108 protein-coding genes, 4 tRNA genes, 2 pseudogenes and 1 riboswitch (2 of these 115 cut by a window edge) are annotated in these 111,198 nt (G+C 61.6%); of the genes and pseudogenes, 66 read left to right on the plus strand and 48 right to left on the minus strand.

The window, feature by feature from the left end; genetic code table 11:
• From J2X43_RS23705 to J2X43_RS23715, 3 genes are all read left to right on the plus strand, one after another.
• On the plus strand, window positions 1-2,090 hold the 3' portion of the coding sequence (locus J2X43_RS23705) for a molybdopterin oxidoreductase family protein (protein WP_310298197.1). 34 nt of this gene lie to the left of the window's left edge; only the last 2,090 of its 2,124 coding nucleotides appear in the window; the start codon falls outside the window, past its left edge; the stop codon is at window positions 2,088-2,090.
• Window positions 2,087-2,680, plus strand: coding sequence for an NUDIX domain-containing protein (locus J2X43_RS23710; RefSeq protein ID WP_310298200.1), 594 nt, complete (start codon window positions 2,087-2,089; stop codon window positions 2,678-2,680). The genes J2X43_RS23705 and J2X43_RS23710 overlap by 4 nt, the downstream gene beginning before the upstream one ends.
• 98 nt (window positions 2,681-2,778) lie before the next feature.
• Entirely contained in the window at window positions 2,779-3,948 is a 1,170-nt protein-coding gene (locus J2X43_RS23715; RefSeq protein ID WP_310298203.1) for an alpha-D-ribose 1-methylphosphonate 5-triphosphate diphosphatase, read from the plus strand.
• Between the two features lie 262 nt (window positions 3,949-4,210).
• On the opposite strand, the gene purN is transcribed toward J2X43_RS23715, so the two are convergent.
• Window positions 4,211-4,870, minus strand: coding sequence for a phosphoribosylglycinamide formyltransferase (gene purN / locus J2X43_RS23720; protein ID WP_310298206.1), 660 nt, complete (start codon window positions 4,868-4,870; stop codon window positions 4,211-4,213).
• Window positions 4,867-5,940 (minus strand): phosphoribosylformylglycinamidine cyclo-ligase, encoded by a 1,074-nt coding sequence (gene purM, locus J2X43_RS23725; protein WP_310298209.1) that lies wholly within the window; start codon window positions 5,938-5,940, stop codon window positions 4,867-4,869. The genes purN and purM overlap by 4 nt, the downstream gene beginning before the upstream one ends.
• A gap of 242 nt (window positions 5,941-6,182) precedes the next feature.
• Between purM and J2X43_RS23730 the strand changes: the two genes are divergently transcribed.
• From J2X43_RS23730 to ppx, 4 genes are all read left to right on the plus strand, one after another.
• Complete coding sequence (locus J2X43_RS23730; protein ID WP_112517043.1) at window positions 6,183-7,304, plus strand: AI-2E family transporter; 1,122 nt, start codon at window positions 6,183-6,185, stop codon at window positions 7,302-7,304.
• Window positions 7,301-7,999, plus strand: coding sequence for a DnaA regulatory inactivator HdaA (hdaA, locus tag J2X43_RS23735; protein WP_310298212.1), 699 nt, complete (start codon window positions 7,301-7,303; stop codon window positions 7,997-7,999). Before J2X43_RS23730 ends, hdaA begins: the two co-directional genes overlap by 4 nt.
• Before the next feature lie 65 nt (window positions 8,000-8,064).
• Complete coding sequence (locus tag J2X43_RS23740) at window positions 8,065-10,269, plus strand: RNA degradosome polyphosphate kinase (protein WP_112517041.1); 2,205 nt, start codon at window positions 8,065-8,067, stop codon at window positions 10,267-10,269.
• A 10-nt stretch (window positions 10,270-10,279) separates the two neighbouring features.
• Complete coding sequence (gene ppx, locus J2X43_RS23745; protein ID WP_112517040.1) at window positions 10,280-11,803, plus strand: exopolyphosphatase; 1,524 nt, start codon at window positions 10,280-10,282, stop codon at window positions 11,801-11,803.
• Between the two features lie 12 nt (window positions 11,804-11,815).
• Here ppx and J2X43_RS23750 read toward each other — a convergent pair whose 3' ends face one another.
• From J2X43_RS23750 to J2X43_RS23760, 3 genes are all read right to left on the minus strand, one after another.
• Window positions 11,816-12,490: a glutathione S-transferase N-terminal domain-containing protein gene (locus J2X43_RS23750; protein WP_310298216.1), complete on the minus strand. Its 675-nt coding sequence runs from the start codon at window positions 12,488-12,490 to the stop codon at window positions 11,816-11,818.
• Window positions 12,491-12,623: 133 nt separating this feature from the next.
• Window positions 12,624-13,550, minus strand: a complete 927-nt coding sequence (locus J2X43_RS23755) for a LysR family transcriptional regulator (protein ID WP_310298219.1) — start codon at window positions 13,548-13,550, stop codon at window positions 12,624-12,626.
• Window positions 13,551-13,685: 135 nt separating this feature from the next.
• Window positions 13,686-14,249, minus strand: coding sequence for a DUF308 domain-containing protein (locus tag J2X43_RS23760; protein ID WP_310298222.1), 564 nt, complete (start codon window positions 14,247-14,249; stop codon window positions 13,686-13,688).
• A gap of 123 nt (window positions 14,250-14,372) precedes the next feature.
• Here J2X43_RS23760 and J2X43_RS23765 point away from each other — a divergent pair, with 123 nt between their 5' ends.
• Window positions 14,373-14,951 (plus strand): TetR/AcrR family transcriptional regulator, encoded by a 579-nt coding sequence (locus J2X43_RS23765; RefSeq protein ID WP_112389573.1) that lies wholly within the window; start codon window positions 14,373-14,375, stop codon window positions 14,949-14,951.
• Between the two features lie 99 nt (window positions 14,952-15,050).
• The gene (locus J2X43_RS23770) at window positions 15,051-15,929 is read left to right on the plus strand and encodes an aldo/keto reductase family oxidoreductase (RefSeq protein WP_310298227.1); all 879 of its coding nucleotides are present in this window, start codon (window positions 15,051-15,053) and stop codon (window positions 15,927-15,929) included.
• A gap of 60 nt (window positions 15,930-15,989) precedes the next feature.
• Here the strand turns inward: J2X43_RS23770 and J2X43_RS23775 are convergent, their stop codons facing one another.
• From J2X43_RS23775 to J2X43_RS23795, 5 genes are all read right to left on the minus strand, one after another.
• Window positions 15,990-17,348 (minus strand): esterase-like activity of phytase family protein, encoded by a 1,359-nt coding sequence (locus J2X43_RS23775; RefSeq protein ID WP_310298229.1) that lies wholly within the window; start codon window positions 17,346-17,348, stop codon window positions 15,990-15,992.
• A gap of 45 nt (window positions 17,349-17,393) precedes the next feature.
• Window positions 17,394-18,467, minus strand: coding sequence for an adenylate/guanylate cyclase domain-containing protein (locus tag J2X43_RS23780; protein ID WP_310298232.1), 1,074 nt, complete (start codon window positions 18,465-18,467; stop codon window positions 17,394-17,396).
• A 78-nt stretch (window positions 18,468-18,545) separates the two neighbouring features.
• The gene (rnd, locus tag J2X43_RS23785) at window positions 18,546-19,691 is read right to left on the minus strand and encodes a ribonuclease D (protein ID WP_310298235.1); all 1,146 of its coding nucleotides are present in this window, start codon (window positions 19,689-19,691) and stop codon (window positions 18,546-18,548) included.
• Between the two features lie 99 nt (window positions 19,692-19,790).
• Window positions 19,791-19,916, minus strand: coding sequence for a hypothetical protein (locus tag J2X43_RS23790; RefSeq protein WP_310298238.1), 126 nt, complete (start codon window positions 19,914-19,916; stop codon window positions 19,791-19,793).
• Window positions 19,917-20,203: 287 nt separating this feature from the next.
• Window positions 20,204-21,595, minus strand: coding sequence for a multicopper oxidase family protein (locus J2X43_RS23795; RefSeq protein WP_310298240.1), 1,392 nt, complete (start codon window positions 21,593-21,595; stop codon window positions 20,204-20,206).
• Between the two features lie 242 nt (window positions 21,596-21,837).
• On the opposite strand from J2X43_RS23795, the gene aspS reads away from it, so the two are divergent.
• Window positions 21,838-23,628 carry an aspartate--tRNA ligase gene (gene aspS, locus J2X43_RS23800; RefSeq protein ID WP_310298243.1) on the plus strand — a complete coding sequence of 597 codons (1,791 nt, stop codon included), beginning with the start codon at window positions 21,838-21,840 and terminating at the stop codon, window positions 23,626-23,628.
• 138 nt (window positions 23,629-23,766) lie between these two features.
• Here the strand turns inward: aspS and J2X43_RS23805 are convergent, their stop codons facing one another.
• Window positions 23,767-24,954 carry a hypothetical protein gene (locus J2X43_RS23805; protein ID WP_310298246.1) on the minus strand — a complete coding sequence of 396 codons (1,188 nt, stop codon included), beginning with the start codon at window positions 24,952-24,954 and terminating at the stop codon, window positions 23,767-23,769.
• Between the two features lie 217 nt (window positions 24,955-25,171).
• Here J2X43_RS23805 and parC point away from each other — a divergent pair, with 217 nt between their 5' ends.
• Both parC and J2X43_RS23815 read left to right on the plus strand, forming a co-directional pair.
• Window positions 25,172-27,430, plus strand: a complete 2,259-nt coding sequence (gene parC, locus J2X43_RS23810; protein WP_310298249.1) for a DNA topoisomerase IV subunit A — start codon at window positions 25,172-25,174, stop codon at window positions 27,428-27,430.
• A 162-nt stretch (window positions 27,431-27,592) separates the two neighbouring features.
• Window positions 27,593-28,048 carry an SRPBCC domain-containing protein gene (locus J2X43_RS23815; RefSeq protein WP_310298252.1) on the plus strand — a complete coding sequence of 152 codons (456 nt, stop codon included), beginning with the start codon at window positions 27,593-27,595 and terminating at the stop codon, window positions 28,046-28,048.
• 121 nt (window positions 28,049-28,169) lie between these two features.
• Here the strand turns inward: J2X43_RS23815 and J2X43_RS23820 are convergent, their stop codons facing one another.
• From J2X43_RS23820 to hemB, 3 genes are all read right to left on the minus strand, one after another.
• Complete coding sequence (locus J2X43_RS23820) at window positions 28,170-28,946, minus strand: arginyltransferase (protein WP_310298257.1); 777 nt, start codon at window positions 28,944-28,946, stop codon at window positions 28,170-28,172.
• 167 nt (window positions 28,947-29,113) lie between these two features.
• Window positions 29,114-29,572 (minus strand): RDD family protein, encoded by a 459-nt coding sequence (locus tag J2X43_RS23825; protein ID WP_112389585.1) that lies wholly within the window; start codon window positions 29,570-29,572, stop codon window positions 29,114-29,116.
• A 70-nt stretch (window positions 29,573-29,642) separates the two neighbouring features.
• Window positions 29,643-30,656, minus strand: a complete 1,014-nt coding sequence (gene hemB / locus J2X43_RS23830) for a porphobilinogen synthase (RefSeq protein WP_310298263.1) — start codon at window positions 30,654-30,656, stop codon at window positions 29,643-29,645.
• 132 nt (window positions 30,657-30,788) lie between these two features.
• On the opposite strand from hemB, the gene J2X43_RS23835 reads away from it, so the two are divergent.
• The 7 genes from J2X43_RS23835 to J2X43_RS23865 all read left to right on the plus strand — a co-directional run bounded on the left by J2X43_RS23835 (window position 30,789) and on the right by J2X43_RS23865 (window position 37,678).
• Window positions 30,789-31,226, plus strand: a complete 438-nt coding sequence (locus J2X43_RS23835) for a DUF6163 family protein (RefSeq protein ID WP_112389586.1) — start codon at window positions 30,789-30,791, stop codon at window positions 31,224-31,226.
• A gap of 130 nt (window positions 31,227-31,356) precedes the next feature.
• On the plus strand, window positions 31,357-31,872 hold the full coding sequence (gene ldtR / locus J2X43_RS23840) for a transcriptional regulator LdtR (RefSeq protein WP_112389587.1): 516 nt from the start codon (window positions 31,357-31,359) through the stop codon (window positions 31,870-31,872).
• A 457-nt stretch (window positions 31,873-32,329) separates the two neighbouring features.
• The gene (locus J2X43_RS23845; RefSeq protein ID WP_112389589.1) at window positions 32,330-33,637 is read left to right on the plus strand and encodes a murein L,D-transpeptidase; all 1,308 of its coding nucleotides are present in this window, start codon (window positions 32,330-32,332) and stop codon (window positions 33,635-33,637) included.
• Between the two features lie 349 nt (window positions 33,638-33,986).
• Window positions 33,987-35,285 carry a serine hydroxymethyltransferase gene (gene glyA, locus J2X43_RS23850; protein WP_112389590.1) on the plus strand — a complete coding sequence of 433 codons (1,299 nt, stop codon included), beginning with the start codon at window positions 33,987-33,989 and terminating at the stop codon, window positions 35,283-35,285.
• A 9-nt stretch (window positions 35,286-35,294) separates the two neighbouring features.
• A complete protein-coding gene (gene nrdR, locus J2X43_RS23855) occupies window positions 35,295-35,771 on the plus strand; it encodes a transcriptional regulator NrdR (RefSeq protein ID WP_112389591.1) in 477 nt (158 codons plus the stop codon).
• A gap of 3 nt (window positions 35,772-35,774) precedes the next feature.
• Window positions 35,775-37,058, plus strand: coding sequence for a bifunctional diaminohydroxyphosphoribosylaminopyrimidine deaminase/5-amino-6-(5-phosphoribosylamino)uracil reductase RibD (gene ribD, locus J2X43_RS23860; RefSeq protein WP_310298272.1), 1,284 nt, complete (start codon window positions 35,775-35,777; stop codon window positions 37,056-37,058).
• Window positions 37,058-37,678: a riboflavin synthase gene (locus J2X43_RS23865; RefSeq protein WP_112517018.1), complete on the plus strand. Its 621-nt coding sequence runs from the start codon at window positions 37,058-37,060 to the stop codon at window positions 37,676-37,678. The genes ribD and J2X43_RS23865 overlap by 1 nt, the downstream gene beginning before the upstream one ends.
• On the opposite strand, the gene J2X43_RS23870 is transcribed toward J2X43_RS23865, so the two are convergent.
• The 3 genes from J2X43_RS23870 to J2X43_RS23880 form a co-directional block, all read right to left on the minus strand.
• Window positions 37,641-38,174, minus strand: a complete 534-nt coding sequence (locus J2X43_RS23870) for a GNAT family N-acetyltransferase (protein ID WP_112389594.1) — start codon at window positions 38,172-38,174, stop codon at window positions 37,641-37,643. The genes J2X43_RS23865 and J2X43_RS23870 overlap by 38 nt on opposite strands.
• Before the next feature lie 19 nt (window positions 38,175-38,193).
• Window positions 38,194-38,697 carry a cupin domain-containing protein gene (locus J2X43_RS23875; RefSeq protein WP_310298276.1) on the minus strand — a complete coding sequence of 168 codons (504 nt, stop codon included), beginning with the start codon at window positions 38,695-38,697 and terminating at the stop codon, window positions 38,194-38,196.
• Between the two features lie 118 nt (window positions 38,698-38,815).
• Window positions 38,816-39,175, minus strand: a complete 360-nt coding sequence (locus J2X43_RS23880) for a hypothetical protein (RefSeq protein ID WP_112389596.1) — start codon at window positions 39,173-39,175, stop codon at window positions 38,816-38,818.
• 334 nt (window positions 39,176-39,509) lie between these two features.
• Between J2X43_RS23880 and ribH the strand changes: the two genes are divergently transcribed.
• The 3 genes from ribH to J2X43_RS23895 all read left to right on the plus strand — a co-directional run bounded on the left by ribH (window position 39,510) and on the right by J2X43_RS23895 (window position 42,793).
• A complete protein-coding gene (gene ribH / locus J2X43_RS23885; RefSeq protein ID WP_310298280.1) occupies window positions 39,510-39,971 on the plus strand; it encodes a 6,7-dimethyl-8-ribityllumazine synthase in 462 nt (153 codons plus the stop codon).
• Window positions 39,968-40,450 (plus strand): transcription antitermination factor NusB, encoded by a 483-nt coding sequence (nusB, locus tag J2X43_RS23890; RefSeq protein ID WP_112517016.1) that lies wholly within the window; start codon window positions 39,968-39,970, stop codon window positions 40,448-40,450. Before ribH ends, nusB begins: the two co-directional genes overlap by 4 nt.
• Window positions 40,451-40,651: 201 nt before the next feature.
• A complete protein-coding gene (locus J2X43_RS23895; RefSeq protein WP_310298284.1) occupies window positions 40,652-42,793 on the plus strand; it encodes a sodium-translocating pyrophosphatase in 2,142 nt (713 codons plus the stop codon).
• A gap of 78 nt (window positions 42,794-42,871) precedes the next feature.
• Here J2X43_RS23895 and J2X43_RS23900 read toward each other — a convergent pair whose 3' ends face one another.
• Complete coding sequence (locus J2X43_RS23900; protein ID WP_112389600.1) at window positions 42,872-43,396, minus strand: outer membrane protein assembly factor BamE; 525 nt, start codon at window positions 43,394-43,396, stop codon at window positions 42,872-42,874.
• Between the two features lie 191 nt (window positions 43,397-43,587).
• Here J2X43_RS23900 and J2X43_RS23905 point away from each other — a divergent pair.
• From J2X43_RS23905 to J2X43_RS23930, 6 genes and pseudogenes are all read left to right on the plus strand, one after another.
• A pseudogene (locus tag J2X43_RS23905) lies at window positions 43,588-44,177 on the plus strand (ubiquinol-cytochrome C chaperone family protein).
• A 10-nt stretch (window positions 44,178-44,187) separates the two neighbouring features.
• Window positions 44,188-44,742 carry a DUF177 domain-containing protein gene (locus J2X43_RS23910; protein ID WP_112517013.1) on the plus strand — a complete coding sequence of 185 codons (555 nt, stop codon included), beginning with the start codon at window positions 44,188-44,190 and terminating at the stop codon, window positions 44,740-44,742.
• 101 nt (window positions 44,743-44,843) lie between these two features.
• The gene (gene plsX / locus J2X43_RS23915) at window positions 44,844-45,890 is read left to right on the plus strand and encodes a phosphate acyltransferase PlsX (RefSeq protein ID WP_310298290.1); all 1,047 of its coding nucleotides are present in this window, start codon (window positions 44,844-44,846) and stop codon (window positions 45,888-45,890) included.
• Window positions 45,891-45,909: 19 nt separating this feature from the next.
• Entirely contained in the window at window positions 45,910-46,881 is a 972-nt protein-coding gene (locus tag J2X43_RS23920; RefSeq protein ID WP_112517011.1) for a beta-ketoacyl-ACP synthase III, read from the plus strand.
• Window positions 46,882-46,991: 110 nt separating this feature from the next.
• On the plus strand, window positions 46,992-47,330 hold the full coding sequence (locus J2X43_RS23925; protein WP_112389605.1) for an integration host factor subunit alpha: 339 nt from the start codon (window positions 46,992-46,994) through the stop codon (window positions 47,328-47,330).
• 110 nt (window positions 47,331-47,440) lie between these two features.
• Window positions 47,441-48,031 carry a MerR family transcriptional regulator gene (locus J2X43_RS23930; protein ID WP_310298295.1) on the plus strand — a complete coding sequence of 197 codons (591 nt, stop codon included), beginning with the start codon at window positions 47,441-47,443 and terminating at the stop codon, window positions 48,029-48,031.
• A gap of 62 nt (window positions 48,032-48,093) precedes the next feature.
• On the opposite strand, the gene J2X43_RS23935 is transcribed toward J2X43_RS23930, so the two are convergent.
• Window positions 48,094-48,411: a DUF1236 domain-containing protein gene (locus tag J2X43_RS23935; protein WP_112389607.1), complete on the minus strand. Its 318-nt coding sequence runs from the start codon at window positions 48,409-48,411 to the stop codon at window positions 48,094-48,096.
• 143 nt (window positions 48,412-48,554) lie between these two features.
• Window positions 48,555-48,689 carry a hypothetical protein gene (locus J2X43_RS23940; protein ID WP_310298298.1) on the minus strand — a complete coding sequence of 45 codons (135 nt, stop codon included), beginning with the start codon at window positions 48,687-48,689 and terminating at the stop codon, window positions 48,555-48,557.
• Between the two features lie 306 nt (window positions 48,690-48,995).
• Here J2X43_RS23940 and bcsN point away from each other — a divergent pair, with 306 nt between their 5' ends.
• From bcsN to J2X43_RS23985, 9 genes are all read left to right on the plus strand, one after another.
• A complete protein-coding gene (gene bcsN / locus J2X43_RS23945) occupies window positions 48,996-49,997 on the plus strand; it encodes a cellulose biosynthesis protein BcsN (RefSeq protein ID WP_310298301.1) in 1,002 nt (333 codons plus the stop codon).
• 52 nt (window positions 49,998-50,049) lie between these two features.
• Entirely contained in the window at window positions 50,050-52,248 is a 2,199-nt protein-coding gene (gene bcsA, locus J2X43_RS23950) for a UDP-forming cellulose synthase catalytic subunit (RefSeq protein ID WP_112537473.1), read from the plus strand.
• Window positions 52,248-54,815, plus strand: coding sequence for a cellulose biosynthesis cyclic di-GMP-binding regulatory protein BcsB (locus tag J2X43_RS23955; protein WP_310298303.1), 2,568 nt, complete (start codon window positions 52,248-52,250; stop codon window positions 54,813-54,815). The genes bcsA and J2X43_RS23955 overlap by 1 nt, the downstream gene beginning before the upstream one ends.
• Window positions 54,812-55,858, plus strand: a complete 1,047-nt coding sequence (locus J2X43_RS23960; protein ID WP_310298307.1) for a glycosyl hydrolase family 8 — start codon at window positions 54,812-54,814, stop codon at window positions 55,856-55,858. The genes J2X43_RS23955 and J2X43_RS23960 overlap by 4 nt, the downstream gene beginning before the upstream one ends.
• Window positions 55,855-58,299: a cellulose synthase gene (locus tag J2X43_RS23965; RefSeq protein WP_310298312.1), complete on the plus strand. Its 2,445-nt coding sequence runs from the start codon at window positions 55,855-55,857 to the stop codon at window positions 58,297-58,299. The genes J2X43_RS23960 and J2X43_RS23965 overlap by 4 nt, the downstream gene beginning before the upstream one ends.
• Window positions 58,300-58,354: 55 nt before the next feature.
• Window positions 58,355-59,395 (plus strand): trans-3-hydroxy-L-proline dehydratase, encoded by a 1,041-nt coding sequence (locus J2X43_RS23970; RefSeq protein WP_310298315.1) that lies wholly within the window; start codon window positions 58,355-58,357, stop codon window positions 59,393-59,395.
• A 97-nt stretch (window positions 59,396-59,492) separates the two neighbouring features.
• Window positions 59,493-60,107, plus strand: a complete 615-nt coding sequence (locus J2X43_RS23975; protein WP_405049642.1) for an HAD family hydrolase — start codon at window positions 59,493-59,495, stop codon at window positions 60,105-60,107.
• 87 nt (window positions 60,108-60,194) lie between these two features.
• Window positions 60,195-60,271, plus strand: a tRNA-Pro gene (locus tag J2X43_RS23980).
• Between the two features lie 250 nt (window positions 60,272-60,521).
• A complete protein-coding gene (locus J2X43_RS23985) occupies window positions 60,522-60,743 on the plus strand; it encodes a hypothetical protein (protein ID WP_112537460.1) in 222 nt (73 codons plus the stop codon).
• Window positions 60,744-60,756: 13 nt separating this feature from the next.
• Here J2X43_RS23985 and J2X43_RS23990 read toward each other — a convergent pair whose 3' ends face one another.
• Window positions 60,757-60,990 (minus strand): DUF982 domain-containing protein, encoded by a 234-nt coding sequence (locus J2X43_RS23990; RefSeq protein WP_310298322.1) that lies wholly within the window; start codon window positions 60,988-60,990, stop codon window positions 60,757-60,759.
• A 176-nt stretch (window positions 60,991-61,166) separates the two neighbouring features.
• On the opposite strand from J2X43_RS23990, the gene J2X43_RS23995 reads away from it, so the two are divergent.
• A complete protein-coding gene (locus tag J2X43_RS23995) occupies window positions 61,167-61,379 on the plus strand; it encodes a hypothetical protein (RefSeq protein ID WP_310298325.1) in 213 nt (70 codons plus the stop codon).
• A 3-nt stretch (window positions 61,380-61,382) separates the two neighbouring features.
• Here the strand turns inward: J2X43_RS23995 and J2X43_RS24000 are convergent, their stop codons facing one another.
• The 6 genes from J2X43_RS24000 to J2X43_RS24025 form a co-directional block, all read right to left on the minus strand.
• Complete coding sequence (locus J2X43_RS24000; protein ID WP_310298328.1) at window positions 61,383-61,532, minus strand: hypothetical protein; 150 nt, start codon at window positions 61,530-61,532, stop codon at window positions 61,383-61,385.
• Between the two features lie 64 nt (window positions 61,533-61,596).
• Entirely contained in the window at window positions 61,597-61,890 is a 294-nt protein-coding gene (locus J2X43_RS24005; RefSeq protein ID WP_310298331.1) for a helix-turn-helix transcriptional regulator, read from the minus strand.
• A gap of 31 nt (window positions 61,891-61,921) precedes the next feature.
• A complete protein-coding gene (locus J2X43_RS24010; protein ID WP_112516998.1) occupies window positions 61,922-63,175 on the minus strand; it encodes an O-antigen ligase in 1,254 nt (417 codons plus the stop codon).
• On the minus strand, window positions 63,172-64,731 hold the full coding sequence (locus J2X43_RS24015; RefSeq protein WP_112389628.1) for an undecaprenyl-phosphate glucose phosphotransferase: 1,560 nt from the start codon (window positions 64,729-64,731) through the stop codon (window positions 63,172-63,174). The genes J2X43_RS24010 and J2X43_RS24015 overlap by 4 nt, the downstream gene beginning before the upstream one ends.
• A gap of 66 nt (window positions 64,732-64,797) precedes the next feature.
• A complete protein-coding gene (locus tag J2X43_RS24020; protein WP_310298336.1) occupies window positions 64,798-65,961 on the minus strand; it encodes a glycosyltransferase family 4 protein in 1,164 nt (387 codons plus the stop codon).
• A gap of 6 nt (window positions 65,962-65,967) precedes the next feature.
• On the minus strand, window positions 65,968-66,543 hold the full coding sequence (locus tag J2X43_RS24025; RefSeq protein WP_112389630.1) for a polysaccharide biosynthesis/export family protein: 576 nt from the start codon (window positions 66,541-66,543) through the stop codon (window positions 65,968-65,970).
• Window positions 66,544-66,734: 191 nt separating this feature from the next.
• Between J2X43_RS24025 and J2X43_RS24030 the strand changes: the two genes are divergently transcribed.
• On the plus strand, window positions 66,735-68,879 hold the full coding sequence (locus tag J2X43_RS24030) for a Wzz/FepE/Etk N-terminal domain-containing protein (RefSeq protein ID WP_310298340.1): 2,145 nt from the start codon (window positions 66,735-66,737) through the stop codon (window positions 68,877-68,879).
• A 3-nt stretch (window positions 68,880-68,882) separates the two neighbouring features.
• Here the strand turns inward: J2X43_RS24030 and J2X43_RS24035 are convergent, their stop codons facing one another.
• Both J2X43_RS24035 and J2X43_RS24040 read right to left on the minus strand, forming a co-directional pair.
• Window positions 68,883-70,121 carry a GNAT family N-acetyltransferase gene (locus tag J2X43_RS24035; RefSeq protein WP_310298344.1) on the minus strand — a complete coding sequence of 413 codons (1,239 nt, stop codon included), beginning with the start codon at window positions 70,119-70,121 and terminating at the stop codon, window positions 68,883-68,885.
• 121 nt (window positions 70,122-70,242) lie between these two features.
• The gene (locus J2X43_RS24040; protein ID WP_112516994.1) at window positions 70,243-70,452 is read right to left on the minus strand and encodes a DUF2842 domain-containing protein; all 210 of its coding nucleotides are present in this window, start codon (window positions 70,450-70,452) and stop codon (window positions 70,243-70,245) included.
• 113 nt (window positions 70,453-70,565) lie between these two features.
• Here J2X43_RS24040 and J2X43_RS24045 point away from each other — a divergent pair, with 113 nt between their 5' ends.
• The gene (locus J2X43_RS24045) at window positions 70,566-71,669 is read left to right on the plus strand and encodes a COX15/CtaA family protein (RefSeq protein WP_310298348.1); all 1,104 of its coding nucleotides are present in this window, start codon (window positions 70,566-70,568) and stop codon (window positions 71,667-71,669) included.
• A gap of 159 nt (window positions 71,670-71,828) precedes the next feature.
• Window positions 71,829-72,236: a DoxX family protein gene (locus J2X43_RS24050; protein WP_310298351.1), complete on the plus strand. Its 408-nt coding sequence runs from the start codon at window positions 71,829-71,831 to the stop codon at window positions 72,234-72,236.
• A gap of 2 nt (window positions 72,237-72,238) precedes the next feature.
• Here J2X43_RS24050 and J2X43_RS24055 read toward each other — a convergent pair whose 3' ends face one another.
• The 5 genes from J2X43_RS24055 to cml all read right to left on the minus strand — a co-directional run bounded on the left by J2X43_RS24055 (window position 72,239) and on the right by cml (window position 76,668).
• Window positions 72,239-73,024, minus strand: a complete 786-nt coding sequence (locus J2X43_RS24055; protein ID WP_310298354.1) for a sulfite exporter TauE/SafE family protein — start codon at window positions 73,022-73,024, stop codon at window positions 72,239-72,241.
• A gap of 57 nt (window positions 73,025-73,081) precedes the next feature.
• The gene (argC, locus tag J2X43_RS24060) at window positions 73,082-74,005 is read right to left on the minus strand and encodes an N-acetyl-gamma-glutamyl-phosphate reductase (RefSeq protein WP_310298359.1); all 924 of its coding nucleotides are present in this window, start codon (window positions 74,003-74,005) and stop codon (window positions 73,082-73,084) included.
• Window positions 74,006-74,085: 80 nt separating this feature from the next.
• Window positions 74,086-75,039, minus strand: a complete 954-nt coding sequence (speB, locus tag J2X43_RS24065; RefSeq protein ID WP_310298362.1) for an agmatinase — start codon at window positions 75,037-75,039, stop codon at window positions 74,086-74,088.
• A complete protein-coding gene (locus J2X43_RS24070; protein ID WP_112537446.1) occupies window positions 75,029-75,397 on the minus strand; it encodes an antibiotic biosynthesis monooxygenase in 369 nt (122 codons plus the stop codon). The genes speB and J2X43_RS24070 overlap by 11 nt, the downstream gene beginning before the upstream one ends.
• Window positions 75,398-75,489: 92 nt before the next feature.
• Window positions 75,490-76,668 (minus strand): CmlA/FloR family chloramphenicol efflux MFS transporter, encoded by a 1,179-nt coding sequence (gene cml, locus J2X43_RS24075; protein WP_310298366.1) that lies wholly within the window; start codon window positions 76,666-76,668, stop codon window positions 75,490-75,492.
• A 289-nt stretch (window positions 76,669-76,957) separates the two neighbouring features.
• On the opposite strand from cml, the gene J2X43_RS24080 reads away from it, so the two are divergent.
• On the plus strand, window positions 76,958-77,335 hold the full coding sequence (locus tag J2X43_RS24080; RefSeq protein WP_112389747.1) for a VOC family protein: 378 nt from the start codon (window positions 76,958-76,960) through the stop codon (window positions 77,333-77,335).
• A 54-nt stretch (window positions 77,336-77,389) separates the two neighbouring features.
• On the opposite strand, the gene rpsI is transcribed toward J2X43_RS24080, so the two are convergent.
• Window positions 77,390-77,857 carry a 30S ribosomal protein S9 gene (rpsI, locus tag J2X43_RS24085; protein WP_112389640.1) on the minus strand — a complete coding sequence of 156 codons (468 nt, stop codon included), beginning with the start codon at window positions 77,855-77,857 and terminating at the stop codon, window positions 77,390-77,392.
• A gap of 2 nt (window positions 77,858-77,859) precedes the next feature.
• Window positions 77,860-78,324 (minus strand): 50S ribosomal protein L13, encoded by a 465-nt coding sequence (gene rplM / locus J2X43_RS24090; RefSeq protein ID WP_112389641.1) that lies wholly within the window; start codon window positions 78,322-78,324, stop codon window positions 77,860-77,862.
• A 26-nt stretch (window positions 78,325-78,350) separates the two neighbouring features.
• On the opposite strand from rplM, the gene J2X43_RS24095 reads away from it, so the two are divergent.
• On the plus strand, window positions 78,351-78,503 hold the full coding sequence (locus J2X43_RS24095) for a hypothetical protein (RefSeq protein ID WP_310298371.1): 153 nt from the start codon (window positions 78,351-78,353) through the stop codon (window positions 78,501-78,503).
• A gap of 42 nt (window positions 78,504-78,545) precedes the next feature.
• Here J2X43_RS24095 and J2X43_RS24100 read toward each other — a convergent pair whose 3' ends face one another.
• The gene (locus tag J2X43_RS24100; protein WP_310298374.1) at window positions 78,546-78,977 is read right to left on the minus strand and encodes a PaaI family thioesterase; all 432 of its coding nucleotides are present in this window, start codon (window positions 78,975-78,977) and stop codon (window positions 78,546-78,548) included.
• A 74-nt stretch (window positions 78,978-79,051) separates the two neighbouring features.
• On the opposite strand from J2X43_RS24100, the gene J2X43_RS24105 reads away from it, so the two are divergent.
• Complete coding sequence (locus J2X43_RS24105) at window positions 79,052-79,885, plus strand: enoyl-CoA hydratase (RefSeq protein ID WP_310298377.1); 834 nt, start codon at window positions 79,052-79,054, stop codon at window positions 79,883-79,885.
• Here J2X43_RS24105 and J2X43_RS24110 read toward each other — a convergent pair whose 3' ends face one another.
• Complete coding sequence (locus J2X43_RS24110) at window positions 79,886-80,722, minus strand: EamA family transporter (protein ID WP_112389644.1); 837 nt, start codon at window positions 80,720-80,722, stop codon at window positions 79,886-79,888.
• A gap of 446 nt (window positions 80,723-81,168) precedes the next feature.
• A complete protein-coding gene (locus J2X43_RS24115; protein ID WP_112389645.1) occupies window positions 81,169-81,492 on the minus strand; it encodes a hypothetical protein in 324 nt (107 codons plus the stop codon).
• Between the two features lie 95 nt (window positions 81,493-81,587).
• On the opposite strand from J2X43_RS24115, the gene J2X43_RS24120 reads away from it, so the two are divergent.
• Entirely contained in the window at window positions 81,588-82,016 is a 429-nt protein-coding gene (locus tag J2X43_RS24120) for a CoA-binding protein (RefSeq protein WP_112537441.1), read from the plus strand.
• A 103-nt stretch (window positions 82,017-82,119) separates the two neighbouring features.
• On the plus strand, window positions 82,120-83,403 hold the full coding sequence (locus J2X43_RS24125; protein WP_310298382.1) for an O-acetylhomoserine aminocarboxypropyltransferase: 1,284 nt from the start codon (window positions 82,120-82,122) through the stop codon (window positions 83,401-83,403).
• 18 nt (window positions 83,404-83,421) lie between these two features.
• On the opposite strand, the gene J2X43_RS24130 is transcribed toward J2X43_RS24125, so the two are convergent.
• Window positions 83,422-83,742, minus strand: coding sequence for a hypothetical protein (locus J2X43_RS24130; protein WP_310298385.1), 321 nt, complete (start codon window positions 83,740-83,742; stop codon window positions 83,422-83,424).
• Window positions 83,743-83,926: 184 nt separating this feature from the next.
• A complete protein-coding gene (locus J2X43_RS24135) occupies window positions 83,927-84,772 on the minus strand; it encodes a methyltransferase domain-containing protein (RefSeq protein WP_310298388.1) in 846 nt (281 codons plus the stop codon).
• A gap of 122 nt (window positions 84,773-84,894) precedes the next feature.
• Here J2X43_RS24135 and J2X43_RS24140 point away from each other — a divergent pair, with 122 nt between their 5' ends.
• The 3 genes from J2X43_RS24140 (at window position 84,895) to J2X43_RS24150 (ending at window position 87,922) form a co-directional block, all read left to right on the plus strand.
• Window positions 84,895-86,874 (plus strand): tetratricopeptide repeat protein, encoded by a 1,980-nt coding sequence (locus J2X43_RS24140; protein ID WP_310298391.1) that lies wholly within the window; start codon window positions 84,895-84,897, stop codon window positions 86,872-86,874.
• 77 nt (window positions 86,875-86,951) lie between these two features.
• Window positions 86,952-87,569 (plus strand): LysE family transporter, encoded by a 618-nt coding sequence (locus tag J2X43_RS24145; RefSeq protein WP_310298394.1) that lies wholly within the window; start codon window positions 86,952-86,954, stop codon window positions 87,567-87,569.
• Between the two features lie 8 nt (window positions 87,570-87,577).
• On the plus strand, window positions 87,578-87,922 hold the full coding sequence (locus J2X43_RS24150; RefSeq protein ID WP_310298397.1) for a cupin domain-containing protein: 345 nt from the start codon (window positions 87,578-87,580) through the stop codon (window positions 87,920-87,922).
• Here J2X43_RS24150 and J2X43_RS24155 read toward each other — a convergent pair.
• Window positions 87,904-88,395, minus strand: coding sequence for a MarR family winged helix-turn-helix transcriptional regulator (locus J2X43_RS24155; RefSeq protein WP_310298400.1), 492 nt, complete (start codon window positions 88,393-88,395; stop codon window positions 87,904-87,906). The genes J2X43_RS24150 and J2X43_RS24155 overlap by 19 nt on opposite strands.
• A 149-nt stretch (window positions 88,396-88,544) precedes the next feature.
• Here J2X43_RS24155 and J2X43_RS24160 point away from each other — a divergent pair, with 149 nt between their 5' ends.
• The 6 genes and pseudogenes from J2X43_RS24160 to J2X43_RS24185 all read left to right on the plus strand — a co-directional run bounded on the left by J2X43_RS24160 (window position 88,545) and on the right by J2X43_RS24185 (window position 94,249).
• Window positions 88,545-89,342 carry an SDR family oxidoreductase gene (locus J2X43_RS24160; protein WP_310298402.1) on the plus strand — a complete coding sequence of 266 codons (798 nt, stop codon included), beginning with the start codon at window positions 88,545-88,547 and terminating at the stop codon, window positions 89,340-89,342.
• A gap of 288 nt (window positions 89,343-89,630) precedes the next feature.
• Window positions 89,631-90,654: pseudogene (gene pstS, locus J2X43_RS24165) on the plus strand (phosphate ABC transporter substrate-binding protein PstS).
• Between the two features lie 83 nt (window positions 90,655-90,737).
• Window positions 90,738-91,715, plus strand: a complete 978-nt coding sequence (gene pstC, locus J2X43_RS24170) for a phosphate ABC transporter permease subunit PstC (protein ID WP_112537433.1) — start codon at window positions 90,738-90,740, stop codon at window positions 91,713-91,715.
• Between the two features lies 1 nt (window position 91,716).
• A complete protein-coding gene (gene pstA, locus J2X43_RS24175) occupies window positions 91,717-92,568 on the plus strand; it encodes a phosphate ABC transporter permease PstA (protein WP_112537432.1) in 852 nt (283 codons plus the stop codon).
• Window positions 92,568-93,374, plus strand: coding sequence for a phosphate ABC transporter ATP-binding protein PstB (gene pstB / locus J2X43_RS24180; RefSeq protein ID WP_310298407.1), 807 nt, complete (start codon window positions 92,568-92,570; stop codon window positions 93,372-93,374). Before pstA ends, pstB begins: the two co-directional genes overlap by 1 nt.
• A 119-nt stretch (window positions 93,375-93,493) precedes the next feature.
• On the plus strand, window positions 93,494-94,249 hold the full coding sequence (locus J2X43_RS24185; protein WP_310298410.1) for a DUF1194 domain-containing protein: 756 nt from the start codon (window positions 93,494-93,496) through the stop codon (window positions 94,247-94,249).
• A 2-nt stretch (window positions 94,250-94,251) separates the two neighbouring features.
• Here J2X43_RS24185 and J2X43_RS24190 read toward each other — a convergent pair whose 3' ends face one another.
• Together J2X43_RS24190 and J2X43_RS24195 are read right to left on the minus strand one after the other, a co-directional pair.
• Window positions 94,252-95,496: a cytochrome P450 gene (locus J2X43_RS24190; RefSeq protein ID WP_310298413.1), complete on the minus strand. Its 1,245-nt coding sequence runs from the start codon at window positions 95,494-95,496 to the stop codon at window positions 94,252-94,254.
• 57 nt (window positions 95,497-95,553) lie between these two features.
• Complete coding sequence (locus J2X43_RS24195) at window positions 95,554-96,807, minus strand: GGDEF domain-containing protein (protein WP_112389748.1); 1,254 nt, start codon at window positions 96,805-96,807, stop codon at window positions 95,554-95,556.
• A gap of 377 nt (window positions 96,808-97,184) precedes the next feature.
• Here J2X43_RS24195 and clpP point away from each other — a divergent pair, with 377 nt between their 5' ends.
• The 6 genes from clpP (at window position 97,185) to J2X43_RS24225 (ending at window position 106,252) form a co-directional block, all read left to right on the plus strand.
• A complete protein-coding gene (clpP, locus tag J2X43_RS24200; RefSeq protein ID WP_112389661.1) occupies window positions 97,185-97,817 on the plus strand; it encodes an ATP-dependent Clp endopeptidase proteolytic subunit ClpP in 633 nt (210 codons plus the stop codon).
• Window positions 97,818-98,120: 303 nt separating this feature from the next.
• Window positions 98,121-99,398 (plus strand): ATP-dependent Clp protease ATP-binding subunit ClpX, encoded by a 1,278-nt coding sequence (gene clpX / locus J2X43_RS24205; RefSeq protein ID WP_112389662.1) that lies wholly within the window; start codon window positions 98,121-98,123, stop codon window positions 99,396-99,398.
• Window positions 99,399-99,802: 404 nt separating this feature from the next.
• Window positions 99,803-102,220, plus strand: coding sequence for an endopeptidase La (lon, locus tag J2X43_RS24210; RefSeq protein ID WP_112389663.1), 2,418 nt, complete (start codon window positions 99,803-99,805; stop codon window positions 102,218-102,220).
• A gap of 204 nt (window positions 102,221-102,424) precedes the next feature.
• Complete coding sequence (gene hupB / locus J2X43_RS24215) at window positions 102,425-102,700, plus strand: DNA-binding protein HupB (RefSeq protein WP_112389664.1); 276 nt, start codon at window positions 102,425-102,427, stop codon at window positions 102,698-102,700.
• A gap of 123 nt (window positions 102,701-102,823) precedes the next feature.
• Window positions 102,824-102,970: riboswitch (FMN riboswitch) on the plus strand.
• Between the two features lie 79 nt (window positions 102,971-103,049).
• Complete coding sequence (locus J2X43_RS24220) at window positions 103,050-103,958, plus strand: DMT family transporter (protein WP_310298424.1); 909 nt, start codon at window positions 103,050-103,052, stop codon at window positions 103,956-103,958.
• An 83-nt stretch (window positions 103,959-104,041) separates the two neighbouring features.
• A complete protein-coding gene (locus J2X43_RS24225) occupies window positions 104,042-106,252 on the plus strand; it encodes an esterase-like activity of phytase family protein (RefSeq protein ID WP_310298427.1) in 2,211 nt (736 codons plus the stop codon).
• A gap of 298 nt (window positions 106,253-106,550) precedes the next feature.
• Here the strand turns inward: J2X43_RS24225 and J2X43_RS24230 are convergent, their stop codons facing one another.
• Entirely contained in the window at window positions 106,551-107,537 is a 987-nt protein-coding gene (locus tag J2X43_RS24230; protein WP_310298429.1) for an aldo/keto reductase, read from the minus strand.
• A 91-nt stretch (window positions 107,538-107,628) separates the two neighbouring features.
• Complete coding sequence (locus J2X43_RS24235) at window positions 107,629-108,135, minus strand: DUF3833 family protein (RefSeq protein WP_310298432.1); 507 nt, start codon at window positions 108,133-108,135, stop codon at window positions 107,629-107,631.
• 79 nt (window positions 108,136-108,214) lie between these two features.
• On the opposite strand from J2X43_RS24235, the gene J2X43_RS24240 reads away from it, so the two are divergent.
• Window positions 108,215-108,637, plus strand: a complete 423-nt coding sequence (locus J2X43_RS24240; RefSeq protein ID WP_310298435.1) for a cupin domain-containing protein — start codon at window positions 108,215-108,217, stop codon at window positions 108,635-108,637.
• A gap of 41 nt (window positions 108,638-108,678) precedes the next feature.
• Here J2X43_RS24240 and J2X43_RS24245 read toward each other — a convergent pair whose 3' ends face one another.
• Together J2X43_RS24245 and J2X43_RS24250 are read right to left on the minus strand one after the other, a co-directional pair.
• Entirely contained in the window at window positions 108,679-109,284 is a 606-nt protein-coding gene (locus tag J2X43_RS24245) for a class I SAM-dependent methyltransferase (RefSeq protein WP_310298438.1), read from the minus strand.
• Between the two features lie 123 nt (window positions 109,285-109,407).
• Window positions 109,408-109,483, minus strand: a tRNA-Val gene (locus J2X43_RS24250).
• Window positions 109,484-109,882: 399 nt separating this feature from the next.
• Here J2X43_RS24250 and J2X43_RS24255 point away from each other — a divergent pair.
• The 4 genes from J2X43_RS24255 to J2X43_RS24270 form a co-directional block, all read left to right on the plus strand.
• Window positions 109,883-109,959 (plus strand) — tRNA-Asp (locus J2X43_RS24255).
• A gap of 50 nt (window positions 109,960-110,009) precedes the next feature.
• A tRNA-Asp gene (locus tag J2X43_RS24260) sits at window positions 110,010-110,086 on the plus strand.
• Window positions 110,087-110,332: 246 nt separating this feature from the next.
• Entirely contained in the window at window positions 110,333-110,698 is a 366-nt protein-coding gene (locus J2X43_RS24265; protein WP_112389750.1) for an NADH-quinone oxidoreductase subunit A, read from the plus strand.
• Window positions 110,689-111,198 carry the 5' portion of an NADH-quinone oxidoreductase subunit B family protein gene (locus tag J2X43_RS24270; protein ID WP_112389670.1) on the plus strand. 75 nt of this gene lie beyond the right edge of the window, so only the first 510 of its 585 coding nucleotides appear in the window; the start codon lies at window positions 110,689-110,691; the stop codon falls past the right edge of the window. The genes J2X43_RS24265 and J2X43_RS24270 overlap by 10 nt, the downstream gene beginning before the upstream one ends.

Here is a 111,198-nt window from a genome sequence, read left to right on the forward strand (position 1 = left end):
GGGTCGGGCACACCGCCTGTCCCCATGACTGTCCCTCCACCTGCGCGCTGGAGGTTGATATCACGGACGACGGCCGGATCGGGCGCGTGCGCGGCGCGGGCGATCACAGCTACACCTCTGGCGTCATCTGCGCCAAGGTGGCGCGCTATGCCGAGCGGCTCTATCATCCCGACAGACTGATGCACCCGCAGCGCCGCAAGGGCGCCAAGGGGGCGGGGAGCTGGCAGCAGATTTCCTGGGACGACGCGCTGGATGAAATCGCCAATGCCTTCGTCAAGGCTGAAGCCAGGCACGGCAGCGAAGCGGTCTGGCCCTATTTCTATGCCGGGACCATGGGCTGGGTGCAGCGCGATTCGATCGAGCGCCTGCGCCACGCCAAGCGCTATTCCGGCTTCTTCTCGTCGATCTGCACCAATCCCGCCTGGACCGGCTTTACCATGGCAACCGGCACGCTGCGCGGCCCGGATCCCCGCGAGATGGCCCGCACCGATTGCGTCGTCATCTGGGGCACGAATGCGGTTGCGACGCAGGTCAACGTCATGACCCACGCCATCAAGTCGCGCAAGGAGCGTGGCGCCAAGATCGTCGTCGTCGATATCTACGACAACCCGACGATGAAGCAGGCCGATATGGCGCTGATCGTCAGGCCCGGCACCGATGCCGCACTGGCCTGCGCCGTCATGCATGTCGCCTTCCGCGACGGCTATGCCGACCGTGCCTATATGGCGAAATTCGCCGACGATCCCGCCGGTCTCGAAGCGCATCTGAAGACCAAGACGCCGGAATGGGCGGCTGCGATCACCGGTCTGTCCGTCGAGGAAATCGAGGCATTCGCTGCCCTCGTCGGCCAGACCAGGAAGACCTTCTTCCGCCTCGGCTACGGCTTTACCCGCCAGCGCAACGGCGCGGTCGCCATGCATGCGGCTGCCTCGATCGCCACCGTGCTCGGCTCTTGGCAATACGAGGGCGGCGGCGCCTTCCATTCGAACAGCGACATCTTCCGCATGAACAACGCGGAACTGACCGGAAAGTCGATGAAGGACGCGGATATCCGCATGATCGACCAGTCGCAGATCGGCCGGGCGCTGACCGGCGATGCCGTGGCGCTCCGCCATCGTGGCCCGGTGACCGCGATGCTGATCCAGAACACCAATCCCGTGAATATCGCCCCCGAACAGCGCCTCGTGAAGCAGGGCTTTGCCCGCGACGATCTCTTTGTCGCCGTCCACGAGCAGTTCATGACCGATACCGCCGAGATGGCCGATATCGTCATCCCCGCCACGATGTTCGTCGAACACGACGACATCTACCGCGCCGGCGGCCAGAACCACATCCTGCTCGGCCCCAAGCTCGTCGAGCCGCCGGAAACCGTGCGCAGCAACCTCTTCGTCATCGAGGAGCTGGCAAAGCGCCTCGGCGTCTCCGATCGCCCGGGCTTCGGCTTCACGGCGCGTGAAATGGTCGATCGCGTCCTGAAGGACAGCAATCTTCCCGATTACGACTATTTCCTCGAACACAAGTGGTTCGACCGCCAGCCGGATTTCGACGACGCGCATTTCCTCAACGGCTTCGCCCATGCTGACGGCAAGTTCCATTTCCGCCCGGACTGGGTGAACGGCGCCGCACCGAACAAGCCGCCGGCAGCCGTCGGCGCCCTTGGCCCGCACGAAGAGCTGCCGCAATTTCCGGATCAGGTCGATGTCATCGAACTGGCCGACGCCGAGCATCCGTTCCGGCTGGCCACCTCTCCGGCCCGCAATTTCCTGAATTCGAGCTTCGCCGAGACCAAGACCTCGCGGCAGAAGGAGGGACGCCCGGAACTGATGGTCAATCCTGAGGATGCGCTGGCACATGGCTTGGAAGCCGGTGATCTCGTCCGTATTGGCAACACCAGAGGCGACCTGCGTATCCACGTGAAGGTCACCGAGGAAGTGCATGCCGGCGTTCTGATCGCCGAGGGACTGTGGCCGAACAAGGCACATGTCGATGGCGAGGGCATCAACGTCCTGACCGGCGCCGATCCTGTTGCGCCCTATGGCGGTGCTGCCGTCCACGACAACAAGGTCTGGCTACGCAAGGACGCCGCATGACGAAATTCGAGAAGGCTGGCGCGAAAATCGTCAGCGAGACCGTGCTCTCGCGGGGCTGGACCAAGCTCAGCGCGTACAAGATCGACTACACCGACTCAGAGGGCGTCACCCACCGCCTCGACCGCGAGGTCTATAACCGCACGCCCGCCGCAACGATCCTGCTCCATGATTCCAGACGCGGCACCATTGTGCTCGTGCGCCAATACCGCCTGCCGCCGGATCTCCACGGCGAGGCGCCCTTCCTGTTCGAAACTCCGGCCGGTCTGCTGGATGGCGACGAACCGGAAGCGGCGATCCGCCGCGAAGCGATGGAAGAAACCGGCTTTCAGGTCCGCGACGTCCGGTTCCTGTTCAAGGCCTATAGCTCTCCCGGTTCCAACAGCGAAGTGGTGCACTTCTTCGCCGCCGAAATCGACACGTCGGACCGCGTTTCCGATGGCGGCGGACTGGCGGAGGAGCATGAGGATATCGAAGTGCTGGAAGTCCCGCTCGATGATGCGCTGGCGATGATCGGAAGTGGCGAAATTCTGGACATGAAGACGATCATCCTGCTGCAGTGGGCGGCGATGAACAGAGAGACGTGGCGTTAGCCGGAAAATAATGGCGCGCTCGGCGTTTCATCCGCCTGTCACGAATCCGGCCTATGCGCTGCGGTTTGTCCCCGCCTTGCCCCAATCAGGAGAAAACCATGTGGCTCAGTAATTTCACGCTCGTCCTTCCCGGTGAAATCGTCAGCCACGGCTCGGTGCGGGTCGAGGATGGCGTCATCGCCGAAATTCGTGATGACAAGGTCGCCGGTGCTGCCATCGATGGCGGCGGGCGCTTTCTCATGCCGGGTTTCGTCGATCTGCATGGTGACATGATCGAGCGCGAGATCGCGCCGCGTCCGAATGCGATGATGCCGATCGATTTCGGTATTCATGAGCTCGACAAGAAGCTCGCAGCCGCCGGCGTCACCACGGCCTATGCGGCGATCTCCTTTGCCACCGAAAGCGTCTACGGCCATGTCCGCTCGTTGGAAACGACCTCAGCCGTCATCGAAGGCATCAACCGGCTGCGCCATTCGCTGCTGATCGACCACAAGGTTCACGCCCGCTACGAGATCACCAATGTCGGCGCCGCTCCGGCGCTGGAAAAACTGCTCGCGGCCGATCAGGTCGACATGGTGTCGCTGACCGACCACACGCCGGGGCAGGGGCAATACAACAATATCGAAGCCTACGTCACCAGCATGTCGGAGCGCCGCGCCATCACCAGGGAAATGGCGCTCGAAGTCGTCCAGAAGCGCATCGCCATGCGCGAGGATTCGGCCATCGACGTCAAGCTGCGCGAGATCGTCGCGTTGTCGCTGCGCCACAAGCTGTCGCTTGCCTCGCACGATGACGACAGCGCCGCCAAGGTGGCCGAAATGCATGACCTCGGCGTGACGATCAGCGAATTCCCGGTGACGCTCGATGCCGCCGAGGAAGCCCGCCGCCGCGGCCTCTGGACGCTGATGGGCGCGCCGAATGCGCTGCGCGGCCAGTCGATGTCCGGCAATCTGAGCGCGCTTGACGCCGCAAGCGCCGGCCTCTTGTCCGTTATCGCTGCCGATTACCACCCGGCCGCATTCGTCCCTGGCATCTTCAAGATCGCCGACGCGATGGAGGGCAATCTGCCGGCAGCGGTTGCCATGGCAACGTCGAACGCGGCGCGTTCTGCGGGCCTTCTGGATCGCGGCGAGATCGCCATCGGCCAGCGCGCCGATCTGGTCGCGGTGGAAAAGGGCGATGTTCACCGCATTCGCGCCACCTTCCGGGCCGGACAGTTCGTCTATAGCGACGGGACGCTGCATCCGCTTCAGGCGATCGCGGCGTGAATGCTGCCCGTAGGAGCTGCCATAAGGCGAGGCTGACTGGTCTCGCTGAACACGCCCCACGCGCTCCCTCATTCCTGTGCTTGTCACAGGAATCCAGTGCGCCCCAGTCCTGGGGCGCAGGAGACTATTTGAAGGGTAGTGAGTCATTCACCGCGCGGACGCGCGGTGGCTAGATTCCTGTGACAAGCACAGGAATGAGGGAAGGGGCGGGAGCGTTGGCGCAAAAGTAGCTGCCGTGTGAGACTAAGCCTCCGCCAATCCATCAAATCAGCGAGATAACCCGATCCGTCCCTGCCGAAGCCGTACTACCGCTCCCGACAGCCTTGCCGCCTTCCATCCGCACCTTGCCCTCTGCAAACAGGCGGAGCGCCTGCGGATAGAGCTGGTGTTCTACGGTCAGCACGCGGCCTGCCAGGGCATCCGCGGTATCGCCGGACAGAACCGGCACAGCTGCCTGGCCGATCACCGGGCCTTCGTCCATGCCTTCGGTGACGAAATGCACGGTGCAGCCGGCAATCCGCATGCCGGCGTCGATGGCGCGCTGGTGGGTGTGGAGACCGGGGAAGAGCGGCAGCAGGGAAGGGTGGATGTTGATCATCCTGCCCTCGTAACGCTGGATGAAGGTGGCGCTCAGAAGGCGCATGTAGCCGGCGAGGCAGAGGATATCGGGCGACAGCGTATCGAGGGCTTCGAAGATCGCCGCCTCGTGGGCTTCCTTGCTGGCATAGTCCTTGCGCACGAAAGCGAAGGTCGGGATGCCCTCGGCGGCCGCCTTGGCGAGGCCGCCCGCATCCGCCTTGTCCGAGACAACGCCGACGATCTCGGCTGGAAAGTCCGCAGCCTTGGCGGCCGCGACCAGCGCCATCATGTTGGAGCCGCTGCCGGAAATGAAGACGACGGCGCGTTTGCGCGGTGTGCTCATAGGCCGAGCGTACCCTGATACTGCGTGCCCTGGGCACCTTCGGCGCGGGCAATCATCCGGCCGAGAACGACGATCTTTTCGCCTTCGGCTTCGAGGGCCTTGGTGACGGCTTCGACGTTTTCAGGCGAGACAACGGCGATCATGCCGATGCCGCAGTTGAAGGTGCGCAGCATTTCCTTGGCTTCGACGCCGCCGGTCTTGGCGAGCCACGAGAAAACGGCCGGAACCTTCACAGCAGACAGGTCGATCTCGGCGGCCATATGCTTCGGCAGGACGCGTGGAATGTTTTCCGGGAAGCCGCCGCCGGTGATGTGCGCGAGCGCCTTGATCGCCTTGGTCTCGCGGATCGCCTTCAGGAGCGGCTTCACATAGATGCGGGTCGGTGTCAGCAGCGCTTCGCCGAGCTTCTTGCCATCGGCAAAGGGTGCCGGTGCATCCCAGGCGAGGCCGGAAAGTTCGACGATCTTGCGCACCAGCGAGAAGCCGTTGGAATGGACGCCCGAGGAGGCGAGACCGAGAATGACGTCGCCTTCGGCAATGTCGCCAGCCGGAAGAAGTTCGCCGCGCTCGGCAGCGCCGACGGCGAAGCCTGCGAGGTCATAGTCGCCGGAGGAATACATGCCCGGCATTTCGGCGGTTTCGCCGCCGATCAGCGCACAGCCTGCGTCACGGCAGCCGGCGGCAATACCTTCGACGATCGCCGCACCCTGGTTCGGGTCGAGCTTGCCGGTGGCGAAATAGTCGAGGAAGAACAGCGGCTCGGCGCCCTGGACGACGAGGTCGTTGACGCACATGGCGACGAGGTCGATGCCGACGGTGTCGTGATAGTCGGCGTCGATGGCGATCTTCAGCTTGGTGCCGACGCCGTCATTGGCGGCGACGAGAACCGGATCCTTGAAGCCCGCGGCCTTGAGATCGAAGAGGCCGCCGAAGCCGCCGATCTCGCCGTCGGCGCCCGGGCGGCGCGTCGAGCGCACGGCGGGCTTGATCTTCTCCACCATCAGGTTGCCGGCATCGATATCGACGCCCGCATCGCTATAGGTCAGGCCGTTTTTTCCAGACTGGCTCATGCTGATCTCCGATGGCTGGTTCAGGCGGGATTTAACCCTGTGTCACATGCGGGTCGCAATTGCATGAGAGTGCGCTTTATGCAAGGCGGTGCATGGAGAAAAGCCCCAATTTCCCGCTCTTTTCATAGGCGCGGCGCGGTTTTTCGGCAGCAGGGTTGACCATCTTCCGGGCCGCATCCTATGTGCTTCAAAGGTGGTCGCGGCCAGGATCGCGCCGCGATGCGGGATGAACGGGGTAATCGATGCCAAATCAGGTCAGCGGTACGAGTCTGAAGCGCCAGGTCTTCTTCTGGCTCGGCGTGCTCGTTTTCTTCATCCTCTTCCTGCTGGTTTTCAGCTCTATCCTGCTGCCGTTCCTGGCGGGCATGGCGATCGCCTATTTCCTGGATCCGGTCGCCGACAGGCTGCAGAAGATCGGCCTCAGCCGCATGATGGCGACGGTCGTCATTCTCGTGTCCTTCGTTCTGGTCATCGTCGTGGCGCTGATGACGCTGATCCCGATCCTGGCCAGCCAGTTCACCGACTTCGCCGGCAAATTCCCAGGCTATATCGATCAGCTGCAGCAGTTCATCACCAATTCGCAGAACTCCCTGCTGCCGGATTGGATCAAGAGCCAGCTCGGCACCATCAAGAACAATTTCTCCGAAATCCTGTCGCAGGGCGTCGGCTTCATGACCGGCCTTTTCGCGCAGATCTGGAGCTCCGGCCTCGCGGTCGTCAACTTGATCTCGCTGCTGATCGTCACCCCCGTCGTCGCCTTCTACATGCTGCTCGACTGGGACCGCATGGTGGCGCAGATCGATCGCTATATCCCGCGCGATTACGTCGCCAACGTCCACCAGATCGCCCGCGAGATCGATCAGGCGATTGCCGGTTTCATCCGCGGGCAGGGCTCGCTCTGCCTGATCCTCGGTATCTATTACGCCGTTGGTCTGTCGCTGGTCGGCCTCAATTTCGGCCTGCTGATCGGCCTCTTCGCCGGGATGATCAGCTTCATCCCCTACGTCGGCTCGATGCTCGGCCTGCTGATTGCCGTCGGCGTCGCCATCGTGCAATTCTGGCCGGACTATATCTGGGTCGGCGCCGTGCTCGCGGTCTTCTTCAGCGGCCAGTTCCTGGAGGGCAACATCCTGCAGCCGAAGCTCGTCGGCCATAGTGTGGGCCTGCATCCGGTCTGGCTGATGTTCGCGCTTTTTGCCTTCGGCGCGCTGTTCGGCTTCGTCGGCCTGCTGATTGCCGTACCGGCCGCTGCTGCCGTCGGCGTTCTTGTCCGCTTCGCGCTGTCGCGCTACCTTGAGAGTGATCTTTACGCGGGCCAGTCGAAGCCATCTGTTATCCGCAAGTCCAAAGCCGACACGAAATGAACGACGTAAAGCGCAGGGCGGGAGAGCAGCTTCCGCTGGTCTTTTCTCATGATACCGCAAGCGGGCGCGACGATCTCCTGATCTCCGACCGGCTGAGTGCCGCCGTCACCATCGTCGATGCCTGGCCGCAATGGCCGTCGCCGGTTGTCATTCTCGCCGGTCCGGTCGGCTCCGGGAAATCGCATCTGGCGAGCATCTGGAAAGAGCATAGCAACGCCACCAGCATTCATCCGAAGACCGGGGCGCAGGCGGCGATCGCGGCTGCCAATGGCCCGGTGCTGTTCGAGGATGTCGATCGCGAAGGCTTCGACGATACCGAGCTCTTCCATGTCATCAACAGCGTGCGCGAAAACGGCCACAGCCTGATGATGACCAGCCGCCTCTGGCCGATGTCCTGGCCGGTGGAGCTTGCCGATCTGCGCTCGCGGCTGAAGGCGGCCACCGTCGTCGAGATCGGCGAGCCCGATGAAGAGCTGCTGTCGCAGGTCATCGTCAAGCTGTTTGCCGACCGCCAGCTTAATATAGATGACAAACTCGTGCTCTATATCGTCAACAGGATGGAACGCTCGCTGAATGCCGCCCAGACGATCGTCGAGAGGCTCGACCGGCTTGCCTGGTCGCGGGGGACCAAGATCACCCGGGCGATGGCGGCTGAAGTATTGAATGAATTGGGAAATTCAGGCCCGCTCGATTGACTGTCACAGTTCCGTCGTGAAACTGATATAATTCGCAGGGACGAATAAACGGGACGGACCGACATATGGACAGTGCAGTTGCCGAGCATCAGGAACCGAAGCCGGAAGCGCCGTCCGCCGTCCCCCCGCTGGAAGAGTTGCTCTCAAGCCCGGAGCGCTTCATCAACCGCGAATTCTCCTGGCTGCAGTTCAATCGCCGCGTCCTCGAGGAAACGCTGAATACCGAGCATCCGCTGCTCGAGCGCGTCCGCTTCCTGTCGATCTCGGCCGCCAACCTCGACGAATTTTTCATGGTCCGGGTTGCAGGCCTGGAGGCGCAGGTCCGCCAGAATATCGCGGTCCGTACGCCGGACGGCAAGACGCCGGCCGAGCAGCTGGACGCCATCCTGCAGGAAATCGACAATCTGCAGATGGAGCAGCAGGCCTCGCTTGCGGTGCTTCAGCAATATCTGGCCCGCGAAGACATCCTGATTGTCCGCCCGGGCGCGCTGAGCGACATTGATCGTCAGTGGCTGGCGACCGAATTCGAACAGGCGATCTTCCCGGTGCTGACGCCGCTGTCGATCGATCCGGCGCATCCGTTTCCGTTCATTCCGAACCTCGGCTTTTCGATCGGCCTGCAGCTGACCAGCAAGCATGGCCGCGAGCCGATGACGGCGCTGCTGCGCCTGCCGCCCGCACTCGACCGCTTCGTCCGCCTGCCCGATGATGGCAACACCATCCGCTACATCACGCTTGAAGACGTCGCCAATATCTTCATCCACCGGCTCTATCCAGGCTACGAGGTACAGGGTTCGGGAACGTTCCGCATCATCCGCGACAGCGATATTGAAGTCGAGGAAGAAGCCGAAGACCTCGTGCGCTTCTTCGAGACGGCGCTGAAGCGCCGCCGCCGCGGCAAGGCGATCCGGATCGAGACCGATTCAGAAATGCCGCCGTCGCTCCGCCAATTCGTCGTCCAGGCGATGGCCGTTCCCGACAATCGCGTCGCCGTTCTTCCCGGTCTCCTGGCGCTCAACACGCTGTCTGAGATCACCAAGGCGCCGCGCGACGATCTCCGGTTTCAGCCCTACAACGCCCGATTTCCCGAGCGTGTCCGCGAGCATGCCGGTGACTGCTTCGCCGCCATCCGCGAAAAGGACATGGTGGTCCACCATCCCTACGAGTCTTTCGACGTGGTGGTCCAGTTCCTGCTCCAGGCTGCGCGCGATCCTGATGTCCTGGCGATAAAGCAGACGCTTTACCGCACTTCGAACGACAGCCCGATCGTGCGCGCGCTGATCGATGCTGCCGAATCCGGAAAGTCGGTGACGGCGCTGGTCGAGCTCAAGGCGCGTTTCGACGAGGAAGCCAACATCCGCTGGGCCCGCGACCTCGAACGCGCCGGCGTGCAGGTCGTCTTCGGCTTCATCGAACTGAAGACCCATTCGAAGATGTCGCTGGTCGTACGCCGCGAGGAGGGCAAGCTGCGCAGCTACTGCCATCTCGGCACCGGCAACTATCACCCGATCACGGCGAAGATCTACACCGACCTGTCCTTCTTCACCTGCAATCCCGTCATCGCCCATGACATGGCGAACATCTTCAATTTCATCACCGGTTATGGTGAGCCGGAAGAGAGCATGAAGCTCGCGGTCTCGCCCTATACGCTGCGCTCGCGGATCCTTCGCCATATCGACGAAGAGATCATGCACGCCAAGAACGGCGCGCCGGCGGCAATCTGGATGAAGATGAATGCGCTTGTCGACCCTGAAATCATCGACGCGCTCTATACGGCAAGCCATGCCGGCGTCGAGATCGATCTGGTGGTGCGCGGCATCTGCTGCCTGCGTCCGCAGGTGCCGGGTCTGTCGGAAAATATCCGTGTCAAATCGATCGTCGGACGCTTCCTGGAGCACAGCCGCATCTTCTGCTTCGGCAATGGTTATGGCCTGCCGTCGGACAAGGCGCTGGTCTATATCGGCTCGGCCGACATGATGCCGCGCAATCTCGACCGACGCGTCGAAACGCTGGTGCCACTCACCAATCCGACTGTGCATGAACAGGTTCTGTCCCAGATCATGCTGGGCAATATCATTGACAATCAGCAAAGCTACGAGATATTGCCCGACGGAACGTCCAGGCGCATGGAGGTGCGCAAGGGCGAGGAGCCGTTCAACGCGCAGCAGTATTTCATGACAAACCCCAGCCTTTCCGGCCGCGGTGAAGCGTTGAAATCCAGTGCGCCCAAGCTGATCGCCGGTCTGCTTTCCGGCCGGACCAAGAGATAACTGGACCTGCATGGTTGAATCAGAAGCCCAGGGGCGCCTGCCAGGCATAGCCCCGGTCTCCGTCGTCGATATCGGATCGAACTCGATCCGCGTGGTGATCTACGAAGGCATGTCCCGCTCGCCGGCGATCCTTTTCAATGAAAAGGTGCTGTGCGGCCTCGGCAAAGGCATCGCGCTGACCGGCAAGATGGATGAGCAGAGCGTCGAACGGGCGCTGGCCGCCCTTCATCGCTTCAAGGCTCTTTCCGATCAGGCGCGTGCGGCGACGATGTACGTGCTGGCGACGGCTGCGGCCCGCGAGGCGTCCAACGGTCCCGATTTCATCCACAAGGCCGAAACCATTCTGAAGCGCAAGGTGCGCGTTCTCTCCGGCGAGGAAGAGGCCCGCTTCTCCGCGCTCGGCATCATCAGCGGCTTCTTTCATCCCGATGGTATCGCCGGCGATCTCGGCGGCGGCTCGCTCGAGCTCATCGATATCAAGGAGCGCGAGATCGGCAAGGGTATCACCCTCCCGCTCGGTGGCCTTCGTCTGTCGGAATATGCGGGAGGCTCGCTCGACAAGGCGCGCGCCTTCGCGCGCAAGCACGTCCGCAGCGCCGGAAAGATCCTCGAAAAGGGGGCAGGCCGGACCTTTTATGCCGTCGGCGGCACATGGCGAAACATCGCCAAGCTGCATATGGAGCTCAGCCAATATCCGCTGCATATGATGCAGGGATACGAGGTGACACTCGAAGGCATGATGCAGTTTCTCGATCAGGTTGAAGTGGCAAGGGACAGCAAGGATCCGGCCTTCCAGGCAGTGTCCAAGCACCGTCGCGCACTGCTTCCCTTCGGCGCCGTCGCCATGAAGGAAGTTTTGAGCGCCATGAAGCCCTCGATCATTTCCTTCTCGGCGCAGGGCGTGCGCGAAGGCTATCTCTATTCGCTGCTGTCCGAAGGCGAACGCCGTGCCGATCCGCTGCTGGCTGCTGCCGGCGAACTTGCGATCCTGCGCGCCCGCTCGCCGGAACATGCCCGCGAGCTTGCCGAATGGACCGGCCGGATGATCCCGTCCTTCGGGATTTCGGAGACCGAGGAAGAGGGGCGCTACCGCCAGGCCGCCTGTCTGCTCGCCGATATCAGCTGGCGCGCCCATCCCGATTACCGCGGCCTTCAGGCGCTGAACCTGATCGCCCATTCCTCCTTTGTCGGTATCAGCCATCCGGGCCGAGCCTTCATCGCGCTCACCAACTACTACCGCTTCGAAGGCTTGCATGACGATGGCTCGACCGCGCCGCTGGCAAAGATCGCCGGTCCGCAATTCGTCGAGCGTGCCAAGCTGCTCGGCGGCCTGCTCAGGGTCGTCTATCTGTTCTCGGCATCGATGCCCGGCGTCGTGAAGAACCTGCATTTCCGTAAGTCTTCACAGCCGGATGTCGATATCGAGCTGGTCGTCCCGCACGATTATCACGACTTCACCGGCGAACGCCTCGAAGGCCGCCTGCAGCAGCTGTCGAAGCTGACCAACAAGCGGCTGGCTTTCGTTTTCGAGTAGGCGCCCGGACGGTTACGCCGCGTTCTGCGGGAAGAGGGCGCGACGCGTTTCCTCATCCAGCGTATGCTTGAAACTATGGTCCTCTTTTATCGCAAGCGCCCGCTGCACGGCGGGCCGCTCCGACATGCGCTGCATGAACCGCGCGACGTGCGGATAGTCTTCAAGCCCTCTCTCGCCGAACACGTAACCGGCCGAAGCCGCCCAGCCCCACAGAGCCATGTCGGCGATCGTGTATTCGTCGCCAGCGAGCCAAGGTGATTGCGAAAGTCTGGCATCGAAGACGCGGTAGTGCCGCTCCAGTTCCTTGACGTAGCGGTTCTTCGCATAGGGCAGATCTTCCGGCGCGTAGTGCAGGAAGTGGACCGCCTGTCCCGAGAAGGGAGAGAGGCCGGTCGCCACCAGCTGCAGCCATGAAAGCATCGCTGCCTTGCCGCCGATCCCGGCCGGAATGAAGCGGCCATGCTTTTCCGCGAGATGCAGCAGGATGGCATGCGAATCGAAGACCGTGACCCCGTCGTCGACGAGAGCGGGAACTTTGGCATTGGGATTGATCTTCAGAAATGCCGGCGCGTGCTGCTCGCCCTTGAAGATATCGACCGGGCGGACGGTGAAGGCAAGGTTCAGTTCTTGCAGCAGAACCGCGACCTTCATCGAGTTCGGTGTCGCATGGAAATAGAAATCAAGCATCGGAAATCCTCATAAGCGCTGATCGCAACCTTCGACGATGGAAGGTTCAGGCTGAAGATGCCGATGCCCGGGACGTCTTACCAATCGATCCGGTGGATCGCACCTAGCGCCGGGATCGATGCCTTCCGGATAGTCACGTGCCGCCTTTTCGCGAGCCGCTCATCACCATCTTGCGCAGCCACATATGGGCGGGGTCGGTGCGCATCTTCGGGTGCCAGAAAACATTCATGCTGAAAGGGGACAGCGCGACCGGCGGCTCGAACAGGTCGAGCGATTGCGTGAAGCGCTGGAGGAACCGCAGCGGCAATGTGCAGATGCAATCGGTGCTGGCGAGCACGAGAGGCGCCATTGCGTAACTCTGAACCGATACCGAAACCTGGCGCTCCCGGCCGATTTCCGCCAGCGCGTTATCGATCATTCCGGTAAAATGGCCGCCGGTCGTCGAGATCAGCAGGTGATCGAGGCGGCAGAACTCGTCGAGACCAAGCTCTCCCGTGCCGCGCGGATGACCGCGCCGCTGGGCGGTCATGAACTTCTCTTCGAACAATGTGCTTGATATCAGCTCGTTGGAACCATCCTCTGCGGCCCCGACGAACAGGTCGATCTCGCCCTGTTCCAGCAGCCGGGCAATCCTCGACTTGTCGGGCAGGGTGAAGGCGATCTTCACTTCGGGCGCGTGCGCTTTGATCAGCGGAATGAGGTCGGGCGCCAGGATTGCCGCCGGATTGTCGGTTGCGGCGATCCGGAAGACGCGCTTGCTCGTCAGGGGATCGAAGAGGTGGGCGGTGTTGACGAAGTCCTCGAAGCGCTCCAGCAGCCGCGTCAGCTCCGGCTGAAGGGCGATCGCGTGCGGCGTCGGGGTCATGCCGCGGCCGGAAATAGACGGAATGAACAGCGGATCGTTCAGCAGGTGCCGCAAGCGGGTCAATCGTGCCGAGAGCGCCGATTGGCTGATATTCAGCCGGACCGCCGCATGGGTGACGTTCGGCTCCTTGAGAAGCGCATCGAGCGTCATCAGCAGTCCGGAATCGAAATCGGAAATTCGCTGGCTCAATCGCATGCTCCCTGATCACGGTCATTGCCGTTCAATATAGGAGCGAAACACGTTGTCATAGGTGGATTGCCGTCCGCGTCGCGGGCGAGCCTTCGGCCGGTATCAGGAGACCGGCCGAGACTGTTGTTTCCGGCGAGGATTTCAGGCCTTCACGCTAGAAGTGCGATAGGCCGCAATGGTCAGCCAGATCGCTGACACGAGGAAGTAGAATGCGCCGAAACTTGCATAAGGCGCGATGTCCAGGATGCCAGGCATCTGAGTGCCGAGGGACTGGCTGATCATGAAGCCGCCGGCCAGCGTCGATTGCGCACCACTCAGCACCATCGCCCATTGCGCGCCGTACGAGCGCCAGCGGCGTACGCCGGTATAGAGCTGCAGCAGCCCCGACAGGATCGCCCAGATGCCGAAGGCTGCGAGAACTGCGTGATTGTCCTTCATCACCGCGAGAATGACCACGATTGTCATGATGGTGCTGGCAACGACGTTGAGGTTTTGGGACGGGTTTACCTTGAGGCCGCCATTGGTTCTGGCATCGACTAGATTGGCGACGGCATCCCAGGCCGGGTAGATGACGAGCAGGATAGCCGCGATGGCAGGATGCGCACCAAGGGCAACGGCTGCGGCCACCCAGGCGATCGAGAAGATCGCGCGGGCGAAATAGTAAGACCGCAGCCAGGTGGTCTGCGATGAGGATTGAACTTGCATGTCAGGCTCCTTATTTTTAAGTCTACCAACTAGTAGGTAGTTAAATTTAGAGAGTCAATGCTTTTGATGTTTTTCTCGCAAAGGGCAGGCGGCTTGACATTTTTGTCTACCAAAAGGTAGGTGATGCTCATGGAGCAATCGACCTCAGAAAAAATCCTCGATATCGCGCAATCCCGCATTATCGCCGGCGGCTATAATGGCTTCAGCTATGCGGATATTTCGGATGCGATCGGTATTCGTAAGGCGAGCATCCATCACCACTTCCCGACAAAGGCCGAACTCGTTTCCGCCCTTGTCGGCCGCTATACGGGTCAGGTGAAGTCCGGCCTCGGAGGAGTGCTCGAGCAGATACCGCAGCCTGCGGCACAGTTGGATGCCTATGTCGGCCATTGGCAGAAATGCATCGCTGATGCCTCGCTGCCATTCTGCATGTGCGCCATGCTGGCAAGCGAGATCCAGATGCTGCCTCCTGATGTCGCATCGCTGGTTCGCGGCCATTTCGAGTATCTCGCCAGATGGCTGGAGACGGTTTTCGACGCCGGGGCCAGGCACAATGTCTTTCGCCTCAACGCTTCGCCGGAAGCCCATGCACAGATATTCATGGCTTCGGTTCATGGGGCCATGCTCTCCGCCCGTGCCCTGGACAAGCCTGAACTCTTTGCCGCGGTTATCGGCCCGCAGGTCGCCGCACTGAAAGCATAATTCATTGTCCGGAAATCCGGACAGCCCGTTCGGATTGTCTGCGGTTATCGCTTCGGCCCGCTTGCCCTATCTCTCGTGTTATTCAAACGGAGATAGACCATGTCCAATCTTGAAAAGTCCGGCACATACGCTCTCGGCCACCGCAAGGTGAAGCGGCTCGGCTACGGCGCCATGCAGCTCGCAGGCAAGGGCGTTTTCGGCCCGCCGAAGGATCGCGCCGAGGCGGTTGCCGTGTTGCGCGAGGCAATCGAAAGCGGCGTCGATCACATCGATACCAGCGATTTCTATGGCCCCCACGTCACCAACCAGATCATCAAGGAAGCCCTGCATCCATATCGGGACGATCTCGTCATCGTCACCAAGATCGGCGCAACGCGTGGCGCCGATGCCTCTTGGAACCCGGCCTTCTCGAAAGAAGCGCTGACGCAGGCGATCCATGACAACCTGAAGAACCTTGGTTGCGATGTCATCGAAGTGGTCAACCTTCGTGCGATGTTCGACGTTCACGGTCCGGCGGAAGGCTCGCTGGAGGAACCGCTGACGGTACTGGCCGATCTACAGCGCCAAGGCCTCGTCAAGCATGTCGGGCTTTCCAACGTGACCGCCAGGCAGATTGCCGACGGCCGGAAGATCACCGAGATCGTCTGCGTTCAGAACCAGTATAATCTCGCCCATCGTGAAGACGATGCACTGATCGCGCAGCTGGCCGCGGAGGGCACAGCCTATGTGCCGTTCTTCCCGCTCGGCGGCTTCTCGCCGCTGCAGTCTTCGACGCTTTCGGAGGTCGCCGGTGAACTCGGCGCAACGCCATTGCAGGTGGCGCTCGCGTGGCTGCTACAGCGATCGCCGAACATCCTGCTGATCCCCGGCACATCGTCGCGCGGCCATCTCCGCGAAAACCTAGCGGTCGCCGATATCGTTCTGCCTGCCGAGGCTGTGAAGAAGCTCGACGGCATCGGAGCCGCCAAGGGCGCATAAATCATAAAATAAGGGCGCCCGGCTTTCACCGGGCGCCCTCATCGTATCTCGGGACCCGAATTACTTCGCGTTCAGGAACTCGCCCACTTCGAGCAGGCTGAATTCGTTGTTGTCAGCCTTGTCGACGGCGCGGCCGGCCGAGAAGGGCAGGTTGTTGTCGTTGCCGATGATGATGTGGGTGGCATCGACGCGATCGACGTTTTCGATCGTCACGAACGGCATGTCGTAGACACCGTCCTTGCTGCCAGCCTTCTTCTTGTTGCCGGGGTCCTTGATGTTGAGCAGATCGATATAGCCGATCTTGCGGACCGCCTTGCCAACATTGGCATCGTTGAACTCGATTTTGTAGACGCGCTTCAGCTCAGCCGGGGCCTCGAAGCAATCCGGCTTCGGCTGCTTCGGATCGGCGCAAGCCTTGTCCTTGGTGCCGGCGCCATTGTCGCGCTCGATGACCAGAGCGGTCGTTTCGTCCAGCATGTTGAAGTCGCCGATCGAAGCGCCCTTGTCTTCGAACGGATAGAACCAGCTGCGGCCGGTCCACTTCTTCGAGGCAACGTCGAATTCGATGACGCGGATCGCGGTGTGACCGTCGACCGTCTCCATCTTGCCGTCGTCCTGGAAGAGCGCGCCTTCGAGCAGGCCGTAGAGCTTGCTGCCGTCCTTCGACATCGCAAGTCCCTCGAAGCCGCCGGAGCGCTTCAGGTTGAAGACCGGGTTCTTGCCGACGGGCGTGCCCGGCAGCTGGATCAGCGCGTTGTCAGGCGAGATCACTGGCTTGCCATCGACAACAGTCGGGATGACCTCCGTCAGTGCGCCCTTGGCATCGAACTTCAGCAGATAGGGACCGAACTCGTCGCCGACCCAGAAACCGTCGGCAACCGGCTGCACGGATTCGATGTCGAAGTCGGCGCCGGTCAGATAACGGGTGTCCGAGCCTTCCATGACGATCGGGAAGGGGGCGATCTTGTTCGGGTCGGAGAGGAAGAGATTCTTGACGACCTCAGCCTTGTTCGTAGCCCAGTCGAACTTCATCTGATGCAGGAAGAGCATCGAGTCGGACGAGGTGAACTTGGAGCCGAAGCCATTGTCGGACAGCGTCCAGAAGGTGCCGTCGGCCATCGTCTTGATACCGGAGAAGCCCTGGATCGGCTGGCCGTCGAACGGCAGCTTGAGGTCGGTGACGCGGGCGCCATCTTTGCCCGGAACGGTGCCGAGCGCTTCGGTGCGCTTGCGGTCAACAGTCGTGAACTTGCCGGAATGCTTCAGGAATTCAGGTGCATCGGCAGGAGCGGGTGTCATCGTGTTGGCAGGCAGGATCGCCTGGCCTGCGAGCGTGGCGGTAAATTCCTGCTGGTCGGCCGAAGCGGATGTGGCAATCAGAAGCAGTAGGGAAACGGAAGCGAAAAGAGCTTTTTTCATGGAGACCCCCAAAAAATGAAGTGGCGGTCCCGATTAGCAGCCGATCTATGTCGCCGAGTTGACTGTTGAGTGAAGCTTTGGTGACTGAGCCGAAAGCGGGATGGCTTGCGCCAGTGCCATGACGCCGAGCCCTTGGCCGCGGCCCTTGAGCGCATGCACGCCGAGATCCTCGGCATTGACGAAATCCGGCAGCGTCATCCGGCCGGCAAGTTCGCTGGAGATGAGGATCGGCCGGTTCAGCGCCTTGCAGAGCGACTCCAGCCGCGACGTGGTGTTCACCGTGTCGCCGAAATAGGTGATCTTGTGATGATCGACGCCGATCTCGGCCGTGATGACGAAACCGCCATGCAGGGCGGCGCGCAGCCGCGGAACCTGCCCGTAGCGCTTCAGCCAGCCCTCCGCTTCGTCTTCGATGGCGTTCAGGATATCGAAGACGCAACGCACGCAGCGGCCGTTCTTCATGCCACGCGCAAGCGGCCAGGTGATGATCGCTGCATCGCCGACATAATCATCGATCGTGCCCCGGTTGCGCCGAACGGGCTCTGCAAAGGCGGCAAACAGCGAGTTCAGCATCTGCTGGGCGCGCAGGTCGCCGTGCTTCTCGGCAAAGGGCGTCGAATCCACCAGGTCGATGAACAGGAAGATGCGCTCTTCGCTGACCGGGTTGCGGTAGCGGCCGGTCAGCATCGCAAGGAAGACGTCGCGGCCGAGCAGTTCGCGGACGCGTACGACGAAGATGACCGCGGCACAGACGACGAGCGCATACATGAAGACGTTGAACGGCAGAACGATCGCCTCGACCCAGGATGTCGACGGGATGGCGCCGATGCCGCGCAGGAAGAGACCGGCAACGGCAAAGCCGACGCTCATCAGGATTTCATAGATGAACAGCTGCGCCAGAAAATAGGTCAGCGTCGGCAGCCGCTGGATTCGGCGTGAGAGGCCACGCAGGATCGCCTTGCGCTCGAAGGCCAGGATCGGCATGCCGATGAACAGCGCGAAGGTTGCCCCGATGAACGGCCTGCTGTCGCCATAGAACAGCACGTCGTAGAGAACGCCGCTGCCGGCCATGACAATCGAAAGCAGGAGCCAGTTCTGTACCGGTGATATTTCTCGCATCAGCGCTATCGCCTTGATTTGCCGTATAGTGTCCGGCCATGTAGGCGGCCGGTCAAGGCATTTCAAAGGCAAGAACCCTCAGAGAGCGACGGTATCCACCTTCCGGCCGGCAAAACGCAGCGCGATCTCGCCCTTGATCAGCTGCAGCGCAGGCTCGCCGAACAGCTCCCGGCGCCAGCCATGCAGAGCAGAGACCTCAGCCTTCTCGCCTTCGGCAGCTATCTTGTCGAGATCTTCGCTATTGGCGATGACCTTCGGCGCGACGCCATGCTTTTCGGAGATCAGCTTCAAGAGGACCTTGAGCAGCTCGACGGCAGCCGCAGCGCCTTCCGGCGCCTGGGTGTGGCGCGGCACATGCGGCATGTCGGCCTTCGGCAGCGCCAGCGCCTCGTTGACGGCTTCAAGCACAGCGGCGCCGGACGAGGAGCGCTCCCAGCCCTTCGGGATGGTCCGTAGGCGTCCGAGCGCTTCGGTGTCCTTGGGCTGCTGCTGGGCGATTTCGTAAATGGCATCGTCCTTCAATACGCGCGAGCGCGGCACATTGCGGGCGCGGGCCTCGCGCTCGCGCCAGGCGGCGACATATTTCAGGATCGCCAGTTCCTGCGGCTTGCGCAGGCGCATCTTCAGGCGCTGCCAGGCGTCGTCAGGATGCATGTCGTAGGTTTCGCGTGCCTCGAGCACATCCATTTCTTCCGAAAGCCAGGAGGAGCGGCCTTCGCGCTCCAGTTCGTCCTTCAGATAGAGATAGGCGTCGCGCAGATGCGTAACGTCGGCCAGCGCATAATCCAGCTGCTTTTCGGAGAGCGGGCGGCGGCTCCAGTCGGTGAAGCGCGACGACTTGTCGATCTGCACGCCCTTGGTGCGGCTGACGAGCTGGTCGTAGGAAACGCTGTCGCCGAAGCCGCAGACCATGGCGGCAACCTGCGTGTCGAAGATCGGATGCGGGATCAGCCCGCCGCGATTGAAGATGATTTCGATGTCCTGCCGCGCGGCGTGAAACACCTTCAAAACCTTGGTGTCCGCCATCAGCTCGAAGAACGGCGTCAGATCGATGCCTTTGGCCAAGGGATCGACGATGACCTCGGTCGTCGGGCTCGCCATCTGGATCAGGCAGAGCTCCGGCCAGAAGGTCGTTTCACGCAGAAACTCGGTGTCGATCGTGATGAAGTCGGACTTGGCCAGCTCTTTGCAGGCGGCCGCCAATTCGGCGGTTGTTTCGATCATATCAATTCATTCACAAGGAAAAAGGACGTTTAACCTTCCTTCTCCTTTCGAAGTGATATGTCAATACGTTGAAGGCGCTGCTCGCCATACGGATGTGGGCTATTCGCCGGGATGAGGCTTCTCGTTGTGCTTGCGATCGCCTCTGGTCGCGAGGAACACGGTCAAGCCGAGCACAAGGCCACCTACCGGCACGATCAACATATTCAGAAATTGATCAATGGTCATGGCGAAAGGCCTTTCAGAGTTCTCCGTGCAAGGAAATGTAGTGCGCCGGAAGCTCCCAAGCAAATCACGACTACGAGGTTGCCTACGGATAGCAAACTGCTGGTGTTATTCAGATTAGCGATTGCGGGTGCAAAAGAGCCAACGGCGAAAACCGCGATCGCAACGCCATTAATGTAAGTAGCGGTCAGTTTGGTCCGCTCATTGTGGACAAGGCTCATGGTGCAGACTGTTCCAATATGGATTGTCACGCACATTTATACAATCTAAGCGTTCATTGCGCAATCACCTCAAACGACCCTGACGTAGCTCGTCATGCCCGTCTTCTGATGCTCGATGATATGGCAGTGGAGCAGCCAGTCGCCCGGATTGTCGGCGACGAAGGCGAGCTGCACCTTCTCGTCGGGCTGGATCAGATAGGTGTCGGAGACGACGGGCATCACCTCCCGCGTCGAAGACGAAATCACCTTGAAGCTCATGCCGTGCAGATGGATCGGGTGCAGGTGAGGGGTGACGTTCTCGAGCTGGAAAATGTAGCTCTTGCCCAGCTTGAGCTCAGCCAGCGGCGCCGTCGGATCCGGCGTGTCGCCGGGCCACGGAACCTTGTTGATCGCCCAAAAACTGTAGCCGAGCGTTCCGCAGATACTGTCGACAGGCGCATTTTCTGCCGTGGCGCTAAGCAGCAGCGGGATCTTCTCGGCGGACGAGAGATCGGCATTAGGCACGGGATTGGCAGCAAGCGCCCCAAGATCGCCGGCATTCCGCTTCAGCGATTGCCCCGTGGCGCGCAGGCTCGCAAGCGTCTTCGGGTTCGTGCCGCGAATATCCTCGAGCGTCGCGATCCCGCCTTCGCTATCGGGCATGCGAACCGCGAGATCCAGACGCTGGCCGGGGCCGATCTGCAGCAGTTCGAGCGGAAAGCGCTTCGGCACCGGGTTGCCGTCGATGGCGATGACGGTCGCCTCGGCGCCCTCCATCTTCAGCGAATAGATGCGGGTGACGTCGGTTACGGCGATGCGCAGGCGCACGAGACCGCCTGAGGGCGCATCATATTGCGGCTCCTGGTGCCAGTTGGCGGTGCGGACCGTGCCGTAGGTGCCGGTCTTCGCCGCATCGCGCGGCCGGAACGGCGCAATGAACTGCCCGTCGCCGCCGAGCCGCCAGTCGCGCAGATTGAGCACCACTTCGGCGTCGAAGACCGGATCGGCCGGATCCTCGACGACGATGACGCCGGTCATGCCGTGGCCCATCTGGGTCAGCGTGTTGCAATGCGGGTGATACCAGAAGGTCCCGGCATCCGGCGGTGTGAAGTTATAGTCGAAGCTGTCGTTCGTATAGACATAGGGCTGCGTCATGAACGGCACGCCGTCCATCCGGTTGTCGATCCGCAGACCGTGCCAGTGGATCGTCGTCGGCTCGTCGAGCGTGTTCGTCAGCTTCGCCGCATAGGGTTTGCCGCGTGCCATGCGCAGCACCGGCGGCATGCCCTGGTCGCCCCAGGTCATGATGTCCTTTGTCGGCCCGAACTCCGTCAGCGCCGCCTGCGTCTTCACTGCCTTCAGCACCTGCGGCTCGGGCGCTGCCTCGGCAAAACCGAATTTGCCGGCGACCCCGATCCCGACGCCATAGGCGCCTACGACTGCGGAAGCTTTCAGAAGGTTACGGCGGGTGAGGAGAGGCATGGAACGCTCCGGCGGCAGGGATGCGCCATCTTTAAAGTTGACTGGTGGTTTCATCAATAAGCAAGTGCCAGCCAAACTGCCGCAGCCGCCGCCGCAATAAACCGGCATCTAACCGGCGCGAATGTCCGCCAAGCCTTGACAAATCAGACCGTCCATGCGCTTTTCCGCCCGATTTTCTTGTCGGCGCTTGAGGGTGGAATTTGCCCTTGCAGCCGTCTCAGCAGATACCGGGAATAGAGATTATGCATCGCTACCGCAGCCACACCTGTGCCGCCCTCCGCAAGTCGGACGTCGGCTCGACCGTCCGGATTTCCGGCTGGGTTCACCGCGTTCGTGACCATGGCGGCGTACTCTTCATCGACCTTCGCGACCATTACGGCATCACCCAGGTCGTCGCCGATCCGGATAGCCCGGCCTTCAAGACCGCCGAAGTCGTGCGTGGCGAGTGGGTCATCCGCATCGATGGTCTCGTGAAGGCCCGTACGCAAGACACCGTCAACAAGACCATGGCAACTGGCGAGATCGAACTCTACGCCCAGGAGATCGAAGTCCTGGCGGTTGCCAAGGAATTGCCGCTCCCGGTGTTCGGCGAGCCCGACTATCCCGAAGACGTTCGCCTCAAGTACCGCTTCCTCGACCTGCGCCGCGACACGCTGCACAAGAACATCGTCAAGCGCACGCAGATCATCTCGGATATCCGCAACCGCATGGCATCGGCCGGCTTCGGCGAATACACGACGCCGATCCTGACGGCATCCTCGCCGGAAGGCGCGCGCGACTTCCTCGTTCCGAGCCGTATCCATCCCGGCCAGTTCTTCGCCCTGCCGCAGGCGCCGCAGCAGTACAAGCAGCTCTTGATGGTTGCCGGTTTCGACCGCTACTTCCAGATCGCGCCGTGCTTCCGCGATGAAGATCCGCGTGCCGACCGTCTGCCGGGCGAATTCTACCAGCTCGACGTCGAAATGAGCTTCGTCACCCAGGAAGACGTCTGGGATACGATGGCTCCGATCGTCACCAACGTGTTCGAGCAGTTCGCAGAAGGCAAGCCGGTCACCAAGGAATGGCCGCGTATCCCCTACGACGTCGCGATCCGCAAATACGGCTCCGACAAGCCGGACCTGCGCAACCCGATCGAGATGCAGGCGGTCACCGAACATTTCGACGGCTCCGGCTTCAAGGTTTTCGCCGGCATGATCGCCGCAAACCCGAAGGTCGAAGTCTGGGCAATTCCGGCCAAGACCGGTGGCTCGCGCGCATTCTGCGACCGCATGAATGCCTGGGCGCAGTCGTTGGGACAGCCGGGCCTCGGCTACATCTTCTGGAAGGAAGAGGACGGCAAGGTCGGCGGCTCCGGCCCGCTCGCCAAGAACATCGGGGAAGAGCGCACCGAGGCGCTCCGCGTTCAGCTCGGTCTTGAAGCAGGCGACGCCGCCTTCTTCGTCGCCGGCGAACCATCCAAGTTCTACAAATTCGCAGGCGAAGCCCGCACCAAGGCCGGCGAAGACCTGAACCTCGTCGATCGCGACCGCTTCGAGCTGTGCTGGATCATCGACTTCCCGTTCTACGAGTGGAGCGAGGAAGACAAGAAGGTTGACTTCGCACACAACCCCTTCTCGATGCCGCAGGGCGGTCTCGAGGCGCTGCAGACCAAGGAGCCGCTGTCGCTCAAGGCCTACCAGTATGACGCCGTCTGCAACGGCTTCGAAATCGCTTCGGGCTCAATCCGTAACCAGTCGCCGGAGGCCATGGTCAAGGCCTTCGAACTGGTCGGCCTCAGCCAGACGGATGTCGAAGAACGCTTCGGCGGCATGTACCGCGCCTTCCAGTACGGCGCGCCTCCGCATGGCGGCTGCGCATTCGGCATCGACCGTATCGTCATGCTGCTGCTCGGCGCCAAGAACCTGCGCGAAATCACGCTGTTCCCGATGAACCAGCAGGCCCAGGATCTGCTGATGAACGCGCCGTCGCCGGCAACGCCGAAGCAGCTGATGGAGCTGTCACTGCGTGTCATGCCGCAGCCGAAGAAGGACTGAGCCTAGCTCCTTCACTCATTTCAAAGAGCCGCCTTCGTCACGCGAAGGCGGCTCTTTCTTTTGGGGGTTGCGGCGGCAAAGAAAAACCCGGCCGCTGAACGGCCGGGTCATGAGAATGCAGGTCGGATATGCCTGATCTTACTGGTTCGCGTTGATCTTCACACCGAGAACGTTCGGCAGCGTGTTCGGAGCGCCCATAGCAGCACCCATGATCGTCGGGAACGGCACGGCCTGGGCCGGTGCTGCGCTGACGACGAAGCTTTTCGGGTCGTCGAGATAGGTGTTCACGGCAGCCGAGATGGCGTTCTGCAGTTCGGGAACGTTGAGCTGCGCAACGGCGAGCGGTGCCATGGCCTTCAGCGCGTCGCCCATCTGCTTGCCGGTCATGTTCTGCTTGGAACCGGCATAGTCGAGCGCACGCTTGGTGATCGAGGCGTCGTCGAAGCGGATTTCGGCGCTGTTGAAGGACAGCTGCTGCAGCAGGCCAAGCATGGCAAGGCCGAGAGCCTGCTGGGCTTCTTCCTTGTTCGGGTTGGCTTCGGAGGCCTTGGCGGCTTCCTGCAGCGACTTCATGAAGGCGGGCGTGTAGCCTGAAATCTTGAAGGCGAGGTTCAGGCGGCCGACATTGGTGACGTCGAAGGCGAATTCGGAAATGTCGATCGTGCCGGGAGCCAGATCCCAGGCGCCCTTCATGGTGATGTCGCCATTGACATGCTCGAGCGCGAGCTTCTCGATCGCTTCCTTCGACTGCGGGTCCGGAGCGTTGCTGAGATCGGCCTTCATGCTCTTGAAGGCGCCGTCGAAGTCGAAGCCGGAATCGTCTTCGCGAACCGTCAGGTTCATGTCGGTCTCGGCCAGCGAGAACACGTCCTTGCCGTCCTTGGTGACCTTGAACGGGCCGGTATGCGCCGTTTCATAGAGCAGCATGGAATCGATGCCGTCGCCCGTCGCATCGGCTGGGATCGAAATGCCGCCGAGCTTCATATCGCTGGCGCTGACCGTCGCGCCGTCTTCGGTGACGTTGATGTCGGGGAAGGTGGCTTCCTCGATATAGTAGCCGCCATCCTCGTCTTCTTCGACGCCCGTCAGCGTGATGTCGCCGATCTTCAGGGCTTCGCCGGCGGCAGGCTTGAAGCCGGCATTCTTCAGCGTCACCGTCGTGTCGTTGACATCGACGCCATCGGCAACGATCGTGCCGCCCTGCGCGATATAGGCAGCGTTCAGCTTTTTCAGCAGATCCTGCCCGTCGAGCGCGAACGCGTTTGAGGTGAGCGACAGGAGTGCCGCGCCGGAAAGCATAAGCCGGGTGGTCCGGTAAAATGTCATGACGAAATCCTCTGGTGGCGGTTGGGGCTAGTCTATTGCGGGGTCGAGGCGCGTTATATTTGTGCGAACTCTAAATTTTAGTTGATACGCAAAGCAAACGAAGTCCAAATGACGTGGCGATGCTTGATGGCCACATGATGTCATTCTGGCACGTCATCCACAGGCGCAAGCCCCCCGATTCCTTGCCGTGGAGAGCCTTCTAGGCTAGGCAAGGCCTATGGGACAAGAGATTTTGCCGCCTTCCGGCGGGGACGACGACAGCATTCTTCCGGTTGACCTCAAGGCCGCGCTCGAAGAGCGTTACTTGGCCTATGCGCTGTCGACCATCATGCACCGTGCTCTTCCTGATGTGCGCGACGGCCTGAAGCCGGTGCACCGGCGCATCATCCACGCGATGAGCGAGATGGGCATCCGCCCCAACGCCGCCTTCAAGAAATGCGCCCGTATCGTTGGTGACGTCATCGGTAAGTTTCACCCGCATGGCGACCAGTCGGTCTACGACGCGCTAGTGCGCCTGGCGCAGGACTTCTCGCAGCGCTATCCGCTGGTGGACGGGCAGGGGAACTTCGGCAATATCGACGGCGACAATGCGGCTGCTTATCGTTACACCGAAGCCCGCATGACCGAGGTCACCGCGCTGCTGCTCGACGGTATCGAGCAGGACGCCGTTGACTTTCGCCTCACCTATAACGAGGAAGACGAGGAGCCGACGGTTTTGCCGGGTTCCTTCCCGAACCTGCTCGCCAACGGCTCTTCCGGTATCGCCGTCGGCATGGCGACGTCCATTCCCTCGCACAACGCCCATGAGCTCTGCGACGCAGCACTACATCTGATCAAGCATCCGGATGCCACGGTCGAGACGCTCGTCGAATCCTTCATTCCCGGCCCCGATTTCCCGACCGGCGGCATCATCATCGATAGCCGCGCCAGCATCATCGAGGCCTACAAGACCGGCCGCGGTGGCTTCCGCACCCGCGCCAAGTGGGAGACCGAGGATCTCGGCCGCGGCGGTTATCAGATCGTCGTCACCGAAATCCCGTTCCAGGTGCAGAAATCGCGCCTGATCGAGAAGATCGCCGAGCTCTTGATCGCCCGCAAGCTGCCGCTTCTCGAAGATATCCGCGATGAGTCCGCCGAAGACGTGCGCGTCGTCCTGGTGCCGAAGAACCGCACGGTCGATCCGACGATCCTGATGGAATCGATGTTCAAGCTGACGGAGCTCGAAAGCCGCTTCCCGCTGAACATGAACGTTCTGTCGATGGGCCGCGTTCCGCGCGTCATGGCGCTGAACGAAGTGCTCAAGGAGTGGCTCGATCACCGCCGCGACGTGCTGCAGCGGCGCTCGCGCTTCCGCCTTGCCGCCATCGAACGGCGTATCGAAATCCTCGGCGGTCTGTTGATCGCCTACCTGAATATCGACGAAGTCATCCGCATCATCCGCGAGGAAGACGAGCCGAAGCCGGTGATGATCGCCCGCTGGGATCTGACGGATAATCAGGTCGAAGCGATCCTCAACATGCGGCTGCGCTCGCTGCGCAAGCTCGAGGAATTCGAGATCCGCAAGGAGTTCGACGAACTGACCGCCGAGAAGGCCGGCATCGAAGCGCTGCTCGCCTCCGACGAGAAACAGTGGCAGACGGTTGCCTGGGAAATCGGCGAGGTGAAGAAGAAATTCGCCAAGGCGACCGAGCTCGGCCGCCGCCGCACCCAGTTCGCCGATGCGCCTGAGGCCGATGAAGACGCCATCCAGCAGGCGATGATCGAGAAGGAACCGATCACCGTCGTCGTCTCCGAAAAGGGCTGGATCCGCGCTCTGAAGGGCCATATTTCGGATACCGCCTCGCTGACCTTCAAGGAAGGCGATGCGCTGAAGGTCGCATTCCCGGCGCAGACGACGGACAAGATCCTGATCGTCACCACCGGCGGCAAGGCCTTCACGCTGGGCGGCGACAAGCTGCCGGGCGGCCGCGGCCATGGCGAACCGCTGCGCATCATGATCGACATGGACAACGACCAGGACGTGCTGACTGCCTTCGTCCACGATCTCGCCCGCAAACAGCTGATCGTCTCGACGGCCGGCAACGGTTTCGTCGTCGCGGAAGCCGAAATGGCTGCCAATACCCGCAAGGGCAAGCAGATCATGAACGTCTCGATGCCGGACGAGACCAAGCTCCTGGTTCCGGTCAGCGGCGACCACGTGGCCGTCGTCGGCGAAAACCGCAAGCTGCTGGTCTTCCCGCTGGCGCAGGTCCCCGAAATGGGCCGCGGCAAGGGCGTTCGCCTGCAGCGCTACAAGGATGGCGGCATCTCCGATGTCCGCTGCTTCGCGATCGATACGGGCCTCTCCTGGGAAGACAGTGCAGGCCGCATGTTCAACAAGAACAAGGACGAGCTTGCCGAATGGCTGGCCGACCGCGCCACGGCCGGACGCACCGTCCCGAAGGGTTTTCCGCGTAGCGGCAAATTCGCCGGCTGACACCGGTAACATTTTGGCGAGCCGCTCTTGGCGAGCGGTTTGCCTCCTCTATCTCAGTCCTGTCACCAAAAAACTGGGAACGGCTCCATTCCGAAGGCGGACGGAATGGCCCCGCAGGGAAATCTGCGGCGTGCATTGGGCCTATTACACGGAGGAAAATCGATGTCCGCAGAGAAGATCAAACTCACCGTTACGCATACCTATAGAGCGCCGCCTTCGGTGGTCTATGATTCCTGGCTCAACCCGGCGATCGCCAGGCGCTTCCTGTTTGCCACCGATGACGGCCATGTCATCCGCGCCGAAATCGACGCCCATGTCGGCGGCCGCTTCCTCGTCGTCGACCGCCGCCCGACCGGCGATGCCTGCCACAGCGGCATCTTCCTGGAACTGCACCGCCCGAAACGCATGGTTTTCAGCTTCTCCGTCGAAGAACACGACCATTGCACCGACCGCGTCCAGATCGATTTCGAACAGCTGGGCAGCGGCTGCCGCCTGACGCTGACGCATGAAATGTGCTCGGAATGGGCAGCCCACGAAGAAAAGACCCGTCAGGGCTGGGCGCATGTGATGGAAGGTCTGGAACGCGAGGTCGATCAGATCGACCGGCTAGCGAGCTAGCTGTCGTCCAAACGCTTAAGCGCGGTTTTGTATTTTTCCATGCAAATCCGCGCTGCCTCCAATGTGAAGGCCTCGCGCCCGCGATTAATGCTCTGTGACCGCATAGGCGATCGGGAGTGTCTTAATCCGTGCCACCTTCAGCAAGCACCGATGGATCGAAACGCTCCCACCCGCGCGGCGTCAGATGCTCCTGCGGCTGGAAGCGGGTCTTGTAGTCCATCTTCCGCGATCCCTGGACCCAGTAACCGAGGTAGACATGGGGGAGGCCGAGCGCCTTGGTGCGCTTCACATGGTCGAGGATCATGTAGGTGCCGAGCGAGCGGCGGTCGTAGTCGGGGTTGAAATAGGAATAGACCATCGACAGGCCGTCGCTCATCGTATCCGTCAGTGCTGCGGCGATCAGCTCGCCGCGCGGCCTGGTCTCTAGGCCGGAGCCTTCCTCCCGCTTGCGGTATTCGATGATCCGGGTGTTGACGTGGGTGTCTTCCACCATGATCGCATAGTCGAGCACGGTCATGTCAGACATGCCACCTTGCTGGTGGCGATAGTCGAGATAGCGGCGGAACAGCGAATATTGCTCGCTGGACGGCTGCGCCGGGAATTCGGTGGCGATCAGATCGCTGTTATTGCCCATCACCCGCGTCATCGATTTCGTCGGCTGGAATTCTTGCGCCAGGATGCGCACGGAGACGCAGGCGCGACAGGCTTCGCAGGCCGGGCGGTAGGCGATGTTCTGGGAGCGGCGGAAACCGCCTTGCGTCAGGATGTCGTTCATCTCGGCCGCACGCGGGCCGACCAGATGCGTAAAGACCTTGCGCTCCATCTCCTGCGGCAGATACGGGCATGCAGCCGGTGCCGTCAGATAAAACTGAGGGGATGGCGTGGTCTGCGTATTCATCTGACGCGGATGGTTCCTTCGGTGACCGTCAATCTTGACAGCATGACTTAAGAATAAAAAACGTCAACAGCGCGGCCGGTTTCTCCGCGCTATCATTTTGTCGTAGATATTTGATATGGCGCCCCGAACTGGCACGCAAAGGCCAGCCGGGGACTTTATTTCTGTAATCAGTTGGTGCGCACCGTCACGGTGCCGACCAGGAAGTCGTGGATCATCCGGCTGCGCTCGGTGAAAAGACCGACCAGAAGAATCAGCGGCGTCAGCACCGAGTTCAGGATCCAGAACAGCGCCAGGTGAACGATCGCCGTCAAGAAATCGAGCGGACGTCCGTCGACGCGCATCATCTGGATGCCCATCGCCCGCATGCCGAGCGAGGCCTGCGCCGGGCCGCCGACCGTCAGGCCGAAATAGATGCCCGCCACCAGCACGAAGAGCGCCGGATAGAGGAAGAAGCCGAGGCCGAGCGTCACGATCGACAGGAAGAACAGCACGACCGCTGCCGGAATGCACAGCAGCAGCACGATGATGTAATCCAGGATGAACGCAAAGACCCGCCGGCTGAGCGTCCCGCTATAGGCGCGCCAGTCGTCCGGTGCGGCGTAGACGGGATTGGGGTTCAGGCTCATCGAGGTCTCCTTTGAAAAACGATGCCACTGATATGGTGTCGGCGGCTGGAGATGCAATGATGCGCGATTTTCAGCCTTTGGCGAGCTTGCGCGCGACCTCGATCGCGAAATAGGTCAGGATCCCGTCGCAACCGGCGCGCTTGAAGGCGAGCAGCGTCTCCATCATCGCCCGGTCGCCATCGATCCAGCCGTTCGCCGCCGCCGCCTTGATCTGCGAATATTCGCCCGACACCTGATAGGCGAAGGTCGGCAGGCCGAAGGTTTCCTTCATCCGCCAGCAGATGTCGAGATAGGGCAGGCCGGGCTTGACCATCAGCATGTCGGCGCCTTCCTCGACGTCGAGTGCGGCATCGCGGATCGCCTCGGTGCCGTTGGCGGGGTCGATATAATAGGTCTTCTTGTCGCCTTTCAGCAGGCCGCCGGTCGAGATCGCCTCGCGGTAGGGGCCATAGAAGGCGGAGGCGAATTTCGTCGCATAGCTCATGATGCCGACATTCTGGTGGCCGGCCGCATCCAGCGCGTAGCGGATGGCGCCGATGCGTCCGTCCATCATTTCGGAGGGCGAGATGATGTCGGAACCGGCATCGGCCTGCATTACAGCCGCACGCGCCACCTGATCGACCGTCTCGTCGTTGACGATCTCGCCGTCGCGCAGAATGCCGTCATGGCCGTGGCTGGTGAACGGATCGAGCGCCACATCGGTGATCACGCCGATAGTGGGCACATGCTTCTTCAGCGCGATCGTCGCCTGGTTGATAAGGTTGTTGACCTCGAGGCTGTTCGAGCCGGTGGCGTCGCGCAGCTCCATCTCGATATTCGGGAAAGTGGCGATCGCGGGAACGCCGAGATCGGCCGCTTCCTTCGCGGCTTCCACCAGCCTGTCGACGCTCATCCTGTTGACGCCGGGCATGGCCGGGATCGGCTCGACGATGCCGTTGCCGGGCACGACGAAGACCGGCCAGATCAGATCGTCCACCGTCAGCCGGTTTTCCTGCACCAGCCGGCGCGTCCAGTCGGCCTTGCGGTTGCGGCGCATGCGGCGGTGTCCGGTAATGTCGTCGACGAGGTGGGTCTTGTCCTGCATTGTCTTGTCCCTGGCCATTCCATTTGCTGGCGCGCTCATTATCATGCCATCTTCGAAATCCAAACCGGACGATTGGCCGCGCCGCCTGATCCCGTCTGGCGAAGTGCAGAAGGCAAACATAAAGTCCGCCCCATGGAAAATGATTCTCCGGCCCTGCCGAAACGCACGCTGACCGACCTGATGTTCATCCTCTTCCTGAGGCTGGTGGCGATCACCTGCTTCTGGTTCGGCTTGCAATACTGGGGAATGCTGGTCGGCTACTCGCTTGTTGGCGCCGGCCGCTTCGATCTGCTCAGCCTGCCCTGGAAGGTTTGCGCCACGACGCTGGCCGTCGTCTTCCCCGTTGCCTCGCTCGGCCTGTGGCTGACGGTGTCCTGGGGACCGGTCGTCTGGGTGCTCGCCGCAGGCCTGCAGGTGCTGATGCACGGCGTCCTGCCGGAGATCTTCGGCTCCAACAAACTCATTGTTTTGACACATGGTTTGGTGGCGCTGATGTACCTGGCTTTCCGTATCGCATTGTGGTTCGAGAAGCGCAGGCAGCGCCGTCAGGTAAGCGTTGATTTACCCTGATACAACGGGAGGTTTCCGGTAAGGTGCTGTTAAGCCTGCAGTTTAAGTAGAATTTTATTTGTATTCGATAGGGTCTGTCTCAAGGCGGGAAGAAAACCAACACCGCCAAACAAACAGTGAGGCAGTCATCATGAACACGAAAATCAAGCCGCAGGCGGTATCGAACTTCCGTGACCAGCAGGACCAGGACATCCGTGATCTTTACATGGAATCCCTTCATCTTGTTGAACGTCTTCACCGCCGTCTTCTGGATGTCATCAAGGACGAGTTCGACCGTCAGGGCCGCAGCGACGTCAACGCCATCCAAGCGCTCCTGCTCTTCAACATCGGCAACTCGGAACTGACCGCCGGCGAGCTGCGCTCGCGCGGTTACTACCTGGGCTCCAACGTTTCCTACAACGTCAAGAAGCTCGTCGACCTCGGCTTCATCAACCACCAGCGCTCGCGCATCGACCGCCGCTCCGTCCGCATCAGCCTGACGGAAACCGGCACCGAGATCGCCGAGACGGTCGCCAAGCTCTACGAGCGCCACATCACCTCGATCGACAAGGTCGGCGGCATCGGCACCGACGAATTCACCCAGATGAACAAGCTCCTGCAGCGCCTCGACCGCTTCTGGAACGACAGCATTATGTACCGCCTCTAAGGCTTAAGACCTCCTCCAAGGTCGAAGAAAACCGGATGCGTTCCCTGCGCGTCCGGTTTTGCTCGTTCCACGTCAGCGTGTCATCTTTGCAACGCATCCCACCCAAGCGTAATCGCCTGTATTCGGGCCGTTTTTTAGCCGTTATTAACCAGCACCGTTTACGCATTGATATGGTTTGGTCCGTGCCGTTCACCTGTCTTGAACCTACCGCCGGTAGGTCTTCGAATGGGCAGGCGACACGAATTGGCCATATTGGTATGGCAGCGGAAAGACGGTAGACGGCGCCCTCAGACAGCATTTCACGCCTTCGCGTTTCCGGCTCGCAATCTTGTGATACCCGGTGGCGGAAATTTTGTGATGCGCCGGAGAACGGAATGATAGTGGTCTGCGTTATCGCGCAGTGACTCGCAAAGCCCGCGGTTTCCTCTCAAGCCTGCGGCATTCATTGGTTGGGACTATGTCGAAGAAAAACGGAATTGAAGCTCTCTCGCGCCGCGCATTTCTGGCCTCCGCGGCCACGTTCGGCGTCAGCGCCCTGGCCGCCCCGGCATTGGCGCAGACGGCCGTCGACGCGCTGATCAACGCGCCGCGCCGCGGCGACTGGGACGATCAGTTCGATGCCAAGGCCGCATCGCGCACCGCCAACGCCATTGTTTCCAATACCCCTATCCTCGGTCCCCAATCCGTTTCCAGCATGCAGCAGGCGATCGCCCAGTACCAGCAGATCGCATCTGCCGGCGGCTGGCCGACGGTCAATCCGCCTGCCGACCAGCGCCTGCAGCTCGGCGTCACCGATCAGTCGGTCCAGGCGCTGCGCCAGCGTCTCTTCGCCACCGGTGACCTTCCGCAGGAAGCCGGCATGTCGTCCTCGTTCGATTCTTATGTCGATGGCGCCGTCAAGCGCTTCCAGGCCCGCCACGGCCTGCCGTCCGATGGCGTCATCGGCGAGTTCACGCTGAAGGCGATGAACATCCCGGTCGATGTGCGTCTGCAGCAGCTGAACACCAACCTGATCCGCCTGCAGACCTTCCCGGAAGAGCTCGGCCGCCGTCACGTCATGGTCAATATTCCGGCAGCTTACGTCGAAGCCGTCCAGGATGGCGCCGTCGCCACCCGCCACAACGCGATCGTCGGCCGCCTGAGCCGCCCGACGCACCTCGTCAATTCGAAGATCTACGAAGTCATCCTCAATCCTTACTGGACCGCGCCGCGCTCGATCGTCGAAAAGGACATCGTGCCGCTGATGCGCAAGGACCCGACCTATCTGACGCGCAACAACATTCGCCTGATCGACGGCAAGGGCACCGAAGTCGCCCCTGAAACCATCGACTGGAACGCCGAGAAGGCCCCGAACCTGATGTTCCGTCAGGACCCGGGCAAGATCAACGCCATGGCCTCGACGAAGATCAACTTCTACAACAAGAACGGCGAGTACATGCACGACACGCCGCAGCAGGGCCTGTTCAACAAGCTGATGCGCTTCGAATCCTCCGGCTGCGTGCGCGTTCAGAACGTCCGCGACCTGACGACCTGGCTGCTCGGTGAAACCCCCGGCTGGCCGCGCCAGCAGATGGAGCAGGTCATCGCCAGCCGCGTCAACACGCCGATCAAGCTCTCTGAAGAAGTCCCGGTCTACTTCGTCTACATCTCCGCCTGGGGCATGCCCGACGGCGTCGTCCAGTTCCGCGACGACATCTACCAGATGGACGGCAACGCCGAACTGGCGCTGGATACGACGGCAACGACGGAACAGCCGGTTCAGTAAGGGTTGTGTTATAGAGTTTGAGAAAGCCGCGCCTGGTGCGCGGCTTTTTCGTTTGAGGCTACACCCTGCTTCCCTCATCCCTGTGCTTTTCACAGGGATCCAGTGCGCCCAAGTCCTTGGGCGCGGAAGACCCTTCTTTTAAGCTAAGAAGTTTCATTCACGGCGCGGACGCGCCGTGGCTGGATTCCTGTGACAGGCACAGGAATGAGGGCCAAAGAGGAGGGCGCGCCCTCCCGGTACACCAAGACCTTGGCACCGCGCGTAGATTGCCCAGCAAATGTCGTTCTTCGTATTGCTCTGGCGCAAACGGAAGGCTAAAGCTGCGGCCATTCAAGTTGAGGAGCCCGCCATGACCAATGCTTCCACACAGACCTTCTTCAATCGTTCGCTCGCCGATACCGATCCTGAGATCTTCGGCGCGATCGGCAAGGAGCTCGGCCGCCAGCGCCATGAGATCGAACTCATCGCCTCGGAAAACATCGTTTCCCGTGCGGTTCTGGAAGCCCAGGGCTCGATCATGACCAACAAGTACGCCGAAGGTTATCCGGGCAAGCGTTACTACGGTGGCTGCCAGTTCGTCGATATTGCCGAAGAACTGGCGATCGAACGCGCCAAGAAGCTCTTCGGCGTCAACTTCGCCAACGTTCAGCCGAACTCCGGTTCGCAGATGAACCAGGCCGTCTTCCTGGCGCTGCTGCAGCCGGGCGACACCTTCATGGGTCTCGACCTCAATTCCGGCGGCCACCTGACGCATGGTTCGCCTGTCAACATGTCCGGCAAGTGGTTCAACGTCGTGTCCTACGGCGTGCGCGAAGGCGACAACCTGCTCGACATGGACGAAGTCGCCCGCAAGGCCGAGGAAACCAAGCCGAAGCTGATCATCGCCGGCGGCACCGCTTACTCCCGCATCTGGGACTGGAAGCGTTTCCGCGAGATCGCCGACAGCGTCGGTGCCTATCTGATGGTCGACATGGCCCACATCGCCGGTCTCGTTGCCGGTGGCCAGCATCCGTCGCCGTTCCCGCATTGCCACGTTGCCACGACCACGACCCACAAGTCGCTGCGCGGCCCGCGCGGCGGCGTGATCCTCACCAATGACGAGGATCTGGCGAAGAAGTTCAATTCGGCCGTCTTCCCGGGTCTCCAGGGCGGTCCGCTGATGCACATCATCGCTGCCAAGGCCGTTGCCTTCGGCGAAGCGCTTCAGCCCGAGTTCAAGGATTACGCGGCGCAGATCGTCAAGAACGCCAAGGCGCTTGCCGAGACGCTCATCGCCGGTGGCCTTGACGTCGTTTCCGGCGGTACCGACAACCACCTGATGCTGGTCGACCTTCGCAAGAAGAACGCGACGGGCAAACGCGCCGAACAGGCGCTCGGCCGCGCCTTCATCACCTGCAACAAGAACGGCATACCGTTCGACCCTGAAAAGCCCTTCGTCACCTCGGGCGTCCGTCTCGGCGCGCCTGCCGGTACGACCCGCGGCTTCAAGGAAGCGGAATTCAAGGAAATCGGCAAGCTGATCGTCGAGGTTCTCGACGGCCTGAAAGCCGCCAATTCCGACGAAGGCAATGCCGGTGTCGAAGCCGCCGTGCGGGACAAGGTGATGAACCTCACCAACCGCTTCCCAATGTACGATTACATCGGCTAAGGATAGCGCATGCGCTGCCCATTCTGCGGATCGGAAGACACACAGGTCAAGGATTCACGCCCGGCGGAGGACAATACGTCCATCCGCCGCAGGCGTATCTGTCCCGATTGCGGCGGCCGCTTCACGACCTTCGAGCGCGTGCAGCTGCGCGAACTGATGGTCGTCAAGAAGACCGGCCGCAAGGTGCCTTTCGACCGCGACAAGCTGGTCCGCTCCTTCGAGATCGCGCTGCGCAAGCGCCCGGTCGATCGCGACCGGATCGAGCGGGCCGTCTCCGGAATCGTCCGCCGTCTCGAAAGTTCGGGCGAAGTGGAAATCAGCTCCGAGGCCATCGGCCTGCAGGTGCTGGAAGCGCTGAAGAGCCTCGATGACGTCGGCTTCGTGCGCTATGCATCCGTCTACCGCGATTTCTCGCATGCTGAGGATTTCGAAAAGGTCATCTCGGAGATCAACGCCAAGATCGGCCGCGATACGCTGGACAGCTGAGCGATGAGCACTTCGACAGATGACGAACGCTATATGGCCGAGGCGATCCGCCTCGGCCTTTTGCATCTTGGCCAGACCGCGACCAACCCGTCGGTCGGCTGCGTCGTTGTCAAGGATGGCGCGATCGTTGGCCGCGGCACCACGGCTATAGGCGGCCGCCCGCATGCCGAGCCGCAGGCGCTGGCCGAGGCAGGCAGCCGCGCCGAGGGCGCCACCGCCTATGTGACGCTCGAACCCTGCTCGCATTTCGGCAAGACACCGCCTTGCGCTAATTCGCTGATTGCGGCGGGCGTCTCCCGCGTGGTGATCAGCGTCACCGATCCCGACGAGCGCGTGTCCGGCCGCGGCATCGCCATGCTCGATGATGCAGGCATCACCGTGGATACCGGCGTTCTGGAGGAGGAGGGCAGGCGCTCGCTCGCCGCCTATCTCACACGCCAGACGAAGAAGCGGCCCTATGTGACTCTCAAGCTTGCGGTTTCCGCCGACGGCATGATCGGCCGCCGGGGCGCGGGGCAGGTCGCGATCACCGGGCCGCTAGCGCGCGCCGAGGTGCAGAAGCTCAGGGCGGAGTCGGATGCAATATTGATCGGCATCGGCACGGCGATTGCCGATGATCCGGAACTGACGGTGCGGATCGCCGGGCAGGAGAGCCGCTCGCCGGTGCGCATCGTGCTGGATCCGATGCTGTCGCTGCCGGTGACCGGTAAGCTGGCGCTGACGGCGCGGGATGTGCCGGTGATCGTGGTGGCGCGGGAAGAGCTATCGGATATGGCGGATGTCGAGGGATCACCCCCCTCTGCCCTGCCGGGCATCTCCCCCTCAAGGGGGGAGATCGACTCGCGGATTGCATCTCCCCAAACAAGCGAAACTGGAACGAGCGGTGGCCCCCAGCCAATCTCCCCACCTGTGGGGGAGATGCCCGGCAGGGCAGAGGGGGGTAACCCAACCACCGACACTAGCGAATTGGACTCCCGCCGCACCGCCCTCGAAGCGCTCGGCGTCGAAATCCTCTACTGCAACCCCTACCACCCGGAAGTCCTTCTCCCGGCGCTGGCCTCCCGGGGCATCTCCTCGCTGATCATCGAGGGTGGCGCGAGGACGGCAAGGCTTTTCCTCGATGCCGGTCTCATCGATCGCATCCAGCTCTATCAGGGCGATGTAACGATCGGCGCCGATGGTATTGAATCGCCGGTGACGAAGACCGATATGCCATCCGATTTCGCCCTGAGGGGCACATTTGCATTCGGGCCCGACCGAATGGACGAATACGAAAGAGAGCTTTGATGTTCACCGGCATTGTTACCGATATGGGCAGGATCGAATCCGTTTCCGCGATGAACGAGGGCGTCAAGCTGCGCGTCGCCACCAGCTACGATCCGGCGACCATCGACATGGGCGCGTCGATCTCGCATTCCGGCGTCTGCCTGACAGTCACGGGATTGCCCGCCGAAGGCAGCAATGGCCGCTGGTTCGAGGTCGAGGCCTGGGAAGAGGCGCTGCGGCTAACGACGATCGCTACCTGGAAAGAAGGCAGCCGGGTCAATCTTGAGCGCTCGCTGAAAATCGGCGATGAACTCGGCGGCCATATCGTTTCCGGCCATGTCGATGGCAAGGCCGAAATCCTCTCGGTGACGGCAGAAGGCGATGCCACCCGTTACCGCCTGCGGGCACCCGAACATCTGGCGAAATTTGTCGCTCCCAAGGGTTCGATCGCCCTCGACGGCACGTCGCTGACCGTCAATGCCGTCGATGGCACCGATTTCGACGTGCTGTTGATCCGCCATACGCTCGAGGTGACAACCTGGGGCGAGCGCAAGGCGGGCGACTTCGTCAATTTCGAAGTCGATACCATGGCCCGCTACGCCGCTAGGCTGGCAGAGTTTCCGTCCGCGAAAACAGAATGATCTCACCGTTGTAATCGGTGCGCGTCACTTCGCGGAAGCCGAGCTTTCCCGCAAGGCGGATCGACGGCGCGTTTTCCGGCGAGATGATGCAGGTCATTTCCATGTCCGGAAAGCGCTGCTCGGCCCAGGCGATCATCGCCTGCAGTGCTTCGCTCGCATAGCCGCGGCCATGGAAATTCGGCGAGAGCGCCCAGCCGGTCTCCAGCGTTCCCTCGATCGACGGCGTCATCTCGCGGCGGGTTTCGAGAAAGCCGCATTCGCCGACGAAGCGGCCGCTTTCCTTTTCCTCGATGGCCAGGAAGCCGAAGCCCATATGGTGCCACATGCCGGTGGCGCGCAGCAGCCGCGCCCAGGTCTGTTCGCGTGTGCTCGGCACGCCGGTGATGTGGCGCACCACGTCCTCGTCAGCCCAGAAGGTGACGTAGGCTTCGAAATCGGTCTTGCGGTGCGGGCGCAGGATCAGGCGCTCCGTCTCGATCGTCGGAATATTCAACATCGAAAATCGCTTTCTGTTTTTATGCGCCAGGCTCGTTATGCCAGTAGTCCAGACTTTCATCGGTGCGGCCGATGACCCGGAAGCTCGGATAGCCGCCATCCTTGCGGGTCTTGGCCAGGAACTTCCCGGAGTCGGGATATTCGACGATCTCCGTCGGCGACATCGTCGAGACGCCCATGTAGATCAGCGGTTCGGTCCCGGTATTGAGGATCTGATGCGCCGTCTCGGGGCCGCCGGCCGGTGCGCCGAGAACCGATCCTTTGGAGATCGCGTGCCGTTCGGCGCCGAAGCGGTATTCGCCGCTTCCGGAGAGAACGATGAACAGCTCATCTTCGACATGGTGATTGTGGAAGGGGCAACCCGATTTGCCCGGCGGCACTTCATTATAGCTGATGCCGAGATTGGAAAGGCCGAGAAGCTTGCCGAAGGAAATATCGGTGCTTTCGTAAAGCGTGCCTTGTGTCCAATGATCGAGTTCGAGGGTGGCCGGGTTGATGACCGGTGTCGTCTTTTCTGATGGCATGTTTTGTCTCCCTTGGCGGGCAACAGACCATCATTCGGCAGTGGTTTTCAAGAGCGGGAATAGAGATAGGGGGAAAGGTGGCGCTCAGCACGCCGCCTTTCCCTGGTCGTGGTTGATGTCAATCGGTGAAGATCGTCAGGCTGCCATCGGCCGCCTGTTCGACGTTGATGACGTTGTTGACGCTGATGCCCTGATCAGCAAGCTTTCGGGTAAGGCTCCTGTTGGCGTCGATCGAGGCCTGGATCTGGTGGACTTCCTGAGCATCGCGGATCGGGGCCGAGCGCGGGCCGAACTGGTCCATGCTGTCGATGTTGCGCCAGTCCTGATATTGCTGGACGGCGAAGTTGCCTTGGAACGAGCGCAGGGTCTGCTCGATGCCGGGGGCGGAGTTCATCCCAAGGCTTTCCGCACGGCTGACGCCGGCAAAGGCGAGGGAGGAGAGGGCGGAAACGATGGCGAGTTTGGCAACGCGGTTCATGGTAGTATCCTTTCATCTGCCCGGACGGTCGGCTGTCGTGCAGGGGATCGTCGGCGTTACGAGAAAGGAATTGGGGCGCCAAAGCCGTTGCTTCAATGGCCTAAGTCACTGAAATCGCGTTAATTATTCTTCATCTTCCTTGCCTTTTTTATGCCTTATTCGGGGCGGTGGAAAGCGCATGCTGATGCGCTGCAGCATGGCTTTGTTCTATGCACTTGCAAGGATTTCAGGTTTTGCATTTCAGCCATGATCGGAATTTGCTTGCCATTCGCGCGAAGGCATGTTTTGACCGCGGCCTGCCGCATGGCGAGTTCTCTAAAACCGAAGGTGACACATGGCGCGGGCCGATGCTCCCCACATTTTGATCGTTGAAGCACGCTTCTACGACGACATGGCTGACGCACTCCTCGAAGGTGCGAGCTTCGCGCTGAAGGAAACCGGCGCGACCTTCGACGTGGTGACGGTTCCCGGCGCGCTGGAAATTCCGGCGGCGATTGCCATGTCGCTCGACGGCGCAGATAATGGCGGCGTGCTGTATGACGGCTTTGTCGCCCTCGGCATGGTCATTCGCGGCGAAACCTATCACTTCGATATCGTTTCCAATGAGTCGTCGCGCGCATTGATGGATCTCGCCGTCAGCGAGTCGCTTGCCATCGGCAACGGCATTCTGACGGTTGAAAACGACGAGCAGGCTTGGGCGCGTGTCCGCCGCTCCGACAAGGACAAGGGCGGTTTTGCCGCCCGTGCAGCTCTCACGATGATCGAGCTGAAGAAGAAACTGGGTGGGCTTGAATGAGCAATGAAACTCCGGAGCGTCAGGTAAAGGCGGCAAACCAGCGGGGCGCTGCGCGTCTTGCTGCCGTTCAGGCGCTCTATCAGATGGATATCGGCGGTACCGGCGTTCTGGAGATCGTCGCCGAATACGAGGCGCATCGCCTCGGCCAGGAAATCGACGGCGAAACCTATCTCAAGGCTGATCCGTCGTGGTTCCGCTCCATCGTCTCGGGCGTCGTGCGTGAACAGCTGCGCCTCGACCCGCTGATCGCGTCCGCCCTGCAGGACGACTGGGCGCTGTCGCGCCTCGACAGCACGGTACGTGCCATCCTGCGCGCCGGTGTTTTCGAGCTGACCGACCGCAAGGACGTGCCTGTCGCCGTCATCGTCACCGAGTATATGGAGATCGCCCAGGCGTTCTTCGAGGATGATGAGCCCAAGCTCGTCAACGCCGTCCTCGACCGCATCGCCAAGCAGGTACGCGGCGACACGCGGAAATAGACTTCGCGTCTTCTATCGGACCAAATCTCTCAATCCGTTGTGCTGCAAGGGTTTTAGCCTCTGCGGTCTTGACGTCGTGTTTTCCACCAAGCAATCTCCGCACGCAAAGCTAGAGCGTTTCTGAGGAGAGAAGACGATTCGGCTGCGTTCGTGGTCGGGGCGGAGAAGTGCACCGGCAGCACTTTTGGAGGAAAGAGCGAAATGAACATTCTTTTATGCGTAATCGCATGCGGTCTGCTCTCGGTGGTCTATGCCATCTGGACGACCCGTTCGGTGCTGGCCGCCGATCAGGGTAATAGCCGCATGCAAGAAATCGCGGGCTATATCCGCGAAGGCGCACAGGCCTATCTCACGCGTCAGTACAAGGCGATTTCGGTCGTCGGTATCGTTGTTTTCATTGCAGCATGGCTGCTTCTCTCCGGGACGGCCGCGATCGGCTTTCTGATCGGCGCCGTGCTTTCAGGCGCTGCCGGTTTCATCGGCATGCACGTTTCCGTCCGCGCCAACGTGCGCACGGCTCAGGCCGCCTCCCACAGCCTCGCGGCTGGCCTCGATATCGCCTTCAAGTCCGGCGCCATCACGGGTATGCTCGTTGCCGGTCTCGCGCTGCTCGGCGTGTCGATCTATTATTACGTCCTGACAGGCATTCTCGGTCATGAATCCGGATCGCGCGAGGTCATCGATGCGCTTGTGTCGCTCGGCTTCGGTGCATCGTTGATCTCGATCTTCGCCCGTCTGGGCGGCGGCATCTTCACCAAGGGTGCTGACGTCGGCGGCGACCTCGTCGGTAAAGTGGAAGCGGGTATCCCGGAAGATGATCCGCGCAACCCGGCCACGATCGCCGATAACGTCGGCGACAATGTCGGTGACTGCGCAGGCATGGCGGCCGACCTGTTCGAGACCTATGCGGTCTCTGTGGTCGCGACGATGGTTCTGGCGGCGATCTTCTTTGCCGGTGCGCCGATCCTGCAGTCGGCGATGATCTATCCGCTGGCGATCTGCGGCGTCTGCATCATCACCTCGATCATCGGCACCTTCTTCGTCAAGCTCGGCTCGAACGGTTCGATCATGGGCGCTCTCTACAAGGGTCTGATCGTCACCGGTCTGCTGTCGATCGTCGGTCTCGGTATTGCCACATCGCTGACAGTCGGCTGGGGCTCGCTCGGCACCGTTGCCGGACATGAGATCACCGGCACGAACCTCTTCATCTGCGGTCTTGTCGGTCTTGTGGTCACGGCGTTGATCGTCGTTATCACCGAGTACTACACAGGCACAGGCAAGCGCCCCGTCGTCTCGATCGCCCAGGCATCGGTGACCGGTCACGGCACCAACGTCATCCAGGGTCTCGCAGTCTCGCTGGAATCGACAGCGCTTCCCGCCATCGTCATCGTTGGCGGTATCCTGGCGACCTACCAGTTCGGCGGCCTGTTCGGCACCGGTATCGCAGTCACTTCGATGCTCGGCCTTGCCGGCATGATCGTCGCGCTCGATGCCTTCGGTCCGGTCACCGACAATGCCGGTGGCATCGCCGAAATGGCGCATCTGCCGCCTGAAGTGCGCAAATCGACCGACGCGCTCGACGCCGTCGGCAACACCACGAAGGCCGTCACCAAGGGCTACGCGATCGGTTCTGCCGGTCTCGGCGCGCTGGTGCTGTTCGCCGCCTATGCCAACGATCTGCAATACTTCGCCGCCCATGGCGACCAGTATCCGTATTTCGCAGGCATCGGCACGATCTCCTTCGATCTGTCGAACCCTTACGTTGTCGCGGGTCTGCTGTTCGGCGGCCTGATCCCATATCTGTTTGGCGGTATCGCCATGACGGCCGTCGGCCGCGCGGCGGGCGCCATCGTCGAGGAAGTGCGCAAGCAGTTCCGCGAAAAGCCGGGCATCATGCAGGGCACTGAAAAGCCGGATTACGGCCGCGCCGTCGACCTTCTGACCAAGGCCGCAATCCGCGAGATGATCATCCCATCGCTGCTGCCGGTTCTGGCGCCCATCGTCGTCTACTTCGGCGTTCTCCTGATCTCCGGCTCCAAGGCCTCGGCCTTTGCCGCGCTCGGCGCTTCGCTGCTCGGCGTGATCATCAACGGCCTCTTCGTCGCCATCTCGATGACCTCGGGCGGCGGCGCATGGGACAATGCCAAGAAGTCCTTCGAAGATGGCTTCGTCGACAAGGACGGCAACCGCCACGTGAAGGGTTCTGAAGCCCATAAGGCATCTGTCACGGGCGACACCGTCGGCGACCCCTACAAGGACACCGCTGGCCCGGCCGTCAACCCGGCGATCAAGATCACCAATATTGTCGCACTTCTGCTGCTTGCGATCCTCGCAGGCATGTAAGGAGTGGTGATAGCCTGAAACGAAGAAACCCGCCGGAGCGATCCGGCGGGTTTCTTGATTGTTCCTGCAATCTCAGTCTTACTTGATGCTTGCCGGGTTCTGAGGATTGCCGTCCGGTGTGCCGAACAGGCTCTTTGCCGCGCTGCCTGCGCCGCCCGAGAGAACCTGCTGCAGGAAGGTGAGTTCGCGGCCGCCGGTCGGCGTGACGCGCGAGATCGTGTCGAACACCTTGCCGTCCTGGAGCGTGTAGTTGGCGCGCCGCGCCACGACGCCGTCCTTGTCGAAATAGATGGCGAGAACCGTCTGGTCCACCACCTTCAGCTTCTGGAAGGCGACGGAGCGCGTGCGGCGCTGCGAGATATAATAGAAGACTTCGTTGTCGAAGGTCGCGGTCGTCGAAGGCGTGCCGAGCGAAAGCAGGACCTGCTCGCGGCTAGAGCCCTCGGGGACGAGGTTGAGCGACTCCGCATCGACGACATAGCCGCCGTTCAGCACGGTGCCGGTCTGGCAGCCGGTCAGTCCCGCTGAAGCAATCATGATCGCAATGGCCGCGCTGCTGAAGAACTTTACGTCAGACTTGAAATACCGTTTCTTCAACGACATCTACTCCCCTTGAGTATCGGTAGGCGGCTTTGGGCCATGCTTGAGCACCGCTGATGCAAAACCTTTGTGGCCTTTCCGGGGTCGAATTCTCCCAATTCGCCGCGTCGCAGCCCTGAAAGGGCGCTGTCCCGAAAGTGGCCACCTTCGGCATTGCAATTCGCGCCTGCTTCGGTAAACCAGCTTTCGAATTCATGCAACACGGCCCACGCAACTCCGCGTGAAGAATGAGGCATTTCCGGAAAAAACAATGATCTTCGGGCTCTTTCGTAAGAAAAACAACAATCAGGCGATCGTCGAACGGCAGTATTCGACGCTGACGGCTGCGGCCCGTATGCCCGAATTCTATGAGACGATGAATGTGCCCGACACGGTCATGGGCCGTTTCGAGATGCTGTCGCTGGTGATGATCCTGTTCTTCCGCCGCACCCGGGCATCGGGAACCAGCGGTCAGGAGATCGCCCAGGAGATCGTCGATGCCTTCTTTCAGGATATCGACTATTCGATCCGCGAGCTCGGTATCGGCGACAACAGCGTGCCGAAGCGCATGAAAAAACTCGCCGGCATGTTCTATGGCCGTCTCGAAGCCTATTCGAAGGCGATGGATGCAGGAAATAGCGAGGAGCTTGCCACGGCATTGTCTCGCAATATCCACCCGAAGGCGGAAGCCCCGGCAGATATGAGCGCACTGAGCGGCTGGATGTTCAAGGCGGAAGCTGCTCTGTCCGGACAATCCGAAGACCAGATCGCCACCGGTTCGGCAACGCTGCCGGAAGCGGCCTGAGGAGGACGTAATGAAGCATCAGGATGACGCCATTCCCTTTTCCTACCTCGTGAAGGTTGGACATGTCTCGGCCAACCCCGTCGAGGTTCGCCTTGAGGCAGACGACAAGGAGCGCAAGGCGCTTGCCGAAAGCTGGGATATCCTGGCGGTCGACGAGCTGCGCGCCGAGCTGCAGATCAACCGCTGGAAAAAAGACGGCATCCGCGTCAAGGGCAGGGTACGTGCCAAGATCGTTCAGGCCTGCGTCGTCACGCTCGAACCGGTGCCCTCTGATATCGACGAGCAGTTCGAGCAGATCTTCGTGCCTGAAAATTCCAAGCTTGCCCGCCGCCCGGCCAATGATGCCGGCGAGATGGTACTGGACCCGGATGGTCCCGATCTGCCGGAAGCCTTCGTCGGCGACAGTATCGATGCAGGCGCCGTGGTGACCGAATTTGCCGCCCTGGCAATCGATCCCTATCCCCGCAAGGCTGGCATCGAGTTTTCCGGACACATCGAAGATGACGGCCAGAAGGACAAGAAGCCTTCGCCCTTCGCTGCGCTGAAAGACTGGAAGAAGGACTGAATACCCGTTGGGTATTTGACATATTTGAGTTGTAAGCGTTACGAAAACCGGTATTTTGGCCGAAATTTCGCCTCCCCGGCGAAAAGAAGGATCAGGGACGCGTGATTAGAATTTCTCTCGACCTCATGGGTGGCGACTTTGGTCCCCAGGTTGTCATCCCAGGTGCCGCAAAGGCATTGGAGCGGCATCCGGATATCTCCTTCGCTTTCTACGGGTTGAAAGAGCAGTGCGATCCGGTTCTGGCGAATTTTCCCAAACTCCGCGAGAAATCTGTTTTCCATGACTGCGAGCTTGCCGTCCGCATGGACGAGAAGCCCAGCCAGGCGCTGCGCCGCGGCCGCTATGTCTCGACCATGTGGCGGTCCATCGAGGCCGTAAAGACCGGTGAGGCCGATGTTGCGGTTTCGGCCGGCAATACCGGCGCGCTGATGGCCATGTCGAAATTCTGTCTGCGGACGATGGCCAATATCGAGCGTCCGGCAATTGCCGCGATCTGGCCGACGCTGCGCGGCGAAAGCATCGTTCTCGATGTTGGCGCCACGATCGGCGCGGACGCGCAGCAGCTGATGGATTTCGCTCTGATGGGCGGCGCCATGGCGCGTGCGCTCTTCGATCTCGAACGCCCGACGGTCGGTCTGCTGAATGTCGGCGTTGAAGAGGTCAAGGGTCAAGACGAAGTCAAGGAAGCCGGCCGCCTGCTTCGCGAAGCGGGAATCGAGTCGCTCGAATATTCCGGCTTCGTTGAGGGCAACGATATCGGCAAGGGCACGGTCGACGTTGTCGTCACCGAGGGTTTCTCCGGCAATATCGCCCTGAAGACGGCGGAAGGCACCGCCAAGCAGATCAGCACGCTGTTGCGCGAGGCGATGTCGCGCACGCTGATGGCCAGGATCGGCTATCTGCTTGCCAAGAGCGCCTTCGATCTGCTTCGCGAAAAGATGGACCCGAGCAAGGTCAATGGCGGCGTGTTCCTCGGTCTCAACGGCATCGTCATCAAGAGCCATGGCGGCGCCAATGCCGAAGGCATCGCTGCCGCGATAGAAGTCGGTTACGACATGGCCAAGAATGGCCTCAATCAGAAAATAGAAAACGATCTTAAGAAATATCACGCCAAGCGGCTGCCCCCGATCGGGCCGGAAGCTGCGTGAGCGACGGGGTTTAGCAAGTATGATCCGTTCAGTGGTTCGCGGGTTCGGATCCGCACTTCCGAAACGCGTAATGACCAATCGTGACATGGAGGACGTTGTCGATACGTCGGACGAATGGATCGTCCAGCGCACCGGCATCCGCCAGCGCTACGTTGCAGGCGAGGGCGAGACGACCTCATCGCTCGGCGAGGCCGCAGCCCGTGCTGCGCTTGACAATGCAGGCCTGACGCCCGCCGACATCGATCTCATCATCTGTGCCACCTCGACGCCTGATAACACGTTTCCGGCGACCGCGGTGAACATCCAGAACCGTCTCGGCATGAGCCACGGCTTTGCCTTCGACGTTCAGGCTGTCTGCACCGGCTTCGTCTATGCGGTGACGACGGCGGACGCCTATATTCGCGGCGGTCTCGCCAAGCGTGTGCTGGTGATTGGCGCCGAAACATTCTCCCGCATTCTCGATTGGAACGATCGCACCACCTGCGTTCTGTTCGGCGATGGTGCCGGCGCGATTGTGCTGGAGGCCTCAGAAGGCGAGGGCAAGACCTCGGACCGTGGCGTTCTGACCGCGCATCTTCGCTCTGACGGCTCCCACAAGGACAAGCTTTTCGTCGATGGCGGCCCGTCGAGCACCGGCACTGTCGGCAAACTGCGCATGGAAGGCCGCGAGGTCTTTAAATATGCTGTCGGCATGATCACCGACGTCATTACCGCAGCCTTCGAGGCGACCGGCACGACGTCTGACGATCTCGATTGGCTGGTCCCCCACCAGGCAAACCGGCGCATCATCGACGGTTCGGCCAAGAAGCTGAACATTGCCCCAGAAAAAGTCGTCGTTACCGTCGATCTCCATGGCAACACCTCGGCGGCTTCCATTCCGCTGGCGCTCGCCGTTGCGGCCGGTGACGGCCGTATCAAGAAGGGCGATCTGGTGATGCTGGAGGCCATGGGCGGCGGCTTCACATGGGGCGCTGTACTGCTGCGCTGGTAACGGCATAAATCGCGAAAAACTGGCGACGAACAAGAGCTTGACCGTAAGGCACAAGACAAATAGTCTTTGTTCGCTTTCATAAGATATTTTGTAGTTTGGGCGGGGAAACCATGACCGGAAAGACAGTGACGCGAGCAGACCTGGCGGAATCGGTTTTCCGGAAGGTAGGCCTCTCGCGAACGGAATCCGCCGAGCTTGTCGAAACCGTGATCGACGAGATCTGCAACGCCATCGTCCGCGGCGAGACCGTCAAGCTTTCGTCCTTCGCGACATTCCAGGTCCGCGACAAGAACGAGCGCATCGGCCGCAATCCGAAGACCGGCGAAGAAGTGCCGATTTCACCCCGCCGCGTCATGACCTTCAAGGCGTCAAACGTCCTGAAGACCCGGATTCTCAAGGCGCATACGCTTCGCAAGGTGAAGCAGAAGCCCGTCAATCCGGCCTCCTGAGCCCATCCCGGGCACTGTGCATAATCGATAAATCATTGATGTCATTGCCCGCGATCTGTGGGAACGCGAAGACGTGACTTGAATTCGACGCTTCAAACCGTTGAAATATGATGAGTCGCGGATTGGACCGCCACCGAGGTCGCGTAGGGAGTAGGACGTTGGACAAGAGCCCTGATGCTTTTCGAACCATCAGCGAAGTTGCGGATGACCTTGATCTGCCGCAGCACGTCTTGCGCTTCTGGGAAACCCGTTTTCCGCAGATAAAGCCGATGAAGCGCGGCGGTGGACGCCGCTATTATCGTCCTGAGGATGTTGATCTGCTGAAGGGCATCCGGCATCTGCTTTACGATCATGGCTATACGATCAGGGGTGTGCAGAAACTCCTGAAGACCAATGGCAACAAGTTCGTGGTCTCGGTCGCCCATGGCGATCTGGCGAGCGTCGAGGCGCTGGCTGCGAGTTCCAAGGATGGAGCAGGGGCCTCATCCGAGCCGCGGGTCAGTATGGCCGACGAGGATCAGCTGGTCGGGCGCGCCAAAGCCCCGATTACGCGCCGCTTCTTCAATTTCGTGAGCGGCGAGGACGAACAGGCCGACGTATCGATCGGCAAATCCAGCGTCGGCAAGGAAGATCGGGCCCTGCTTCAGGAAGCACTCTATGATCTGCTGGAATGCAAGCGCCTGCTCGATCAGGTCCGCTAATCATTTAGATCCACGGAAGTCTAAAGCGCGGAAGCATCTGCTCCCGCGCTTTTCTGTAGGCGCTATTCGAGAACCTGGATGACGCGGTGCGTCTGGGGCTCCACGATCACGCGGCGATCGTTGATCACCGTATAGGCATAGCCATCTGCATCCGGAACGGTGTGGACTTCGACGGTGTCAGGCAGAGTCGTGCCGACGACGACATCGCCGTCATAGACGACCGACGGCACCTGCTGCTCCATCACATAGGTGCGGACTTGTCCTGGAAGCACGATCGCGCCTGTCGGCGCGGGATCGGTGACGATGACAGTGCTCTGCGCGAACGCGGCAGAACTGACCGTCAGAAGTACGGCGGCCGTGGCCAGCATGGTCTTGCGCATGGTGTGAACTCCTTTTCCTACCCAGCTGAGATCAAAACGCCGCTGGATATTCGTTGTTCCCCACACTCAGCCCGCCGCTTGCTCCGCACGCACCATGTCCAGCAACGTGTCGTGGTCGTGAATGCCGTCGAAGTAGAAGCGGATCACATCTGAAGCGCATCGACGCTCTGCTTGTTGAGGCGCCGTTCCGCAATGATGGCATCGAAGACGCCCTGCAGCACATCGACCTCGTCAGGGGCGACCGGATCGTGCATCGCGCGTTCTGTGATCGCGTTCATGGAAACCTCCGCATCTCCTCCTGCATATGTGTCAATGTGCGTGCGGCGGCGGCGCATTTCAACCAGCAAGCGCGGCAATGGTAATTGAGGCGTTACTAAAAAACATTATTCGCCCGCAGCTTGGCGCTGTCCGAAATCGCCAGGGTAACTTCTCTCCATGCGAAGTCTGCGTATCCCATTAATAAGTGATTAACCATAAGCGTCGTTTATTCCATCCTGAATGCGGGCGGCTCGTTGATTCGAGAAACCGTCGCGCGAATCTCCCCGTCTGGGGAACAGGAAAGACGATAACGGCGGCTCCCTGACATGCGTTTGCTGAATCTGATATCGATCGTTGCGGTCGCGGGCGTCATGTCCGGCTGTACCTCGACGAGCGGCAGCGTCAAGCAGCCGTCGGCGCCCGAGGCCGTGGCCAGCGAAAAGGCGCTTGTTCTGCCGCCGCCGGGTGGCCCGTCGATCGTCAGCGTCATCGAGACCAAGCGCGGAAACGGTGTCGAGCAGACGCTGGCGCTCTTCACCTCGTCTTCCGTTCCCGGTCAGAACTTTCTCAAGGTCCAGTTTCTCGGCGCCAGCGGTTCCAATCCGGATACCGGCGGCGCCGGCTACAAGATGCTCGGCGAAACCGCGATGTCGCGTGAAGCCTTTGGTGCGGTCCCCGGTGTCGCGATGGCACGCAACACGACATTCCTGCAAAACAGCTACGGACCGTTCTCCTACGCCTCCGGCCGCAGCCGCGGCGGCGATACCTGCATCTACGGCTGGCAGCAGATCCGGTCCAGCCATGCGGCGCATACCCAGGCGCGCAATTTCGGCATGATCCAGGTCAAGCTCCGGCTGTGTGACGCCCGCGCCAGCGAGCGGCAGCTGCTGGCCGTCATGTATGGCTATACGATCACCGGTACGCTGAACGGCGAAATCTGGAACCCTTACGGCGATGTCCGCGGCGCCGATCCGACGCTCGGCCGGACCGGTAGCCCGATCTATCCAGATGATGGCGGTTATCGCCAGATGTCGATGCCGCTGGGCTATGAGCCCGCACCACCGGCCGTCAACCGCGTTGCCGTGCGCCGCACCGTCGTGGCGGCTCAGCCGGCCACGGTACCGCAGACCGTCGTGCAGCAGCTGGCGCCGGTCGGGCCGCGCGTGCCGCTTCCGGATGCGCCGGCGCAGAGCTCACAGGTGGTCGTGCCGGGCGCTCCAGCGCAGCCTGCGGCTCCCGCACAACAATCCGCGCGGGCAGGCGGTGTCGCCGTCCCCTCGCCAGACTGCATAGGCGATGCGGCCATGACGGCCGCCTGCCGGAGATAGACGGGCATGCCCGGGCCATCAGGCCCGGTTTTGTTATTTCGAAGGGACGTCGATGCATAAGGCCCGAAGCATCCTCATATGGGCGGTTGTCTCGCTCTGCGTGATCGCATTGATCACTCTGCCGGTGAATCTGCAGACGCAGCTCATCGCCAGCATCACCGTGGTCACCATCATGGCGATCATCAAGGTGATGAAGGGGGAGGGGACCTGGCGGCTGATCGCGCTCGCCTTCGGTACCTCAATCGTTCTGCGTTATGTCTATTGGCGCACGACGAACACCCTGCCGCCAGTCAATCAGCTCGAAAACTTCATTCCCGGCCTGCTTCTCTATCTGGCCGAAATGTATTCGGTCGCAATGCTGGCGCTCAGCCTCTTCATCGTCGCCACCCCGCTGCCGCCGCGCCCGTCGCGCGCTGCCCGCAATGACCGCCACCCGCATGTCGATGTCTTCGTGCCGTCCTATAACGAGGACGCGCATCTGCTGGCCAACACGCTGGCGGCCGCCAAGGCTATGGACTATCCGGCCGACAAGCTGCATGTCTGGCTGCTCGACGACGGCGGTACGCTGCAGAAGCGCAATTCCAACAAGCTGGTCGAAGCCCAGGCCGCCGCCGCGCGGCACAATGAGTTGAAGCAGCTCTGCGAAGATCTCGACGTCAAATACCTGACCCGCGAGCGCAACGAGCATGCCAAGGCCGGCAATCTCAACAACGGCATGAAGCACTCGACCGGCGAACTGATCGCCGTCTTCGACGCCGACCACGCCCCGGCGCGCGACTTCCTGCTGGAAACGGTCGGCTATTTCGACGACGACCCGAAGCTCTTCCTGGTCCAGACGCCGCACTTCTTCATCAATCCGGATCCGCTCGAGCGCAACCTGCGCACCTTCGACAATATGCCGAGCGAGAACGAGATGTTCTACGGCATCATCCAGCGCGGCCTCGACAAGTGGAATGCCGCCTTCTTCTGCGGCTCGGCTGCGGTTCTCAGCCGCCGGGCGCTGGAAAGCCAGGGTGGCTTCTCCGGTATCAGCATCACCGAGGACTGCGAAACGGCGCTGGCGCTGCACGGTACCGGCTGGAACTCGATCTATGTCGACAAGCCGCTGATCGCCGGCCTGCAGCCTGCCACCTTCGCCAGCTTCATCGGCCAGCGCAGCCGCTGGGCACAGGGCATGATGCAGATCCTGCGCTTCCGCTTCCCGCTCCTGAAGCGCGGCCTAACGATCCCGCAGCGCCTCTGCTACATGTCCTCGACGCTGTTCTGGCTCTTCCCGTTCCCGCGCACGATCTTTCTCTTCGCGCCGCTCTTTTACCTGTTCTTCGATCTCGAAATCTTCACCGCTTCGGGCGGCGAGTTCCTGGCCTATACGCTGGCCTACATGCTCGTGAACCTGATGATGCAGAACTATCTCTATGGTTCGTTCCGCTGGCCATGGATTTCCGAGCTCTATGAATATGTGCAAACCGTGCACCTGCTGCCCGCCGTCGTCTCGGTGATGCTCAATCCACGCAAGCCGACCTTCAAGGTGACGGCAAAGGACGAATCGATCGCCGTCAGCCGACTGTCGGAAATCAGCCGTCCGTTCTTCGTGATTTTCGCGGTGCAGATCATCGCGTTGATTATCACCATCTACCGCATCTATGCCGAGCCCTATAAGGCCGACGTGACGCTCGTCGTCGGCGGCTGGAACATCATCAACCTGATCATGGCCGGCTGTGCGCTGGGTGTGGTCTCCGAGCGTGGCGAGCGTTCCTCGTCGCGGCGCGTGCGCGTCAACCGGCGCTGCGAACTCGGCGTCAACGGCAAATGGTACACCGCCTCGATCGAGGACGTTTCGGTCCATGGCGCCCGCCTGCATGTGTTCAACAAGCAGCTCGACCTGATGGCGATCGGCGCTGAAGGCGAGATCCGCTTCCGTCCCTATAGCGGTGCCGATCTCGAAACCCTGCCGCTCATCGTCCGCAACATCGAGCCCTCAGGCGATATCACCGCGGTCGGCTGCCAATATATTCCAAAGAGCGCGCTCGATCACCGGCTGATCGCCGACCTGATGTTTGCCAATTCCGATCAGTGGACGCAGTTCCAGCAGGGCCGCCGCCGCAATCCGGGGCTGATCCGCGGCACCATCTGGTTCCTCGGCCTGTCGCTCTATCAGACGAGCCGTGGCCTGGTTTACTTCTTCCGCAGCATGCGGCCGGAGCGCGAACAGGCGCAGCAGCAGCAACAGACGGCAAAGGCGAACAGCTGATGAAGAAGCTTGCCGCTGCCTCCGCTCTGCTTCTCAGCGCCTCGGCGATCGCTTATGCGCAGACGGCCCAGGCGCCTGCGCCTTTCGACATGTCCGGTGAACGCCCGACGGGGCTGCAGCCAATGGTGCCGCGGCTGACGCTTCCCGCCCAGCAGCCAGCCGCCATTCCGCCACAGCCGGCACCCGTTCCTGCGGCCCCTGTCTCCGCTGCACCCATCCCGGCAGCACCCGCGCAAGCCGCGCCAACGGCCGCCGTTCCGGCAACGCCGCCGGTCTTTTCGCAACCGGCCGCAGCGCCGGCGCCGGTCCCGGCAGCGCCTGTTCCTGCCGTGCCGGTCAATGTCCAGCAGCCCGCGCCGCAGGCGCCCTCCGCCCAGCAAGCGGCAGCGCCGGATGCGGCCTCGGCTGCGCGTGCCGCCGGAAATGTCGTGCGTTACGTCGTACCGGCAGCAAAGTTCGGCCTTGAAGGCGAGTACGACCGCAAGTCCTGGACCGTCTATCTGACGCCGGAGCAGGCGGCTGCACCGGCAAAGTTCAATTTCGCCTATCAGAACTCGATCGTCGTCGCCCCCGAGGCCTCGCAGCTGACGGTGCTGATCAACAACCGGCCGGTCGGCCAGCAGCAGGTCGGCTCGCCCGACAGCCAGTCCTCCGTAAGTTTCGATGTGCCGCGCGGGCTGCTGCAGCCAGGCGCCAATCTCCTGACATTCGAGACCAATCAGCGCCACCGCACCGATTGCAGCATCCAGTCGACCTATGAGCTCTGGTCGAACATCGATCCGTCGCAGACCTATTTCAGCTTCGCCGGACAGGATGCCGCCAAACTTTCGAGCACCGACGCGATCCGCGCGATCGGCGTCGATGGTGCCGGGAAGACCGAATTCGACCTGCTGGTCCCGGCGCTCGAACAGCCAGGCACCACCAAGCCGCTGCTGCGGCTGACCCAGGGCCTCTCTGTGCTGAGCGGAATGCCGAACCAGACCTTCTCGTTCAGCACCGACCGGGTGCCTGCAGGTGGGGCCGGAAAGCTCAGTGTTCTGGTTGGAACACCGGCCGAGCTTGCGCCTTACTTCCCGGCACTGCCTCCAGCCGTTCAGGCTGCCCCGCTTGCCACCTTCGCCACCGATCCGCGGACCGGTGCGACGGTGCTGGTTATCAGCGGTCCGTCCTGGCCGGCAATCTCGGCGGCGATCGATACGATCGTGTCGCCGACCGACCGTTCGCCGGCCGTTCGCCGCGACGTGCTGACGACGCAGCGCTGGACGGCGCCCGATGCGCCGCTGCTCTTCGAGGATACCCGCCTCAGCTTCCAGCAGCTCGGCGTCAAGACCACCGAATTCTCCGGCCGCCGGTTCAGGACCGATTTCAACGTCGCCGTTCCCGCCGATTTCTACGCCAATGCCTATGGCGAGGCGACGGTGCTGCTCGATGCCGCCTATACCGAGAATGTGCTGCCCGGCAGCCATATCGATATCTATGTGAACGGCAACATTGCCTCGACCGTGCCAATCACCTCGACCGGCGGCGGCATCCTGCGCCATCTGCCGATCCGCGTGACCATGCGGCACTTCAAGCCGGGCCTGAACGAACTGGCGCTTGAGGCGATCCTGCAGACCAAGGACGATGCCGCCTGCGTGCCGGGCTCGACGGCCGCCAGCACGCCGCGTTTCGCCCTGTTCGATACCACCGAATTCCACATGCCGGATTTCGCCCGCGTCGGCCAGCGGCCCAATCTCGCGGCAATGGCTGGCACCGCCTATCCCTACGGACGGCTGACCGGACCGATGCCGCTGTTCATCGACCGCGCCGATGCCGATACCCTGTCGGCGACCGCCACGCTGCTTGGCCAGATGGCAAGCGTCGCCGGTCACCCGATCGATATCGAGACCTCGGCATCGCCAAGCACGATCGGCGATCGCGACGCGATCTTCATCGGCTCGATCTCGCAGCTTCCGGCGACGGCGCTGTCACAGGTCAACGTGGCGACCGCCAGCCAGGCCTCATGGCGCCCGGTGCCCGACACCCAGGCGGCGCAGACGGATACCAATGCAGCCTTCGACGAGTGGCGCTCGAAAGTCAGCGGTGGCGCCTGGAGCGGCCAGGTGACGGCTTTCCAGGAGTGGATGCGCCGCAACTTCGATATCTCGCTGAGCTCGCTGCAGTTCGTGCCCGGCGCGGAAGAAGTCTTCGCGCCGTCGAACGTCGCGACCATGATGGTCGCCCAGGGGGCAAGCCCCGAAGGCGGTGGCACCTGGACGCTGGTCACCGCGCCATCCGCCAAGGATCTGCGCGAAGGCGCCGAAGCGCTGACCTCGCAGGCAAACTGGCCGCAAATCTCCGGCCACATCACCACCTATTCGTCGAAGACCGGCAAGGTCGAAAGCGTGCCGGTGACGCGCTTCGATTTCGTTCCCTCGCAGACCGGTACGATTGCCAACTACCGGCTGATTGCTGCCAACTGGCTGTCGACCAACATCCTGTCCTACGCCTTCCTCCTCGTCGTCCTGTCGATCCTGATTGGCGTTACGACATCGAGCATGCTCGGTCGGCTGGGGCGCGGAAAATGAGGGCGCTCGCGGCACGGCTGATGGCAGGCGCCGTCGCGCTCACCGTGCTGTGGCGGCCGGTGGCCGCTCAGCAGGTGCTCGTCGCCCCGCAGGCCTGGGCCGCCTACAAGACGCAGTTCGTCGATCAGACCGGCCGCGTCATCGATAACGGCAACGGCAATATCAGCCATAGCGAAGGGCAGGGTTACGGGCTGCTGCTTTCCTATCTGGCGAACAGCCCATCCGATTTCGAGCAGATCTGGTATTTCACTCGCACCGAGCTGCTGCTGCGCAATGACGGGCTGGCGGTGTGGAAATGGGATCCGGCCTCCAAGCCGCATGTCACCGACACCAACAACGCTTCCGACGGCGATCTCTTGATCGCCTATGCCCTGGCACTGGCAGGCACGGCCTGGAACAAGCCTGATTATATCGAGGCTGCCGCCAAGATGGCGCATTCGCTGCTGACAGAGGCAGTCGTGCAATCGGGCGGGCGAACGCTGCTGATGCCGGGTGTCGAAGGCTTCATGCCGCCGGGCCGCAAGGACGGCCCGGTCATCAATCCGTCCTACTGGATCTATGAGGCCCTGCCGGTGATGGCGCTGCTGGCACCATCCGATCAGTGGCAGAAACTGACGGATGACGGGCTGGCCTTGCTGCGCTCCATGCAGTTCGGCCCGCGCAAGCTGCCTGCCGAATGGGTGAGCCTGGCGCGCATGCCGGCCCCGGCCGAAGGTTTCGATGCCGAGTTTGCCTATAACTCGGTTCGCATCCCGCTTTATCTCGCCCGCGCCGGCATTGCCGACAAGGCGCTGCTCTCCCGGCTGCAGGAGGGGATGACGGTAGACGGTGCTCCGGCCACCATCGATCTAACGACAGGTAAACCGAAAGCCGCGCTTTCCGATGCCGGTTATCGAATTGTTAACGATGTTGTGGCCTGTGTAGTGAATGGCAAAAGGCTGCCAGAATCAGCCTTGCAGTTCTCGCCAGCGCTCTACTATCCGTCCACCCTCCAGCTGCTCGGGCTGGCCTTTGTCGGGGAGAAACATCCGGAGTGTCTGTGAAGTCCTCTCTTGTTGCAATTTCCGCCGCGGTCGTGGTGGCTGGTGTCATCACCGGCCTGAAAGACCGTGCGGCGCTTCAGCAACGTTTCGGGATGGGCGAAGAGGAGAAGGCTCCGAACCTGATGCTGATGGAGCGGATCAAGGGGCCGGATGCGCCGGCCGATCCGAAGATCGACGTCCAGGCAATCACCGATCGTCTGCAGGCCGCAGCACCCGTCCTCACGGCGCAGGCGCAGGCGCCAGCCCCCGTTATCGCGACACCGCAGCCTCAGACGCCCGCCAGCGCAGCGATGTCGCCGGTCGAGACCGCCCAGCAGACGCCGCCGCAGCCCGTGCAGCAGCCGCAGACATCCGCAACGCAATCGCAGGCGCAGCCGAAGGTCGATGAGAGCGCGCTGCGCTATTTCGCCAGCCGAGGCGACAAGGTGCGTCTGCAGGCCGAAATCTCGCGTCTCCAGGCGCTCTATCCGAACTGGACGCCACCTGCCGATCCGCTCGCCGTTCCGCAAAGCGGCGACAGGCAGCTCGAAACCATGTGGCAGCTCTATTCCGAAGGCCGCTACGCGGAGCTTCGCAAGGCGATCGCCGACCGGCAGACGGCCGAGGCAGCCTGGCAACCGCCCGCAGACCTGCTCGACCGCCTCGACGTTGCCGAAGCGCGGGCTCGCCTGGTCAATGCCTCCGATCTCAAGCAATACGCGACGGTCATCGATATCGGCTCGGCGACTCCGAGCCTGCTGACCTGCAGCGATATTGACGTTCTCTGGCGCGTTGCCGAAGCCTTCGTCAGCAGCGACCGCCAGCAGCGCGGCGTCGATGCCTATAGCTACATCCTGAAGAACTGCACCAATGCGCAGGAGCGCCTGGCGACGATCCAGAAGGCGGCGTCCGTTCTGCCTTACCAGCCGATGCAGTCGCTGCTCGCGCTCGAGCAGCCTGCCGTCAGCGGCGCCCGCGAATTCGATGCCATCCGTGATGATCTGGCCCGCCGTTTCCTCGCCGAAGGCAATGCCGACGACAAGCTGATGGTGGCGCCCGATTATATCTCCCGGGTCGAGCGGCTTGCGGAAGCGCAGGGCCAGCCGGCCGATGCGCTGTTGCTCGGCTGGTACCAGCTGCGCCGCCAGAATGCCGAGGACGCCGAGAAGTGGTTCCGCGCTGCCCGCACCAAGGAAGACAGCGCATCCGCGTCCGAAGGTCTGGCGCTGGCCCTCATCGACAGAAAGGCGCCGCAGGAAGCCGAAGACGTCATGTATAAATGGCGTACGGACTCCAAGGACGCCATGGACACCTATCTGGCCGCGACCGCCAACGTCATGGCGCTGCAGCCGCCCGCCAATCTCAGCGAGGATGTGCTGGGCCGCATGGCCGCCGAAATCATCGCCCAGAAATATGTCCCGACCGCCCAGCAGTTCGGCTGGTATGCGCGCTCGCTGAACCAGCCACAGACAGCTGCCCGCTGGTTCGAGACGGCGCTGCGCTGGAAGCCGGATGACGAGCCGTCTGCCTACGGCCTGGCGATCACCCGCGAGCAGCTGAACGACCGCAAAGGCGTTGCCGAAGTGCAGCGTCTCTGGGCCGGCCATTCGCAGCGTATCGCAACGCTCGACGATACCTCGTCGCTGACGCCGAACACATCGCAGCCGCTTCCGGGTCCTGGCCAGGCACCGCAGACCGGCACTCCTGCCGCAATGGCACCCGTTCAGCAACAGGTAGCACAGCCGATGCAGCAACAGATGCAGCCGGTGCAGGCACAGCCGCAACAATACCAGCAGTATCAGCCGGTTCAGCAATACCAGCAGCAGCCCGTTCAACAGCAGCAGCAGGCTGCACTTCGCCCGCGCCCGCGCGCCCCGGTGGCCGATTATGCCGAGCCGCAGCTGCAGACGCGCAATGTCGAACGCGGCGGCCGCCAGCCGCGCGGCTGCTCCACGACCGTTGACGCCGATATGCTGAACCCGGGCGATGCGCTGAACCGTGGCTGGTGCCTGATGGACCTCAACCGCCCGATGGAGGCGATCGGCGCCTTCGAGACAGCGCTGAAGAGCCCGGTTCGCCAGAACCGCGAAGATGCCGCCTACGGCCAGAGCCTTGCCTATCTGCGCGCCGGCCTTTCCAACAACGCTGCCGTAGCCGCAACCCGCGCACCGCAGAACCGCCAGCGCGCCGCCGAGCTCCAGGTCGCCATCCTCGCCGACCGGGCGCTTTCGGCCTATGGCGCCAAGCGCTACCGCGAGACGCTGATCTTCCTCGACCAGCGCGCCCAGCTGAAGCAGGAAACCATCGACCTGATGGTGCTGCGCGGCTACTGCTACCTGAACCTCAAGATGTATGGCGACGCCACGCGCGTCTTCGAGGCGGCTGCTTCGACCGGCAGCAAGGATGCCAATCGCGGCCTGGCCGATGTCCGTAACGCAACGCACCCCGATACCGTTTACTGACCTTGGCAATCGCGCCTGCCGCGGATAGACAGGTTCCGCAAGAGGGACTCGCGCGATGAGAACATCCAAGGTCATCCATGTCGTTACCTGCCATGCCGAAGGCGAGGTGGGGGATGTGATCGTCGGTGGCGTCGCGCCACCGCCCGGCGAGACCGTCTGGGATCAGTCCCGCTTCATCGCCAGCGACCAGACGCTGCGCAACTTCGTGCTCAACGAGCCGCGCGGCGGCGTCTTCCGCCATGTGAATCTGCTGGTGCCGCCGAAGAACCCGAAGGCGCAGATGGGCTGGATCATCATGGAACCGGCCGATACGCCGCCGATGTCCGGCTCGAATTCCATCTGCGTCTCCACCGTCCTTCTCGATACTGGCATCATCCCGATGCAGGAACCGGAGACGAAGATGATCCTCGAGCCGCCCGCCGGTCTTATCGAGGTCACGGCCACCTGCCGCAACGGCAAGGCCGAGCGCATCAGTGTCAAGAACGTCGCCTCCTTCGCCGACAAGCTGGATGCGAAGCTTGAGGTCGAGGGCCTCGGCACGCTCACCGTCGATACTGCCTATGGCGGCGACAGCTTCGTCATCGTCGACGCCCATGCGCTGGGTTTTGCGATCGCCCCGCACGAGGCCCGCGATCTCGCCGAACTCGGCATGAAGATCACCAAGGCGGCCAATGAGCAGCTGGGTTTCGTCCACTCGGTCAACAGTGGCTGGGACCACATCTCCTTCTGCCAGTTCGCGGCTCCCGTTGTTGTCGAGAACGGCATCCTGACCGGCGCCAACGCTGTTGCCATCCGCCCCGGCAAGATCGACCGTTCGCCGACCGGCACCGGCTGCTCGGCCCGCATGGCGGTTCTCCATGCCAAGGGTCAGATGAAAGTCGGAGACAAATTCACCGGCCGCTCGATCATCGGCTCCGAGTTCCATTGCTCGATCGATTCCGAAGCCGATATCGGCGGTAAGCCCGGCATTGTGCCGATCATCTCCGGCCGCGCCTGGGTGACCGGAACGCAGCAGCTGATGCTCGACCCCTCCGATCCATATCCGTCCGGCTACCGCCTGTCCGATACCTGGCCGATGGAAAAGCAAAGCGGCTGAACCGCGCCAAGGCCCGCCACTCATTTCAGCAGACAAGGAATACGCAGTGCCCAATTCCAATATCTTCGGCAAAGACTATGACGCCTTCCTGTTCGACATGGACGGCACGCTGGTGAATTCGATCGCCGTCGTCGAGCGCGTCTGGGGCGACTGGGCAAAGCGCCACGGCCTGGAACCTGAGGTCTTCATGAAGACGGTGCACGGCGTGCGCGCCTCCGATACGGTCCGCAATCTCGGCCTGCCGGGCGTCGATCCGTTCCACGAGGCCAAGCTGCTGCTGGATGCCGAGATGGAGGATGTCGAAGGCATCATCGAAATCCCCGGCGCCATCGATTTCGTCAAGAGCCTTCCCGAGGACCGCTGGGCGATCGTGACGTCCGCCCCTGCCGAGCTCGCCTACAAGCGCCTGAAGGCGGCCGGCATTCCGCTGCCGAAGGTGATGGTCACCGGCGAAGAAGTCTCGGCCGGCAAGCCGAGCCCGGAATGCTATATCCTCGGCGCCAAGCGCCTCGGCGTCGATCCGGCCCGCTGCCTCGTGTTCGAAGATGCCGTCGCAGGGATCCTCGCAGGCGAGGCGGCCGGTGCCGATGTCGTGGTCATCACCACCACCCACGCAACGCCGTTCGAAACACCGCACGCCGAAACCGATAGCTACGTGGATTACCGCGCCGAAGCCAAGCCCGGCGCACTCGTCCTCTCGACGGCAAAATAAGGTCGCGGCTTTTTGCAGCTGGAGATCCTTTTTCCACTTGCATTCAAGCCGTCGAAAAACTAAACGATGCAAGCCGTTTAGGCAGGTCGGGGCGTAGCGCAGCCCGGTAGCGCACTTGACTGGGGGTCAAGGGGTCGCAGGTTCAAGTCCTGTCGCCCCGACCATTTAAATCCTTGATCATCAAGGGTTTTCGTTCTCTCCCCCAAGGGTCTCTATGACCTAGAGGAGAACGGAACGCGACGGAAGTTCCGCCAGTTTCCCACCAGACTGCTTCTGCGGACCAGTCGCAGTGCAGTTCGTCCACGCCAACCCCACCAAATTTGGCCGTGGCGAATTGTGAATAGTCCTCGCCTTTTCTCCGCTGCGGGCCGTATTCTTTCACCCATGCGCCATAGCGGCGCGCTGGGGGCGGCCATGACCGATCGCAGATTTGATGACAGTCCGCGCGGGCAGCTTGCCGAGGCGTTTCAGGCCTTGTCCGAGGCGGCGGTGCGCGCGGGTTGGGGTGACGGCGATGTTGCGCGCGCGCTGTGCGAGCTTGCCGAGGAATATCTGATCGAGATCAGCGGCAAGGCGATCACCGATGGCGCCCTGCATCCGCGTCTGGCGGACGTGATCCCGATCCGCAAACACTAAAGCGTGATCGGCACTATTCCAGCAGTCCTGCCGAGCGAACGGCGGTGATGAAGGACAGCCGCGCCTTTCCGGCGCTGATCAACCCATCGAGCGCATCGAGGCAATGCTGCATGGCGATGCGGTATTCGCGGCCGCGCTTGCCCGGCCAGCGCTTCAGGAATTCGACAGCCTCCCAGGCGGTGGAAATGATAAGGTCTGCGGTCGCGGATTTGACGCGGACGGGGGAGGGGAAATTTCTCTGACTCATGACACGATCTTCGATACTGAACGGAACCTGCCAGCAAACGCCCGCCCGCTGGCTTTGTTCCCGATAAATTTCCGGCAGTTGCAAAGCGTGAGATCGGCGCGCATAGTGAGCGCGTTCCCGATCCATTCGTGCCGTTGCGGATGTCCCGCATCAAGCCTTCATGAAGTGCTGCTGCGATGCTCGCCACACCCATCCATCCGCGCGACCTGCCGTTGTTTTCGGCGGATCTCGAGGTGATCTCGAATGTTCTGGATGAAGTCTGCGAAGATCGCGGCGTTGGCCGCCGGACGCAGGAAGCAGAGCGCCTTGGCGCCGTTATGATCCAGCTCTACCGTCAGGGCGTCAGGGACGGCGCAAAGCTCGCCGCCCTGACCAAGGCCTACCTCTGACGATTACTTCTGCTCGACGGAAATGCCGTTCTGGCCGATGCTGAGCTCGACGCCTTCAGGCTTGCGTTCTTCGTGGAAGATATAGGCCCCCAGGCCGACGACGACGACCAGCAAGGCGCCGATGACGAAATAAAGTCCATTGCTACGATTCAAGATGTTTTCCCTCAACGCGTTGATTGCGCGGCGGAAAACGCATGAGAACCGGTTTGGTTCCGTCTCAGTCGTCGTTGGTGGCGTTAAGCTCTTCTGGCCTCAGCCCGTCATCGCCGTTCGGGCGCGCTTTCAGCCGCACGCCGGGGCCGCCTTCGTCGTGATTGCCGCTGGCGATGAAGACGATGCCGGCAGCCTCAAGCGCATGCTTGGCGGCGAGAAACGCCTGCGGTTCTCCCGTGCCGGTGCCATGTTCGAGGGCGGAGACCGTCTGCGTCGAGAGCCCGGCGGCATCGGCCAGTTCCTCGATACTCATGCCGGTCATGGCGCGGGCGCCGCGTATCTGTGTTCCTGTGATCATCAGAGGAATTGTAGCGCGGATGGCGCGCTTCTCAAGTGGCGCGGGCCACGGTATCGCCAGACAATTCACGCTGGTAGCGGTGCTCCAGAGCTGAACATCCCCAGACGATCCCGAACAGCAGATAGACGTGGCGCCAGTGGTCGATGTCGATGACGTTGCCGATCGTTGCGTGGCCGATGACGCAGATCCAGGCGATCATCAGGAACGGCTGCCAGGGGCGGTCCTTCAAGAGGTTCTTGAAGCCGAGATAGATGGTCCAGATCAGCATCGACACATAGGTGACGAAGCCGAGCCAGCCGTATGTTGTCAGGCATTTCAGCCAGATATTGTGCTCGTCTTCAGGAAAGATCGTGCCGAACACCATCGGGCCGATGCCGAACGGCCGTTCCATCATCATCTGGAAGCCGATCCGGTGGCGGTCGAAACGGCCGAGATATTCGCCGTCATATTGCTGGACGAGCTGCGCGCGGGTGCTGAAGAGATCGGCCACCTGCGGGATCTGCAAAGCGATCACCAAGGCGGCGACCATCAGGATGACGGCGGTCATCGACATCAGCAGGATCTTCAGGCGAAAGGCGCCGGTGCGCTCCTTCAGCAGCATCACGAAGATCAGGATGACGATCGTCAGCAGGAACAGGCCCCAGGCGGCGCGCGAAAAGGACAGGAAGACGCCGAGCGCCAGGATCAGCAGCGCGAAGGCGCGGATCGGTGAGCTCAAGAGGCTGCGCGTCAGCATGCCATGCACGAGATAGAGGGAAGGGGCGACAAGGAAGGGGCCGAAGACGTTCGGATCCTGGAAGGCGCCCTTGGCGCGGTCGTAGAGGGTGAACACCTCGGAGCCGGGAAAGGCGTGAAAATAGCCGAGAATGCCGAGCGCCGAGGTGATGACTGCGGCAAAGACCCAGGCGTTGAAGATCAGCACGAGGCGCTTGGCATTGTCCTCGATGATCGCCGCATAGAAGACCGAGGTCAACGCCAGAAAGGTGGAGACCGCCACATACATCGGGCCGCCGGTCATGTCCTTCATCTGCGTCAGCGACAGCATGCCGCCGACATTGAAGGTGAGGAGCAGGGCAAGCAGGATACCGCTGTAGCGCGAGATGCGAAGGCCGAGGATGAACCAGATGCCGGTCAGCCCGGCCATCCAGAGCTCATAGGGCGCCGGCTCGTCGATGACGAAGCCCGAGAGGAACACGCCGAAGGCAACCATCGCCGAGCCAATCAGCCGCAGCGTCACGCGTTGCGGGTCGGACACGCGCGCGTATGTCGCCTCGATCGCGCTCAATAGGCGTTTTCCGTGTTCAGCAGCCGGATCGGCGTCAGGAACAGGATCTTCAGATCGAACCAAAGCGACCAGTTCTCGATATAGTAGAGATCGTAGGCCGTGCGGAACTTGATCTTGTCGTCGTTATCGACTTCGCCGCGCCAGCCGTTGATCTGCGCCCAGCCGGTGACGCCGGGCTTGACGCGGTGGCGGGCGAAATAGCCTTCGACGACATCTCCGAAGGCGCGGTCGCGGGCCTGGGCGAGAACGGCGTGGGGGCGTGGGCCGACCAGCGACAGCTCGCCGCGAAGCACGTTGAACAGCTGCGGCAGTTCGTCGATCGACGATTTGCGGATGAAGCGGCCGACAGGGGTGACGCGCGGGTCGCCCTTGGTGACGGCGGCCTTGGCCGTCGGATCGCTCAGATGCGTGTACATCGAGCGGAACTTGAAGACGTTGATGATCTCGTTGTTGAAGCCGTGGCGCTTCTGCATGAAGAACACGGGCCCCTTCGACGTCAGCTTGATGGCGATCGCCGTGGCGACCATCACCGGCCAGAGCAAGAGCAGCGCTAGCGATGCGAAGAATAGGTCGAAGCCGCGCTTGGCTACCGAATCCCAGTCCTGGATCGGCTTCTTGAAGATATCGAGCATCGGCACGGTGCCGACATGCGAATAGGCGCGCGGGCGGAAGCGCAGGCGGTTGGCATGGGCGGCAAGGCGGATATCGACCGGGAGCACCCAGAGTTTCTTCAAGAGCTGCAGAATGCGCGCTTCGGCGCTGAGCGGCAGAGCGATGATCAGCATGTCGATGCGCGTCAGGCGGACGAATTCGACGAGCTCTGCGACGGTGCCGAGCTTCGGATAACCGGCGACCATGATCGGCGAGCGCTTTTCGCCGCGGTCGTCGAAGATGCCGCAGATGCGGATATCGTTGTCGGGTTGCAGCTCGAGCAGGCGGATCAGGTCTTTCGCCGGATCGCCGCCGCCCACGATCACGGCGCGCCGTTCCATGACGCCGTTGCGCGCCCAGTTGCGGATACCGTAGGCAACGAGGAATCGGGTACCGATGAGGAAGAGACCGGAAAGCGAGAACCAGGCCAGATGGATCTGGATCTGCGTCAGCGATACATCGCGCACCAGCGCGAAGATCAGCGCCGTGACGATGAAGGCTGCTCCCCAGGACAGGAAGATCCGCGGCAGCAGCCGGACGCGCGAGCGCAGCGCCGGGATCGAATAGGTATCGCTGATCTGCAGGCTGATGACCGCAAGAGCCGCTGCCACAAAGGACATGGCTACGCGTGCGCCAAAACTTTCGCTGCCGTCGCCCGGCCAGATCAGGAATGCCAGCAGGCCGATCAGGAATTGCGAGGCGAATTCGAACAGGCGGAACTGGCCGATGATGATCGAAGGCGAATGTGTGCCTTCGCGGAACTGCTCGGCGATCTGCAGCGCATAGGCGTTGATGGTCGCGGCCTCGTCCGGCTTTTCATCGCCGTCGCCACGCACATTGATGTCCGAAACCCGCTTTCGCAGCGTATCGACGTCGAACTGATCGTTCTTTTCTGCCTTGTTCATGAGGCTACCGCCGCTCGTTGATACGAACGGCTTAACACCAAGCCCCTAAGAAAGATTTACGAGATCTTATATATTTGCCGGCTGCGGCGTCATACCCACGAGCTCGTAGTATAGTTTCAGAACATCCTTGGCCATCACAGGTGCGGAGAAAACCGCCTTCACCGCGTCCGCCGACGGCATGGTCTGCCGCCCCCATCCGGGCTTGGCGATTGCTTCCGCCATCACCCGCGCCAGATCACCGGCGTCGCCTGGTGCCACCAGCGCGCTGCTATCCTTGCCGAGCACCTCAGGGATGCCGCCGACACGGCTGGCGATGACGGTCTTGCCGGCGCCGAGTGCCTCGAGAACGATATAGGGCATGGCCTCGGCGCGGGAGGGGACGACGACATTGTCGGACATGGTGAAGGCGTCCTGCACCCGCATCGCCGGCAGCATGCTGATACGTTTTCCGAGCCCGCGCTCGACCATCATGTCGCGGTATTTGTCGCGGTCAGGGCCATCGCCGATCATCAGCGCCGAGAGCGGCCGCCCGGCCAGACGCTCCGTCCTGGCAAAGGCATCCACAAAAAGATCGGGACCCTTAAGGTCCCTGAGCATGCCGATATAGATGAACTGGACGGCGTCGGATCGGGTCGGGATCACCTGGAAGTCGCGCTCCCCGATGCCGTTATAGATCAGTCGCGTCTTGGTCTTCGGCTTGCCGACCTTCTTCATGTAGGTGTCGCGCTCGTATTCGCAGATGAAGACGAGCGCGTCGGTCAGATATTCCTGCAGCCGCTCCATCTTGAGCACGAATTGCCCGAGGAGCGAGGTGCGGGAATAATGCAGGCTTCCGCCATGGGCGGTATAGAGGCGGGCTACGCGATACCTGTTCACCCGCAGGGCTGAGCCAACAAGCCGCGCGAGCACACCGCCTTTGGCGCCGTGTCCGTGCAGCACATCAGGCCGCAAACTTTTAATCGTCTTGTATGTATCCCAGATAACAGGGATATCCGAGATGCCGGGTGCGCGGCGGATCGGCACGCGCGTCAGCCCCAGCGAAAGATAGGGACGGATGTCGTCGAACAGCCGGTTCTCGTGCTCGCCGCCGGTCGAACTGTCGCAGAGAATGCCGACCTCGTGACCGGCTTTGCTGTGCTCCTCGACGAGATCGCGGACATGGCGAAAAATGCCACCGACCGGTGACCTGAAGCAGTGAATGATGCGGAGAGGCCGTTGTTCGTCTGCCATATGCGATCAGAACAGCCGTTCGCGGACGTAGATGGTGTCGCCGGCAATGATGGCGGACGAGATGTTGACGCGGCCGGTGATGACCTGGCCGTTGATCTTGCGTGTCACGTCTACGCTTGCCTGATTGGCGCGGGAGGAGAAGCCGCCGGCCACCGCAATGGCGTTCTGCACGGTCAGGCCTGGAACATAGGCATATTGGCCGGGCTGGCCGACTTCACCCATGACGTAGATAGAACGGTAGCGATCGACATCGATGGTGACGTCAGGATCGCGCAGATAACCCTGCTTGAGCTTGGCGGCAAGCTGGCCGGACAGCTGCTGCAGCGTGCGGCCGCGGGCAGGGACCTGACCGACGAGCGGGAAGGCGACATAGCCTGCCTGGTCGACGGTGTAGCTGTTGGTCATGCTCGGCTGATCGAAGACGGTGATCCGCAGCCGGTCGCCGCTATCCAGCGTATAGGGCTGGATCGTCGCCTGCTGGAAAGCCTTCGGCGCCGGCTTATAGGTGTTGCAGCCGCTCAGTACCGCGGTCATCGCGGCAAGGCTCAGGGCCAGAAACATCTTGGGCTTTGCGAAAGGCATTCGACTGTGCTCACAGGAAACGAACTTGGTCCCTGCCGTTATCAATCCGTTAGGGTTAATGCCCGGTAAAAATTTGCAGGATTTTTTGGAAGACGGCAGGTTTGGGCGCCTTACTTGCCCAGCCGGTAATTAACGCTTGGGTTACTATAGTCGTTTACCCTTCGCCACACCTTTGTCCTTGGAGTGCGAGTATGTCCGGCGTAACGGGTAATCAGGATGTCGATATCGATCTTGGCCAGCTTGTCCGTGCGGTATGGGAACGGCGGCTCAAGGTCGTCGCGATCACGCTGGTCGGGGCAGGGGTCGCTTTTGCCGGCGCCAAGATGATTGCTCCGAAATACCGCGGCGAAACGCGGTTGCTGATCGAACAGCGCGCACCGGCCTTCGCCAACACCCAGTCTGCCGACGCCAATGCCGGGCCGCTGCTGGACGAACTGAACATCGCCAGCCAGGTGCAGCTGCTGCAATCGGCCGATCTGATCAAGAAGGTCATCAACAGCGAGAAGCTTTACGAGCTTCCCGAATTCGACGAGGCCGCCAACGGTTCGGCGCTGACCGATATCCTGATCGCACTGCATCTGAAAAAGAACCCGGCCGAGAACCCGCCGGAAGAACGCGTCATCGATGCGTTCACGGAGCGCCTGCAGGTCTTCCAGGTGCCGGGCTCCCGCGTCATCGGCATCAACTTCACCTCCAAGGATCCGAAGCTCGCCGCCCGCATCCCGAATGCGATGGCCTCCGTCTATCTTGCCACCCAGAGCGGCGCGAAGCTCGATTCCAATTCCGAAGCGACCCGCTGGCTGGAGCCCGAGATCGAAAGCCTGCGTCAGAAGGTCAGCGATGCCGAGCAGAAGGTTGCCGAATACCGCTCGGTATATGGCTTGCTGCCCACCAATGGCGGCAGCAATTTCCCGACCCAGCAGCTGAACGATATTTCCGCGGAGCTGACGCGCGTCCGTGGCGAGAAGGCCAATGCCGAGGCCCGCGCACAGGCCGTTCGCAATGCCCTGTCGTCGGGCGCACCGTCCGATACGCTGCCGGATATCATGGCATCACAGTCGATGCAGCGCCTGAAGGGCACCGAGTCCGGCCTGCAGTCGCAGATTTCCGATCTCAGCACGTCGCTGCTCAACAACCACCCGCGACTTCGCAGCCTGCGGGCACAGCTGGCCGACATCAAGACGCAGATCCGCCAGGAGACGCAGAAGATCCTGACCAGCATCGAGAACGAATCGAAGGTCGCCGATCTTCGTGCCGCCGAGCTCGAGCGCCAGTCCACTACGCTTCAGCAGAATAGCGCCAAGGCCGGTGAAGACGAAGTCGGCCTCAATGCCCTGCAGCGCGAAGCCAATGCCCAGCGCCAGCTGCTCGAAACCTATCTCGTCCGTTACCGCGAAGCCGCCTCGCGCGCCGACAGCAATTCAAGCCCGGCCGATGCCCGCGTCGTTTCCAAGGCTGTCCAGCCGGTCGATCCCTATTTCCCGAAGGTCGTGCCGATCGTCATTGTCGCGACCTTCGCAACGCTGATCCTCACCTCGATCTTCATCATGCTGGCAGAGCTTTTCAGCGGCCGCGCACTGCGTCCCGTCGGTGTATCCGCCGTCCCGGCGGCTCGGACTGAAGACGAACTGCTCGCCGTTGCTGCGCCGGTCAAGTCCAAGCGCGCGGCGCCGAGCATGCTGTCTGCACACGAGGAAGACGTGGTTGTCGAAGAGTCGGCAGAAACCGTAGAGCCCGTTGACGGCAACGAATTCTCGATCGGCTCCGTTGCCGAATATCTGACGAGCAGCCGAGCGCCGCTGGCAATCGCCATATCACCCGTTGGTGACGATGGATCTGCTGCCACTGTCGCGCTGGCCCGCAAGCTCTCGGCATCCGGCCAGCGCACCATTCTGGTTGATATGACCGGCTCCGGTTATCCGACGGTTCTGATGGCCGAAGATCTGGAAGCGCCCGGTGTGACCGATCTGCTTTGCGGCGTTGCCGCTTTCGGCGATACGATCCACGGCGACCGCGCCTCGGACGCCCATCTCATTCCGCAGGGGACCAGCGACGTGCGTCAGGCCATGCGCGGGGCCGATCGGCTCTCGCTGCTTCTCGATGCGCTGATGTCGGCCTACGATATCGTCGTCGTCGAATGCGGCGCGGCCGACGTGGCCGGCGTCTCGCGCCTGACCCGCAGCAAGGATGTCGAAATCATCCTGTCGATGCCCGAAGTGTTGGAGGACGAGTTCGTCCATGCCATGACGGAGTTCGAAAAGGCCGGCTATCAGCGCGTCGTGCTGATGTCGGGCGGGGAAGCCGTCGAGCCTGATGTTGCCCGCCACGCGGCGTGACGATCAGATGCCGATCCTGGCGCGAACGCGCTGGGCGGCACGATAGAAACCCGGCCGGGCCTTGATGAAGGCCTTGCTTCTGGTGATGGCGCGATGCGCCGCACCGGCGATAGATCCCTTCAGCGACAGCGGCAGAACCGCATCGTGATGGCTGGTTTCGACAGGCGCCCAAGAGCGCTTGTAGGTCTGGTCTCCAAGGCCGAAGTCGAAGAGCGATACGCCCTTGCCCTGCAGCCCCGATATCATCTGCCAATAGAGAAATTCGCCGGGGCTCGAATCCGGTACCAGGCTCTCATCGATCGCGCCGAACTGGCAGATAATGTGATCGCCCTTGCGCGAGATACCTGAAACCGCGGCAATCTTGCCCGCAAGCTCGCCCTTCAGCCGCAACGCATGCATTTCCAGGCCGTAGTCGCCGCCGTCGCGAATATCGATAAGGCCGTGCAGGAAGGCTTTCGTCTCAGCATCGGCAAAAACGTCGGGCAGACCGAGGGTGCGGAAGCGCTCCGCCTTCTGCTTGAAGAACAGGTCGAGCAGCGCGTGCTGTTCGCCAGCCGCGCCCCCATCCACATAGTCGAACCCGCCGACGGCCTCCAGCCGCTTCGACTGGACGCGGAACTTCTTGCGGCGGCTCTTGGCATTCACCTGCTTCAGCGTTGCCTCGAAATTGTCGAGCAGCGGCAGCTGATAGGCATGGTTCTGGTTTTGCACCATCGGCAGCAGGCCGAGCGGGTTTCGTCGCCCGCGCCATTCGAGCGGAATGTTCTGCAGCAGCAGAAGATCGGCTTTGCCCTGCAGCGCCTGTTTTAGGATTTCGGCAAAGCGCGGAGGATCAAGGTCTTCAAAGGCTTCCAGGAAATGTTCGGAAAACAGGCCGGTGTTGATATTGCTGTGATCGGCGCCGATGAAGCGGGCGATCCGGACGCCGTGGCTGCTATCGATCTCGACCGGCAGGATGAAGGCAACTTTGCCATGCGTACTGCCCTTGAGGATTGCCAGCGGCCGTTTGTAGGCGCGCACCCAGGAGCGGCACCATTCATAGCCCTGATGCAGAGAGGTGAGGTGGTCCTTCTCCAGCGTCCGCCAATCGCGCTCCAGCGGCTCCATCGCATCGTGGACGCTTACATCCAGTTCGGCGATCGCCAGCTTGGCGCTGAGCGACCTCGGCCGCGAAATGCCGGCGTCGGCCTTGCCTGCGTCGTCGAGCGGCTGCTGGTCGGCATCGAGCTTCTGGGTCCGCACGGGAATTCTCCGGTCAAGATTGCTTGCCAGAGGATATAGCGCTGCGGAGCCTATCGAGGATTTAAACGCAGGCCGTGGCGCGCGCTTTTCCGCCGATCACGGTTATCTGCGCGTTAATGCGCTATTGCTGCTTCGGCCCGGCCATCCACTTGATGATCAGCATGGCGGGAAGCACCCAGAGCATGCCGGTCAGCGCGAAATAGAGCAGGTGGCCCCACCACGGCGCCTCGCCAAGCGTGGCGACGGCGATCGTATTCGCGATCAGCGCATAGGCGAGCACGAGGACGATGATCAGGATCGTGCCGATGAATTTGCGCAGGCGAACGGGCATATCAATTCAATCTTCCGGGTTGCTTGGACAGCGCGACGGCATGCCGCAAAGGTTCGGGGCTTGTTTTGCATGAGCCGCTGGGGCAAATCAACTGCCGTAACGAAGGAGCAATCATGGCCGTCGCGAATATGACCATCGAGCAGGCAATCCGGGGCGAAGTCCGCAAGCAGGACCGCAACCGCCGCGCCATTCGCATCTGGCTGGGTTTCGTGCTTCTGGCGCTCTTCTGTCTGGTGCTGGTCGGGGGCGCCACGCGGCTGACCAATTCCGGCTTGTCGATCACCGAATGGAAGCCGATCCACGGCGTCATTCCGCCGCTGAATGCCACGGAATGGGACGAGGAATTCAAGCTCTACCAGCGCATTCCCGAATTCCAGCAGCTGAACAGCGACATGACGGTCGAAGAGTTCAAGGGCATCTTTTGGTGGGAGTGGGCACACCGGCTGATTGCTCGCGGCATCGGCGTCATCTTCGGCCTGCCGCTTCTCTATTTCTGGATCACCGGCAAGGTGGAGCGCCGCCTGCGCTGGCCGCTCGCGGGTATTCTGGCGCTCGGCGGTCTGCAGGGCTTCATCGGCTGGTGGATGGTGTCCTCCGGTCTCTCCGTGCGCACCGATGTCAGCCAATATCGCCTTGCGACCCATCTGGTCATGGCCTGTCTGATCTTTGCCTCCTGCATGTGGATCATGCGGGGGCTCTCGCCGCATTCCGATGATGCAGCGCCGACGCAGAGCTCCAGACGCTGGGCGGCCGTGATCGCCATTTTCGCGCTGTTCCAGATCTATCTCGGCGCGCTCGTCGCCGGTCTCGATGCCGGTTTCACCTACAATACATGGCCACTGATGGATGGTTCCGTCGTTCCGGGCGATCTGCTGATCCAGCAGCCTGCCTGGATCAACTTCTTCGAGAACCCGAAGACCGTTCAGTTCATCCACCGTGTCGGCGCCTACACGCTGTTTGCGCTGACGCTGATCAACATGGTGATCGCCCTGCGCGCCGCATCGGCAACGACGCATGCGCGCCGCGCCGTCGTGCTCTTCGCGCTGGTGACCATCCAGGCGGCGATCGGCATTACCACGCTGCTGCTGCACGTGCCGCTGCATTGGGGCCTGCTGCATCAGGGCGGCGCGCTCGTCGTCTTCGGCTTCGCCATCGCCAACTGGCGCGGCTATTACGGGGAGTTCTCGCGGCAGACCACGATCGCCGAACGCGACTGACGCCTATTCGTGTCCGCATGTTTCAAGCCGCGGTGCAGACGCTCCGCGGCTTTTTCGATTTTGCCGGAAAATTCGCATGCGTCATTGTCGGCAACCCTCGCCACCATCCGTCCTTGTGGCATAGTTCACACGGCTTCGGCCGCAAAAGAGGGTAGGACAATGGGTAAGACAATCGCAATTCTCGTGGCACGGCTGATTTTCGGCGGCCTGTTCGTCATGGCGGCAAGCTTCAAATTCATGGATATGGGAGCGACCGCCGGTTATATTGCCGCCGCGGGTTTTCCGCTGCCGCTGCTGCTGTCCTGGATCGCTGCCTTCTTCGAGGTCGGGCTTGCTGTCGCACTGCTGAGCGGCGCCTTCTTCAGCGAGGCGTCGCTCGCTGCCGGTGTCTACGTGATCTTCCTCGCTTTCGCGTTCCACGGTCCGAACCGTTGGGAAGGCAACCAGGCCGAATTCGGCTTCTTCGTCGATCACTTCACATTTCTTGCCGGACTGCTGTTTGCCTTTGCGCATGGCCCGGGCGAAAAGCTGAGCGTCAACCTTGGCCTGTTGCGCAGGCCTGCCTGACGTTAGCGCAGGATGCCGTCCAGCGCAGGCATGCCGAAGATCGCCGATGCGGCGATCAGCAGATAGCAGGTCAGGCGGAAGGTGCTTTCTTTCGCCAGGCCGAAAAGCTTCGAACCGCCGTAGAGCCCAGCCGCATAGGCCGGAAGAATGACGATCGTCAGCGCAAATACCGCCTGCACGAACAGGCCGCCTACGTAGTAGCTGATCGTCGTGAAAATGCTGGAGATCGAGAAGTAGAAGATGACGTTGGCGCGGACGCGCTGAAAATTGCTCTTGCCCCCGAGCCAATAGGCGACGACGGGCGGCCCGCCGAGCTGGGCCGCACCGCTGAAGAGCCCGGCAAGCAGGCCGACGCCGGAACTCAGCCGTGCCGACGGCTCGCCGTGATAGCGCCAGCCGGAGATCAGAAGTGCGAGCAGGCAGATTGCCGTGCCGCAGATGATCCAGCGCAGCACCAGCGGATCCATCAGCGTCAGCACGACCGTTCCCGCTGGAACGCCAAGTACCGCACCCGCCGCCATGACGAAGACCTCGCGCCGGTTCGAATTGCGCCAGGCATCCGGGATCATGCCGAGGGTCGCCAGGCCGTCGATCACCAACAGCACCGGCGAGATCAGCTTCGGCCCGACGATCGCGCCGCCAAGCGGAATGAAGATCAGCGCCGCTCCGAAACCGGAAAAGCCGCGCGCCAGTCCGGCAATGAAGGCGAACGCTATCAGCGCGTGAACGCCGTGATCCGGCAGCGCGGATGAAAGCCAAGAGGAGAGAGCGTCGAAGGAGAGGAGCATCGTGGCCTGGACATATGCGGAGGGAGGTGGCCGCGCCAGGCGCGGCCACCCGCCAAATCACGCGCCGATCATCAGGTCCATGTTCTGCACGGCAGCACCCGAGGCACCCTTGCCGAGATTGTCATAGACGGCGACCAGCAGCGCCTGTGCATTCGCATCATTGGCGAAGACGTGCAGGCGCATGCGGTTGGTGTCGTTGTAGATCTCCGGGTTGAGATCGGCCGTGCGCTCGGTCGTCTCGAACGGCGCCACTTCGACGACACCCTTGATTCCAGCGAAATAGTCGGCGATCGCCGCGTGGATTTCAGCGCCCGTCGGCACCTTTTCCAGATGCGACAGCTGCAGCGGCACGGTGACGACCATGCCCTGCGCGAAATTGCCGACGACCGGCTGGAAGAACGGCACGCGGCCGAGCTTGGCATAGCGCTGCAGCTCCGGCAGGTGCTTGTGCTTGAAGCTCAGGCCGTAGGGCATGTATTCAGGCGCGTCTTCGCCCTTGGCGACATAATCCTCGATCATCGTCCGGCCGCCGCCGCTGTAACCCGAGATGCCGTTGACGGTGACAGGGTAATCAGCGGGCACCAGACCGCCTTCGATAAGCGGACGCAGCATGGCGATCGGGCCCTGCGGCCAGCAGCCCGGATTGGCGACACGCTTGGCCGAGGCGATGACACCGGCTTGATCCTTGCTGAGTTCCGCAAAGCCATAGGCCCAGCCTTCGGCAACGCGATGCGCCGTCGAGGCGTCGATCACCTTGGTCGTGTCGTTCTCGATCAGGCTGACGCTTTCCTTGGCGGCATCGTCAGGCAGGCAGAGGATCGCGACGTCAGCCTTGTTCAGAAGCTCGGCGCGGACAGCCTTGTCCTTGCGGCTTTCAGCCGGGATCGACAGCAGTTCGATATCACGGCGGCCAGCCAGGCGCTCGCGGATCTGCAGACCCGTCGTACCAGCTTCGCCATCGATGAATATCTTCGCTGCCATGATAATCCTGCGCTTTCAATGAGTTCCGGACTGTTCCGGAATCAGTTTGCCATGAAGTTGAATCAGTTTGATAACAGCCGTCATTTGGCGGCTGCGCGCCTCTCGGCGTGAAGGCCCAGCATATACATCGCGACCGTCGCCCCCGCAATGGCGGTGACATCGGCATGGTCATAGGGCGGGGATACCTCGACGACATCGGCGCCGCGGATATCGAGCTGATGCAGCCGCTGCAGGACCGAGAGGATCTTGGCGCTCGACGGGCCGCCCGCAACCGGCGTGCCGGTGCCGGGTGCGAAAGCCGGATCGAGGCAATCGATATCGAAGGTCAGATAGGCGGGAGCGCCCTTGGTGTGCGAAATGATCGTCGAGGCGATCTCTGAGGCGCTCATGTCCTCGACCTGATGGCCGTAGAGGATGGCGATGCCGCAGTCATCGGGCGCATGGGTGCGGATGCCGATCTGGATCGAACGGTCGGGATCGATGATGCCGTCGCGCACCGCGCGGGCGACGAAGGAGCCGTGGTCGATGCGCCCGGCATCGTCGAGCCAGGTGTCCTGATGCGCGTCGAACTGGACCAGCGCCAGCGGTCCATGCTTGGCGGCATGCGCCTTGAGGATCGGCCAGGTCACGTAATGATCGCCGCCGAGCGTCAGCATGAACGCGCCGCTGTCGAGGATTGTTTGCGCCTGGCGCTCGATCGCCGCAGGCGTTTCCTGGTGATTGCCGTAGTCGAGAAGGCAGTCGCCATAGTCGATGACCGCCATATCGGTGAAGAGGTCGCGGTTGAACGGATATTGCGGATCGTTGTCGAAGATCGCCGACGCCCGGCGGATCGCCTGCGGTCCGAAGCGCGTGCCCGGGCGGTTGGAGACTGCGGCATCGAAAGGCACGCCCCAGACGGCAACGTCGACGCCCGCAAGATCCTTGGTAAACCGCCGGCGCATGAAGGAGAGCGCGCCGGCAAAGGTCGGATCGCTCGCTGCCGATGTCAGGCTGGTCGCGGTAAAGGCGTGGTCGATGGTCTTATTGGCCATTGGGGCTCCCTTCCTCCGGGGCGGTGAATTCATAGGCGCGTTCGACGCGCGCGATGCGAACCTTGTATTGCCTGTACCAGCGATCGCGGCCGATCCGCTGGGCGGCGAGGTGGCTGGCAACCTGTTTCCACGCCTTCAGGCTTTCCTCGTCGGCCCAATAGGAATTGGTGATGCCGAAGCCATCCGCATCCCGCGCACTCTCGGCCCCGAGACAGCCCGGCTGCTGCAGCGCAAGCTCGGCCATGCGATCGGCCATCGCCTCATATCCCTGATCGCCCGCAGTGCGGATCGAGGAAAAGGTGACGACGTAATAGGGCGGCTGCGGGGTCTCGGCAAAGGGTGAGGGCGGGGTCGGCATGGCAATTCCTCTTCGGGAAAAGGCCTAGGCGAGGATCCAGCCGATTGCAAGTGAGAGGCGGCGAACCTGCCGCCGCCTCCATGGTTGCAGGGTCAGCAAATACGGCGAAGCGCGATCAGCGTCACGGCCGCCGACGCGGTGCAATAGCTCGCCAATGGCCACGCCGTTTCATCGTTCAACAACAGCACGAAGGCCGTGCCTGCGACGACGACGATGAGGCTCTGGATGCAGGAATAAAGAGCCACTGCAGTTCCCGCCTTGTAGCCGAACGCCGCCAGCGCTCCGTTGGCTGTCACCGCCATGATGAGCACGATACCGGCCGAGATGACCCACATCGGAAGCACGAAGCTGACGAAAGATGGGGCAAGGAAGAATTCACCGAGAGCGAGGAGCAAGGCGCCGAGAAGCAGCAGCCCCATGCCGCGCGCAAGGCTGCCCGCCGTTCCCCAAACCCTCACCAGACGGCCTGCGAAGCGGGCGGCGGCGATCATCACGATGGCGGCTGTGGCGAAGGAGAGGCTGAAGGCCATTTGCGAGAGCCCGGCTTTTTCGATCAGCACCCGTGGGGCTGTCGAGAAGAAGACGAAGAACGAACCCAACGCCGCGCTGGATCCTATCGTGTAGGTCCAGAACGTCCCGCTTGCCAGAATGGGTCGCACATCGATCACCGTGCTCGCCGCCGTCGCTGGTCTCGTCTCGTGCCAGCCGGCAAATGCATTGATGATCGCCACCAGCATCATCGCGCCAAGCACCGTGAAGATCATGCGCCATCCGAAATGATCTGCAATCAGCGCGCCGGCGATCGGCCCAAGGGCCGGGACGAAAGACAGGATGGCCCCGAGCAGGCTGTAGATCACCGCACTTTCCGGCCGTGTGGCATAGACATCCCGCACCGTTGCGAATGTCGCCACAAGTGCTGCCGATGCCCCGGCGGCTTGCAGCAGCCTGAGCGCAACGAAGGCGGAGGCCGATGAGGTCGCCGCCAGCAGGAGCGAGGAGAGGGCAAAGAGCAGCGCACCGCCAAGCAGGACCGGCCGCCTTCCGGCGCGATCGGAAAGCGGGCCGAAGAGCAGTTGTCCGGCGCCAAGGATCAGCATGTAGAGGCTGAGCGTCATCTGGATGACGCCAGGTGAGGTGCCGAGCGCGGCCGGCATATGGGGAACAACGGGGAGGTAGATATCCATGGCAAGGGACGCGAGGATATCGAAGGGTGCCAAGAGCAGCAGTGCTGCAGGCAGGGAATAGGTCCAGTTTTTATTTCGGGAAGACATAAGTATTCATCCGCTCGAACGAGTTCATTCGGCGGCGATCTGCCTTCTCATCGCAGTCTGGATAGATGGGACAGACGCCGCAACAACATCAAAAGGTTGCTGCGGCCTATCTGTCTGCGGACGGGATGCCTCCCATATCAGCTCCTGCCTTGTCAGGTGAAAACTTGCCGCCGGTCTAGCAGTCCTGCCGATGGCGATCAAGCACCGCCGCGAGCCCGCACGGCGTCCGTTGACTTCATTCATCGCTTCAAAGAAGCTTGGTTCAACCGAAGAGGAGAGACGGATGGGCATGTTCGATCACGTATCGATCGGAGTGAAGGATCTCGAGAGATCGCGCCAGTTCTACGATGCGTTGCTGGCGCCGCTCGGCTATGAGCGGCTGTCGAATTTCGATGGCACGGTGGGCTATGGCGCCGACAAGCCTGCTTTCTGGGTCAGTCAGGTGGCGCGCCCGGTTCCCGCCGATCGCGGCTCGGGCCTGCATTTCTGCTTCACGGCACCCAGCGAAGAAGCCGTGAATGCGTTCTATGCTGCCGGCGTGGCGAACGGCGGCGAAGATAACGGCACACCGGGGATTCGCCCGGACTACGGCCAGTTCTACTATGCGGCCTTCATCATCGATCCGGATGGCTACCGGCTCGAGGCATTCTTCTTCAAACCTGAATAAACAAAAAAGCCGGGCAAAAGCCCGGCCTTTCCGCAAAGCAATGTCCAGAAGCGATTAGCGCTTCGAGAACTGGAACGAACGGCGGGCCTTGGCCTTACCGTACTTCTTACGCTCGACGACGCGGCTGTCGCGGGTCAGGAAGCCACCCTTCTTCAGGACCGGACGCAGGCCCGGCTCGAAGTAGGTGAGGGCCTTGGAGAGACCGTGACGAACGGCACCGGCCTGGCCGGAAAGACCGCCGCCTGCAACCGTTGCGATGATGTCGAACTGGCCGTCGCGGGCGGCAGCGAAGATCGGCTGGCGCAGGATCATCTGCAGAACCGGACGTGCAAAGTATTCGGTGAATTCCTTGCCGTTGACGATGATCTTGCCGGAGCCGGCCTTGAGCCATACGCGGGCGACAGCGTTCTTGCGCTTGCCGGTCGCGTAGGAACGGCCAAGCGAGTCGACCTTACGGACGTGAACCGGAGCAGCTGCTTCGGAAGACGTGCCGAGATCCTTCAGGGAGGAGAGGTCAGCCATTCTTAGGCGCTCCTTACATTCTTTTTGTTCAGCTTGGCGACGTCGAGAACGACGGGCTGCTGTGCTTCGTGAGGATGGTTGGAACCAGCGTAAACGCGCAGGTTCTTCATCTGGCGGCGACCGAGCGGGCCGCGCGGAACCATGCGCTCAACAGCCTTTTCGAGAACGCGCTCCGGGAAGCGGCCTTCGATGATCTGGCGAGCAGTACGTTCCTTGATGCCGCCAGCATAGCCGGTGTGCCAGTAGTAAACCTTGTCGGAATACTTCTTGCCGGTGAAGACGACCTTGTCTGCATTGATGACGATGACGTTGTCGCCGTCGTCAACGTGAGGCGTGAAGGTTGCCTTGTGCTTGCCGCGCAGACGCATAGCGATTACGGAAGCGAGACGGCCAACGACAAGCCCTTCGGCGTCGATGATGACCCACTTCTTCTCCACCTCTGCAGGCTTCTGGGAGAAAGTTGCCATAGTAGTTACTCTCTTTTGGATCCCTCATGCCCGAAGGCGAAGGGCGTTTCTTGTTGCTTGGTTTGGTGTCCGGAGACAGCCAAAAAGAAAGCAGCCCGGAAAGGCTGCGTTCTGGCGGTGTGTATAAAGGCAACCCTTTCCCGGGTCAATATCGCGCAATCGGCTATCTGAAAAAATAGACAAGCAATATCAATACGATAGGTATATGGTATTATGATACCTCATATTTCCCGAGGTGGAATCGAGTAGGTGGCGGTGGCGTGAGCGATCAATTCGCTCTCATCGCGCTGAAATATCGATGCTTCGATCACTGCCAGACGCCTTCCGAGCTTGAGAATCCGGCAGGTGCAGAAGGTCGGTTCCGGCTTCGGCAATCTGAGGAAGTTGATGTTGAGATTCGTGGTGACGGCAAGCGCCACAGGGCCGATATGCGAGAGCACTGCGACATAGGCGGTGACATCCGCCAGGGTGAAGAGCGCCGGTCCTGAAATCGTCCCGCCCGGCCGCAGATGCCGTTCTGCCGGGTCGAGCCGCATCGAAGCCTTGCCGGGCGCGATGTCGATCACCTTGAGCACCCGCCCGTCCGTATGGATCTGCGGAAAGTCCGTCTCCAGAAAACGGTGGACCTCGTCGATCGTCATGACCGGTTGCATCTGTTCACCTCGAAATTGCCGGCACGCTGTGGCAGAACATCTAGCACGAAAGATGATTGCAGGGAGTTAGACCAATGGCCGAAGTCGTTTCCTTCCGGAAAGATCCAGACAAGGCGGGCGGGGGTGCACTGGTGCTGCGCCAGCTGAATGACGGGGTTCTCAGGCTCACCCTGAACAATCCGCCGGCCAATGCGCTGTCGATCGCCGTCCTGGAAACGCTGATGGGCGAGTTGCAGGCCGCCGGCGAGGATTCGTCGGTGCGCGTCGTCATCATCGCCTCTACCGGCAACGTCTTCTCTGCCGGGCACGACCTGAAGGAGCTGACGGCGCATCGCACTGATGCCGATGATGGCGTTGCCTTCTTCGAGGAGAGCTTTGCGCTTGCCGCGGATCTGATGCTGGAAATCACCCGCCTGCCGAAACCGGTGATCGCCGAGATCGACGGTCTGGCGACCGCCGCCGGCTGCCAGCTTGTTGCGTCCTGCGATCTGGCGATCTGCACCGACACCGCGACCTTCTGCACGCCGGGCGTCAATATCGGCCTGTTCTGCTCGACGCCGATGGTTGCGATATCCCGGGCCGCGCATCGCAAGCAGGCGATGGAAATGCTGCTGACCGGCGAGACCATCGACGCCTCGACCGCCAAGGATTTCGGTTTGGTCAACCGCATCGTGCCGAAACAATACTTGACCCAGGTGGTGACGAAATACGCCTCCGTCATCGCCTCGAAGTCACCGGAAGCGATCCGCATCGGCAAGGAAGCCTTCTATCGCCAACTCGAAATGCCGGTCGAGGAAGCCTACACTTTCGCCGCCGAAGTCATGGTCGACAGCATGCTGACTGATGACGCGGAAGAAGGAATCGGCGCTTTCCTCGGCAAGCGCATCCCTGTCTGGCCGGAGGAGTGACTACCCCAGCTTCAAGATCAGCCCGCCCATGGCAATGATCACGCCGGCGAGGTAGCGCCAGGGGCTGGCGCGCTCTTTCAGCACGACGACCGAGATCACTAGCGCAAAGAGGATCGAGGTTTCGCGCAGCGCGGCGACGGTCGCGACCGGGGCTTTGGTCATAGCCCAGAGCGCCAGTCCGTAGGAGGCGATCGAGCCCGAGCCGCCAATCAGGCCGCGCCACCAGTGAACGCGCACGTGGATGGCGACCACGCGGGCGCCGCGCCGCGATATCGCCCAGGCAAACAAGAGGACCGGCGGCAGCAGCGACATCCACAGCGTATAGGAGATCGCATTACCGGATATCCGTGCGCCGATGCCATCGACATAGGTGTAAGTGGCTATCACGCAGGCATTGATCAGGGCCAGCATGATGGCGTGGCGGCTGCCGTGTCTGGCTTCGAAGGCGAGCGTCAGGATGCCGGCGCAGATCGTCATCGTTCCGATCAGTGCACCGCCTGACAGCGTTTCGCCGAGCACGAAGCTGCTTGTGGCGGCGATCAGCAGAGGTGCGCAACCGCGCATCAGCGGATAGACGAGCCCGATGTCACCCGCCCGGTAGGCACCGGCAACCAGCTGGAAATAGGCAAATTGCAGGATGGCGGAGACGCCGATGAACGGCCAGGCCGCAGCATTCGGCAGCGGCAAAAATGCCAGGAAGGGAAGTGCAGCGACTGCGCCGCCTGCAGAGATCAATGCCGCGTCGAGCGACTTGTCGGTGCCGGCCTTGATAATGGCGTTCCATGTCGCGTGGAGAAGGGCGCCGAAGAGAACCAGAAGAATGACGTCGAGGGGCAAGATCGCAAACCGGAGCGGGGAGGCGGGAGAACATCAGCGGTATGAGCTTCGCCACGCCGAAAATCAATGCACCCGGATTATTTTGCAACCTGACGCTATGATTATCGCCGGGAACGGTGCCGCAGGCGAGGAGATTGCGTCTTGAATGGACCCGCCCCGCGTGCACTCCCGATGCGTTTATTTTGATTTCATCCACTCAACTGTGAGGTGTCTCTAATATATGCGGGAACGAAGCTGGCTTAAAGAAAAAACAAAAAGTGAACATCGCCTTACGGTCTATTTCACCATTTAGTTATCTTGCTGAAATATAGAGATTATTCTATTACTTTGGTATGCCGTAGATTGTGCGCCCATAGGGTGCATTTCGGCACAATCGATTCTGAAAGGCGCGAGTAGGCATGCGCCTTTCAGCACTGTGAGAACGGTTTCCAACACGCATCGATACGTTACAATGAGTGGTTCGGAACAAGAAATGTCCCGTCCAGGTTGTCGATGTTCTGGCAGTTGAGGACCGGGCAGGACCGGTCGTCACGCGTCGGGATGTTTTTCCACTCGGCATACTCATTGGCGTCGCAGAAGCGGCTGTTGCGCACGAACCGGTCATAGAGCGGCAGTCCGCGCGGTGAGGTCCAGCGGAAGATCACGGCGCCCTGATTGTGGATGGCGGCGCGCGCGCTCTGGCAGGTCATCGACAGCGGATTGAGCCGCGAGATCGCGAAGGACGGCGAGGCCGCCAGCACGATCGCAATTGTCAGCACAAGTTTTTTCATGGGCCATTCCTCCTTGGAACCCGTATGGTTATATATACGCCTGAAAGAACTGCAGGTTTCAACCGGGTGAAAAAATGGCTGCGGGGGATGGACCGATGGATCATGATCATTACAGCGATGCCTACATCGCCGAAATTCTGAATTCGGTGAAGACGATTGCGCTGACCGGCGCTTCGCCGAACCCGGCGCGCCCGAGCAATGGCGTGATGGGTTATCTCCTGTCACGCGGCTACGAGGTGATCCCGGTCAATCCGGGGCAGGCGGGCAAGACGATCCATGGGCAGATGGTCTACGGCAGGCTCGAGGATATTCCTGTTCCCGTCGATATGGTCGATGTGTTCCGCGCCTCCGAATATCTGCAGGAGGTGGTGACCGAAACTCTGGCGCTGGCCGTTCGCCCGCGGGTGATCTGGGCTCAGCTCGGCGTGCGCGACGACGATGCAGCCCGCCGCGCCGAGGCCGGCGGCATCAAGGTGGTGATGGACCGCTGCCCGGCAATCGAAATTCCGCGGCTTGCCGGATAGCGAACGGATTTTCCACATTTCTCCCGACGGTTGAAACGTCAGGCGATTAACATTTGCTCCGCCTTGGCTATGCTGCCGCCATTCAACGCAATGGGAGGACGGCATGGCAACGAACAATCCAGGCTTCAACACACTGGCAATCCACGCGGGCGCGCAGCCCGATCCGGCGACTGGCGCCCGTGCCACGCCGATCTACCAGACCACGGCTTACGTCTTCAACGACGCCGACCACGCCGCCGCGCTCTTCGGCCTGCAGGCATTCGGCAACATCTATACCCGCATCATGAACCCGACTCAGGCGGTGCTCGAAGAGCGTGTCGCAGCACTTGAGGGCGGCACCGCCGCGCTCGCTGTCGCATCGGGTCACGCCGCGCAGATGATCGTTTTCCACACGATCATGCGCCCGGGCGACAATTTCGTCGCCGCCAAGCGCCTCTATGGCGGCTCGATCAACCAGTTCGGCCATGCCTTCGATAATTTCGGCTGGCAGGTCCGCTGGGGCGATGTCGAGGATCCGGCGAGCTTCGAGAAGCATATCGACGGCAACACCCGCGCGATCTTCATCGAGAGCCTTGCCAATCCGGGCGGTACTTTCGTTGATATCGCTGCGATTGCGGAAGTGGCGCACAGGCACGGCCTGCCGCTGATCGTCGACAACACGATGGCCTCGCCCTATCTCATCCGCCCGATCGAACACGGCGCCGATATCGTAATCCACTCGCTCACCAAATTCCTCGGCGGCCATGGCAATTCGATGGGCGGCATCATCGTCGATGGCGGCACGTTCGATTGGTCGAAATCGGGCAATTACCCGATGCTGTCGAGCCCGCGCCCGGAATATAACGGCGTCGTGCTGCACTCGACTTTCGGCAATTTCGCCTTTGCAATCGCTTGCCGCGTACTCGGCCTGCGCGATCTCGGCCCGGCAATTGCGCCCTTCAACGCATTCCTGATCCTGACCGGCATCGAAACGCTGCCGCTGCGTATGCAGCGCCACAGTGACAATGCCATCGCGGTCGCCAAATGGCTGAAGGCGCACAGCAAGGTAGCCTGGGTCAATTATGCCGGTCTCGATGATGATCCGAACCACGCAGTGCAGCAGCGCTATTCGCCAAAGGGCGCCGGATCGGTCTTCACCTTCGGCATCAAGGGCGGCTACGAGGCCGGCAAGACCTTCGTCGAGGGGCTGGAGCTCTTCTCGCATCTCGCCAATATCGGCGACACCCGCTCGCTGGTGATCCACCCGGCCTCGACGACGCACCGCCAGCTGACCGACGAACAGCGGATCGCCGCCGGCGCCGGTCCTGATGTCGTGCGTCTCTCCGTCGGTATCGAGGACGTCAAGGACATCATCGCCGATCTCGAGCAGTCGCTCGCCAAGATCTGATGACGCGCTGCCGCGGCGCTATCGCGACTGGCAGATGCCGGTGAGCGAAATGGCGTCGCGGCTGTCGATAACCATGTGTAGCGTGCGCATCATGTCGGCTGCCATCAGCAGCGCTCTTGCCAGGTCGCTCGGCGGCTGCTGGCCGGCCGAGGTCGCGATCTTCAGGAGATCGAAGACGGTGTCGTAGCTTCCGTTGCTCGGAATCCCGACAAGCTGGCGCATTTCGCGTATTGTGCTTACGGATCGAAGGATGAAGCGCCGCGCATCATTCGGCCCAAGTGTTTGGACCTCGTTGGCAGCCCTCGTCACCTCCGCGATGAACTCGTTCGTCCCGGACATGCATGCCTCGTGATTTTTCTGCTGTTCCAGCGCACGAACGCGAAAGGGGCCCGCCACGCCCTACCACGGCGGACCCCTTTTCGCATCGAGCGGCCCCCAGCCCCTCAAGATGAGCTAATCATAAATTAGCTCTGCCGTCGCGTGACACCGGCGTGACGCCGGCTTATCGGCGCGGCAGCCCATCTCAGCGTCTCATGATCACCACTTCCAGATACTCGCTCGGAACCACCATGGTACCGTCCTCGGCCCGGTTGAAACGGGCAGCAAGCTCCATGAGCTCGGCCGCCAGCACCTTTTGCCCGGTAGCATCGAGCGTGCCGAAGGCCTTGAGAACCGGCCCGTAGAACGTCCGGAAGACATCCAGCCAATGCGCTGAGGACTTGTAGCGAAATACGAACTGGCGCGGCGTCGCGACGACCGATGCCTTGCTTGATGGAAACAGCTCCTCAAGCCGGGCACGCGTGCCCCAAAGCGCAGGCGAGCGGGCGCCTGTTGGTGGCGGCACGTGGCGTCCGATGGTCTTGAACAGCTGTCCGATGAAGCCGTCGGGCGTCCAGTTCGCAAGGCCGATCGATCCGCCGCTCTTGCAAACCCGCAGCAGTTCGGCGGCCGCGCGCTCCTGATCGGGGGTGAACATCACCCCGAAGATCGACATCGCATAGTCGAAGCTCTGGTCCGCGAAGGGCAGGTTCTCGGCATCCGCCTCCTGAAACTCCATCATCAGGCGATCGGCCTTTGCCCGTTCCTTCGCCTTTTCCAGGAGAGCCGGGACATAGTCGGTCGCCGTCACCGCACACCAGCGGCGCGCGGCGGCCAGCGAGCCGTTGCCGTTGCCGGCAGCGACGTCGAGAACCGTGCACCCGGCGCGCAGATCCAGCGCCTCGCACAGGCTTTCGCCGACGATCTGCAAGGTGGTGCCGACGACGGCGTAATCGCCCGAAGACCAGGCGCCCCGCTGGCGGGCCTTCAGGGCTGCGAGATCGGCCATCGGTTGAGCGGGTGTGCCGGCAAGAGCCGCGGAAGTGGACATTCTTCTCTCCCTGGATCAGATTGTTGAATTGTGAATACCGCCGCCGTGCATCAAGCCGCCGGACGCTTCCGGTATAGGCGGTGACCATGGGGGACGCCGTGTCATCAGGCGTGGGAACAACCGTGGAAATATCCGGGCGGCACGAACGGCCGCCACTGGAAATCTGCCTTCTCGGGCCGATGACGGTCCGCCGCGACGGTGCCGAGGTGAAGCTGCCGGGGTCGCGCAAAGTCCGCGCCTTGCTCGCCTATCTGATCCTCTCGCCCTATGCGCAGGGCAGGGCACAGCTCTGCGACCTCTTCTGGGATGTCGCCGACGATCCGCGCGGCGAGTTGCGCTGGTGCCTGAGCCGCATCCGCGCCCTGATCGGCGAGCGCGTGATCGTGCAGGGCGATACGGTCGCCCTTGATCTCACCGGCTGTGCCGTCGATGCGGTCGAGGTCGCTCTGGCGGCCCGCGCCGGGTTCGACGGCGTGCCGGTCGCAATGCTGGCGTCACTTGCCGATCGCGCCTCGGGCGAGTTCCTGGATGGCCTCGCGATCGACAGACTTCCGGCCTTCGAAACATGGCTGATTTCCCAGCGCCGCCGCTTCCGCGACATGCAGGCGGATATCCTCGCCCATATCGTCGAGGTTTTGGCCGGTGCCGAACGACTGCCTTATCTCGACCGCTGGATCGAGTTGGCACCCTTCGATCTCCGGCCTCACGAATTACTGCTGTCGGCGCTCGCGACCGAGGGACGGCTTCGCGATGCAGGCGAACACTTTGAGGCCACGTTGCGGTCCTTTGCCACCGAGGGCATCGAGACCGCGTCTCTGCGCGCTCTCTGGGAAGACCTTCGCAGAAAACCTGCCAAACCTGGCGCCGTGGCATCCACGGCACCTGAAACGCCGCCATCGGAAACGCCTGCCGATAACCGCCGCCGCGCCTCGATCGCCGTCATGCCCTTCAACGACATGTCGGTGCTCGCCATACCCGGCGGCACGTCGGATGCGCTTGTCTATGACATCATTTCCCGGCTCGCGAAGCTCCGCACGCTGAAGGTCATTGCCCAGGGAACGATGTTCGCGCTGCGGGAGCGGATGCGCTCGTCCGAAGACATCGCCGCTGCCCTCAACGTCGATTACGTGGTCAACGGTATCTTCGAGCGCACCGGAACCCGCATCATCATCCGGCTGGAACTGATCGAGGCGCGGTCCAACACGATCGTATGGTCCGACGCGTTCGACCAGAATGCTGGAGAGACCCTTCTGCTGCTGGAGGAGATCGGTAGCCGCGTCGTCGCCTCGATCGAGCGGGAGATCGAAACGCAGGAGCGCAACCGCGCCTTCCTCAAACCGCCCAATTCGCTGGATGCCTGGGAAGCGCATCACCGCGGTCTCTGGCACATGTTCCGCTTCACCAAGGCCGACAACGATCAGGCGCAGCAATTTTTCGAACGGGCGATCAGCCTCGATCCCACCTTCGCGCGCGCCCATGCCGGGCTTTCGTTCACGCATTTCCAGAATGCCTTCCAGCATTGGGCCGACCGCGACGAACAGGCGGAACTGGCCTACCGGACGGCCAGCCAGGCATTGCTTGCCGACGACCGCGATCCGGCCGCCCACCTGTCGATCGGCCGGGCGCTATGGCTGCGCAAGCTGCATGACCAGTCGATCGAGGAGCTGCGTCAGTCCGTCGATCTCAGCCCGAGCTTTGCCTTCGCGCACTATTCACTGGCCTTCGTGCACTGCCAGTCCGGGGATCCGCAGGCCGCCATCCTTTCTGCAGACCAGTCGCAGTCCCTCAGCCCCTACGATCCGATGCTGTTTGGAATGCTGGCAAGCCGGGCGATCGCTCTGGTGCGCCTTGGTCGATACGAGGAGGCTGCCGATCGGGCCGCAAAGGCCGCGATGCGCCCCAACGCGCACGTGCATATCATGGCCATCGCCGCGCTCTGCCTTGCCGTTGGCGGGCGGCTTGATGAGGGGCGGGCGCATGTCGCGGCGATCCGCCAGCGGTATTCCGGCTATCATCTGGCCGATTTCTTCGCCGCTTTTCATCTCGTGCCGGTGGACCAGGCCTTGTTCCGGGAAGCCGCGACGCGCATCGGGCTGACGTGATTCCGTCCCACTTGGCCAAGCCATCCAAAGCCTCTAAGGTTCTGGTCTGAAACCATTTCCGCGAGTCTCATCAAGCCATGTTTCTTCTCTCCGTTGCCGCAATCTGGGCGGTCGCCGCTATCACGCCGGGGCCGAATTTCTTCATCGTCGTGCGCACGGCGCTGGAGGGCTCGACGCGTGCCGCGGTCGCGGTCATCGCCGGGGTCATCCTGGGCACGGTCTGCTGGGGGCTTGCCGGCTGGCTCGGCATCAGCGCCTTGTTCTCGGCCGCACCCTTTGCCTATCTGTTCCTGAAGATCGCCGGCGGTGCCTATCTTCTCTGGCTCGGCGCCAAGCTTTTGTGGAAGACCTACAGCAAGTCCGCAACGCTGGGCGAACCTGTGGTCCACCCCGCCATGAGCAGCCGGCAGGCCTTCTATTCCGGCCTGATAACCAATCTCGCCAACCCGAAATCGGCCGTCTTCGTCGCCAGTCTCTTTGCCGCCACCCTGCCTGCCGACCATTCCTGGGTGCATGGCGCTCTGGCCGTGGTGACGATGGTTCTGGTGTCCTCGCTTTGGTACACCTTCGTTCTGACGGTGTTGCGCAACCCCGCAGTCTCAGGCGCCTACGCGCGGGGACGCCGGCGCATCGACGCGATGGCCGGCCTCATTTTCATGGGATTCGGCGTCAAGCTTCTGACATCTGCCCGATAGGAGACCGCATGCCGCATCAACTCGTATTCGACCCGGCGTCCGTCGAGCCCGAAGTGGGCGCGCCCGCCGCCGACCGCATCGTTTCCGGCAATCCGCAGTTCCGCACCTGGAACCTGGAAGAAGCCGAAGGCGGCCTCTATGCCGGCATTTGGGAAGCGACACCCGGTAAATGGCGGATTTCCTACGATGAGTGGGAATATTTCAACGTGCTGTCGGGGTATTCGATCGTCACCGAAGACGGCGGCGAACCGGTGCATCTCAAGGCCGGCGACCGCATGATCCTCAGACCCGGCTTCAACGGAACGTGGGAAGTCGTTGAAACGACTCGCAAGGATTATGTGATCAGGGTCTGAGTGCCGAACCTCAGCGCCTGAAACTCTCCCGCGAAAGCGGGGGAGGAAATGCGGTTCAGGGTTTTGCGCAATTCTTCCGACGCTTCAGCGCCGAAGGCGTTTTCGAAGCGGTCGCGTGCTTCGGCCCAGAGACGGTTGGCTTCTTCCCATTTTGCCCGTCCGGCCCCGGTCAGCGTCGCCCGTTTGACGCGCTTGTCCTTTTCGTCGGGCACCAGCTCCACCAGCCCGTCCCGGATCAGCGGCTTCAGCGTGTGTCCGAGGGCAGAGAGGTCCATCACCAGCCCGTCGGCCAGGAATTTCAGCGACGGCTTGTCGTTCATATGGATCTGCGTCAGCAGCCCGAACTGCGTGCCTCTCAGCCCGCTTGGCGCAAAGACCTCCTCATAGAGCTGCCCGAGCTGGCGGGTCGCGCGGCGAAGCGCGCTGTTGCTGCAAACGGTCCAGCTTTCGAAGCCCGGTATTTTTTCGTCCATCGTCGTTCTCCTGATCCGGTGTCACCGGATTGCTGCCGGCCGTCAATCGTCTTCGATAATTTCTTCGGTGCGCCCTTGCGCAAGATGTCGTTAATCTCAATATAGTGGCATATACCACTAATTACCAACGCATCGAAAAGGATTTCACGATGTCAACTTCCTCCCTTGGTACAGCTCTCGTTACCGGCGCCTCCTCGGGTATCGGCGCCACCTATGCCGATCGTCTCGCAAGGCGCGGATACGATCTGCTGCTGGTCGCCCGTGATGCAGCCCGTCTGAATGCCCTGGCTGAAAAGCTCACCGCCGCTCACGGCATCAAGGCCGAGGTCCTGCAGGCCGATCTGACGAACAGGGAAGACGTGCGAAAGGTCGAGAAGCGCCTGCGCGAGGACGAGGCGATTACGCTGCTCGTCAACAATGCCGGTATCGGCCCTAAAGGCGCATTGCTCGAAGATGATATCGACTATCTCGAAACGATGATCGAGATCAACGTCGTGGCCGTCAATCGGCTGGGTGTTGCGGCTGCGCAGACCTTCGCGAAGCGCGGCAAGGGCGCCATCATCAACATTGCCTCGGTGGTCGCATTCCTCGCTGAACGCTTCCACGGCACTTACAATGCCAGCAAGGCCTTTGTGCTCAACCTGACCCAGTCGATCCATGCCGAGGCCAGCCCGAAGGGCGTCAAGGTTCAGGCTGTTCTTCCGGGCCTGACCCGCACGGAGATCTTCGAACGCGCTGGCGGCTCCGTTGATCAGCTGCCGCCGTCGATGGTGATGGACGTCACCGATCTCGTAGATGCGGCCCTTGCCGGTTTCGATCAGGGTGAACTCGTGACCATACCGTCGCTACCGGATCCGGCTGATTTCGAAGCGTTGAACGCCGCCCGCTATTCGCTCGGACCCAACCTCTCACACAACAAGCCGGCCAGCCGCTACGGCATCGCATAAGGCGCCGGTTTTTGCCGGGCTGCGTCAAACCAACGCAGTCCGACATTAACATTTTGTAATGTTTACAGAGCCTTACAGGTTAAATCCTTGATTTAGTGAACGAACAGTCCTGCACGCTATGTGGGGCATCCGCGGCCGACTTCGAACTGTCGCAGAACTGTCATCAAACTGTAATGTGCAGCGCCTAGCCCGCCTTTGCGACGGGAATTTCAGCGCCCTTTGCCAGTGGATACCCCCTCCATGGCGCCGGTCTCGTCGATTGTTCGTTCCATTCAGGGAAGAGACCATATGCTCACCAAGACACTTCTTTCGGCCTGCCTCGGCGCCGGCCTGGTTGCTGCGCTCGCAGTTTCCGCTTCCGCTGCCGATATTACCGGCGCCGGTTCGACCTTCGTCTATCCGGTTCTGTCCAAGTGGTCCGCGGACTACAACAAGCAGACCGGTGACAAGCTGAACTACCAGTCGATCGGCTCGGGCGGCGGTATCGCCCAGATCAAGGCTGCGACCGTCGATTTCGGCGCCTCCGACGCCCCGATGAAGCCTGAGGACCTGACGGCTGGCGGCTTCGGCCAGTTCCCGGTCGTCGTCGGCGGCATCGTTCCCGTTATCAACGTCAAGGGCATTAAGTCGGGCGAGCTGAAGCTCTCCGGCAAGGTTCTGGCCGACATCTACCTCGGCAACGTCACCAAGTGGAATGACAAAGGCGATCGCCGACCTGAACCCGGGCCTCAAGCTGCCCGATAGCCAGATCGCCGTCGTTCACCGCTCGGACGGTTCGGGCACCTCGTTCAACTGGACGAACTTCTTCTCCAAGGTCAACCCGGACTGGAAGTCCAAGGTCGGTGAAGGCACTGCCGTCAACTGGCCGGTCGGCATCGGCGGCAAGGGTAACGAGGGCGTTGCTGCCTACGTCACCCGCGTGAAAGATTCGATCGGTTACGTCGAATACGCCTACGCCCTGCAGAACAAGCTGCCCTTCGTTCTCGTTCAGAACGCCTCCGGTCAGTATCCGAAGCCGAATGCAGACAGCTTCTCGGCTGCTGCTGCCAGCGCCGAATGGGGCAAGGCTCAGGACTTCTACCTGATCATGACCAACGCGCCTGGCGAAAAGGCTTGGCCGATCACCGCGACCACTTGGGCGATCATGTACAAGGAGCCGAAGGATGCCGCGCGCTCCAAGGCTGCTTTCGCCTTCTTCAAGTGGGCACTCGAGAACGGTCAGAAGGAGGCCTCTTCCCTCGATTACGTTCCGCTTCCGGCCACGCTGGTGAAGCAGATCGAAGACTACTGGACGGCCTCCTTCAAGGGCTAAGTCCTGGAAATGCCGGGGCAGGGAGCATTCGCTTTCTGCCCCGTTTGCTTTGACGCCCCCTCAAAAGCAAGTCGAGTATCGATATGAGTGAAGCACTGGCATCGCTGCCGGCCGTCGTGCCGGATGTGAAGCGCCGCGACGGCGCCAACGGCGACCGCATTTTCCATTGGATCGTGATGGGCTGCGGCCTGTTCGTTCTCGCCGCGCTCCTGGCGGCGGCAATCTCCATGGCATGGGGCGGTCTTCTCGCCTTCCGCACCTTCGGCTTCGGCTTCATCACCGGCACCGAATGGGACCCCGTCGCCCAGCATTTTGCCGGTCTGGTGCCGATCTACGGCACGCTGGTGACCTCTGCGCTCGCCATGCTGATCGGCGTTCCCGTCAGTCTCGGCATTGCCGTCTTCGTCACCGAAGTGGCGCCGCGCTGGCTGCGCGGACCGATCGGCGGCGCGATCGAGTTGCTCGCCGGCATTCCCTCGATCATCTACGGCATGTGGGGCCTGTTCACTTTCGCGCCCTTCATGTCGGATTACGTCCAGCCGGCGCTGATCGACTGGCTCGGCCCGATCCCGGGCATCGGCCTGCTCTTTTCGGGCGCCCCCATGGGCATCGGCATGCTGACGTCAGGCATCGTGCTGGCGATCATGATCATCCCCTACATCTCCTCGGTCATGCGCGACGTCTTCCTGGTCGTCCCGGCGCAGCTGAAGGAATCGGCCTATGCGCTTGGCTCAACCCGCTGGGAAGTGGTGCGCGACATCGTCATCCCGCATACCCGCACCGCCGTTGTCGGCGGCATCTTCCTCGGCCTCGGCCGCGCGCTCGGCGAGACGATGGCGGTCACCTTCGTGCTGGGGAACACCCACAATATCGCCGTCTCGCTGATGGAGCCCGGCAACTCGATCGCCGCCGCTATCGCCAACGAGTTCACCGAAGCCGATACCGACATCTATCTCTCGTCGCTGATCGCCCTTGGTTTCATCCTCTTCGTCGTCACCTTCATCGTCCTTGCCGCCGCCAAGCTGATGCTGCTGCGCATGGCAAAGCAGAGAGGCGAATAAGATGGCCGGTTCCAACTCCATCTATCGCAGCCGCCAGATCAAGAGCGGCATCGCGCTGACGCTCTGCACCGGCGCCACCGGTCTCGGCCTGATCTTCCTCGTCTGGATCCTCTGGACGACGCTGGTCAACGGTCTCTCGGCGCTCAGCTTGAAGCTCGTCACCGAGATGACGCCGCCCCCAGGCGAAGACGGCGGCCTCGCCAATGCCTTTGCAGGCAGCTTGATGATGGTCGTGCTCGCCGTCATCATCGGCACGCCGATCGGCATTCTGGCCGGCACTTACCTGGCTGAATTCAGCCGCGGCAAGAAGATCGGCGCGGTCATCCGCTTCATGAACGACATCCTGCTGTCGGCGCCATCGATCATCATCGGCCTGTTCGTCTATGAGCTCGTCGTCCGCCAGACGGGCCATTTCTCCGGCTATGCCGGCGGCATCGCGCTCGCTTTCATCTTCCTGCCGGTGGTCGTGCGCACCACCGACGAGATGTTGCGCCTCGTACCGGACGTGATGCGGGAAGCAGCCCTCTCGCTCGGCATTCCGCGCTGGAAGGTTACGGTCGCCGTGCTCTATCGCGCCGCCTCGGCAGGTATCCTCACTGGAATCCTGCTCGCCGTCGCCCGCATCTCCGGCGAAACCGCGCCGCTGCTCTTCACTGCGTTGAACAACCAGTATTGGAGCACCGATATGTCCGAACCGATGGCCAACATCCCCGTCGTGATCTTCCAGTATGCGATGAGCCCTTACGACGAATGGCACGTGCTCGCCTGGGCCGGCGCCTTCGTCATGACCGCAATCGTACTGCTTCTGAGCGTGGGCTCCCGCGCCATTCTGAACCGTAAAGGTGGCAAATGATGCTGCAATCTTCCTCCACATTAGACACCCGCAGGACCGTGATGCCGATGGCCAACGACAAGCTCACCCTTGAAGATGTCAACTTCTACTACGGCGACGCGCATGCGATCCGTGGCGTCAGCCTGAATTTCCCCGAACGGCAGGTCTCGGCGCTGATCGGCCCCTCCGGCTGCGGCAAGTCCACGCTGCTGCGCATCCTCAACCGCATATACATGCTCTATCCGAAGATGCGCGCGACCGGCACCGTGAAGCTCGATGGCGAAAACATCCTCGACCCGCGCTATTCGATGAATGAACTGCGCGCCCGCGTCGGCATGGTGTTCCAGAAGCCGGTGCCGTTCCCGATGTCGATCTATGACAATATCGCCTACGGCATTCGCCACCACGAACGCCTCGGCAAGGCCGACATGGATGTCCGCGTCGAGCAGGCGCTGCGCCAGGCAGCCCTCTGGGACGAGGTCAAGGACAAGCTGAAGGGCAGCGGCCTTGGCCTCTCCGGCGGCCAGCAGCAGCGTCTCTGCATCGCCCGCGCCGTTGCTCTGCGTCCCGAGGTGTTGCTGCTCGACGAGCCGACCTCGGCACTCGACCCGATCTCGACGGCGAAGGTCGAAGAGCTCGTGTCGCAGCTGAAGACCGATTTCACCATCGTCATCGTCACGCACAACATGCAGCAGGCGAGCCGCATCTCCGACAACACCGCCTTCATGTATCTCGGCGAACTCGTCGAATACGGCCCGACCTCGCAGATCTTCCAGGCGCCGAAGAACAAGCGCACCGAGGACTACATTACCGGACGTTATGGCTGATACGCCCGGTAGCCCTTTTGCCCAATCCCTTTAGGTGTATCCGAATACGCTAATTTACCGGCGCCGGTCCTTTCCGGTAAGAGAGCCCGGTCGCGAGCGGCGCGATGCGGGAGGGCTTCATGTCTTCGGGAATGATTGGGCGGTGGCTTCTGCAGGAGGCCATCGCGGGGCTTCTGTTTGCTATCTGCATGTCATCGGTCGCCGTCGCCGGCGAGAGGATCGATCTTGCGCTGGTGATCGCCGCCGACGTCTCGACGTCGATGGATCCGCGCGAGAAGGCGATGCAACAGGACGGCTTCGTCGCCGCCTTCCGCCAGCCCGAGATCATCGACGCGATCGGCAGCGGCAAATATGGGCGCATCGCAGTCACTTATGTCGAGTGGGGCGGCGACCGCGGCCAGCGGATGGTGGTTCCCTGGACATTGCTCAAGGATGAGGCCGATTGCTGGATGTTCTCGCTGCGGCTTGCCGAGAATTCCCCGACCAAACTGCGCCGCGGCACCTCGATCAGCGAAGCGCTTTCCTATTCGGCATCCCTGCTGCGCCAGAGCGGCTACGCGCCCGACCGGCTGGTCGTCAATATCTCCAGCGACGGCGTCAACAGCATCGGCCGGGAGGTTGCGCCAGTGCGCCGGGAACTGATCGCCGACGGCATGACGATCAACGCCCTCGTCATCAGCGCCCAGGGCGAAGACGACGATGAGGAGCCGAACCTCTCTCCGGAAGCACTGTTTTCCTATTTTCACCGCGAGGTCATCGGCGGCCCGGGCGCATTCGCCATGCCGGTCCGCTCCGCCGCCGACTACCCAAGCGCCATCTACCGCAAGCTACTGCGCGAAATCGGCGGCTTCGGCGAGATTGCCGAAAACCGCTGAAATCACCACGCCAAATCAAGCCGCTCCAGCCCGTGGAAGTGATAGACATCCTTCACCTCGGGCGTGATTGCCATCCGCAGGCCCGGCAGCCGCTTGAAGAGGATCGGCAAGACGACGTTGAGCTCCAGACGCGCCAGCGGCGCGCCGATGCAGAAGTGGATGCCGGCGCCGAATGAGAGGTTCGGGGCTTCGCTGCGGTCTGGCTTGAAGGCGAGGGGATCGGTGAATTTCGCGGGGTCGAGATTGGCGGCCGCGAGAATGAGGCTCACCTTGTCGCCGCGTTTGAACGAAATGCCGTCGATCTCGACCGGCTCGAGCGCCCAGCGCTGGAAGATGTGAACCGGCGCGCAGATGCGCAGCGTCTCCTCGACCGTCCGCTCCGTTGTCGGCTCATCCTTGAAGAGTTCGGCGGGATCGCAGCCATTGTCGAGGATGACGCGCACCGAATTGCCGATCTGGTGCACCGTCGCCTCATGGCCGGCATTCAGCAGCACGATCGTCGTCGAGACGAGCTCCTCCTCTGTCAGGAACTGGCCCTTGTGCTCGGTATGGATCATGTGGCTGAGCAGATCGTCGCGCGGTTCGGCGCGGCGTTCGGCGATGACCGTCTTCACATAGTCGGAGAATTCCTTGGCGGCCTTCTCGGCGCCGTCCTCGTCCTCGCGGCTGCGGCCGAAGAGATACATGCGGATATAGGCATGCGACCAGTCGAGAAGTTGCGGTCCCATCTCCTCGGGGATGCCGATCATCCGGGCGATCATCGTCACCGGAATGATATCGGCGAAAGCCGAGAGCAGCTCGACCTCGCCCTTGTCCGCGAAGCCGTCGATCAGCTTGTTGGCAAGCTCTTCCAGCTCCGGCTTCATGCGCTCGACATGGCGGGAGACGAAGGCGCGGTTGACCAGCGTGCGCAGACGGGTGTGTTCAGGCGGCTCCAACTCAAGCAGCGAATAGCGCTCGGCCAGATCGAAATTGGCCACATGCTGGTCGGGTTCCGGCAGGCCCAGTTCTTCGCGGCTGGCGATGTGCAGGATCTGGCGGCCGAAGCGGCGGTCGCGCAACAGGCTGTTCACATGGTCGTAGCCTGTGAAGAACCACTGCTTCTGCTGTTCCCAATAGAAGGTCGGACAATGCTGGTGCAGCGCCGAATAGACGGCGTTCGGATTGCTATAGAAAGCCGGGTCGCTGCTGTCGAGAGAAACGCGGCGGGTGGCGGGATCGACCGAGAGAAAGGGTGCTATCATCATGGCTTCGAGGCTTAGCGGATTTGCCAGGCCTCGAAAAGATGCAGCGACGGCTGTGTGTCAACCGGCGCGGGAAAGCGAGCCCATGCGGCGCAGCGCCTCGACCTGATCGTCGACGGTCGGAACCAGTTCGCCAGCATTCTGGTCCATCTTCGCCGGCGGCGGAGCAGCCGTCTCCTTCTCGCCAAAGATGACGCTGCAATTGCGTCCGGCGCCCTTGGCGGCATAGAGCGCCCGGTCGGCGGCCGAGATCATCTTGTCGACATTGGCCTCTATCGGCGAGGCGATCGCAACACCGATGCTGACGGTTGCCGGAACGATCGCTTCGCCGGTCGAGATCGGCAGGCGGCAGAACTCGGTGCGGATCGACTCGGCCAGCGCTTCGGCTTCCGTCTGATCGGCAACCGTTGCGAAGGCGGCAAATTCCTCGCCGCCCATGCGGCCGAAGACGTGGTTCGGCACGAATTGGCGGGCGGACAGCGCGAAAGCCGAGAGTACGGCATCGCCGGCCTGGTGGCCGAAGCGGTCGTTGACGCGCTTGAAATGGTCAAGGTCGAAGAGGAGCACTGCCACCTGGCGCTTTTCGTCGAAGGCCTTTTCCTGGATGGCGCCGAAGCGGGCAAACAGGCCGCGGCGGTTCCAGACGCCGGTCAGCGAATCCGTGAGGCTCAACACGCGCAAATGCCTTTCAGAGCGTTCCATGATCATGCGGCAGGTTAGTGCAAAGGCGATCGTCAGCAGGAAGGCGCTCACCATCGCCGCCACGCCGCCGTAATTGGTGGCCTGAGCATCGGTTGGCAAGGTCAGCGCCATCATCAATGCGACGGCAAAGCAGAACACGCCCTGGATGACGAACACGGCAGCCAGCTTGTTGCGCGTTCTTTCCTGGCGCATGTTGCCGGTGGCAACCGCCATGGCGAGCGCGGTCGCACCCGTGGCCGAGGCCAGATTATAGAGGATGACGCGGTTGCCGTAGTCGCCGCCGACCCATGGCAGGAAGACGCCGGCCAGCCAGATCGCGGGCGGCAGCAGCGCCCACCATTCGATCTTCCGGCGGTCGAGCGCCATGAAACCGGCGACCCAGGCGCTCTGCCCGGCCAGTGCCACGGCATTGCCGCCTTCGATAGAGAGAATATTCGGGATTTCACCGCGCAGCGCCACCATGGCAAAGCCTGCGCCGCTGAGCAGAAAGCCGAAGCTCCACAGCAGATAGGCCTTGTTGCGCGTATTATGGCGCCAGGCCATCAGCAGCAGCAAAGCGAGCGTCATGGCCTCCGAGCACCAGATCGCCAATCCTGTCGTAACACTAAACACGGCAATACCCCTTGAAGTCAGGGGCATACTCATCCGCCAATCTTCGCCAGTTGATTAATCGGGAGATCGGCCGCACGCGATATTCGCGGTTAGGCTTTGCAAAGGGTAAACGTTTGAAAGCACTTGCCGATGGATTAAGCTTCCCTTCATCCTGTCGTCGAGAAAAGCTGTGCGGGTGCTTGCAGGTCACTCGCCGTTAAGCGGCAATTCGCAGATAGACGCTACATCGCAGCACAAGGCTTTTCCACCGGTCCCCTTGCTTCTTAACGTTATCCTTATGCGTGTCTTGAAGTAGAGGGCAGGGACACTCTATGTAGGGATAAGGCATTTTTCTTTGATTCCCGGCCCGGCCGGCAAGACGTTGACAAAGGACGCACATGAGAAATCCAGTCGATACCGCTATGGCCCTCGTGCCGATGGTTGTTGAACAGACCAATCGCGGTGAACGCTCCTACGACATCTACTCCCGCCTGCTGAAGGAACGCATCATCTTCCTGACGGGTCCTGTCGAGGATCACATGGCGACGCTCGTCTGCGCCCAGCTTCTCTTCCTCGAGGCCGAAAACCCGAAGAAGGAAATCGCGCTTTACATCAATTCGCCAGGTGGCGTCGTCACCGCCGGCATGGCGATCTACGACACGATGCAGTTCATCAAGCCTGCCGTTTCGACGCTTTGCATCGGTCAGGCAGCTTCGATGGGTTCGTTGCTGCTGTGCGCCGGCGACAAGGACATGCGCTTCGCAACGCCGAACGCCCGCATCATGGTTCACCAGCCATCAGGCGGTTTCCAGGGTCAGGCTTCGGATATCGAGCGCCATGCACGCGACATCCTGAAGATGAAGCGCCGCCTGAACGAGGTTTATGTCAAGCATACCGGCCGCTCCTACGAGGAAGTCGAAAAGACGCTCGACCGCGATCACTTCATGACCGCTGACGAAGCCCGCGAATGGGGCGTCGTCGATAAGGTTCTGACGTCGCGCACCGAGATGGAAGGCGATGCTGCGGCATAGTGATTAATTGGGATGGTGTTTTCGCTGCCACAGTTCTATCCCAATTGTGATTGAACAAGGGGTTTAATCCCGGAGCGGACACGCTAAGAGTAAGTATTAATGCTATGTTGAATTTTCATGACATAGCATTCGGCATTCGAAGGGGAATTCGTTGCCGCCGGAACTTGAGCGTGTTTGGTTGGGTTCCGGTTCTTACCCCTTGAAGCTAGGCCGGCTGATGCTCCGGTGGCGGAGCGGGCTGGCGGGCCATTGAGTGGACCGCGATTTCACCTTTGAAATGCGGCGTGCTGGAAGGAAAGTGAAATGAGCAAGGTCAGCGGCAGCAACGGCGGCGACTCCAAAAATACCCTGTACTGCTCCTTCTGCGGAAAGAGCCAGCACGAAGTCCGGAAGCTGATTGCCGGGCCGACGGTGTTCATCTGCGATGAATGCGTCGAATTGTGCATGGACATCATTCGCGAGGAGAACAAGTCCTCGATGGTCAAGTCCCGCGACGGCGTTCCGACGCCCCAGGACATCATCAAGGTTCTCGACGAATACGTCATCGGCCAGCGTCAGGCGAAGAAGATCCTGTCGGTCGCCGTTCACAACCATTACAAGCGCCTCGCGCATGCGACCAAGAACGGCGAAATCGAGCTGGCGAAGTCGAACATCATGCTGGTCGGTCCAACCGGCTGCGGCAAGACCTACCTTGCCCAGACGCTCGCCCGCATCATCGACGTTCCCTTCACGATGGCCGATGCGACAACGCTGACGGAAGCCGGCTATGTCGGTGAAGACGTCGAAAACATCATCCTGAAGCTGCTGCAGTCTGCCGACTACAATGTCGAGCGCGCTCAGCGCGGTATCGTCTACATCGACGAAGTCGACAAGATTTCCCGCAAGTCGGACAATCCTTCGATCACCCGCGACGTGTCGGGCGAGGGCGTCCAGCAGGCGCTTCTGAAGATCATGGAAGGCACCGTTGCCTCGGTACCGCCGCAGGGCGGCCGCAAGCATCCTCAGCAGGAGTTCCTGCAGGTCGATACGACGAACATCCTGTTCATCTGCGGTGGCGCTTTCGCCGGCCTCGACAAGATCATCTCCGCCCGTGGCGAGAAGACCTCGATCGGCTTCGGCGCCAGTGTCAAGGCGCAGGATGACCGCCGCGTCGGCGAAGTGCTGCGCGAGCTCGAGCCAGAAGATCTGGTCAAGTTCGGCCTGATCCCCGAGTTCATCGGCCGTCTGCCGGTTCTGGCAACGCTCGAAGACCTCGATGAGGACGCGCTGATCCAGATCCTGTCGGAGCCGAAGAACGCGCTCATCAAGCAGTATCAGCGCCTGTTCGAGATGGAAGACGTGGAACTCACCTTCCACGAGGACGCCCTTCGCGAAATCGCCCGCAAGGCGATCGTCCGCAAGACCGGCGCCCGCGGCCTTCGCTCGATCATGGAAAAGATCCTGCTCGACACGATGTTCGAACTGCCGGCGCTGGAAGGTGTCCGCGAAGTGGTCATCTCCGAAGAAGTGGCGCGCGGCTCGGCCCGCCCGCTCTACATCTACGCTGACCGTCAGGACGAGAAGGCCAACGCTTCTGCCTGATAGTCGTAGACGGCATGGTTAGATTTAGGGGCTTGCCTGCGGCGAGCCCCTTTCTATTTTGTGAACCGGGAGCCCTCCTGTTAATTATTGCAGAAGAAGCTTGAAAACGCTGTTCCTGACGTTGCGGAATGCTGCGTCCCCGGCAATGATGGAATGATTCCGTAGCGTGTTTTCCGGCCCAGTATTTTAGTCGGTTCGGAATTGGTAAGCGCCACTACAGTTACGCGCGTCATAGTGTGGGCGTTCCTTTGTAATAAGTCTGTCACAAGCAGGGAGCGCGAGCGTTGGCGTGGCTTGAAAAGGGTAAGAAGAACCTCCACTTGTAACCCAAGTGAGAGTGCCGGCCGGGTCCCAAGCGGCCGCGCCAGAGAGCCCGGAAACGGGACGATGGAAAGGAATAAGAAATGACGAAGAAAACGTCTGTAGCGAGCAGTGTTGCCTATCCTGTTTTGCCCCTGCGCGACATCGTAGTCTTCCCACATATGATCGTGCCGCTGTTCGTCGGCCGCGAGAAGTCGATCCGTGCGCTTGAAGAAGTCATGGGCTCCGACAAGCAGATCATGCTCGTAACCCAGATCAACGCCAGCGACGACGATCCGGATCCGTCCGCGATCCACAATGTCGGCACCGTGGCCAATGTTCTGCAGTTGCTGAAGCTCCCCGATGGCACCGTCAAGGTTCTGGTCGAAGGCCGTGCGCGCGCCGAGATCGATGCCTATACGGCCCGCGAAGATTTCTACGAAGCCCTCGGCCATGTGCTCGAAGAGCCGCATGACGATCCGGTCGAACTGGAAGCGCTGTCGCGCTCCGTCGTCTCGGAATTCGAGAGCTACGTGAAGCTCAACAAGAAGATCTCTCCTGAAGTCGTTGGCGCCGCCAGCCAGATCGACGACTACTCGAAGCTTGCCGATACGGTCGCATCGCATCTGTCGATCAAGATCACCGAGAAGCAGGAGATGCTGGAAACCACCAGCGTCAAGGCTCGCCTCGAAAAGGCGCTCGGCTTCATGGAAGGTGAGATTTCGGTTCTCCAGGTCGAGAAGCGCATCCGCTCGCGCGTCAAGCGCCAGATGGAGAAGACCCAGCGCGAATACTATCTGAACGAACAGATGAAGGCGATCCAGAAGGAGCTTGGCGACGGCGAGGAAGGCCGCGACGAGATGGCCGAACTGGAAGAACGCATCTCCAAGACCAAGCTTTCCAAGGAAGCCAAGGAAAAGGCTGACGCCGAGCTGAAGAAGCTGCGCCAGATGAGCCCGATGTCGGCCGAAGCCACCGTCGTGCGCAATTATCTGGACTGGCTGCTCGGCATTCCCTGGGGCAAGAAGTCGAAGATCAAGTCCGATCTCAACAATGCCGAGAAGATCCTCGAAGCCGATCACTTCGGTCTCGACAAGGTCAAGGAACGCATCGTCGAATATCTGGCCGTCCAGGCGCGTGCCACCAAGATCAAGGGCCCGATCCTGTGCCTCGTCGGCCCTCCGGGCGTCGGCAAGACCTCGCTCGCCCAGTCGATCGCCAAGGCGACCGGCCGCGAATACGTGCGCATGGCGCTCGGCGGCGTTCGTGACGAAGCTGAAATCCGCGGTCACCGCCGCACCTATATCGGCTCGATGCCCGGCAAGGTCATCCAGTCGATGAAGAAGGCGAAGAAGTCCAACCCGCTCTTCCTGCTCGATGAAATCGACAAGATGGGCCAGGATTTCCGCGGCGATCCGTCTTCGGCTCTGCTCGAAGTGCTCGATCCGGCGCAGAACTCGACCTTCATGGACCACTACTTGGAAGTCGAATACGACCTTTCGGACGTGATGTTCATCACCACGGCGAACACGCTGAATATCCCTGCGCCCCTGATGGATCGCATGGAAGTCATCCGTATCGCCGGCTACACCGAAGACGAGAAGCGCGAAATCGCCAAGCGGCACCTGCTGCCGAAGGCCATCAAGGAACATGCACTGCAGCCGCAGGAATTCTCGGTCAGCGACGATGCCCTGATGGCGATCAGCCAGCAGTACACCCGCGAAGCCGGTGTTCGTAACTTCGAACGCGAACTGATGAAGCTCGCCCGCAAGGCGGTCACCGAGATCATCAAGGGCAAGACGAAGTCGGTCCATGTCACGGCTGAAAACATCGACACCTATCTGGGCGTCCCGCGCTTCCGCCATGGCGAAGCCGAACGCGAAGATCAGGTCGGTGTTGTCACCGGTCTCGCATGGACCGAGGTCGGCGGCGAACTGCTGACGATCGAAGGCGTGATGATGCCGGGCAAGGGCCGCATGACGGTCACCGGCAATCTGAAGGAAGTGATGAAGGAGTCGATTTCGGCTGCTGCATCTTACGTCCGCTCACGCGCCGTCGATTTCGGCATCGAGCCCCCGCGCTTCGACAAGTCGGACATTCACGTCCATGTGCCTGAGGGTGCGACACCGAAGGATGGCCCGTCGGCCGGCGTGGCGATGGCAACCGCGATCGTCTCGATCATGACCGGTATCCCGGTCGACAAGAATGTGGCGATGACGGGCGAAATCACCCTGCGCGGCCGTGTCCTGCCGATCGGCGGTCTGAAGGAAAAGCTGCTCGCAGCGCTTCGCGGCGGTATCAAGAAGGTGCTCATTCCGGAAGAGAACGCCAAGGATCTGGCGGAGATTCCGGATAACGTGAAGAACAACATGGAGATCATCCCGGTATCCCGCATGGGCGAGGTGATCAAGCATGCTCTGATCCGCAGACCGGAGCCGATCGAGTGGGATGGAACGGTTGAAACGCCGGTCATCGCAACGGTCGAAGGCCTTGACGACACAGGTGCTGGCATCGCTCATTGAGCGGCATTCGCCACATTTATGTCAAATTGCTGCAAATCCCCGAAAAGGCTGGCGTAAATCGCCAGCCTTTTTTGTGAAAACCTTATGGAGGTGCTTGCTTTTCCTTGATTTGCAGGGCTTTTGGGTTGCGGCGGGCCTGATGAAACCTATTCTGTGCCTGGCTTACAGATTGAGTCGTTTCAAACCATTGAAAGGGGTGGAAACATGAACAAGAATGAACTCGTGTCCGCAGTTGCTGAAAAAGCTGGCCTGACCAAGGCAGACGCTGCCTCTGCTGTCGACGCTGTTTTCGACGTTGTCCAGGGCGAACTGAAGAGCAAGGGTGACGTACGTCTCGCCGGCTTCGGCAGCTTCACCGTTTCTCATCGCGCTGCCACCAAGGGCCGCAATCCGTCCACCGGCGCTGAAGTCAATATTCCGGCTCGCAACGTGCCGAAGTTCACGCCCGGCAAGGGCCTGAAGGATGCCGTCAACGGCTAATCCGGTTTTGCTTGGCCGCCGGATAACGAGACCGGCAGGCGAAGTTTTGAAGGGTTCGGCGATAGCCGGACCCTTTTTGCATTTCGGACAGCTTGCAGGCGGAAGACCTTTGAACTACGGATCGGTTGTTCTCAGGGCGGGGTGAAAGTCCCCACCGGCGGTAAGGGTTTCGGCCCAAGCCCGCGAGCGCTTTGTCCCAAAGGGGCAGGGGTCAGCAGATCCGGTGCGATTCCGGAGCCGACGGTATAGTCCGGATGAAAGAGAATGATCGCGAGCCGTATGCGGGGCAGGGTCTGCCCGGCAGCCGTCCTGCGCTCATGCGTCCTGATTTGTGTTGGTCCCTTTCTGGATGAAAGACATGAATCAGACTTCCCTCAGCTTTTCCTCGTCGCGTGCGATGGCCGGTGCCGCCTTCATGGTGCTGGCGGGCATCGCCTTTTCCATTCTGAATGTCGTCACCCAATGGGTGACGATGAAGATGGGCTTTTCCGCTGCCTCTGCAGCCTTCTGGCAATATGCTTTCGCGCTGGTCTTCTCGCTGCCGTTTCTCAAGCGCACTGGTCTGTCGGCCATGCGCACCGCCTATCCCTGGCGCCATATCGTTCGCGTAGCGCTCGCCGCACTCGGCGTCGAGGCCTGGGTCTCCGGCCTCGCCACAGTGCCGATCTGGCAGGCGATCGCGCTGGTCATGACCTCGCCCTTCTTCATCATCCTCGGTGCCCGCCTGTTTCTCGGTGAGCGCGTTGGCCCGGCGCGCTGGGCAGCCACCGCCGCCGGTTTCGCCGGCGCGATGATCATCCTGCAGCCCTGGTCGGATGCCTTCACCTGGGCCGCCCTGCTGCCGATCCTCTCGGCGCTCTTCTGGGGCGCCTCGTCGCTGATCACCAAGAGCCTGACCGGCGTCGAGAAGCCCGAAACGATCACTGTCTGGCTGCTGGTGCTGCTGACACCGATCAATGGCGTGCTTGCCGCTGCCGCCGGCTTCGAGTTGCCTGAGGGGTTCACCCTCGCGCTCTTCGTCTTTGCAGGTCTGCTGACGGTCTTCGCGCAATATCTGTTGACGCTCGCCTATACGGTGGCGGATGCCGCCTACGTTCAGCCCTTCGACGACCTGAAGCTGCCGCTCAATGTGCTCGCGGGCTGGCTGTTCTTCGGTTATGCGCCGGCAGGTTATCTCTGGCTGGGTGCAGCGCTGATTTTGACGTCTTCGCTGTTCATCATGCGCAACGAGATCAGACGCGAGCGGGCAGGGGCTTGATGCAAAGCGGTGCAAAACGCATCGCCTGTCATCCCTCTGTCATCCGCTTCCCTCAAAACCCCCATGTTTCGATTTTTCGACGCATGGGGGATTTCATGACTATTTCATCGCGCAAGGCAGCGCTCGCTGCCGTGCTTCTGGCTTCTGTTGCCTTTCCGGCAGCCGCCGAGCCTGTTTTCAACCGCATCGCATCCTTTCCGGTCGCCTCGAACCTGCCGGAAGGCAAGGACAAGCTTTCGACGACCTCTGCCGAAATCATCACCGCTACCGATGACGGCAACACGCTTGTCTACAGCGACAGCCCGCTCGGCGCGATCGGCTTCGTCGATATCACCGACGCCAAGGCCCCGAAGGCTCTTGGCGCGCTGATGATGGACGGTGAACCGACGTCGGTCACTTCGACGGCTGGCAAGGCGCTCGTCGCCGTCAACACCAGCGAAAGCAAGGTGAAGCCGTCGGGTCGTCTGGCGATCGTCGATGTTGCCACCAAGAAGATCGAGAATACCTGCGACCTCGGCGGTCAGCCGGACTCGATCGCCCTCAACAAGGACAAGACGCTCGGCACCATCGCCATCGAGAACGAGCGTGACGAAGACGTCAACGACGGCAAGATTCCGCAGATGCCGGCAGGCGATCTGGTGATCTTCGAAGTCAAGGCTGGCGCCGTCGATTGCGGCACCATCAAGCACGTCACGCTGACGGGTCTCTCGGCTGTTGCGCCTGAGGATCCGGAGCCCGAATTCGTATCCTTCAACAGCCAGGACGAGATCGCCCTGACGTTGCAGGAAAACAACGAGATCGTCATCATCGACGGTAAGACCGGCACCGTGAAGACGCATTTCACCGCCGGCAGCACCGATCTCTCTGGTATCGACACCAAGAAGGACGGTCAGCTGAAGTTCACCGACGAAGCGAAGGGCGTCCTTCGCGAGCCCGACGCCGTCAAGTGGCTGGACGACAACCGTCTCGTCGTTGCCAACGAAGGCGACTATGAAGGCGGCTCGCGCGGCTTCACCATCTTCGACAAGACGGGCAAGGTCCTCTACGAATCGGGCGCCTCCTTCGAGCGCGCCGTTGCCCATCTCGGCCACTATCCCGAGGGACGCTCCTCCTCGAAGGGCGTCGAGCCTGAAGGTCTGGAGGCCGCCAAATTCGGCGACGACCAGCTGTTCTTCCTGCTCGCCGAGCGCGCTTCCGTCGTCGGCGTCTTCAAGGACACTGGCGCTGATCCGGAACTCCTGCAGATCCTGCCGTCGGGCGTTTCGCCTGAGGGCGCAGTCGCCATCCCGAGCCGCAACCTGTTTGCCACCGCCAACGAAGTCGATCTCGGCGAAGATGGCGGCCCGCGTTCGCACGTCATGATCTATGAGCGTGCCGAAGGCGAGAAGGCCTACCCGCAGATCGTTTCGGCGGAAAAGGACGGCAACCCGATCGGCTTTGCAGCTCTTTCCGGTCTTGCCGCTGTTCCTGAAAAGGCTGGCCAGCTCTTCGCCGTCTCCGACAGCGTCCTCGGCAACCAGCCGACGATTTACACGATCGACGCGACGAAGAAGCCCGCTCTCATCACTGACGCGCTGACAGTCAAGCGCGATGGTGCGGCTGCCCAGAAGCTCGACATTGAAGGCGTAGCCGTCGACGCCAAGGGCTGGTTCTGGCTGGCCTCCGAAGGCAACAGCGAGAAGCTCACGCCGCACGCTCTCTACCACGTCAACCCGAAGGGCGAGATCAAGGAAGAGATCGCCCTGCCGAAGGAATTGACTGATAACGAGATCCGCTACGGCTTCGAAGGCGTGACGATCGTCGGCTCCGGCGATGACGCAACGTTGTGGATGGCCGTTCAGCGCGAGTGGAAGGACGACAAGAAGGGCTTCGTCAAGCTCGTCTCCTACAATCCGAAGAGCAAGGAATGGGGCGCCGTTCGCTACCCGCTCGACAAGTCTGAAAACGGCTGGGTCGGTCTTTCGGAAATCTCCGCTCACGGCGACAGCGTCTACATCATCGAGCGCGACAACCTCGTCGGCGATGCTGCCAAGCTGAAGAAGCTCTACAAGGTCGCCATCTCCGACCTGAAGCCCGCCAAGCTCGGCGGCGAGCTGCCCGTTGTCAAGAAGACCGAAGCCCACGACTTCCTCGACGAGCTGAAGACGGCAACCAACGGCTACGTCCTCGACAAGCTTGAAGGCTTCGCCTTCGACGCCTCGGGCAGGCCCTACGCCGTCACCGATAACGACGGCGTCAGCGACTCCTCCGGCGAGACCCTGTTCTTCCCGGTCAACCTGGTCGGCACGAACTGAGCTGGCAACAGCTGGATGAGATTGGGAAGGCCGGGCGCAAGCCCGGCCTTCTGTTGTTTGGGCTGACGCATGCGCAGCGAGCGCGAAGACGGCGATTGCCACAAACTCCCTCATCTCTGTGCTCGTCACAGAGATCCAGCTGGCCCAAGTCCTTGGGCCGAAGGGACTCCTCTCGCCGCGCAGACGCGCGTCGGCTGGATTCCTGTGACGAGCACAGGAATGAGGGAGGAAGATGGAGTGCCAAACAAAAACGGCCGGGCAATAACCCGGCCGTCTCTCATTCCAATATACTCAAACCCTACCAGCGATGATGCACATGCGGCGCGATCAGCCGCTCGTAGATCTCGCGGGTCGCCGCCATGACGTCGTGGGAGAGCGGCGCGAGGCTGGCAGCCGCTGCGTTGGCCTTGGCCTGTTCGCCATTGCGGGCGCCTGGGATGACCACGGTGACCGCCTCATGCATCAGAATCCAGCGCAGTGCGAAGGCTGCCATCGTGGCGCCCTCGGGCACCAGCTTGCGCACTTCCTCGACCGCCTGCAGGCCAACCTCGAAGGGAACGCCGGCAAAGGTCTCGCCGACATCAAAGGCTTCGCCGTTGCGGTTGAAATTGCGATGGTCGTCGCTGGCGAATTTGGTGTCGCGGGTGATCTTGCCGGACAGCAGGCCGCTTGCCAGCGGCACACGCGCGATGACGGCGACATTCTTGCGGCGGGCTTCCTGGAAGAACAGGTGATCCGGGCGCTGGCGGAAGATGTTGTAGATGATCTGGATGCTTTCGACGCCCGGGAATTCGATCGCCTTCAGCGCTTCCTCGACCTTTTCGACGCTGACGCCGTAACCCTTGATCTTGCCTGCCTTCTGCAGCTCGTTCAGACCTTCGAAGACTTCGGCGCGGTAGAGCACTTCCGTCGGCGGGCAGTGCAGCTGCACGAGGTCGAGGCTCTCGACTTCGAGATTCTTCAGGCTGCGATCGATGAAGCCTTCGAGATTGGCCTTGGTGTAACCGTCGGCGACATGCGGGTTGAGGCGGCGGCCGGCCTTGGTGGCGACCATCGGCCGTTTGCCGCCGCGGCTCTTCAAGACGTCGGCGACGATCTTTTCCGAGCGGCCGTCGCCATAGACGTCTGCTGTGTCGATGAAGGTCATGCCGGCATCGAGCGCCGCGTTCAGCGCCGCGCGGCCGTCAGCCTCGCTGACATCGCCCCACGAACCGCCGATCTGCCAGGCGCCAAAGCCGACATTGGTGACCGAAAACGGCATGCGGCCGAAACTATGTTCTTTCATGGAAATCTCCCTCGTGATGAAACTGCATCGCAACTAGCAGCCGCCGCAAATGGCGGCAAGCGTGCGACCGCAAGGGAGATAGGGCAGGGCGTCACTTCTTCGAGAAGGTGACGCGGACGGTCGCGACCGGGAAACCGAATTTGCTGACCCAGGCGGTATTCAACAGCGTGCCGTCAGGCTGGCGCCGGATCGTATCGTGGAATCGCACGATATTCTGCTTCGGGCCCGGCGCGATATCGACGAGATAGCTGTAGCGCGCCACGTCGCCCTTGACGGTAACCTCCGCGGAACCAACGACATCCTCCCGGGTGCCGCTGTAGCGGCCGGGCGCCGTTTTGACGAATCGCCAGGTTTTGCGCTCGCGAACGCCATCCGCGTAGACAAAGTCTTCGCAAAGCGTGAGCCGCTTTCCGTTCCAGCGGCCGGTGAGCGCCACGCGGAACTTGCGATCGACGCCGTTGATCGCCTCGAACTCGCCATCGGCCACGCTTCTGCCGGCAAAGAAATCCTCGAGCGCGAAATCGCGCGCGCTTGCCAGATGCGGCAGGGCGACGATGGCAAGCATGGCGGCGATAATGATGAGACCTGTGCGGCGCATGGTCTTCCTCCACTTCAAATCAGCCTGTTCCTGACCTACGTTTCGGCTAACGCACCGGATCAATCGCAGGAGAATCAAAATGGACATCAAGCAGGCCGGATCGCGGCCCTCGACTAGGCCATCCGCCGACTATTTCACCGGCACCGTCCGCCTCGATCCGATCGTCGAAGGCCCGGATCCGGCGCGGGTGCGCGCCGCCACCGTCACCTTCGAACCGGGCGCCCGCACGGCCTGGCATACGCATCCCCTCGGACAGACGCTAATCGTGACCTCGGGACGAGGCCTGGTACAGGTCTGGGGACAGGACATTCGCGAAATCCGCACTGGCGACGTCGTCTGGTTCGAGCCCGGCGAAAAGCACTGGCATGGTGCTGCACCCGACACGGCGATGAGCCACATCGCCATCCAGGAGGCGCTGAACGGTTCCCCGGTCGATTGGATGGAGCATGTCAACGACGATCAATATGCAGGAACGAGCTGGACCGTCTCGCGCCAGGCCTAAAGCAAGAGGGCGATCGGCGGTCTGCCGATCGCCGCGCGGCATCAGAGCCGCTTCAGGCAGTAGGAAAAATGCGCATGTGATTCGACGGTCAGGAACTCGAACTGCCAGCCGTAATCCTTGCAGAACTTGGTGACCGCTTCGACGACGCCATAGACGATCGGCTTGACGGTATTGCCGGTGCAGAAATCATGCCCGGCAATCCGCCCCGTCCGCTTCACCTTCTTCTCGCAAAGCAGCAGTTCCTGCCAGGTGAGCTCGAAGGAATGGTCGGTGTCGATATAGGCCCAGTCGAGAAACCCGTCCTCGAACTCCGCCAGCTTCTCCAGCGAGGTGCCCTGCATCAGCTTGACCTGACCCGAAGCAATCTGAGTCTCGAACCTCGTGTGAACGTCGTGCAGGCCGGAGCTATAGCGGTCCATCCCCCAGGGATCGATCAGGAACAGTTGCGACGGCCGATTCTTTTCAATGATCTCGGCGGTATATTCACCGAAGGCAACGCCCACCTCGACCCCGATTCCGCCATTCGGGATGCGGTAAAGCAGCTCGCCGCGATCCGGGAGAAGCCTGGCATTCTCCATATGGTGGGCCGAAAGCTGGGTCCGCGGCATCGCCGCACGCTGCGCCTGCCGTTCTTCGCGTGTCTTCATGATTCTCGCCTTATCCGGGGCAATTCTGCTTCACTGACTGCCAAGTAGCCGAAAGACGCGGGAGCGCCAACATCGGAGCCGCGATGTGAGATCAAATATCTGAGATTTCACTTGGGAAAAGAATGGTGGGCGATGAGAGACTCGAACTCCCGACATCCTCGGTGTAAACGAGGCGCTCTACCAACTGAGCTAATCGCCCTCGCGTCACGAACCCTGTTCGGCCCGCCGCGTCGGTGGCCGTGATCTATGCGGATCGGGAAAAAACCGCAAGAGTGTTTGTGAAGATTTTTTGATTTTTTTGGAAAGGGCGCGGCAACGCAGGCTTTTCGGCTTGTGGAAAAGGGAAGGGGAGTGCGCGGGTGGGTACCGCCCGGTGGATCTCTATATAAGGATCAGTGCGAGAAGGCCCCGCGCGGCGTCTGCTTCGCGCGAACTTTCAGACACTTGCGCGCTGCATCCAAAACAATTTCCGTGCTGTCATGGATTTGTCTCCAAACCTGCTTGACACTCAAATGCGAACCCCTTAGTTAGCCGCTCATCGAAGCGGCGAGCCCGCCTCGGTAAGGAAGCGAAAGCCTCCGGATTGCTTGAAATGAATGCGGGTGTAGCTCAGTTGGTTAGAGTGCCGGCCTGTCACGCCGGAGGTCGCGGGTTCGAGCCCCGTCACTCGCGCCATTTCAAAGCAAGTGCTGAAAGGCACATTCCGGTCATCGCCTCCGCAATGCGCGGGTGTAGCTCAGTCGGTTAGAGTGCCGGCCTGTCACGCCGGAGGTCGCGGGTTCGAGCCCCGTCACTCGCGCCATTTTCTCCTCCAAGCCATGCAGAATTTCGTGGGCTGCCATGCAGCCTTCCGCAACCTAAGCGGATTTGTCGCGACATCGTTGCATCTGCTTGATAATGTCGCATCATCGTAGCTTGAATTGGTCTTCTAAAAGTCTTGCGCCGTGGCTCAGCCTGCGCTAACCACGGCTTGTTGCAACGCACGTTCGCTTGCCGGGCATTTGCCCATTGCGCCGCCCGGCGCAGCCGGCAAGCAGGGATGAACATGATGACTGAACTGCTCGGTAATTACATTCCGATCGCTATTTTCATTGGTATCGCTCTCGTTATCGGCCTGGCCCTTCTGATTGCGCCGTTCGCCGTTGCCTTCAAGGCGCCTGATTCGGAAAAGCTCTCTGCTTACGAATGCGGTTTCAATGCCTTCGACGATGCCCGCATGAAGTTCGACATCCGCTTCTATCTCGTGTCGATTCTCTTCATCATCTTCGACCTCGAAGTCGCCTTCCTGTTCCCTTGGGCCGTTTCCTTCGGCGCCATCGGCTGGTTCGGCTTCTGGTCCATGATGGTCTTTCTTTTTGTGCTGACCATCGGCTTTATCTATGAATGGAAGAAGGGAGCCCTGGAATGGGAGTGACCCCAGCCGGCAATCAGCCGCTCGTTTCTCAGGCCCCGAAGGGGATCATCGATCCCTCGACCGGCAAGCCGATCGGCGCCAATGACGCCTTCTTCGGCGAAATCAACAACGAGCTCGCCGACAAGGGCTTTCTCGTCACCTCGACCGACGAGCTGATCAACTGGGCCCGTACCGGCTCGCTGATGTGGATGACCTTCGGTCTTGCCTGCTGCGCCGTCGAAATGATGCAGCTGTCGATGCCGCGTTACGACGTCGAGCGCTTTGGCTTTGCGCCGCGCGCTTCGCCGCGCCAGTCCGACGTCATGATCGTCGCCGGCACGCTGACCAACAAGATGGCGCCTGCGCTCCGCAAGGTCTATGACCAGATGCCTGAGCCGCGTTACGTCATCTCGATGGGCTCCTGCGCAAACGGCGGCGGCTACTATCACTATTCCTATTCGGTTGTTCGCGGCTGCGACCGCGTCGTGCCGATCGACATCTACGTGCCGGGCTGTCCCCCC

Source organism: Rhizobium sp. BE258 (genome assembly GCF_031457345.1).
In the GTDB taxonomy this organism is placed as follows: Bacteria; Pseudomonadota; Alphaproteobacteria; order Rhizobiales; family Rhizobiaceae; genus Rhizobium.

What these genes read in the sequence shown, in the direction of transcription:
- J2X43_RS24030 (WP_310298340.1), top strand. Translation starts at nt 66,735, where the DNA reads ATGTCCGGCGTAACGGGTAATCAGGATGTCGATATCGATCTTGGCCAG.
- J2X43_RS23895 (WP_310298284.1), top strand. Translation starts at nt 40,652, where the DNA reads ATGAACATTCTTTTATGCGTAATCGCATGCGGTCTGCTCTCGGTGGTC.
- J2X43_RS23730 (WP_112517043.1), top strand. Translation starts at nt 6,183, where the DNA reads ATGCCAAATCAGGTCAGCGGTACGAGTCTGAAGCGCCAGGTCTTCTTC.
- J2X43_RS23970 (WP_310298315.1), top strand. Translation starts at nt 58,355, where the DNA reads ATGAGAACATCCAAGGTCATCCATGTCGTTACCTGCCATGCCGAAGGC.
- J2X43_RS23920 (WP_112517011.1), top strand. Translation starts at nt 45,910, where the DNA reads ATGATCCGTTCAGTGGTTCGCGGGTTCGGATCCGCACTTCCGAAACGC.
- J2X43_RS23865 (WP_112517018.1), top strand. Translation starts at nt 37,058, where the DNA reads ATGTTCACCGGCATTGTTACCGATATGGGCAGGATCGAATCCGTTTCC.
- parC (WP_310298249.1), top strand. Translation starts at nt 25,172, where the DNA reads ATGGGACAAGAGATTTTGCCGCCTTCCGGCGGGGACGACGACAGCATT.
- J2X43_RS23710 (WP_310298200.1), top strand. Translation starts at nt 2,087, where the DNA reads ATGACGAAATTCGAGAAGGCTGGCGCGAAAATCGTCAGCGAGACCGTG.
- J2X43_RS23960 (WP_310298307.1), top strand. Translation starts at nt 54,812, where the DNA reads ATGAGGGCGCTCGCGGCACGGCTGATGGCAGGCGCCGTCGCGCTCACC.
- argC (WP_310298359.1), bottom strand. Translation starts at nt 74,005, where the DNA reads ATGGCAGCGAAGATATTCATCGATGGCGAAGCTGGTACGACGGGTCTG.
- ribD (WP_310298272.1), top strand. Translation starts at nt 35,775, where the DNA reads ATGAGCACTTCGACAGATGACGAACGCTATATGGCCGAGGCGATCCGC.
- rpsI (WP_112389640.1), bottom strand. Translation starts at nt 77,857, where the DNA reads ATGGCTGACCTCTCCTCCCTGAAGGATCTCGGCACGTCTTCCGAAGCA.
- J2X43_RS23780 (WP_310298232.1), bottom strand. Translation starts at nt 18,467, where the DNA reads ATGCGAGAAATATCACCGGTACAGAACTGGCTCCTGCTTTCGATTGTC.
- J2X43_RS23755 (WP_310298219.1), bottom strand. Translation starts at nt 13,550, where the DNA reads ATGCGATTGAGCCAGCGAATTTCCGATTTCGATTCCGGACTGCTGATG.
- speB (WP_310298362.1), bottom strand. Translation starts at nt 75,039, where the DNA reads ATGGCCAATAAGACCATCGACCACGCCTTTACCGCGACCAGCCTGACA.
- cml (WP_310298366.1), bottom strand. Translation starts at nt 76,668, where the DNA reads ATGTCTTCCCGAAATAAAAACTGGACCTATTCCCTGCCTGCAGCACTG.
- aspS (WP_310298243.1), top strand. Translation starts at nt 21,838, where the DNA reads ATGCATCGCTACCGCAGCCACACCTGTGCCGCCCTCCGCAAGTCGGAC.
- J2X43_RS24105 (WP_310298377.1), top strand. Translation starts at nt 79,052, where the DNA reads ATGGCCGAAGTCGTTTCCTTCCGGAAAGATCCAGACAAGGCGGGCGGG.
- J2X43_RS23985 (WP_112537460.1), top strand. Translation starts at nt 60,522, where the DNA reads ATGACCGATCGCAGATTTGATGACAGTCCGCGCGGGCAGCTTGCCGAG.
- J2X43_RS24240 (WP_310298435.1), top strand. Translation starts at nt 108,215, where the DNA reads ATGGACATCAAGCAGGCCGGATCGCGGCCCTCGACTAGGCCATCCGCC.
- ppx (WP_112517040.1), top strand. Translation starts at nt 10,280, where the DNA reads ATGGTTGAATCAGAAGCCCAGGGGCGCCTGCCAGGCATAGCCCCGGTC.
- ldtR (WP_112389587.1), top strand. Translation starts at nt 31,357, where the DNA reads ATGAACACGAAAATCAAGCCGCAGGCGGTATCGAACTTCCGTGACCAG.
- purM (WP_310298209.1), bottom strand. Translation starts at nt 5,940, where the DNA reads ATGAGCCAGTCTGGAAAAAACGGCCTGACCTATAGCGATGCGGGCGTC.
- J2X43_RS24070 (WP_112537446.1), bottom strand. Translation starts at nt 75,397, where the DNA reads ATGCCGACCCCGCCCTCACCCTTTGCCGAGACCCCGCAGCCGCCCTAT.
- nusB (WP_112517016.1), top strand. Translation starts at nt 39,968, where the DNA reads ATGAGCAATGAAACTCCGGAGCGTCAGGTAAAGGCGGCAAACCAGCGG.
- lon (WP_112389663.1), top strand. Translation starts at nt 99,803, where the DNA reads ATGACGAAGAAAACGTCTGTAGCGAGCAGTGTTGCCTATCCTGTTTTG.
- J2X43_RS23910 (WP_112517013.1), top strand. Translation starts at nt 44,188, where the DNA reads ATGAAGCATCAGGATGACGCCATTCCCTTTTCCTACCTCGTGAAGGTT.
- J2X43_RS24160 (WP_310298402.1), top strand. Translation starts at nt 88,545, where the DNA reads ATGTCAACTTCCTCCCTTGGTACAGCTCTCGTTACCGGCGCCTCCTCG.
- pstA (WP_112537432.1), top strand. Translation starts at nt 91,717, where the DNA reads ATGGCCGGTTCCAACTCCATCTATCGCAGCCGCCAGATCAAGAGCGGC.
- J2X43_RS23805 (WP_310298246.1), bottom strand. Translation starts at nt 24,954, where the DNA reads ATGACATTTTACCGGACCACCCGGCTTATGCTTTCCGGCGCGGCACTC.
- bcsA (WP_112537473.1), top strand. Translation starts at nt 50,050, where the DNA reads ATGCATAAGGCCCGAAGCATCCTCATATGGGCGGTTGTCTCGCTCTGC.
- J2X43_RS23795 (WP_310298240.1), bottom strand. Translation starts at nt 21,595, where the DNA reads ATGCCTCTCCTCACCCGCCGTAACCTTCTGAAAGCTTCCGCAGTCGTA.
- J2X43_RS24020 (WP_310298336.1), bottom strand. Translation starts at nt 65,961, where the DNA reads ATGGCAGACGAACAACGGCCTCTCCGCATCATTCACTGCTTCAGGTCA.
- J2X43_RS23760 (WP_310298222.1), bottom strand. Translation starts at nt 14,249, where the DNA reads ATGCAAGTTCAATCCTCATCGCAGACCACCTGGCTGCGGTCTTACTAT.
- J2X43_RS24155 (WP_310298400.1), bottom strand. Translation starts at nt 88,395, where the DNA reads ATGGACGAAAAAATACCGGGCTTCGAAAGCTGGACCGTTTGCAGCAAC.
- J2X43_RS24235 (WP_310298432.1), bottom strand. Translation starts at nt 108,135, where the DNA reads ATGCGCCGCACAGGTCTCATCATTATCGCCGCCATGCTTGCCATCGTC.
- pstB (WP_310298407.1), top strand. Translation starts at nt 92,568, where the DNA reads ATGCTGCAATCTTCCTCCACATTAGACACCCGCAGGACCGTGATGCCG.
- J2X43_RS24125 (WP_310298382.1), top strand. Translation starts at nt 82,120, where the DNA reads ATGGCAACGAACAATCCAGGCTTCAACACACTGGCAATCCACGCGGGC.
- J2X43_RS24145 (WP_310298394.1), top strand. Translation starts at nt 86,952, where the DNA reads ATGTTTCTTCTCTCCGTTGCCGCAATCTGGGCGGTCGCCGCTATCACG.
- J2X43_RS24220 (WP_310298424.1), top strand. Translation starts at nt 103,050, where the DNA reads ATGAAAGACATGAATCAGACTTCCCTCAGCTTTTCCTCGTCGCGTGCG.
- J2X43_RS24245 (WP_310298438.1), bottom strand. Translation starts at nt 109,284, where the DNA reads ATGAAGACACGCGAAGAACGGCAGGCGCAGCGTGCGGCGATGCCGCGG.
- J2X43_RS24055 (WP_310298354.1), bottom strand. Translation starts at nt 73,024, where the DNA reads ATGCTCCTCTCCTTCGACGCTCTCTCCTCTTGGCTTTCATCCGCGCTG.
- J2X43_RS24115 (WP_112389645.1), bottom strand. Translation starts at nt 81,492, where the DNA reads ATGAAAAAACTTGTGCTGACAATTGCGATCGTGCTGGCGGCCTCGCCG.
- J2X43_RS24185 (WP_310298410.1), top strand. Translation starts at nt 93,494, where the DNA reads ATGTCTTCGGGAATGATTGGGCGGTGGCTTCTGCAGGAGGCCATCGCG.
- J2X43_RS23715 (WP_310298203.1), top strand. Translation starts at nt 2,779, where the DNA reads ATGTGGCTCAGTAATTTCACGCTCGTCCTTCCCGGTGAAATCGTCAGC.
- J2X43_RS24050 (WP_310298351.1), top strand. Translation starts at nt 71,829, where the DNA reads ATGGGTAAGACAATCGCAATTCTCGTGGCACGGCTGATTTTCGGCGGC.
- J2X43_RS23750 (WP_310298216.1), bottom strand. Translation starts at nt 12,490, where the DNA reads ATGCTTGATTTCTATTTCCATGCGACACCGAACTCGATGAAGGTCGCG.
- J2X43_RS23975 (WP_405049642.1), top strand. Translation starts at nt 59,493, where the DNA reads ATGGACGGCACGCTGGTGAATTCGATCGCCGTCGTCGAGCGCGTCTGG.
- J2X43_RS23825 (WP_112389585.1), bottom strand. Translation starts at nt 29,572, where the DNA reads ATGAGCCTGAACCCCAATCCCGTCTACGCCGCACCGGACGACTGGCGC.
- J2X43_RS23845 (WP_112389589.1), top strand. Translation starts at nt 32,330, where the DNA reads ATGTCGAAGAAAAACGGAATTGAAGCTCTCTCGCGCCGCGCATTTCTG.
- purN (WP_310298206.1), bottom strand. Translation starts at nt 4,870, where the DNA reads ATGAGCACACCGCGCAAACGCGCCGTCGTCTTCATTTCCGGCAGCGGC.
- hemB (WP_310298263.1), bottom strand. Translation starts at nt 30,656, where the DNA reads ATGCAGGACAAGACCCACCTCGTCGACGACATTACCGGACACCGCCGC.
- J2X43_RS24100 (WP_310298374.1), bottom strand. Translation starts at nt 78,977, where the DNA reads ATGCAACCGGTCATGACGATCGACGAGGTCCACCGTTTTCTGGAGACG.
- J2X43_RS24190 (WP_310298413.1), bottom strand. Translation starts at nt 95,496, where the DNA reads ATGATGATAGCACCCTTTCTCTCGGTCGATCCCGCCACCCGCCGCGTT.
- J2X43_RS23870 (WP_112389594.1), bottom strand. Translation starts at nt 38,174, where the DNA reads ATGTTGAATATTCCGACGATCGAGACGGAGCGCCTGATCCTGCGCCCG.
- J2X43_RS23925 (WP_112389605.1), top strand. Translation starts at nt 46,992, where the DNA reads ATGACCGGAAAGACAGTGACGCGAGCAGACCTGGCGGAATCGGTTTTC.
- hupB (WP_112389664.1), top strand. Translation starts at nt 102,425, where the DNA reads ATGAACAAGAATGAACTCGTGTCCGCAGTTGCTGAAAAAGCTGGCCTG.
- J2X43_RS23770 (WP_310298227.1), top strand. Translation starts at nt 15,051, where the DNA reads ATGTCCAATCTTGAAAAGTCCGGCACATACGCTCTCGGCCACCGCAAG.
- J2X43_RS23995 (WP_310298325.1), top strand. Translation starts at nt 61,167, where the DNA reads ATGCTCGCCACACCCATCCATCCGCGCGACCTGCCGTTGTTTTCGGCG.
- J2X43_RS24265 (WP_112389750.1), top strand. Translation starts at nt 110,333, where the DNA reads ATGACTGAACTGCTCGGTAATTACATTCCGATCGCTATTTTCATTGGT.
- J2X43_RS24135 (WP_310298388.1), bottom strand. Translation starts at nt 84,772, where the DNA reads ATGTCCACTTCCGCGGCTCTTGCCGGCACACCCGCTCAACCGATGGCC.
- J2X43_RS23900 (WP_112389600.1), bottom strand. Translation starts at nt 43,396, where the DNA reads ATGTCGTTGAAGAAACGGTATTTCAAGTCTGACGTAAAGTTCTTCAGC.
- J2X43_RS23880 (WP_112389596.1), bottom strand. Translation starts at nt 39,175, where the DNA reads ATGAACCGCGTTGCCAAACTCGCCATCGTTTCCGCCCTCTCCTCCCTC.
- ribH (WP_310298280.1), top strand. Translation starts at nt 39,510, where the DNA reads ATGGCGCGGGCCGATGCTCCCCACATTTTGATCGTTGAAGCACGCTTC.
- J2X43_RS23820 (WP_310298257.1), bottom strand. Translation starts at nt 28,946, where the DNA reads ATGAATACGCAGACCACGCCATCCCCTCAGTTTTATCTGACGGCACCG.
- clpP (WP_112389661.1), top strand. Translation starts at nt 97,185, where the DNA reads ATGAGAAATCCAGTCGATACCGCTATGGCCCTCGTGCCGATGGTTGTT.
- hdaA (WP_310298212.1), top strand. Translation starts at nt 7,301, where the DNA reads ATGAACGACGTAAAGCGCAGGGCGGGAGAGCAGCTTCCGCTGGTCTTT.
- J2X43_RS23930 (WP_310298295.1), top strand. Translation starts at nt 47,441, where the DNA reads ATGAGTCGCGGATTGGACCGCCACCGAGGTCGCGTAGGGAGTAGGACG.
- rplM (WP_112389641.1), bottom strand. Translation starts at nt 78,324, where the DNA reads ATGGCAACTTTCTCCCAGAAGCCTGCAGAGGTGGAGAAGAAGTGGGTC.
- J2X43_RS23815 (WP_310298252.1), top strand. Translation starts at nt 27,593, where the DNA reads ATGTCCGCAGAGAAGATCAAACTCACCGTTACGCATACCTATAGAGCG.
- J2X43_RS23875 (WP_310298276.1), bottom strand. Translation starts at nt 38,697, where the DNA reads ATGCCATCAGAAAAGACGACACCGGTCATCAACCCGGCCACCCTCGAA.
- J2X43_RS23990 (WP_310298322.1), bottom strand. Translation starts at nt 60,990, where the DNA reads ATGAGTCAGAGAAATTTCCCCTCCCCCGTCCGCGTCAAATCCGCGACC.
- J2X43_RS24225 (WP_310298427.1), top strand. Translation starts at nt 104,042, where the DNA reads ATGGGGGATTTCATGACTATTTCATCGCGCAAGGCAGCGCTCGCTGCC.
- J2X43_RS23955 (WP_310298303.1), top strand. Translation starts at nt 52,248, where the DNA reads ATGAAGAAGCTTGCCGCTGCCTCCGCTCTGCTTCTCAGCGCCTCGGCG.
- J2X43_RS24045 (WP_310298348.1), top strand. Translation starts at nt 70,566, where the DNA reads ATGGCCGTCGCGAATATGACCATCGAGCAGGCAATCCGGGGCGAAGTC.
- J2X43_RS24120 (WP_112537441.1), top strand. Translation starts at nt 81,588, where the DNA reads ATGGATCATGATCATTACAGCGATGCCTACATCGCCGAAATTCTGAAT.
- J2X43_RS23835 (WP_112389586.1), top strand. Translation starts at nt 30,789, where the DNA reads ATGGAAAATGATTCTCCGGCCCTGCCGAAACGCACGCTGACCGACCTG.
- nrdR (WP_112389591.1), top strand. Translation starts at nt 35,295, where the DNA reads ATGCGCTGCCCATTCTGCGGATCGGAAGACACACAGGTCAAGGATTCA.
- J2X43_RS23935 (WP_112389607.1), bottom strand. Translation starts at nt 48,411, where the DNA reads ATGCGCAAGACCATGCTGGCCACGGCCGCCGTACTTCTGACGGTCAGT.
- clpX (WP_112389662.1), top strand. Translation starts at nt 98,121, where the DNA reads ATGAGCAAGGTCAGCGGCAGCAACGGCGGCGACTCCAAAAATACCCTG.
- J2X43_RS24005 (WP_310298331.1), bottom strand. Translation starts at nt 61,890, where the DNA reads ATGATCACAGGAACACAGATACGCGGCGCCCGCGCCATGACCGGCATG.
- J2X43_RS24040 (WP_112516994.1), bottom strand. Translation starts at nt 70,452, where the DNA reads ATGCCCGTTCGCCTGCGCAAATTCATCGGCACGATCCTGATCATCGTC.
- J2X43_RS24025 (WP_112389630.1), bottom strand. Translation starts at nt 66,543, where the DNA reads ATGCCTTTCGCAAAGCCCAAGATGTTTCTGGCCCTGAGCCTTGCCGCG.
- J2X43_RS24015 (WP_112389628.1), bottom strand. Translation starts at nt 64,731, where the DNA reads ATGAACAAGGCAGAAAAGAACGATCAGTTCGACGTCGATACGCTGCGA.
- J2X43_RS24230 (WP_310298429.1), bottom strand. Translation starts at nt 107,537, where the DNA reads ATGAAAGAACATAGTTTCGGCCGCATGCCGTTTTCGGTCACCAATGTC.
- bcsN (WP_310298301.1), top strand. Translation starts at nt 48,996, where the DNA reads ATGCGTTTGCTGAATCTGATATCGATCGTTGCGGTCGCGGGCGTCATG.
- J2X43_RS23765 (WP_112389573.1), top strand. Translation starts at nt 14,373, where the DNA reads ATGCTCATGGAGCAATCGACCTCAGAAAAAATCCTCGATATCGCGCAA.
- J2X43_RS23775 (WP_310298229.1), bottom strand. Translation starts at nt 17,348, where the DNA reads ATGAAAAAAGCTCTTTTCGCTTCCGTTTCCCTACTGCTTCTGATTGCC.
- J2X43_RS23940 (WP_310298298.1), bottom strand. Translation starts at nt 48,689, where the DNA reads ATGAACGCGATCACAGAACGCGCGATGCACGATCCGGTCGCCCCTGAC.
- J2X43_RS24080 (WP_112389747.1), top strand. Translation starts at nt 76,958, where the DNA reads ATGTTCGATCACGTATCGATCGGAGTGAAGGATCTCGAGAGATCGCGC.
- J2X43_RS24095 (WP_310298371.1), top strand. Translation starts at nt 78,351, where the DNA reads ATGCCCGAAGGCGAAGGGCGTTTCTTGTTGCTTGGTTTGGTGTCCGGA.
- J2X43_RS23790 (WP_310298238.1), bottom strand. Translation starts at nt 19,916, where the DNA reads ATGACCATTGATCAATTTCTGAATATGTTGATCGTGCCGGTAGGTGGC.
- J2X43_RS23740 (WP_112517041.1), top strand. Translation starts at nt 8,065, where the DNA reads ATGGACAGTGCAGTTGCCGAGCATCAGGAACCGAAGCCGGAAGCGCCG.
- pstC (WP_112537433.1), top strand. Translation starts at nt 90,738, where the DNA reads ATGAGTGAAGCACTGGCATCGCTGCCGGCCGTCGTGCCGGATGTGAAG.
- rnd (WP_310298235.1), bottom strand. Translation starts at nt 19,691, where the DNA reads ATGATCGAAACAACCGCCGAATTGGCGGCCGCCTGCAAAGAGCTGGCC.
- glyA (WP_112389590.1), top strand. Translation starts at nt 33,987, where the DNA reads ATGACCAATGCTTCCACACAGACCTTCTTCAATCGTTCGCTCGCCGAT.
- J2X43_RS24150 (WP_310298397.1), top strand. Translation starts at nt 87,578, where the DNA reads ATGCCGCATCAACTCGTATTCGACCCGGCGTCCGTCGAGCCCGAAGTG.
- J2X43_RS24130 (WP_310298385.1), bottom strand. Translation starts at nt 83,742, where the DNA reads ATGTCCGGGACGAACGAGTTCATCGCGGAGGTGACGAGGGCTGCCAAC.